Origin of the sequence: Luteimicrobium sp. DT211 (assembly GCF_049844995.1) — a bacterium.
In the GTDB taxonomy this organism is placed as follows: Bacteria; Actinomycetota; Actinomycetes; order Actinomycetales; family Cellulomonadaceae; genus Luteimicrobium.
On record NZ_JBNCMC010000007.1, the window covers coordinates 1 to 113,004 of the forward strand.

The window sequence follows — 113,004 nt, forward strand, 5'->3', positions numbered from 1 at the left end:
CCACGATGTCCTGAGACACCCAACCGTCCACGATGTCCTGAGACAGAACCGTCCACGATGTCGTGAGACATCACAGACGGGCCGCCGGTCTACCTCGCGGTCAGGACATGCCCGCGGCGCGCAGCAGCGCGGCGGTGAGCGCTGCCAGCACCACGACGACGATGAACGGCGCCCGCAGCAGGAGCGCCACGGCCGCGACGCCCAGCGCCGGCAGCCGCGCGTCGATCACGAGGTCCTTGCCGGAGGCCACGGTCTGGACGGCGACGAGCGCCGCGAGCAGCGCGACGGTGACGAGCGCCGCCGTCCGGGCGACGCGCGGGTGCGCGGCCCAGCGCCCCGGCACCAGGTGGCCGGCGAGCTTGAGGGCGAGGCACACCGCGCTCGCGACGAGCACGGTGACCCAGATGGTCGTGCCGCTCACGGGCGCTCCTCGGGGCGGACCCGCCATCCGACGACGACGGCGAGAGCGGCCGCGACGAGGACCGGCACCCCGCTGGGCACCACGGGCGTGAGGACGACGGCGACGACGACGGCGCCCACGGCGACCACACGCGCGACGGGCGTCCGCAGTCGCGGCCACAGCAGGGCGAGGAACGCGGCGGAGGCCGCGGCGTCGAGCCCGTAGCGCTTCGGGTCGCCGAGCGCGTTGCCGGCGAGCGCGCCGGCGAGGACGAAGACGTTCCAGAGCACGAACACGCCGGCGCCGGTGAGCCAGAAGCCGAGGCGCGCGAGGCGGACGGTCGGCTGCGCGGTCGCGACGGCGGTGGACTCGTCGATCGTCAGGTGGGCGGCGAGCACCCGCCGCCAGGAGCGGACCGCGAGCAACGGCGAGAGCTGGACGCCGTAGAAGCCGTTGCGGATGCCGAGGACCCCGGCGGTCGCGATGGCCGACGCGGCCGAGCCGCCGGTCCCCACGATCCCGACGAGCGCGAACTGCGACCCGCCGGAGAACATGACGAGGCTGAGCACCACGGCCTGCCACACCGACAGGCCCGCCACGACCGCGAGCGCCCCGAGCGAGATGCCGTACAACCCCGTCGCCACCGACACCGAGATCGCCTGCCGGACGACGGCGCGCTCCTCGGGCGGCGTCGTCGGGCGGGCGGTGGGCACGGGCTGAGCCTACCCAGCCGCGGGGGTCGGGCCACTCTCAGTGCGAGGCGGGTGCCTCGTCGCCGAGCCGCGCGTTGGCGGCGCGCTGGTGCGCGGTGAGCGAGAGCCGGTCGATCCAGGCGAGCGCGAGCGCGGAGAACACGAACGCCAGGTGGATGATCGTCTGCCACATCATCTGCTCGCCGGTGAAGCGCTCGGAGTCGATGAAGGTGCGCAGCAGGTGGATCGACGAGATGCCGATGATCGACATCGCGAGCTTCGTCTTGAGCACGTTGGCGTTGACGTGGCTGAGCCACTCGGGCTCGTCGGGGTGGCCCTGAACCTGCAGCCGTGACACGAAGGTCTCGTAGCCGCCGATGATCACCATGATGAGCAGGTTGGAGATCATGACGACGTCGACGAGGCCGAGGACGGACAGCATGATGTCGGACTCGTCCACGCCGTGGTGGCCGGCGAAAACGCCCTCGGTGAGGTGCCAGAGCTCCTTCATAAACTGCCACACGTAGATCGCCTGCGCCACGATCAGGCCGAAGTACAGCGGTGCCTGCAGCCAGCGGGACGCGAAGATCGCGTAGCCGAGCCCGATGGTGGGCGGGCGGCGCCGGGCAGGCGCGGGAGAGTCGGGGGTCGGGCGGTCGAGGACGTCGGCCACGGGGCTCTCCTGGTTTTCGGGGAGGGTGATCGTAGCAAGGTGAGCCTGCCCTTCCCTGGATGCCCGCCCGGGTCAGTCGGCACGGATGGCGAGGGCAGGACTGACGCGCCCGGCGCGCAGGGCCGGGTAGGCGGACGCAGCGACCCCGACGACGGCGCCCAGGACCGGCCCGACGGCGGCCAACCAGGGCGCGAGCCGGGCCGACCAGTCGTTGGCGGCGGCCACGGCGACCGTGGCAGCGAGCCCGAAGGCGCTCCCCGCGACGCCGCCGAGGAATCCGGTGACCGCGCCCTCGCACCAGAACACGGCGGACACCGCTGACCTCGACGCACCCAGCGCGCGACGCAGCCCGATCTCGGGGGTTCGTGCGACGACGGCGACGACCATGGCATTGGCGATCAGCAGGGCGGTGAGCGCGAGGAGGAACGCGCCGATCCACGCGCTGAGCCGCCCGAGCTGGTTCGAGACGCCGTGCCGCAGGGAAGCCAGCGACTCGACCTGGGAGGCGGCGAGCCGTTCGGGGGCGTCGGGCCGGACGGCGACACGGATGACGCCGGCGACCCCTGCCCCGGCGCCGGGTGCGGTCCGCACCAGGAGCTGAGCGTCGCCGTCGGACCCGACGACGGCCAGCACGCGCGCGTAGGGGAGCAGGACGGTGCCGGACACGTCCGCGCCGCCGTCTTCGGTGCGCGCGAAGCCCGCGACGCGGTACGTCGTTCCGCCGACGGAGATCGCGTAGCCCGTCGGGTCGGTGGTGACGGGGATCCCGAGCACCTTCGCGGCCTCGACCCCGAGGAACGCGACGGTCTGGTCGGTGCCGAGCAGCCACGCCCTGCCGGTGTCGACGGTGTCATGTGCGGCGTCGAGGTAGCCGGGGACGACGCCCGCGACCGTGAGATGGCGGATGGCGTCGGCGTCGCCACCGGCGGCGGTCCCGGACGGCACCGCCGCCGGTGCGACGGTATCGGGGCCGTGTCCCGACAGGTCGAGGCGGCGCCCGGCAGCGACGACGCCCTGGACGGCGGTGGCGCGCGCCTCGGTGTCGGCGGGGAACACGCCGGCTGGGGCATCCGGGGCACCCCCCTCGGCGGAGCCACCGCCTTCGGCGTCCGCCGCCCCCTGCGCGACGGACACCGTGACCTGGTCGAGCGTCGACGCGGCGAGGTCCGCGCCGATCTGGTGGGCCGCCGTCGTCGAGACCCCGACGGACGCGACGAGCGCTCCCGTGGACAGCGCGACGGCGGCGAGCATGAGCAGGCTGCGAGAACGGCGCGCGGACAGCTCGACGACGACGTCGCGCACGAGGTCGCCCCAGCGCTCGGCCGCCCTCATGCCGCGACCGCCGCAGGAGCGAGGTGACCGGCGTCGAGCACGAGGGCGCGGTCCGCCCAGGCGGCGAGGCGCGGGTCGTGGGTGATGACGACCACGGCTGTGCCGCGGGCGGCCTGCTCGTCGAAGAGTCCGAGCACGGTGTCGGCGTTGGCGCCGTCGAGGTTGCCGGTCGGCTCGTCGGCGAGGAGCACGGGGGGCTGCGTGACGATCGCGCGGGCGATCGCGAGCCGCTGCTTCTCGCCGCCGGAAAGCAGGCGTCCGAGCGAGCCGGCGCGGTGCGTCAGCCCGACGCGCGCGAGGACATCGGCGACGAGGGCGGCGCGCTCGGCGCTCGGCACCCGCGCGACGGCGAGCTTGAGCTCGACGTTCTCCGCGACCGTGCGGTGCCCGAGCACGTGCGAGTCCTGGAACACGAACCCGAGCACGTCGGCGCGCAGGGCGTCGCGGGCGGCGTGCGTGATGTGGGCGGTCTCGTGGCCGGCAAGCGCGTAGCTGCCGGACGACGGCTCGTCGAGCAGGCCGAGGATGTTGAGGAGCGTCGACTTGCCGGCGCCCGAGCGACCGACGATCGCGACCCGCTCGCCCGCGCGGACCTCGAGGTCCACGCCGCGCAGCGCATGCACGGGCCGGACGTCGCCCGCGGGCGCGTACGTCCGGGTCACGGCGGCGGCGCGCAGGACGGGCGCGGTCATGACGCGCCCCCGACGACGACCTTCTCGCCCTGGGCGAGCCCGTCGCCCGTGACCATGGCGTACCCATCGAGCTCGGCTTGCACCGTGACGGTGACGTGGCGCAGTGAGCCCCGCGCAAGGCCTGAAGCTGAGGTCGAGGCTGAACCTCCGGTCGCGAGGACGTAGGTGCCGTCATGATCCTGGCGCAGCGCGACCACGGGCACCGTAAGGCCGTTGGCCGCCTTGGCCTTCGCGCCGGCGGACCGGATCACGACCTTGTCACCGTCCTCGAACGCGGCGTTCTTGCCCGTGGGGAGCTCGATCGCGACGTCGTAGCCTGGGGTCGAGTCGCTGTCGTCGGCGCTGGCCTTCTTGAACGCGCTCACGCTCGTGACCGTCGCGTGGACGGGGTCGCCGGTGGCGGCGACGTCCGCGACCGTCACCCTCGCGCCCTCGGCAAAGGTCTCGGCCTGCCCGACGTCGACGCGCGCCTTCGCGGTCGGGGTGCCGACGCGCAGGGTCGCGACCGAGCCGTCGACGAGCGTGCCGACCTTCTTCACCGCCACGACGCGTGCTCCGGCGGTCGGGACGTCGACGATCTCCGCGTAGGGCAGCGGGGTGTCGGCGGCGCGGCGCGCGGCAGCGAGGTCGGCACCGGAGGCGTGGGCGTCGGACGTGCCGGCGTCGTGCTGTGCCGCGTCCCCGGCCACGCCGTCGACGCTGTCGCCTGCGTCGTCTGCCGCGCCCTGCTGTGCCGACCTTGCGGCCTGCTCCGCGTCGTCGAGCGCGGACTGCGCGTCGGCGGACGGTGCGGGTGCCGTGACCCCGGCGCGGGAGTAAAGGCCGCGGACGGCGGCGGACGTGCCCGCACCGTACGTGCCGTCGGGCGTGCCGCGGTAGAGCCCGAGGGTCGCGAGCGCGTGCTGCAGCGCCTGGACGTCAGGGCCGCTCATCCCGGGGGTGAGGTTCCGGTAGAGGGTGAAGGGCAGCGCGAGAGCGATCACGGGCCGGCCCGAGACCTCGACGAGCGCGTCGCCGGGCGCCAGCCGCGTGCCAGCTTTCGCATCGACCTGCGTGACGACGCTGCGGCCGCCGTCCGAGGCCGGGACGCTGACCTCCAGGGTGGAGCCAGCCGACACGGTCCCGGTCAGTTCGGGGACCTGGGCGGGGAACGAGCGCATCGCGACCGCCGCCGTCACGACGGGGTCGACGCTCGCGCTGGTCGCCTCCTCCCAGGGGGAGTGGACGAACGTCCCGGTCGCGAACGCCGCCGCCATGGCGACGACGCACGTGCCGACCCAGATGGCGATCCAACGGGATCGCGAGCGAGCGCCCGGCAGCCGAGCGGCGCTGTCGCGGGCAAGGTGGCGGGTCACTTGAAGTCCGGGTGGTCGCGCTGGTAGTCCGCGATGACCTTCTTCGCCTTCACGAGCGCGGCGTCGATGCGCTGCCGCTGCGCGACGAGCTCTTTGTGGTATTTCGCGACGGTCGGTGCCTGCGCGTCGGCGACGAGTGCCGACAAACTCTCGACGTAATGGACCTGTGTCTTGCAGGAGACGACCTTAAGGGCTAGAGCGATCTGCTGGGGTGAGATGACGTTGACGTCGGAGCCTCTGACAAAGCCGGGGTTGCCAGGGTCGGGATCGAGATCTGCTGCCTCGAGGCAGGCGTCGTAACTCGACTCCACCTTTTCGGCTGCCTCGCTCGCGAGAGCGCTGTCCGTGGCGGCGTTCGCGGCCTTCGCCCATGGGCCATTTGGAGCGATTGTGCGCGAGTCGAACGCCTTGGCGTGCGCGTGGCAAGCGTCCACCACGTTCCATTCCCCGTCGGTTAGCTTGCCGTTGTTTCGGGACGCAAGCGTGCCGCGGTGGGTGACATGTGGAGCTCCCTTGATGCCGTTTGCTACGAGGTCGGCGTCCGACTGGGCGCCAACAAAGCCATACTTCTCGGCGTATTCTTTGACCCAGACCCCAAAGTAGTTCGACGTGATGTTCGCGATATCGTGGGTCGGTGCAGACGGGTAGAACCGAACCCCCTGCTCGTTAGCGCATTCAGCGACTTTGATGGTGTAGGCCGATGTGAGAGTCTCATCTTCATCCGCGGAAACCGCGAACTGCTCGACTGGAAAACGGATTATCCCGAGCTTCTTGTCGAGTCTCGTCTCTACGCTGTTCTGTCCATCAGCATTCGAGTCATGGGCTGAACACGAACTGAGGGCAATGCTTGCCAGAGATGTCATGACGATTGTCATGACGAGCCGCTGGTGGAACTTTGGCTGCATGATGTGTATCCAATCTGCACCTGAGGAGAACGGTCTCCGGGGCCCGGAGCCCGGGGCCCGAGGCACTGGACCTCGGGCCCCGGAAACATGTCAGCTGCTGCAGCCGCTGAACTTGTAGCTGCTGATCCGGTTGTCCCAGTTCTCGCCCGCGTTGGTTCCCTTGCCTGCTCCGTTAGTCAGGTTGGGGTCTTGATAGTTTGCGGTCACGAGGGACTTGCTGTTGAGGTAGAAGTAGGCGCCGCTCCTCGTCGAGGTGTCGTAGTAGTAGGTCGAGCTGCAGGAGCCGCCGTTCGCCTCCGCGGAGCTCGTCGTGTCGTTGAGCTTGGTCCCGACGAGGCTGTCGTAATCGGCCGACTTGCCGATGTACGTTCCCGAGTAGTTGTCCTCCATCCAGAGGCAGGTGTAACCGACGTTGCAGTCCGCTGCCGCCTGTGCCGGCACGGCCGCACCGATTCCGACGAGCAGCATGCCCACGAATGCGACGGCCAGAGCCACCGCCTTCTTGCTGATTCCCATTGCTGTCCTTTCGTAACGCCCGACCGACTGCGCCGGTACTTGAGGCGCACGTCAGATCCTGGCGTCAGATGATTGGCCGAGGTAGCCGCCGATGGGGGGAGTTGTTTGTGGTGTCAGGGGATGCCAGAGGGCTCGCTGGTGGGAACTTCGCCCCCCCTCGACTGGGTGACGGCTACTCACCCGGTCGGTCGCACGTCAGGACTCGCCGCCAGGTACTTCTTCGCGTCCGCGACGACGCCGTCGATCTTCGCCTTGCGTGCCGTGAGCTCGTGGGAGTACTTCTCGACGATCGGGGCCTCGAGCCTCGCCTCGATGTCGGCGAGCCGCTGTGCGTAGCGCACCTGGGCCTTGCAGCGCACGACGGTGAGCGCGAGCGAGATCTGCTGCGCATCGAGGACGGAGGGGTCGGCGCCTTTCGCCCAGCCGAGCCGGTCGGGGTCCGGCTCCACGCCGGCCGACCGCAGGCACGCGTCGTAGTCGTCCTCGACGGGGCGGGTCGCGTCGGAGGTGGCGCTGTGATCGTCCACGGTGGGAAAGGTCTTCTCGTGTGCGGTCTGGAGAGCGAGGTCCCACGGGCCTTGCGGAGTGAGTCGGCTCAGGTCGAACCGCGTCGCGTCAGGGCCGGCCGCGCATGCCTGGACGATCTTCTGCTGGGCGTCGTCGAGGGTGGCGTTCGGCGAGCCCTTCTCGCCGGGCAGCCGCTGGGCTTCGGGACTGTCAGGGTGGGTCTGGCGTTGGACGTCCGTGGGCGACGACGGCTTCAGGAAGCCGAACTTGTTCGCGTTCGCTTCGACCCACGGACCCTCGACCGGCCCGACACGAAGGTCGTACCTGGAGTCCGCGAAGTACGGGTCCCACGTCACCCCCCGCTTCTTGGCGCACAGCGTCATGGCGACCTGCTGGGCGTCCGCAGTGACCGCGTCATCCTCCGGGCTGTCGCGGAACCGGTCCATCGGCTCGACGACCGTCCCGTGCGTGAGGTCGACGTCGGCCGTGAGGTCGAGGCCGCTCACGGGAGCGGGCGCGTCGTGCGAGCAGGCGCCCAGCGCGCCGGCGAGTGCGATGGCGAGGACCGCAGCGAGCGCGGACGCGGCAGGACGGGTCGAGGTCATGCCTCGAGCCTCGCGTCCGGGACCCGCTGGGCGACACCCGCGGCGGCGGGATCTTGGGCCGCCGACCGGGGGAGATCACCCCGCGTTCTTGGGGAGCGGCAGGCTATGCGACGAGGCCGCTGCGGTAGGCCGCGATGACGAGCTGCATGCGGTCCCGCTGCCCGGTCTTGCGGAGGATCTCGGACACGTGGGACTTCACGGTCTGGTCTCCGATGAACAGCTTGCGCGCGATCTCCGGGTTCGACAGGCCCTCGGCGATCGCGAGGAGCACGTCGTGCTCGCGGGGCGTGAGGTCGTCGAGCCCGGGGAGTGCGGCGCGTGCGGGTTCGCGGGCGACGAAGTCGTGCACGAGCCTCGTCGTCACCCCCGGTCCGAGGAGCATCGACCCCTCGGCGACCAGCCTCACGCCCTCGACGAGCCGCTCGGGTCCGACGTCCTTGAGCAGGAATCCGCTCGCCCCGGCCCGGAGCGCGTCGTAGACGTACTCGTCGAGGTCGAACGTCGTGAGGATGAGCACGCGCGTGCCCGGGTGCCGCTCGGCGACGAGCTGGGTGGCGCCGATGCCGTCGAGCACAGGCATCCGGACGTCGACGACAGCCACATCCGGCTTGGTGCGCCCGACGAGCTCGAGCAGGCTCGCTCCGTCGGGCGCGGTGCCGACCACGTCGAGCCCGTCAGCGGCGTCGATGATCGCCGCGAACGCCGCGAGGACGACGGGCTGGTCGTCGGCGACCACGACGGTCGTCATCGCGAGATCACCGCCTGCCGGTCGAGCGGGATCGTGGCGACGACCCGGAAGACTCCGTCGCTCGCGCCGACCGCGAGCGCGCCGCCGAGCGCCTCGACGCGCTCGCGCATGCCGATGAGCCCCCGTCCGCCACCGTCACCGTGGGTAGCCGCCGAGCCTGGAGAGACCGGGTTCGTCACGGTCAGACCGGCGACGTCGCCGACGCGCGTGAGCGCGAGCCCGACCGGCTGGTTCGGGGCGTGCCTCCGCGCGTTGGTCAGGGCCTCCTGCGCGGCGCGGTAGAGCGCGTACCCCGCAGGCACGGGGAGCGATGCCGCGACATCGGAAGTGCCGTCCGCGAGCGTGACCTGTTGGCCTGCCTCGCGCGCCTGCTCGACGAGCGCGAGCGTGTCCGCGGCGGTCGGCTGCGGAGCGCGCACGTCAGGATCGGCGTCCTCGCTGCGGCGCAGTACCGCGAGCACCAGGCGCAGCTCGCCCAGCGCGCCCCGCGCGTCCTGGCCGATCGCCTTCAGCACAGTCCGCGCGTCGTCGTCGATACCGGGGTACTGGAAGGGTGCGCCGTCCGCCCTGGCGACCACGAGCGAGATGTGGTGGGCGACGACGTCGTGCAGGTCGCGCGCGAGTCTCGCCCGTTCCGCCGCGGCCGACTCGACCTCGGTGGCACGCTGCATGAGCACCGTGGCCTCGTCGCTGCGGGCTCGGGTGCGGCGGGCGAAGCCGAGCACCGACGACCCGCCGACGGCGACGGCGACGACGCCCACGTAGGTGCCGAGCGTCACCAACCGGCCGCCCCAGTCGTAGCCCGCGACCGTGGCCGAGGGGTGCGACGGGACCAGTTCGTAGACGTTCAGAGTCGCAAACACGACGCTGACGACGACCGTGACCGCGACGGCGGGAACCGCGCGGCGCGGCGCGTCGTAGGCGATCACGACGCCCACCGCTAGGGCCGCAGTCAGCCACGCGCGCTGGTACGAGTCGGTCGTCGGGATGGTCAGGAACGGGAGTGTGACCAGGATCGTGGCGAGCACGGGATAGCGCCGTGAGACGGAGACGCCCACGATCGCGAGCATGCTGGCGAACGCCGAGAGAGCGTAGAAGCCGCCACGCCCGTCGCCGAGCACCGAAGCGACGGGGCCGCGGATACCGGACAGCGTCCAATCGATCGGCGTGCCCACGACGGGGATGAGTGGCGTGAGGAGCACCAGGACGCCGGTCACGAGCGCCAGCGCGCCGGGCACCAGCCACGTCCACAGGTTCCGCGCGCCCGGGCGTGCGCGCTCGGCGGTCGGGGCGATGGCACTCACGCCTGACATGATCCGACATCACGCGACGGCGCCACCACACCGCACCGGTGGGCGAGCCTCCCCCGACCGGGGGAGGCGCTGGCGCGTTCCGGACATGGCAGGTTCTCGCCAGCCCCCACGAGCCGGATCGGTTCGAACCGATGCGAGCCTTTTCCTGGACACCGACTCGTCACCCGCCAGACACCAGGCCAGACACCCAGGAGACCCCATCGTGACAACCCGAGGAAGAGCGCGCGGCACCTTGGCCGCGCTGCTGGCCTCCGCGCTCGTCGGCGGCGTGCTGCCGGCCGCGGCGGCCGCTGGCGGCACCGAGCCCGACCCGACGACGGCCCAGCGGCTCCTGAGCGGCCTCGACAGCGACGAGCGGGCGGCGCTCGACCGCGTCGCCGGCCAGCAGGTCGGGGCGCTGCACTTCGACGACGCGAAGGCCAAGAAGGCGCTGTCGAGCGACGACCCGGTCAAGGTCATCGTCGGCTTCAAGCAGCAGCCGGCCGAGACGTCGCGCCTGCTGGCCGCCGAGGCCGGGCAGGACCAGAGCAAGGCCGAGGCCGACGCAGCCGTGAAGGCGTCCCACGACCGGTTCTCGAAGGACCTGACTGAGCTCCTCCCGACCCAGGCGCGCAGCACGCCCGAGTACAAGGTCGCCACCACGTACACGGACGCGTTCAACGGCGTCGCCATGACGCTCCCCGGCGACGACGTCGCCACGCTCCTCGACTCCGACGAGGTCGCGGGCGTGTGGCCCGACGCCACGGTCACCGTGCAGGACGTCGCGACCGACGTCGGGGCCGCGGCGGCCGCAACCACGACGGCCGTCACCACGACGAAGCCGACCGCGGCGTCGACGACGCGCAGCCAGACGGACATCGCGCAGGGCATCACGCAGCTTCACAGCGACGGCGTGACGGGCAAGGGCGTCAAGGTCGGCATCATCGACACGGGGATCGACTACGACCACCCCGACCTCAAGGCGGTCTACGCGGGCGGGTACGACTTCGTCGACCACGACTCCGACCCGATGGAGACCACCTACGCCCAGTGGAAGGCGTCCGGCCAGGTCGAGACGAACTCCGGCGGCGAGACCTACTACACGGAGCACGGCACCCACGTCGCCGGCATCATCGCGGGGCAGGCCGCGGCCTCGAAGGCGATCGGCGCGCACGGCGTCGCGCCCGGCGTGCAGCTCTACTCCTACCGCGTGCTCGGCCCGTACGGCAGCGGCTCGACGAGCGCGATCATCTCGGCCATGGGTCGCGCGCTCGACGACGGCGTGAAGGTCGTCAACATGTCGCTCGGCGCGGCGATCAACGACCCCCTGAACCCGGAGTCGACCGCCGCGGACAACCTCGCGCTCGCCGGCGTCACGACCGCGATCGCGGCCGGTAACTCCGGCCCGGGCTCGTACACGCTCGGTTCGCCGGGCGCCGCTCCGCTGGCGCTGACGGTCGGCGCCAACGACACCCCGCTCGAGCTGCCCGCGTTCACCGCGACGGTCGGCACGGCGACGGCCCACGTCCGCGTGCTGGCCCAGACCTACTCGGGCGAGCTCGCGTCCCTGACCGACGGCACGGGCCACCCGCTCGTCGACGTCGGCACGGGCACAGCAGCCGGGTACGCCGGCAAGGACGTGAAGGGCAAGGTCGTCGTCGTCCAGCGCGGCGGCATCACCCTCAACGAGAAGGTCCTGCGGGCCGCGACGGCGGGCGCCGCGGGCGTCCTGCTCGTCGACGACAACGCCACCGAGGGCCACATCCCCTACTACCTCGGGGAGAGCCAGACCTTCGTCCCGACGTTCTCCGTGACCGCCGCCGACGGCGCAGCCCTGCGTGCGGCGATGGCCACCGGGGCGCAGGTGGCGTTCGCCGCGGACGGCACGTTCACGCTCGGGGGCGACTCGCTCGCGTCGTTCAGCTCGCGCGGCCCGGTCTACGGCACCGACGCGATCAAGCCCGAGGTGACCGCCCCGGGCGTCGCCTACCTGTCCTCGATCCCGGCGGACGTCGTCGACCACACCGGGCAGGACTACACCTACGCCTACGCGCGCCTGCAGGGCACGTCGATGGCCACCCCGTACGTCGCCGGGGCAGCCGCGCTGCTGCTCCAGGCGCACCCGGGCATGACGCCGGCCGAGGTCAAGACGGCCCTCATGAACACGGCCGTGCCGCTCGCCGGGGCCGACTACTCGGTGTTCGACGAGGGCGCGGGCCAGATCGACCCCTACGCCGCCGTCCACGCGACGGTCTCGGCCACGGTCCAGGGGACCGCCGACTACCTGCAGCCCGACGGGACCGTCACGCAGGTCGACGACCCGACCGGCGCGCTGAGCCTCGGCACGTTCGCGCTGGGCAGGGCCGCGAAGGCGTCGCGCACGGTCGTCGTGCGCAACGACTCGAGCCGCGCCGTCGTCTACAGCGTCGACGTCGCGTTCGGGACCGGCGGCGGCGTCTCCTCCGACGCCAAGGCCAACAAGGTCCGGCTGACGACGTTGCCGCTGCTCGTCGTGCCCGCGCACCGGTCCGTGCGTCTCCCGGTCCTGCTGACGGCCCCGAAGACGGCGGCCGCCGGGTACTACGAGGGCACGGTCACGCTGAAGCCCGCGCTGGGCGGCGGGACGAAGGTCCACGTGCCGTTCGGGCTCCGCGTGGTGAAGACGGGCCTCGGCGACATCGACATGCTCAAGTCCGTGCTCAGCACGAACCAGGGCACCGGCGCCGGCCAGGCCGACAGCGGCCAGGCGCAGTTCGACTTCGTGATGGAGGGCCAGCTGCGCAGCGTCGAGGCGCTCGTCGAGAAGACGGACGGCACGCTGCTCGGCTACGTGGCCGGCGCGTCGACCGTCGGGCTGCCGTCCGACACCATGCTCGGCACGTTCGACATCCAGGGCCACTACCTGCCGGTCACGGGCGACGACGTCAGCCCCTTCGACCAGCGCGGCGCCTGGCTCACGGACGGCGCGTACCGCCTGGTGATCGTCGGGACGGACGCGTACGGCAACCAGTACACCAAGCGTGAGCCGATCTACGTCGACACCAAGGCCCCGGCCTACGACGACGGCCTCGACGCAGCGACGAACCCGGCCCAGCCGTACGTCGTCGAGCGCGCCGCGGACGACGCGACGTTCCACGTCTCGGGCACGCTCGACGACGCCGAGGTCCCGGCCATCCAGCACGCCGGCATCTCGCTCGACCAGTCCTCCGGGCGCGTGCTGTGGTCGCAGTACAGCTCGTTCACGCCCGAGGGCACGACGCGGGCCGACGCGAAGGGCGTCGTCGACGGGACGATCGCTCTGCCGGTGTCGGCGCCTGCGGCCAACGTCTGGCTGTGGCCCCAGGACGCGGCGGGCAACCTCGCGACGACGCGGCTCGTCCACGTCGTCAAGAAGGGCACGCTCTACGTGGTGGGCTCGGCGGACAAGGGCTCCGCGGGCCCGGGTGACACCGTGACGTACACGATCACGGCGCACGGCATGACGGACTGGAAGGCGTTCACGTCGCAGGTCCGCTACGATGCCCGCAACCTCGAGCTCGTGTCGGCCGCGCCGACGCCCCAGGCGAAGGCGCTGGGTGCGTCGGACGTCACGCTGACCACCTCGGGTAGCGGGCAGGGCGCGCTCGGAACTGCGGCCATGTCGTTCACCGGTGACCCGGTGACGGCTGACGGTGCGCCGCTCGTGACCTTCACCTACAAGGTGAGGGCGAACCCGGCTGCCTGGACGGCGTCCGCGTCGCTCGACAGCGCGGGCTCCTACGGCACGACCACGGCAGGCGCCAAGGCCCCGCTGAACACGTTCTTCTTCGGCGCCGTCACGATGCGCAACCCGACGGCGTCGGTGAGCGCGCGGCCCGCCGCGCAGGCCCTGCTCACGGACGCGGGCGCGTTCGACTCGAAGCGCGACTACGCGTTGGACGGCATCACCGCCGCCCTGGTCGCGCCGGACGGCACCCGGAAGGACCTCACGCTCGACAGCACGGCGCGGACCGGAGCGTCCGGGCTCGCCCCGAGCCTCACGCCCTACCGGCTCGAGGTCCGGGTGCCCGGCCACTTCACCTGGTACGAGGACCTGACGACGGGCAAGAGCCTCGACGGCGGGATCGCCGGGCAGTCGCTCTCGACCGTGCCGGCCATGGTCGCCGGTGACGTCAACGGCGACGACGTGATCGACGTCCGCGACGCGTACGCGATCTACAAGGCCGCCGGGACGTCGACGCGGGCCGACGACGTGAACCACGACGGGACGGTCGACGCGGCCGACCTGCAGTGGGTCGTCACCAACTACCTCGCGCAGAACACGACGGCCGACCACTTCAGCAAGGCGGTCACGTCGTACCGGGGGCTCACGCTCAACGAGATCGTGGCCAAGATGTCCTGATCGGACGTGCGCCGACGCCCCGGGTCCTCACGAGGGACCCGGGGCGTCGTCGTGTCCGTGGTCGTCCGCCGAGGTAGGGCGGCCCGTACACCTCGGCGACGTCGTCCCGCCGCGGGCGTGCGGGCACCTCAGACGGAGACCGCCGCGTACACCGTCTCCTGGTACTCCTCGATGCCGGCCTCGCCGCCCTCGCGGCCGAGCCCGGACTGCTTGACGCCGCCGAACGGCGCGCTCGCGTCGGACACGAGCCCGCGGTTGATCCCGATCATCCCGGCCTCGAGCTCCTCGGTGAGCCGCAGCGCCCGCCCGACGTCGCGCGTGTACGCGTACGCGACGAGCCCGTACTCGGTCCCGTTCGCGAGCGCCAGGGCCTCCTCGTCCGACCCGAACCGCGTGACCGGCGCGACGGGGCCGAAGATCTCCTCGCGCAGCATCGCGGCGTCGGGCGGGACGTCCCCGAGCACGGTGGGCGCGTAGAAGTACCCGGGGCCGCCGGGGCGCTCGCCGCCGACGAGGACGCGGGCGCCGTCGTCGACGGCGTCCTGGACGAGGCCGCCGACCTTGTCGACGGCCGAGGCCTCGATCAGCGGCCCGACGTCGACCCCTTCCTCGGTCCCGCGGCCCATCCGGCGCTGCCCGACGGCGGTGGCGAGCCGGGAGGCGAACTCGTCGGCGACGGCGTCGTGAACGAGGAAGCGGTTGGCCGCCACGCAGCTCTGGCCCGTGTTGCGGAGCTTGGCGACGAGCGCCCCGGAGACGGCGGCGTCGACGTCCGCGTCCTCGAACACGAGGAAGGGCGCGTTGCCGCCGAGCTCCATGGACGTGCGCAGCACCTGGCCCGCGGACGCCTCGAGGAGGGTGCGGCCCACGGCGGTCGACCCCGTGAACGACAGCTTGCGCAGCCGGGGGTCGACGAGGAGCGGCCCGGTGACGGTGGACGCGGACGACGTCGGGACGACGTTCACCACGCCCACGGGCAGGTCGCGGTCGGCGAGCTCGGAGCGCAGGATCTCGGCGAGCGCGAGCGTCGTGAGCGGGGTGAGCCGCGCCGGCTTGATCACGACCGGGCAGCCGGCCGCGAGCGCCGGGCCGAGCTTGCGCGTGAGCATCGCGATGGGGAAGTTCCACGGCGTGACGAGGAGCACCGGCCCGACGGGTCGCCGCGACACCAGCTGGCGGGCGCCGCCGGCGGGCGCCGGGCGGTACAGGCCGTCGAACCGGACGGCCTGCTCCGCGTACCAGCGCAGGAAGTCCGCGCCGTAGTCGACCTCGGCGCGCGCCTCCGCGAGCGGCTTGCCGCACTCCGCGGTGATGAGGGCCGCGAAGTCCTCGCGGTGGTTCACCACCCGCTGGAACACGGCCCGCAGGAGCTCCGAGCGCTCGCGCGGGGCGACGGCGCGCCAGGCCGGCCAGGCGTCCCACGCGGCGCCGAGCGCCCGGTCCGCGTCGTCGGCGGTGCCGTCGGCGACGTCGAACAGCACCTCCTCGGTCGCGGGGTCGGCGACCTCGAACGTTTCGCCCGACGACGACGGTCCCCACCTCCCACCGACGAGCAGCCCGGTCGGGACGTGGGCCGCGACGTCGGGCGGCAGGGGAGCGGCTCCGGGTGCGGGAAGGACGGGTTGCTGGACGGTCATGGTGCGCCTCCTCGGGCCGTCGTGGCCTGTCCCTCCGAGTATCCGTCCGAGGCCGGAACCAGGCAGGGGGGAGCCGGGCGCCCTGGTCCGGAGGGGATCCGGGCACCAGGATCCGGCGCCTCCCGCGGTAGGTTGGGCCCATGGCCCCCCGCACCGCGCCCGATGCGCCGCGCCGCCCGTTCGGCGCCGTCCTGACCGCGATGGTCACGCCCATGACGCCCGACGGCGCGATCGACCTCGAGGCCGCGGCGCACCTCGCCCGCCATCTGGTCGACGAGGGGAACGACGGGCTCGTCCTCAACGGCACCACCGGCGAGGCCCCGACGACGCACGCGCAGGAGAAGGCGGACCTCGTCGCCGCCGTCGTCGACGCGGTGGGCGACCGGGCGCACGTCGTCGCTGGCGCCGGCTCGAACGACACGGACCACGCGGTGCGCATGGCCGAGCAGGCCGCGGCGGCGGGCGCGGACGGGCTCCTCGTCGTGACGCCCTACTACTCGCGTCCCACGCAGGAGGGCCTCTACCGGCACATGGTGGCGGTCGCCGACGCGACGGACCTCCCGGTCATGGTCTACGACATCCCCGGGCGGGCGGGTCTGCGCATCGCCCCCGCGACCTACGAGCGGCTCGCGGAGCACGAGAGCTTCGTCGCGTCCAAGGACGCGACCGGCGACGTCGCCGGGGCGCTCAAGCTCATCGCCGCGACGGGCTGGGCCTGGTACTCGGGCGACGACGCCCTGCTCCTGCCCTTCCTGTCCGTCGGCGCGGGCGGCATCGTCGGCGTCAGCACGCACGTCGTCGCGCGCGAGTTCGCCGAGGCGGTCCGCGCGTTCGACGCCGGCGACCACGCCGCCGCGCTCGCGATCGTCCGGCGGGTCGTGCCCGTCGTCGACGCGCTCAACGGCGCGGGCGCCCAGGCCGTCATGGCCAAGGCGGCCGTCGAGGCGCTCGGCCTCGCCGGCAACCGCCACCTCCGCCTGCCCAACGTGCAGGCCACCGACGCCGAGGCCGCCGCCGTGCGCGCCGCGATCGAGAGGGCCGGGGTGTTCGACCGGACCGCTCGCCAGAACGACACAGCCCTTTCCCAGCACGAACCGGCCCCGGAGGTCGCCCGATGACACACCTGCACACCGAGCTCGCCCCGCCCCCTCCGCTCGCGAAGGGGGCGCTCCGCGTCGTCGCGCTCGGCGGCCTCGGCGAGGTCGGCCGCAACATGGCCGTCCTCGAGTACGACGGCAAGCTCCTGATCATCGACTGCGGCGTCCTCTTCCCCGAGGACAACCAGCCTGGCGTCGACCTGATCCTCCCCGACTTCGGGTACATCGAGAACCGCCTCCAGGACGTCGAGGCGATCGTCCTCACGCACGGGCACGAGGACCACATCGGCGCCGTGCCCTACCTGCTGCGCCTGCGCCGCGACATCCCGCTCGTGGGGTCGCAGCTCACCCTCGCGTTCGTCGAGGCGAAGCTCAAGGAGCACCGCATCCAGCCCGTGACCCTCGCGGTCAAGGAGGGCCAGGTCGAGCAGCTCGGCGCGTTCCGCTGCGAGTTCGTCGCCGTCAACCACTCGATCCCGGACGCGCTCGCCGTGGCCGTGACGACCGGTGCGGGGACGGTCCTGCACACGGGCGACTTCAAGATGGACCAGCTCCCGCTCGACGGGCGCATCACCGACCTGCGCGCGTTCGCGCGGCTCGGGGAGCGCGGCGTCGACCTCTTCATGGTCGACTCGACCAACGCGGAGGTCCCGGGCTTCGTCACGCCGGAGCGCGAGATCGGGCCCGTGCTCGACTCCGTCTTCGCGGCCAGCGAGCAGCGCATCGTCGTCGCGTCGTTCTCCTCGCACGTCCACCGCGTGCAGCAGGTGCTCGACGCCGCCTACCGGCACGACCGCAAGGTCGCCCTCGTGGGCCGCTCCATGGTCCGCAACATGGGCATCGCGGCCGACCTCGGCTACCTCAAGGTGCCCGAGGGCGTGCTGGTGGACCTCAAGCAGGTCGACCAGCTCCGCGACGACGAGATCGTCCTCATGTGCACGGGCTCGCAGGGCGAGCCCATGGCGGCCCTGTCCCGCATCGCCAACCACGACCACCGCGTCAGCGTCGGCCCCGGCGACACCGTGATCCTCGCGAGCTCGCTCATCCCGGGCAACGAGAACGCCGTCTTCCGGGTCATCAACGGGCTCACGCGCCTCGGCGCACGCGTCGTGCACAGCGGGAACGCCCGGGTGCACGTCTCCGGGCACTCCGGCGCGGGCGAGCTGCTCTACTGCTACAACATCGTCAAGCCCAAGAACGTCATGCCCGTGCACGGCGAGGTGCGCCACCTCGTCGCCAACGCGGCGCTCGCGGTCAAGACCGGCGTCCCGCCGGAGCGCGTCGTGCTCGCCGAGGACGGCGTCGTCGTGGACCTCGTCGACGGCAAGGCGTCCGTGGTGGGCGCGGTGCCGTGCGGGCTGGTGTTCGTCGACGGGTCGAGCATCGGCGAGATCACGGAGGCCGAGCTCAAGGACCGCCGCATCCTCGGCGAGGAGGGCTTCGTGTCCGTCTTCGCGGTCGTCGACTCCGGCACGGGCAAGGTCATCGCCGGGCCGCAGATCCACGCGCGCGGCCTCGCCGAGGACGACAAGGTCTTCGACGGGATCCTGCCCCAGGTGTCGAAGGCGCTCGAGGAGTCGATCGCGTCGGGCGCGACCGACACGTTCCAGCTCCAGCAGGTGATACGGCGCGTGGTCGGCCGCTGGGCCGGCACCAAGCTGCGGCGCCGGCCCATGATCGTGCCGGTGGTCGTGGAGGCCTGAGCGCCCCAACCAGCACGCGAGCGGCGTCGTCGGAAGGTCCGACGGCGCCGCTCGCGGCGTCTCACGGGCGTGCCGGCTGCCGGCTCGCACCCCGGTAACGAGCTCCCACGATCCCGTTCGGGTCGCGGAACTGGCTGTACCGCTCGCCCCACGGGCCCCGACCGCCCGTGGCGGTTGGGGCTCGCGCGCGTCCTGGACGGGCTCGCGGCGCTCTCGCGAGCTGACGACGGCGCGCCTGACCGCTGATCACGGACGTGCCCGCTAGCGTGGAGCGCATCATGGCAGCACGTACGCCCTCATCCCGTGGCTCGCGAGCGACGCCCACCCGCGCGACGGGTGCGCCCCCGCGGGCACGGTCGGCCGCGTCGTCCACGCGCGCGTCGTCGTCGCGGTCGAAGCCCGCGTCCTCCCGCACCCCGGCGTCGAAGGGGACGGCGGCCTCCAAGGGCACGTCCTCGTCCAAGGCCCGTGGCCGCACGACGACGTCGCGCCCCGCCGCGCGCCAGCCCGCGTGGCCCGTGCGGGCGGTGCGCAGCGTCTGGCTCGGCCTCGCGCACGGCCTCGGCGGGGTGACTCGCGGGATCTCGCACGGCGCCAAGGACCTCGACCCGGCCCACCGGCGCGACGGCGTCGCGTTCTTCCTCGTCGCGCTCGCCGTCGTGGTGGCGGCGCGCGAGTGGTGGGGGATCGCCGGCGGGTTCGGCGACGGGGTGCACGCGGTCGTCGCCGGGACGTTCGGCGTCGTCGGGGTCGCGGTGCCCGTGCTGCTGCTGTGGATCGCGGTGCGCCTCATGCGCCATCCCGAGCGCGCCCAGGCGAACGGGAGGGTCGCGATCGGCGTGACCTTCGTCGTCGCGTCGGTGTGCGCGCTCGTCGCGATCGCCGACGACCTCCCCGCGCCCCGCGACGGGTTCGACGGCGTCCGGGACGCGGGCGGCGTGCTCGGCTACCTGCTCGCGACGCCGGTCGCGACGGCGCTGACGCCCTGGTTCGCCGTGCCGATCTTCGTGCTGCTCGGCCTGTTCGGGCTGCTCGTGGTGACCGCGACGCCGGTCCACGCCATCCCGGCGCGGTTCCGCTCCGCCTACCACATGCTCACGGGCTCCGAGCGGGACGAGGAGGCGTGGGAGCCGGACGACGGGCTCGAGCTCGCCGACGGCGTCTCGCGCCACGACGGCACCGACGACGACGCCCGGCCGGGCCGCAAGAAGCGTGAGACGCGGGCGCAGCGCAAGGAGCGCGAGCGCGCGGAGGCCGAGGAGACGGCACGGCTCGCCGGGTACGCCGGCGACGAGGCGTTCGAGCAGGCGGCCGAGATCGAGCACGTGCCCGAGCCGGCCAAGCGTCGCCGGGGCGCGTCCCCGAAGCCCCCGGTCGATCCGCACGACGCGCCGACCCAGGCGATCGCGACCCCGGTCGAGGCGGCCGTCGAGGCGCACGTGCCCCCGCCGCCGCCGGCCCCGCCCGCGGACCGCCCGCCCCTGCCCAAGGGCGAGCAGCCCATGTTCGACGGCGAGACGGTGTACCTGCTGCCGAGCGAGGACGTGCTCGTCAAGGGGCCGCCGCACAAGGTGCGCTCCGCGGCGAACGACCGGGTGGTCGAGTCCCTCACGGGCGTGTTCGAGCAGTTCGACGTCGACGCGCAGGTCACCGGGTTCACGCGCGGCCCGACCGTGACCCGCTACGAGGTCGAGGTCGGCCCGAAGGTCAAGGTCGAGCGGATCACCTCGCTGTCCAACAACATCGCGTACGCGGTCGCGAGCGCCGACGTGCGGATCCTGTCGCCGATCCCCGGCAAGTCCGCGATCGGCATCGAGATCCCCAACACCGACCGCGAGACCGTGGCGCTCGGCGACGTCCTACGCTCGAGCGCGGCCCGCCGCACCGAGCACCCCATGGTCATCGGCGTCGGCAAGGACGTCGAGGGCGGGTACGTCGTCGCGAACCTCGCGAAGATGCCGCACATCCTCGTCGCGGGTGCCACGGGCGCCGGCAAGTCCGTCTTCGTGAACTCGATGATCACGTCGATCCTCATGCGGTCCACGCCGGACCAGGTCCGGATGATCCTCGTCGACCCGAAGCGCGTCGAGCTGACGATCTACGAGGGCATCCCGCACCTCATCACCCCGATCATCACGAACCCCAAGAAGGCCGCCGAGGCGCTCGACTGGGTGGTTCGGGAGATGGACGCGCGCTACGACGACCTTGCGCTGTTCGGGTACAAGCACGTCGACGACTTCAACGCGGCCGTGCGGGCCGGCAAGGTCAAGCCGCTGCCCGGCTCCGAGCGCAAGATCGCGCCCTACCCGTACCTGCTCGTCGTCGTCGACGAGCTCGCGGACCTCATGATGGTCGCGCCGCGCGACGTCGAGGCGTCGATCCAGCGCATCACGCAGCTCGCACGCGCCGCCGGCATCCACCTGGTGCTGGCGACGCAGCGCCCGTCGGTCGACGTCGTCACGGGCCTCATCAAGGCCAACGTGCCGTCGCGGCTCGCGTTCGCCACGAGCTCGCTCGCCGACTCGCGGGTCGTGCTCGACCAGCCCGGGGCCGAGAAGCTGATCGGGCAGGGCGACGCGCTGTTCCTCCCGATGGGCTCGGCCAAGCCCATGCGTGTGCAGGGTGCGTGGGTCGGCGAGTCCGAGGTGCACGCCGTCGTCGAGCACGTCAAGGCGCAGCTCAAGCCCGTGTACCGCCCGGACGTGACCGCGGCGGCCGCGACCAAGAAGCAGGTCGACGAGGACATCGGCGACGACCTCGACCTGCTGCTGCAGGCCGCCGAGCTCGTCGTGACCACGCAGTTCGGCTCGACGTCGATGCTCCAGCGCAAGCTGCGCGTCGGGTTCGCCAAGGCCGGCCGCCTCATGGACCTGCTCGAGTCGCGCGAGATCGTCGGCCCTTCCGAGGGCTCCAAGGCGCGCGAGGTGCTCGTCACCCCCGACGACCTGCCGGGGACCCTCGCGATGCTGCGTGGCGAGCCCGCCGCCGGCGGGGGCGTGTACGACCAGGCGGACGGCGACGGGCCGGTGGACGCCGTCGAGGCGTCACGTCCGCCCGTCGCGCGGGACTACGGCGACGGCTCCGACGAGGCGTCCGACGACGACACCGACGCCTGGTCGCTCACCGGCCGCGGCTGAGCTCAGGGCCCCCGGTCCGTCGTGCGCGGTGGCTGGGGCCGGCGGGGCCGGAGGGGTGCGCGCGGTCTTCCATCCGCCTCGCTCGTTCCTCGCTCGGCTCCCGCCAGGCCCCCCACGACCGCGCGCACCCCTCCAGCCCCACCCGCGCGTCCGTGCCGCCTCCGCAGGCGGCCGGCTCCTCAAACCCGCGGTGACGTGGAGCTCGCCGACGGTGACGTGAGCATACGGTCGGCGACCTCTCACCGTGCCGAGCATGCGAGCAGACCCCTTCTCGACGTCGAGCATGCGGGTGCTCGTATGGTCGGTCGCTCGGATGGTGGTCGTCCGCATGCTCGACGACGGCGCGTGCGGCTGCCGAGGCGAGCTTGCGGACCGAGCGGGTGGGTGCGGGGAGGTCGTGAAGGACGTCAAGGAGCGCGGAGGCCCCCAGGGCCGGAGGGCGACGCAGTCCGAACCGGCTGTCCGCACCCGCCCGTGAACCCGACCACAAGACGCCCGACGCAACCACCGCCGAACGGACCGTCGACGTCAGCTCTTCGGGGCTCCCGCGTGCGGGAGCACGACGGCCACCGTGCCGGCGGTCTTCGGGGCGGTCGTGCGCTCGGGCGCGGCGGTCCCGACGACGTCCTTGACGCGGGAGAGCCGCGCGGCGAGCTCGGCGTGTGACAGCTTGCCGACGCCGCCCTTGCGGCCCAGGACGTCGGGGATCGCGTAGACCCGGTGCCCGCCGGTGCGGTCCACCGTCAGGGGCGTCCACTCGAAGCCGGTCACCCGGGCCGCGGCCCCCGGTGCCTTCGTCACGGTGACGGTGACGAGCAGGCCGGAGTCGGTCTGCGCGACGCAGCAGTCGGAGTCCTGGTTGGAGAGCATGTTGCCCATGCCGTAGGCGACCCACATGCCCCGGCCGCCGACGCCCCCCGACAGCTTGGCGACGGGCTGCGGCACGTGGGCGTGCGCGCCGAGGACCGCGTCGATCTGGCCGGACCGCGCGAGCGCCTTCATGACCTTCTTCTGGTCCGCGGTCGGCGTGGCGTCGTACTCGGTGCCGTCGTGGATGGACGCGAGGACGACGTCCGCGCCCGCCTTGCGGGCCGCCTTGGCCTGGGCCACGAGCCTGGAGGTGTCGATGCGCTCGACCGACCAGGCCTTGCCGCCGGTCTGCGCGAGGTTGTTGAGGCCGAAGGTCGCGGAGAGGTGGGCGACCGTCACGGTCTGCCCGTCGCGCTCGAGCCGGTAGAGCTGCGGGCTCGCGACCTCCTTGGTGGTGCGGCCGGTTCCCGCGTGCCCGAGGTGGTCGGCGTCGAACGTGGCGAGGGTCGCCTTCACGCCGTCGAACCCGCGGTCCATGGAGTGGTTGGACGCGGTCGAGCAGCCGTCCCAGCCCTGCGCGGCGAGGTCCTTCACGAGCGACGGCGGTGCCCCGAAGCTCGGGTAGGTGCTGACGGCCGTCCCGGGCGGCGCGACGGGAACCTCCATGTGGCACAGCGCGAGGTCGGCGCCCTGCACCCAGCGGTCGAGGCCGGACAGCTCGGTCGTGAAGTCGTACGTGCCGTCTGCCTTCGTGGCGTCCTTGACGACGTCGGCGTGCGGCAGCACGTCGCCCGCGGCGACGATCGAGAAGACGGCGTCCTGGGGGGTGGGCGTCGCCGTCGGCGTGGGCTTGACGGTCGCGGACGGCGACGGCGTGGGAGTCAGGAACGCCGCGGGGTCGTGGGTGCCTCCTCCGTGGGCGGAGACGGCCAGGGTGACGAGGACGACGGTCGCCATCACGGCGACGGAACCGGCGAGAAAACGCTGTCCGGTGCGAGAGGGGGCACGTCGCACATGTCGGGGCACCCGCAGACTCTACCTGCGGGCATCGCCCGGCTCCCAGCCGCCTGCCGCCGCCCGGACGGCCCGCGGTCGCCGCTCGCCTACGCTGTGCTGGTGAGCAACTCGGTGCGTGCGCAGTGGAACGTGGCGAACGCGATCACCGTCGTGCGGATCCTGCTCGTGCCGGTGTTCGTGCTGCTCCTCGTCCAGGGCGGGGGCGACGAGGGCCGGGACGCGCCCGGTTGGCGGTGGGCGGCGTTCGTGCTCTTCGGCGTCGCCGCGCTCACCGACCGCGTGGACGGGCAGATCGCGCGCTCCCGGGGCATCGTGACCGAGCTCGGGAAGCTGCTCGACCCGATCGCCGACAAGGCGCTCATGGGGGGCGCGCTCGTGACCCTGTCCGTGCTCGGCGACGTGCCGTGGTGGGTGACGGTCGTGATCCTGGTGCGCGAGGTCGGGATCACGGTGATGCGCCTCGTCGTGATCGACGAGGGGGTCATCCCGGCGTCCCGGGGCGGCAAGCTCAAGACGTTCGTGCAGACCGTGGCGATCGGGCTCTTCGTCGCGCCCCTCGACCACCTGCCGTACGCCGTGACCGTCGTGGCGTGGTGCTTCATGGTGGTCGCGATCGTGCTCACGGTGGCCACGGGCGTCGACTACGTCCTCGGGGTGCGCCGTGCGCACCGGGACCGCGGGGCGCAGAGCGTGGACCCGCGGGGGAGCGGCGCGTGAACGCCGCGCGCACCCCTGCGGCGCAGGTCCTCGAGCTGTGCCGCGCCCAGGGCTGGACGGTGGGCGTGGCGGAGTCTCTCACCGGAGGCGCTCTGACGAGCGCCCTCGTCGAGGTCCCGGGCGCGTCGCTCGTCCTGCGGGGCGGCGTCGTCGCCTACGCGACCGACCTCAAGAACCGGCTCCTGGGCGTCGACGGCGAGCTGCTGGGCAAGCTCGGCGCGGTCGCCGGCCCGACGGCGCTCGCGATGGCCGCCGGGGTCCGACGCGCCACGGGGGCGGACGTGGGCCTCGCGACGACGGGCGTGGCCGGCCCGGACCCGCAGGACGGGCACGCCCCCGGGCTCGTCTTCGTGGCGGTCGTCGGCCCGGGCCGGACGGTCGTGCGCGAGCTCCACCTCGCGGGCGGTCGCGCGGCGGTGCGCGCGGCCGCCGTCGACGCCGCCCTGACGCTGGCGCTCGACGTGCTGCGGGAGGCCGGCCCGGCGGTCGACCCCGAGATTTCGCCGCCGGCGTAGCGCGGAGCGGGGGAAAAGCGTGAGCGCCTCGTGTTCGCGGAACAAGGGGAGACCCTCGTGCGTTAGATTGGCCGTGATCAGTAAAAGGCCGATGAGCAGCAACAGGCCGAAGGGCCGACCGGTCGCCCCGGTGAGCGTCATCTCCGGGTCGCACGGGCACCAGTCGAGAGGGGGTCGCCCGATGATCGTTCTCCGCCGTGAGATCGGTGACGTCCTGCGCGACGTCCGGCAGCGTCAGGGCCGTACCCTGCGTGAGGTCTCCTCGGACGCGCGAGTGTCGCTGGGCTATCTCAGCGAGGTCGAGCGCGGTCAGAAGGAGGCCTCGTCCGAGCTCCTCGCGTCGATCTGCGACGCGCTCGACGTGCCCCTGTGGCTCGTGCTGCGCGAGGTGAGCGACCGCGTCGCCGTCGCCGAGGGCTTCTCCATCCCCGACACCGTCCCCGCGGACCTGACCATGTCCGCGCTCACCACGCCCGCCGGGCGGGCCGAGGAGCGCGACGACCTGGTCCGCGAGCTCCTGTCCGACGCCTCCCGCGACTGCTACGGCGCGCCGGAGGACCTCGCCCCGGTCGGCTGACCGGGCGCCTGGCACGCCGGGCACCAGAACACCGGCCGCTCGTACGGCGGCCGGTTCGCGACCCCCACCTGGACGGTCGTGCCGCACACGCGGCACGACCGTCCTTCGCGTCCGTGGACGAAGCGTTCCTGCGCCTGCGGCCCGGTCGCGACCGCAGCCAGCTCGAGGCGCCGGGCGGTGAGCAGCAGGTCCCGCAGCGCGGCAGCACCGAGCGCCCGTGCCGGTGTCCACGGCCACAGCCGGTGGGTGAAGAGGGTCTCCGCCGCGTAGATCGTGCCGATCCCGGCGACGCCGCGCTGGCTGAGCAGGAGCTCGACGACGGGCGCTCCGACGGCGGGGTCGTGCTCGCGTCGGAAGCCTCCGTCCGCGTCGGCCGCGAGGATGCGGCGCACCGCCACGTCGAGGCCGGCGGGCTCGCGCGCACCGTCGCCTCCCGCCCCGCCGTCCCCCTCGCGCGCGAAGCCGTCGGCGAGCAGGTCGGGCCCGAGGTCGCCCAGGAGGGCGCGCTCGTCCCGGGTGCGGACGACGTCGAGCATCCCGAGGTCCGTGCCGACGCACGTCCAGGTCGCGTTGGCGAGCACCGCCCGGACGCGCGGGTCACGGGCGCGGGCCTGCGGCGTGCCCGTGCGGGCGATGCGCCAGGTCCCGTCTATGCGCAGGTGCGTGCGGAGGGTCCGGCCGTCGTCGAGCCTGGTCAGCAGGTGCTTGCCGTAGCTCGCGACCTCGCGCACGGCGTGGCCGACGAGGTCGACCTCGAACTCCGTCGGCCACCGCAGCTCCGCCCGTTCGAGCGGGCGGCCGCGCAGCGCGGCGTCGAGCCTGCGGGCCGCGAGCAGGACGACGTCACCCTCGGGCACCGGGCCCCCGTCCCGGCGTCAGGCGCAGCCCGCTCGGGGTGGGCGCGAACCCCGCCGCGAGCAGCGCCCGCGCGGCCGGGGTGGTCCCGCTGCCGGACGCGACCGCGTCGAGGGCCGGAGCGCCGTCGAGCCGGACGACCGTGAGCCGCCCGAGCCGGCCGTCCGTGGTCGCCGCACCCAGCTCGCGCGCCGCGGAGACGAGCGCCGGCTCGTCGGACGTGAACGTGAGGACCGAGCGGCCGCCGCGCTCCACGTACGCGACGAGCGCGCCCCCGACCAGCACGACGACGGCCCCCGCCTTCCGCCCCGGCCGCGCCCCCGCGGCGCGGCGCCCGGAGCCGTCGGCCGGCGTGGACGCGGCGGACGTCGTCTCCGGCCAGGGGAGCGCCGCGCCGTACGGGTTGGCGGGGTCGGTCGCGGCGAGCAGCAGCGCCCGCGCGCGCTCCGGGTGCTCGCCGAGCGCCTCGAGGTCGGCTGCGTGGGACCGGAGCGCGTCCACGGCGCCCGGCACGGCGAACTGCGACCCGCCCAGGTGCTCGACGAAGTAGCCGCGGCGCACGCGCCCGAGCGACTCCTGCTCCGCCAGGACCCGGTAGACGCCGCGGAAGTAGTCGACGACGCCCTCGGCGCTCGCCACACCGCGCGTGAGCACGCCGTACCGGTCGAGGAGGACGGACGCGAGCGCCGTCGTGCGGCGGGTGGGGTCGGGTTCCCGCGCCGGGAGGGCGGCCCAGCGCCCGCCCCCGCCGCGCAGCTCGGCGGCTGCGCGCGCTCCGGCCGGCCGCCCCAGCCCGAAGCCCCCGAGGCCGGCGCGCCGCACCGGCCGGGCGCGGCCCGCGGCCCGGGGCGCGCGGTGGGCGCCACCGGCCGGGCCGAGGCGCGAACGCAGCGCGCCGAGCCCGTCGTTGGTGACCCGCCCGGCCCACACGAGGTCCCACAGCGCCTCGAGGACGTCGGTCTGCGACGCCTCCGCGAGCTCCGCGACCCGGCCCAGGAACAGCCCGCCGGCGTGCTCGAGCACCTCGAGGACCGCCGCGTGGAGCGGGGTGCCCGCGCCGACGTCGTCGAGCGGCGGGACCGTTGGCAGCGTGAGGTGCGCGGTCTCGGCGAGGTGGAGGCTGACGAGCCCGTCCCCGCCGCCCGAGCCGGGCAGGGCTGCGTGCCCGCACCACAGCACCTCGCCCGAGGTGGTGAGCTCGTCGAGCAGGGCGGGGGCGTAGTCGCGGACCCGCGCGGGCAGCACAAGGGTCTCGAGCGCGCTCGCCGGCACGGCCGCCCCGGACAGCTGCTCGACCGCGCGGAGCAGCCCGTCGACGCCGCGGAGGGTCCCCGTCCCCGCCCGCGAACCTCCGCCCGTCACGCCCTGCCACGCCGGCAGGAACAGGCCGAGCGCGCGGCCCGGGACCGGCTCGACCTCGGCGCGCAGCGCCGCGAGCGAGCGTCGGCGCAGGGTGCGCAGGACCTCGGCGTCGCAGAACTCGTCGCCGACCCCGCCCAGCGACGGCGGCCGCAGGCGACCCCGCACGAGCGCGCCCGAGCCGGCCAGCCGCGTGAGGACCTCGAGCGCGACCGCGCGCGCGACCCCGAACCGGGTCGCGACGTCGGCGACGGGGAACGGCCCGTGCGTGCGGGCGTGACGGCGCAGGAGGTCGCCGAGCGGGTCCGGGACCGGCTCCAGGAACACCTCGGGGAGCCCGACGGGGAGCGCGACGCCGAGGCCGTCCCGCAGCCGGGCGGCGTCCTCGACGACCGCCCACTGCTCCTGCTCGCCCTCGGGCGCGCCGGCGACGCGGACCCGCATGACCCGCCGCGCGGCCTCGAGCCCCGCCAGCCAGCCGGCGGCGTCGTCGCGGCGGTCGGGTGCGGTCCGGCGGGCGAGCGCGGCGGTCGGGAGCGGGCCCAGCCGGCGCAGCACGTCCCACAGGCGCTCCGCGTCCGTGGCCTGGCGTCCTGGGGCGAGCGCCTGGAGCTCCGCCTCCGTCCGTTCGACCTGCTCCGGGTCGAGGAGGTCCGCGAGCTGGCTGGTGCCGTCGCCGCCCAGGAGCTCCGACAGCAGCGCCGGGTCGAGCGCGAGCGCGGCGGCGCGCCGCTCCGCGAGGGGCGCGTCGCCGTCGTACAGGAACTGCGCGGTGTACCCGAAGAGCAGGGACTGCGCGAACGGCGAGGGCGTCTGCGTCGTCACCTCGACGACCCGCACGCGCCGGCCCTGCACCGCGCGCATGAGGTCGGCGAGGGCGGCAGTATCGAAGTCGTCCTGGAGGCACTCGCGGGCCGCCTCCAGCACGATCGGGAACTGCGGGTACCCCGACGCGACCGACAGGAGCTGCGCCGAGCGCTGCCGCTGCTGCCACAGCGGCTGCCGCTTGTCCGGACGACGGCGCGGCAGCAGCAGCGCGCGGGCCGCGGCCTCCCGGAAGCGCGCCGCGAAGAGCACCGAGCCCCCGAGGGCGTCGCGCACCTCCTCGACCACCTCGTCGGGCTCCAGGAGCAGGTCCTCGAGCGTGACCCCGCCCCCGGCGGACGACCCGCCGCCCGCGCCGTCGAACCAGCCGGCGTCGTCGGCACCGTCAGCCCCGGGCAACCCTCCCTCGACGTCCGGCAGCCGCAGGACGATCCCGTCGTCGGAGTGCATCGCCGCGACGTCCACGCCCAGCCGCTCGCGCAGCCGCCGCGCCACGACCAGCGCCCACGGCGCGTGCACCCGCGCCCCGAACGGCGAGTGGAGGACGACGCGCCAGTCGCCGAGCTCGTCGCGGAACCGCTCGATCACCACGGTCCGGTCGTCGGGGACGGCGCCCGTGGCGGTGCGCTGGTCGGCGAGGTAGGCGAGCAGGTTGTCCGCCGCCCACCCGTCGAGCCCGGCCTCCCGCAGCCTCGCGTGGGCGTCGTCGGGGTCGCTCGCCGCGGCGCCGGAGGTCTCGCGGACCCAGGCGCCGATCGCGGCGCCGAGCTCCGCCGGACGGCCGGGCGAGTCGCCCTTCCAGAACGGCAGCCGCCCCGGCAGGCCGGGCGCGGGCGAGACGAGCACGCGGTCCGGCGTGATCTCCTCGATCCGCCATGTGCTCGAGCCCAGCGTGAACGTGTCGCCGACGCGCGACTCGTAGACCATCTCCTCGTCGAGCTCGCCCACCCGTCGCGGTGCGCGGCCCGTCGCGCCCCGCGGCCCCGACGGGCCCGTGACGGGGTCGCCGAGCTGCTCGGCCGTCGCGTCGTCGCCGGACCCGACGAGGAACACCCCGTACATCCCGCGGTCGGGGATCGTCCCGCCGCTCGTCACGGCGAGGCGCCCCGCGCCCGGCCGCCCCGTGAGCGTGCCCGACGCGCGGTCCCACACGACCCGCGCCCGGAGCTCGGCGAACTCCTCGCTCGGGTACCGCCCGGCCAGCATGTCGAGGACGGCGGTCAGCGCGCCGTCGGTGAGCTGCTCGAACGGCAGCGCCCGCCGGACGACCGTCGCGAGGTCGTCGACGGTCCACTCGTCCATCGCCACCATCGCCACGACCTGCTGCGCGAGCACGTCGAGCGGGTTGCGCAGCACGTGCACCTGCTCGATGTCGCCCGCGAGCATGCGCTGCGCGATGACCGTGGCCGGCACGAGGTCCCCGCGGAAGGTCGGGAAGATCACGCCGTGCGACTCGGCGCCGACCTGGTGGCCGGCGCGTCCCAGGCGCTGCAGCCCGCTCGCGACGCTCGGCGGCGAGCCGACCTGGACCACGAGGTCGATCGCGCCCATGTCGATCCCGAGCTCGAGGGAGCTCGTCGCGACGACCGCGGGGAGGCGGCCCTCCTTGAGCTCCGTCTCGGTGCGGGTGCGCTCCGCGCGGCTCATCGAGCCGTGGTGGGCGCGGGCCACGACCGGCTCGATCCCCGAGCTGGCGCCCGACTGCGCCTGCACCTGCGCGGCCCGGACCGTCCCGGGGTCGAGCACCTCCTCGCCCTGCCGCTCGGCCCACAGCTCGTTGAGGCGCGCGGTCAGGCGCTCCGCTCCGCGCCGCGAGTTGGTGAAGACGAGCGTCGAGCGCTGCACCCGGCCCGCCGCGTGGTGCGCGACGGCGTCCGCGCCGGTGTCGGCCGCGACCAGGTCGACGATCCGCTCCTCGACGTGCGGCCAGATCGACGCTCGGGGCGCTGTGCCCGCGCTCGGGGCGTCGCCGGGCAGCGGGAGCGGCACCGCGGCCGGGCCGGAGAGGTCCGGCTCGCCGGCGGGCAGGGGCGGCAGGCCGGCGTCGGCCTCGGCTGCCGCGGCGGGCACGGTCAGCGGCGTCGCGCGCAGGTCCGCGAGGTCCGGCACGGGCACCTCGACGTCGACGCGCAGCCGCTTGGTCGCCGGCGGCTGCACGACGACGACGTCGCGCCCGCCGTCCGCGGCCGACCGCGAGCCCGCGAGGAACGCCGCGACCGCGTCCACGGGTCGCACGGTCGCGGACAGCCCGACCCGCTGGGCGGGCCGGTCGAGCAGCGCGTCGAGCCGCTCGAGCGTGAGCGCGAGGTGCGCGCCCCGCTTGGTCCCGGCGAGCGCGTGGATCTCGTCGACGATCACCGTCTCGACCCCCGCCAGCCCCTCCCGCGCGCCGGACGTCAGCACCAGGAAGAGGGACTCGGGGGTCGTGACCAGCACGTCCGGGGGCGCCGTCGCGAACGTGCGCCGCTCGCGGGCCGGCGTGTCGCCCGTGCGCAGCCCGACGAGCACGTCGCGGACGGCCTCGCCGCGCCGCGCGGCGGCCTGCCGGATGCCGGTCAGCGGCGAGCGCAGGTTCCGCTCGACGTCGGCGGCGAGCGCCTTGAGCGGTGAGACGTAGACGACGCGACACCGTCGCGCGGGCTCGGGCTCCGGTTCCGTCCGGCGGACCAGGCGGTCGATGGACCACAGGAACGCGGCGAGCGTCTTGCCGGAGCCGGTCGGCGCGACGACGAGCGCGTGCCGGTCGCTCCCGATCGCGTCCCAGGCGCCCGTCTGCGCCGCTGTCGGCGCCTCGAACGCGCCCGCGAACCAGTCGCGCGTCGCCGGGCCGAAGCGGTCGAGCCCCGAGCCCGGGGACCCGGGACCGGAACCGTCGGCGGCAGGGGAGCGGGGCACCGTCCCATTGTGGTCGGCGCCCCCGACACGCGCGTTCGGGACGGGTCGTCCACGGTCCGCAGGTCGCCCGGCGGTCGGCGGCTCGTGGCAGGCTGGTGCCGTGCGGTACAGCGAGTTCTGGTCCCTGGTGGACGACGTGTTCGGCGACGCCTACGGGCGCACCCTCGCGAGCGTCCAGGTCCTCACCGCGCTCGGCTCGCGCACCGCGGTCCAGGCGCTCGACGACGGCGTCGAGCCGCGCGTCGTCTGGCACGCGCTGTGCGACGCGATGGAGGTGCCCGACGCGCGCCGCTGGGGCGAGGACCGCCGTCGGCCCGCTCCGCCCGCCCGCTGATGGGCGCCGTGCCGGCACGTCCCGCACCCGACCGCTCGTCGCACGTCGCCGACCTGCGCGAGTCCGTGTGGTCGCTGGTCGCGACGACAGCGGGCCTCGCGGTCGCGCTCCTGGTCGTGCCGGGGGTGTCCGTGTCGTCGCCGTGGAGCGTCCTCCTGGTCGGGCTCGTCGTGACGGTCGGCGACGCGCTGGTCCGTCCCGCCCTGCGGGTGCTCGCGGCCCGCTTCGGGCCGCTCGCCGCACTGCTGCTGGGGCTCGCCGCGCAGGTCGCGGTCGCGTGGGCCGCGCTCGTGCACGTGCCGGGCCTGCACCTCAGCCACGGCACGGACGTCGTTCCCGTGCTCCTGGTCGCGGCCGTCGTGATGGCCGCCGGGCGCTGGCTGCTCGGCCTGCGCGACAACGACTACGTCCTGGGTGACCTGCGTCGTCGGGCCCGCCGCGGCGCCCGCCGCGGCGCCCGCCGCCGGGCGCGGGCCGCCGGACGCGCGGCCGCCGGCGGGGAGGCCGTGCCCCCGGCCGGGGCAGCGGCCGGCGAGCGCGGCGTCCTGATCGTCCAGCTCGACGGGCTCGCCCAGGCCACCCTCGCGTTCGCCGTCCAGGCCGGCCTCGCGCCGACGCTCACCCGCTGGCTGCGCGAGGGGTCGCACCGGCTCGAGCCGTGGTGGGCCGAGGTCCCGTCGACGACCCCCGCCAGCCAGGCCGGCCTGCTGCACGGCGCCGCGGACCGCGTCCCCGCGTTCCGGTGGTGGGACCGCGAGCTCGGCCGGCTGGTGGTCACCAACCACCCGCGCGACGCCGCGCTGGTCGAGGAGCGGCTCGCCGAGGCCGGCCCGGGCCTGCTCGCGGGTGGCGGCGTCGCGGTGTCGACGATGTTCAGCGGCGGCGCCGCGACGAGCCTCCTCGTGGTGAGCCGGGCGCGGCGCGGCCTCGGCCCGGGCGCGACCTTCGTCGAGTTCTGCTCGAGCCCGTTCGTCCTGGCCCGGGCCCTCCTCCTCACCGTCGGCGAGCTCGTCAAGGAGCTCTACCAGGGCTGGCAGCAGACGGCGCGGCGCGTGGAGCCGCGGGTCTCGCGCCTCGGCGCGTACCCCGCCCTGCGCGCCATCACCAACGTGCTCCTGCGGGATCTCAACACGTCGCTCGTCGCCGAGCAGATGGTCCAGGGAGCGCCGGTGATCTTCGTGGACTTCGTCGACCACGACGAGATCGCCCACCACGCCGGGCCGCTGCGTCCCGAGTCGCTGCGCTCGCTCGAGGGCCTCGACCGCGTCGTCGGGCTGCTCGAGCGGTTCGGGCAGCAGACCGCCCGGCCCTACGACGTCGTCGTGCTCTCGGACCACGGCCAGTCGCTCGGCGAGCCGTTCGCCAAGACGTACGGGCTCACGCTCGAGGCGCTGGTGCGGCGGCTGGCCGGCGAGGACCGCCCCGGAGAGGCGTCGAGCCCGGACCCCGGGACGGGCGGCCGGCGCGCGGCGGCGCGGCGCGACGTGGCCACGGCGCAGGCCCGCGGCGAGCGCGGCGAGCAGTGGCACGAGGTCGCGGAGGCGCTGCGCGCGCTGTCGGGAACCGCGCGCGGGCACGACGCCGTGGGGCCCGAGGGCGACGCGGCACGCCGCGGCGAGCAGGGGGCCGCCGCCGCCGAGGGGGCGCCGCTCGTCGTCGCGGCGTCCGGGAACTTCGCGGGCGTCTGGGTGCCGGGCACCGACGGACCGCTGCCGCTCTCGCGGCTCGTCGAGCGCTGGCCCGACCTGGTGCCGGGCCTGGCGGCCCACCCCGGCGTCGGGGTCGTGGTCGGCCGCGACGACGACGGCCGTCCCGTCGCGCTCGGGGCGCACGGCCTGCGGCACCTCGTCACCGGCGTGGTCGAGGGGCTGGACCCGACGGCGGCGTACGGGCCACGCGCCGCGCCGGACCTGGCGCGCGCGGCAGGGCTCGACTCGGCGGCGGACCTGCTGGTGGTGTCGTCCGTCGACGACGCGGGCCTCGTGCACCCGTTCGAGGGGCTCGTCGGCTCGCACGGCGGCCTGGGCGGCGAGCAGAACCGCGCGGTCCTGCTGCACCCCGCGTCCTGGGAGGTGGACGACGCGCTCCGGGCCGGCGAGGGCGCCGCGCGGCAGCTCGTGGGTGCGGACGCCGTGCATCGCCAGCTCGTCGGGTGGCTCGCGGCGCTCGGCCTCGGACCCGGGGCCGGCGACGCCGCGCCGTCGAGGGGACCGGACGCGGGGGAGCCTGCCGCGGAGGCAGCCGGGGGAGAGTCCGCCGTCGAGCCGGTCGCGGGGGCGCCGTCGTGAGCGCGCTGACCGTGACCTGGCTCGGCCACTCGACGGTCGTGCTGGAGCGCGACGGTGTGCGGGTGGTCACGGACCCGTTGCTCCACCGGCACGCGGGGGTCCTGCGCCGTCGCGGCGACCGGCCTGCCGAGGTCTGGCGCGACGTCGACGCCGTCCTGCTCTCGCACCTGCACCACGATCACGCCGAGCTCGGCTCCCTGCGGCTGCTCGGCGACGTGCCCGTCCTCACGGCGCCCGCCAACGCCCGGTGGCTGCGCTCGCACGGCATCGCCGGTGCACGCGGTCTCGGTCCCGACGACGTCGTCGAGATCGCCCCCGGCGCGCGGGTCCGGCTGACTCCCGCGGTGCACGGGCACCGGCCCATGCCGCACCGGCCGAACGCGGCCAACGGCCACCTGCTCCTGCTCGACGGCGAGGGACCGGGTGACGAGCTCGCCGTCTGGGCCGTCGGGGACACGGAGCTCGCGCCCGAGCTCGCCGGCGTGCCGGACCTCGCGGGCCGGGCGCCGGACCTCGTCCTGGTGCCGGTGGCGGGCTGGGGCCCCCGGCTGTCCGGCGGCCACCTCGGCCCGCTGCAGGCCGCTGAGCTCTGCGGCCTGGTCGGCGCGGGCGTCGCCGTCCCCGTGCACTGGGGAACCCTGCACGCCCCCGGCGGGCGGCACGTGCCGCCGGGCTGGATGGACCGGCCGGGCGCGCTCTTCGCGCACGAGGTCGCGCGCCGCGCGCCGGGCACGAGGGCCGTCGTCCTGGCGGCCGGCGAGAGCACGGCGCTGCCCGCGCGCCTCGGTTGACGGGGCGGCTCGGCCTACGGCCGCGGAGCGGGCCGTTGCACGTCACCCGGCGGCCCGGCGCGTCGGCGTGGCGCGCCGCGGATCGAACAGGTGTTCGGGTAGGGTGGTGCACGTCCTCGCGACCACGAGGTGTCGTGCACAGCCGGGAGACCGGCTGATGACGATGTCGGTGGCCGCACGTAGCGTCTTCACCGATGGCAACGACGAACACGCGCCGCACGGGCGCGAGAAGCGCAAAGGTGGCTGACATGCCCGCACCAGCAGACCGCGAGAAGGCGCTCGAGGCCGCCCTCGCCCAGATCGACCGAAACTTCGGCAAGGGCTCGGTGATGCGTCTCGGCGAGGAGGGCCGCGCCCCTGTCGACGTCATCCCGACCGGTTCCATCGCGCTCGACGTCGCGCTCGGCATCGGCGGGCTCCCGCGCGGCCGGGTGGTCGAGGTCTACGGGCCCGAGTCCTCCGGCAAGACGACGGTCGCCCTCCACGCGGTGGCCAGCGCCCAGCGCGCGGGCGGCATCGCGGCGTTCATCGACGCCGAGCACGCGCTCGACCCCGAGTACGCCAAGAAGCTCGGCGTCGACACCGACGCGCTGCTCGTGTCGCAGCCCGACACGGGGGAGCAGGCGCTCGAGATCGCCGACATGCTGATCCGCTCCGGGGCGCTCGACGTCATCGTCATCGACTCGGTCGCGGCCCTCGTGCCCAAGGCCGAGATCGAGGGCGAGATGGGCGACAGCCACGTCGGGCTCCAGGCCCGGCTCATGTCCCAGGCCCTGCGCAAGATCACCGGCGCGCTGAACTCGTCGGGGACGACGGCGATCTTCATCAACCAGCTCCGCGAGAAGATCGGCGTCTTCTTCGGCTCGCCCGAGACGACGACCGGCGGCAAGGCGCTCAAGTTCTACGCCTCGGTCCGGCTGGACATCCGGCGCATCGAGACCCTCAAGGAGGGCACCGACGCGGTCGGCAACCGGACGCGCGTCAAGGTCGTCAAGAACAAGATGGCGCCCCCCTTCAAGCAGGCGGAGTTCGACATCCTCTACGGGGTGGGGATCTCGCGCGAGGGCGGGCTCATCGACATGGGCGTGGAGCACGGGTTCGTGCGCAAGTCCGGCTCGTGGTTCACCTACGACGGCGACCAGCTCGGCCAGGGCAAGGAGAACGCCCGCGCGTTCCTGCGGGACAACCCCGACCTCGCGAACGAGCTGGAGAAGAAGATCAAGGAGAAGCTCGGTGTCGGCGCCCGCGTCGACGTGCCCGCGGACGAGCCGGGTGGTGCGGCCGTCGAGGCCGGCACCGCCAAGGTGCCGGCCGCGAAGGCAGCGGCCGCGAAGGGCGCGGCGGCACCGTTCTGACGGACCAGGCCATGACCTTCCCCTCAGGCCGCCGGTCCACACCGTCTCGCGGCGGCGCGCGCCGCCGCGACACGCCCTCGTCCGCACGTGACGAGGTTCGGTTCCGGGCCCCTCGAGCGCACACGGACGCGGAGCACGCCCCTGCTTCGCGCGACGAGCAGCTCGAGGCGGCCCGGGCCGTCGCCCTGCGCATGCTCACCGGGGCGCCGCGCACGCGTCGGCAGATCACCGACGGGCTCCGGCGCCGCGGGTATGCCGACGACGTGATCGAAGAGCTCGTCGAGCGCTTCACCGACGTCGGCCTCCTCGACGACGCCGAGCTTGCCGGCATGATCGCCCGCAGCCAGCTCGCCGGGCGGTCGCTGTCGCGCCGCGGCATCGCGGCCGAGCTGCGCCGTCGGGGGATCGACGACGACGACGCCCAGGCCGCGCTGGACACCATCGACGACGACGCGGAGGACGCCGCGCTCCGGGACCTCGTCCGCAAGCGCCTCGCCCGCACCGCGGGACTCGAACGGGACGTCCGGGTCCGCCGGGTCATGGGCGTCCTCGCCCGCAAGGGCTACGCGCCGGGTCCCGCGCTCGCGGCGATCAGCGCCGAGCTCGGGGCCGAGCGCGACGAGCTGGCGTCCGGCGACGACGCCTGGACCGACTGACTCCGCACCCTGCCGCGGCGCGCCAGAGCGTGCTCGGCACCATCACCATCACCTTGGCGGGACCGACGGCGCACGTCCCACCTCGCGAGGTAGACGGGCGGCCGGGCCTCGCGAGGTAGACGGGTGGCCCGTCTGCCTCGCGGAGAGTCCCTCAGATGCGGCCGCCCTCGCCGAGGCCGGTGGCGGGCGTCACGCCGACGTCCGTGGCGACGGCGGCGACGACCGCGGCCGTGCCGGGGGCCCCGGGCCGCCGCCGACGCCGCCGGGCACGGCCGGCGACCAGCGTGAGCAGGTAGTTCACGATGATGAAGATGACCGCGGCGACGAGCAGCGACTGCAGGATGTTGCCGTCGGCGGCGCCGAGGTGGCGCGCCTGCTGGAGCAGCTCGAGGTAGCCGATCGTGTAGCCGAGGGCCGAGTCCTTGAGCACGACGACGAGCTGGCTGAGGAGCGCCGGAAGCATGGCGGACAGTGCCTGGGGTACCTCGATGGATCGGAGGGACTGTCCCGAGCTGAGACCGACGGCGAGGCCCGCCTCGCGCTGACCGCGCGGCAGCCCGTGCACGCCGGACCGCACCAGCTCGGCGACCACCGCACCGTTGTACAGCATGAGCGACACGACGACGGCCGCGAGCGGCACGTAGTCGCTCTGGAACACGTTGTTCACGGCGAAGAGGTAGAAGAAGAAGATCATCATCAGCAGGACGGGCACCGCGCGGAAGAACTCCACGACGATGCTCGACAGCCACCGGACGGTGCGGCTCGACGCCAGCCGGCCGAGCCCGAAGACGAGCCCGAAGATCATCGCGAGGACGATCGCGATCGCGGCGGCCTCGAGCGTCTTGACGAGCCCGGGGATCAGGAAGTTCGTCCAGGCGTCGGCGTGGAGGAACGGCGTCCACAGGTCGGCGGCGAACTGGCCGTTCTCCGCGAAGCCGCGCACCGCCAGGGCGAGGACGCCGAGCACGACGACGACGCCGACGACGTTGCCGATCAGGATGTTGCGGCGCCCCCGGGGACCGGGGGCGTCGAACAGGACGTTCTGCGTGCTCATCGCTTCACCGCCAGGCGTCGGGACAGGGCCGTCGTCGCGAGGCCGACGGGGATGACGAGGATCACGTACCCGAGCGCGAACGTCAGGAAGATCGCGACCATGAGGCTCGAGTTGAACTCGATCATGTTCTTCAGGAGGCTCGACGTCTCGGTCGCGACGCCGACGACGGAGGCGATCGTCGAGTTCTTCGTCAGCGCGATCAGCGTGCTGCCGAGCGGGGCGATCGCGCCGCGGAACGCCTGCGGCAGGATGATGAGCCGTGCGGCGGGGAGGAACGAGAGGCCGATGGACCGGGCGGCCTCCGCCTGGCCGATCGGTACGGTGTTGACGCCGGAGCGGATCGACTCGCACACGAACGACGCCGTGTAGATGGAGAGGCCGACGACCGCGAACCGGAAGAAGTTCGCGTTGAAGTCGTCCGAGAGCGTCACGTGCAGCTGCGCCCACACGCCGAGCGTCAGGAAGACCATGATGATCGTCAGCGGCGTGTTGCGGAAGACGTTGACGTAGGCCGTGCCGGCCCAGCGCAGGCTCGGGATCGGCGAGATCCGGAACAGCGCGAGGACCGTGCCGAGGATCCCCGCGAAGAGAGCCGCCCACAGCGTGAGCTGGATGTTGACCCAGAAGGCTGCGATGACGTCGTACTGGTCGAAGAGGTCGGCGAACTGCGAGACGAACCCGTCGCTCTGACTCACTCGTCCTCACCTCCGTCGTGTCGTCGTTCGTGCGGCGCGCGTCCCGGCGCCCGGGCGGTCGCCGGGGCCCGCGTGCGGTACGCGGGCCCCGGGTGCCGTACAGGTCAGCCGCAGGCGGCGGGCGTGGGCGGGTTCTTCGACGCGTCGGGCTTGTAGCCGGTCCCGGCGAGGTTGGTGTCGAGCGCCTTCTGCCACGAGCCGTCGTCCACCATCGACTTGATGGCGTCGTTGATCTGCTGGCAGGTCTTGTTGTCCTTCGGCAGGCCGACGCCGTAGTTCTCGGTCGTGAACGGCTTGCCGACGACCTTGACCTTCCCCTTGTTCGCGGGCTGCGCCGCGAGGCCGGCCAGGATGATGTCGTCGGTCGTGACGGCGTCGACGGCCCCGGAGTTGAGGGCGGTCACGCACTCGGCGTAGCCCGGGTACTCGACGAGGTTCACCTTGTTGGCGTAGGTGTCCTTGATCTTCTGCGCGGAGGTGGAGCCCGTCACCGAGCAGAGCTTCTTGCCGTCGAGGGAGTCGGGCCCCGTGATGTCGGTGTTGTCGCTCTTCACGAGAAGGTCCTGCCCGGCGACGAAGTACGGGCCGGCGAACGCGACGGTCTTCTTGCGCTCGTCCGTGATGGAGTACGTCGCGAGGATCATGTCGACCTGGTGCGTGGACAGAAGGGTCTCGCGCTGCGCGCTCGGCGACTCCTTCCAGGTGATCTGGTCCGCGGAGTAGCCGAGCTTCTTCGCGATGTACGTCGCGACGTCCACGTCGAAGCCGGTGTACTTGCTGCCGTCCTTGTACCCGAGCCCCGGCTGGTCGAACTTGATGCCGATGGTGATCTTCTTGTTGTCGCCGCTGCCGCCGCCGTTCGAGCCGCAGCCCGCCAGTGCGAGCGCGGAGGCCGCCGCGAGGGCGAGCGCCCCCAGGAGTCGCTTGCGCATCGTGTTTCCCCTTCTGGTTGGTTGGTTCTCGTGACCGGCTGTCCGGCCTTCGGCACGTCTAGCGCGGCAGGATCTTCGAGAGGAAGTCCTTCGCGCGCGTGCTCTGGGGGTTGGTGAAGAACTGCTCGGGCGCGGCCTGCTCGACGAGCTGGCCGTCCGCCATGAAGACGACGCGGTTCGCGGCCTTGCGTGCGAAGCCCATCTCGTGGGTGACGACGACCATGGTCATGCCGTCGCGCGCGAGGGACACCATGACGTCGAGCACCTCGCCGACCATCTCGGGGTCGAGCGCGGAGGTCGGCTCGTCGAACAGGATCACCTTGGGGTGCATCGCGAGCGCGCGGGCGATCGCGACGCGCTGCTGCTGGCCGCCGGAGAGCTGGGCCGGGAGCTTGTCCGCCTGGTCCTTCACGCCGACGCGGTCGAGGAGCATGAGCGCCTCGTCGCGCGCCTCGGACTTCTTCAGCCCGCGGACCTTGAGCGGCCCGAGGGTCACGTTGTCGAGCACGCTCTTGTGCGCGAACAGGTTGAACGACTGGAACACCATGCCGACCTCGGAGCGGAGCCGCGCGAGCGCACGGCCCTCCTCGGGGAGCGGCTCGCCGTCGAGCTCGATGGTGCCGGAGTCGATGGGCTCGAGGCGGTTGATCGCGCGGCACAGCGTGGACTTGCCCGAACCCGAGGGCCCGATGACGACGAGGACCTCGCCCTTGTCGACCTCCAGGTCGATGTCCCGGAGCACGTGCAGGTCGCCGAAGTGCTTGTTGACCCCGCTGAGCCGGACGAGCGGGGTGGTGGCCGACGTCACATCCATCCACCGAACATAGGCGATGCCCGGCCCACGCGCCGGTAACGAAAGGTCACAACCCGGCAACAAGTCGGCGGATGCACCGAGTTCGCCCAGGTCCGGGCAGTCCCGCCCGGTGACCGGGCGTCGGGGGCGGCGCCGTACCCTGGTGGGGATGTCCACGCAGTCCCTGACCCCGCCCCTCGCCCCGCCGTCGCCGCGTACCTACGTGGTCCGGACGCTCGGGTGCCAGATGAACGTCCACGACTCCGAGCACATGGCCGGCATGCTCGAGGAGGCCGGCTACGCGCCCGCGTCCGCCGAGGCGGAGGCCTCCGGGGACGTCGACGTCGTCGTCATCAACACGTGCGCGGTGCGCGAGAACGCGGCGACGCGCCTGTACGGGAACCTCGGCCAGCTCGCGTCGGTGAAGGCGCAGCGGCCCGGCATGCAGATCGCGGTCGGCGGCTGCCTCGCGCAGAAGGACCGCGGCACGATCGTGGCCAAGGCGCCCTGGGTGGACGTGGTCTTCGGGACCCACAACCTCGACGCGCTGCCCGTCCTGCTGGAGCGCGCGCGCCACAACGAGGCCGCGCAGGTCGAGATCCACGAGTCTTTGCAGGTGTTCCCCTCGACGCTGCCGACGCGGCGCGAGTCCGTCTACGCGGGCTGGGTCTCGATCAGCGTGGGCTGCAACAACACGTGCACGTTCTGCATCGTCCCGCACCTGCGCGGCAAGGAGCGCGACCGGCGGCCCGGCGAGGTGCTCGCCGAGGTCGAGGCCCTCGTCGCGGCCGGCGCCATCGAGGTCACGCTGCTGGGCCAGAACGTCAACAGCTACGGCGTCGAGTTCGGCGACCGGGGCGCCTTCGCGAAGCTGCTGCGCGCGTGCGGCCGGATCGAGGGCCTCGAGCGCGTGCGCTTCACGTCGCCGCACCCGGCGGCGTTCACCGACGACGTCATCGCCGCCATGGCCGAGACGCCCAACGTCATGCCGCAGCTCCACATGCCGCTGCAGTCGGGCTCCGACCGGGTGCTGCGCGCGATGCGCCGGTCGTACCGCTCGGAGCGTTACCTCGGCATCATCGAGAAGGTCCGGGCTGCGCTGCCCGACGCCGCGATCACGACCGACGTCATCGTCGGGTTCCCGGGCGAGACCGAGGAGGACTTCGACGAGACCCTGCGGGTCGTCGAGGCCAGCCGGTTCAGCTCCGCCTTCGCCTTCCAGTACTCGCGCCGCCCGGGCACCCCGGCGGCCGACCTGCCGGAGCTGCCCAAGGACGTCGTCCAGGACCGCTTCGAGCGCCTGCTCGCGCTCCAGGAGCGGATCAGTGCCGAGGAGTCCGAGCGCCAGGTCGGGCGCACGGTCGAGGTGCTGGTCATGGAGGGCAACGGCCGCAAGGACGGCAGCACCCATCGCGTCAGCGGCCGGGCCGCCGACAACCGGCTCGTCCACGTCGCGCTGCCGGCCGGGCTCGCGGAGCTCGCCCGCACGGGCGGCGACGCGGCCGACGACCCGCGGCTCGCCGAGGACACCCCGCTCCCGCGCCCCGGCGACCTGCTGACGGTCCGGGTGACGCACGGGGCGCCCCACCACCTGATCGCCGACTCGGCGGCGGACGGCGGCCCGTTCGCCGTCCGGCGCACCAGGTCGGGCGACGCGTGGGCGCTGCGGGAGCGCGCGCGGGCCGGGCTCGGCGGCGACGAGCACGCGCACGCGCACGGCGGACCCGCCGGGGGTCCGGTGCTGCTCGGCATGCCCTCGCTCACGACGCGCGGCTGACCGTGCCGAGGGCAGCTCCTGTCGCCCGCCGGCCCGCGCCCGCGGGACCGGTCGCTAGAGCTCGGGTGCGTCGTCGGGCGGAGGGAGCAGCACCCCGAGCGACGAGAACACCTGCACACCGGTGCCGAGCCCGCACGAGATGACCTGGCCGAGCTGCGCGTCCGTCGCGCCGTGCTCGAGGTCCACGGAGACCTCCGCGTAGACCGCGAGGCGGTCGCCCTCCTCGCGCGTGTAGACCTTGGGCCAGATCCGCTCGCGGTTCCAGTCGTTCATGGCCTGCAGGAGCGCGAGGCGCGCCTCCGGCGGGATCGTGCGGTCCCAGCGGCCGCGCACCTGGAGCACGTGCCGCTCGGGGCCGAGCAGCATGAACCAGAACCGGTGGCCTTCCCAGGTGCCCGTGATGTCGCCGTCCTCGTCGACGCGGAACCGGTACCCCTTGCGGGTCAGGAACGTGCCGACGCGGTCCATGGTCGCGGGCGTCGGGAGCTCCGCGTCACCGCCCGCCCGGACGACGTCCGCCGTCTTGGGCCGGTTGCCGAACAGGCGCGCCAGCCAGCCCGTCTGGTACCCGCCGCTCACGGCGCGCTCCGCAGCGGGTCGGGGTAGGTCTCGTCCAGCGAGTCGAAGAACACCGAGGCCGTCGACAGGCCGCACTGGAGGACGTCCGCGAGCTGGTCGTCGTTCGCGCCGTACTCGAGGTCGACCGTGACCTCCGTGTAGACCTGCACGAGCCCGTTGTCGCGGACGCGCGTGTAGGCCTTCGGCCAGATCCGGTCCGCGTTCCACTCGTTGCAGAGCTCGAGGACCTCCTCGAGGCGCTCGATCGTGACGTCGCGGTTCCACTGCCCGCGGACCTGGACGATCTCCTCGCGCTCGCCGAACAGCAGGAAGTAGAACAGCCGCCCCTGCCAGAGCCCCCCGACGTCGCCCTCGGAGTCGACGAAGTAGGAGAAGCCGCCTCCGATCAGCCAGTCGACGACGCGCGCGCGGTCGACGGGGGCGGGGGCGAGGTCGGCGACGGCGACCTGCACGGGGTCCGGGCCGACGGCTGCCTCGCCCGCAGGACGCCCGCCGGCCGCGCCGGAGGATGGTCCCGGTGTCGCATCGAGGCCCAGGCGTGCCACGGTCTCGTCGTCGACGCGTTCACGACGCATCCGCCGAGAGCCCCGACGTGCCTCGTCGTCGGACGGCCCGGGACCCGGCCCGCCGCCCCTGCGACCGAAGGGTCGCCGCCACTCGAAGTGCCCCACGGTTCCACGGTACCCGCCGCCGCGACCGAGACGGGTTCGTGTCGCCGGTCGCGCGCGGCGGTGTCGTAGTCTCGCGCCATGACGACCGACCAGGCCCCGGCCGCCGAGCGGACCGCTGCCGACCCGCGGCGGACCGTGGAGGTCCGGGTGCCGGGCGACGCCACCCTCGTGCCGGGCGTGGCGGGGCGCGGGCACGACGCCGCGGCGTCGTGCGCGCTCGTCGATGCTCTGCGGGAAGCGCTCCAGGGCGCCGTCCGGGTCCGCGTGACGGTGGACGGCGCGTCGCCCGGCAGCCCCTGGAGCCGCGCCGTGCCCGACCTCGGCGCCCAGGGCGTCGACGAGACGTGGGTCCCGTGGCGCTTCGCCGGCAACGACGACGCCCCCGGCGGGCGGCGTGCCGGCGTGGCAGCGACGGTCGCGCTGCTGGCGCTCGGCGCGGCGGGCTGGGCGGGGCCGGTCGAGGTGCTCGACGACGGTCCGGCGGGTCCCCCCGGCACGGCCAGCGCCGGTCGCGAGGGTGCCACCGTCCACGTGGAGCGGGCGTGCTGATCGTCGCCGTCGTGGGCCCGACGGCGACCGGCAAGTCCGACCTCGCGCTCGACCTCGCGCAGCGGTTGGGGGAGCAGGCGCCGGGCGGCGCGGAGATCGTCAACGCCGACGCCTACCAGCTCTACCGCGGCATGGACATCGGCACCGCGAAGGTGCCGGTCGACGAGCGGCGCGGGATCGTGCACCACCAGCTCGACGTCATCGACCCCGACCAGGACGCCTCGGTCGCCCGCTACCAGGCGGCGGCGCGCGCGGACCTCGGGGCGGTCGCCGCGCGCGACGCCCGCGCCGTCGTCGTCGGCGGGTCGGGGCTGTACGTGCGGGCGCTGCTCGACGAGATGGACTTCCCCGGGACGGACCCTGTGGTCCGGGCCGGGCTGGAGGAGCGCGCCGAGCGCGAGGGCGCGCGGGCCCTGCACGACGAGCTCGCCCGGGTGGACCCGGCGGCGGCTGCGTCCATCGGACCCCGCAACGCCCGTCGGCTCGTGCGCGCGCTCGAGGTCGTGGCGATCACCGGGCAGCCGTACACCGCCAACCTGCCCCGCCAGGAGTACGTCCGCCCCGCGGTGCAGCTCGGCCTCGACTGCGACCGCGCGACGCTCGACGCGCGGGTCGCGGAGCGCGTCGAGCGGATGTGGCGGGAGGGCCTCGTCGACGAGGTCCGCGGTCTCGCTCCGCGGCTCGGGCGGACCGCGGCGCGCGCCGTCGGCTACGCCGAGGTGCTCGCGTTCCTGCGCGGGGAGACGGACGAGGCGGCAGCGCGCGAGGCGGTGACGGCGAACACCCGACGGCTCGCCCGCAAGCAGATGGGCTGGTTCGGGCGGGATCCCCGCGTCCACTGGCTCGACGCGCAGGCGCCCGACCTGACGGACCGGGCGCTGGCGGTCGTCGAGGCGGCCGACGCGGGCGCCGTCCGCGCGCCGGGGGCCGAGCCCGTGCGCCGTAGTCTGGGCTCATGACCGCACCTGCCACCGGCGCGCCCGGCGAGCTCTCGTTCGTCAAGGGTCACGGCACGCGCAACGACTTCGTGCTGGTGGCCGACCTCGACGGCAGCCTCGACCTCACGCCCGAGCTCGTCCGGCGGCTCGCCGACCGTCGCTCCGGCGTGGGCGGGGACGGCGTCATCCGCCTGGTGCCGTCGGCGAGCCTGCCCGAGGGGGCGCCCGCCCTGGCCGAGGACCCGAGCGCCGTCTGGTTCATGGACTACCGCAACGCCGACGGCTCCGTCGCCGAGATGTGCGGCAACGGCGTCCGGGTCTGCACGGCGTTCGCGGAGCTGCTCGACCTCGTCGACCTGACGGGCGGCGGCACTCTCGCCCTCGGCACCCGGGCGGGCGTCAAGCGCGTGGTCCGGGAGCCGAACGGCTGGTACGCGGTGGACATGGGCCCGTGGACCTTCCCGGGCGGCGACGACGCGGTCGGCCGCGGCGCCGACGCGCAGGTCGCGGTCCAGGGCTGGCGCACCGCCCGCCCGGCCCTGAGCGTCGACCTCGGCAACCCGCACACGGTCGTGGCGCTCGCGGACACGCAGGAGCTGGAGGAGCTCGACCTCTCGGTCGCTCCGCAGGTCCAGCCCGTCCCGGCGCACGGCACGAACGTCGAGCTCGTCGTGCCGCTGGGCGAGGAGGACGGGCCTGACGGCCGGGTCGGCCGGGTGCGCATGCGCGTGTTCGAGCGCGGCGTGGGGGAGACCGAGTCCTGCGGCACGGGGACGTGCGCGGCGGCGCTCGCCGTCCGCGCGTGGGCGGGGCCGGGGGCCCCGGACACCTGGCTGGTCGACGTCCCGGGCGGGACGCTCCGGGTGCGTGCGCTGCCGGGCGGCCGCGTCGAGCTGGCCGGGCCGGCCGAGCTGGTCTACGCGGGCCGCTTCCCGGCCGGCGGCGAGGCGCCCGACGCCCGGGCACTCGTCCCGGCGGACGTCAGCGCTGGCGCACCCGCAGCACCCTGAACCCCTTCGCGGACGCCGTCCGCTCGACCGTCGCGCCGGGCTGGTGGTCTGCGAGCCAGTCGCCCAGCCACGCCTGGAGCGAGTCCGCCCCGAGGTTGCGCTGCACCACGAGCCAGGCCTCGCCGCCGGGGCGTAGCCGCGGCAGCCAGCGCGTCAGCAGCTCGTGCAGCGCCTGCTTGCCCACGCGGATCGGGGGATTCGACCAGATCACGTCGAACCGGACGTCGTCAGGGACGTCGTCGGGCAGGTGCGCGGAAACGCGCTCGAGGCCCAGCCGGGCGGCGTTGCGTCGGACGAGGTCGAGCGACCGCTCGTTGACGTCGACGGCCCACACACGCGGGGCGGGCCGCCCGCCGTCGGTGTGCTCGAGCGCCATCGACAGGGCCACGGGCCCCCACCCGCAGCCCAGGTCGAGGACGTCCGTCGAGTGGTCGGGCAGGCCGGGGACGGTGCGCAGCAGCACCTGGGTGCCGAGGTCCACGCGGCCCGGGGAGAAGATGCCGCCCGCGGTCTCGACCTCGACGTCGCGGCCCGCGAGCCGGACCGTGAGCGCGCGCCGCTCGTCCGACGACGCCGGCCGGGCCGTGAAGTAGTGGTCCGGCTGCTCGCTCATAGCGGACGAGTCTACAAACCGCTGGCCTCGCGCCGGTCCGGCGTGGGATCCTTGAGGGGACGAGAGGACTGCATGACCCCCACCCCTGAGAACCGCCCCGAGGGCCTCGTGCCCCGGGAAGCACGCACCGACGACGTGGACGCGACAGCACGCGCCGTCGTCGCCCGGGTCCTCGCTCGCGCCGGCACCGCCGTCGACGAGGGCAGCACCCGGCACACCGCCGCCGACGGCGAGCAGCTCGACCTCGAGGAGCGCAGCGCGCTGCGGCGCGTCGCGGGTCTGTCGACCGAGCTCGAGGACGTCACCGAGGTCGAGTACCGCTCCTTGCGGCTCGAGCGCGTGGTCCTCGTCGGCCTGTACGCCCGCGACGCCGCCGACGCCGAGGTCTCGCTGCGCGAGCTCGCGGCGCTCGCCGAGACGGCGGGCTCCCAGGTGCTCGACGGCATCCTCCAGCGGCGCTACACGCCCGACCCCGGCACGTACCTCGGTCAGGGCAAGGCCGCCGAGCTCGCGGCGATCGTCCAGGCGACGGGCGCCGACACGGTGGTCGTCGACGGCGAGCTCGCGCCCTCGCAGCGGCGCGCGCTCGAGGACATCGTCAAGGTCAAGGTCGTCGACCGCACGGCGCTGATCCTCGACATCTTCGCCCAGCACGCGAAGTCCAAGGAGGGCAAGGCGCAGGTCGAGCTCGCGCAGCTCGAGTACCTGCTCCCGCGCCTCCGCGGCTGGGGCGACTCGATGTCGCGGCAGGCGGGCGGCCAGGTCGGCTCGGCCGGTGCCGGCATGGGCTCGCGCGGGCCCGGCGAGACGAAGATCGAGCTCGACCGCCGCCGCATCCGCGGCCGGATGGCCAAGCTGCGTCGCCAGATCGCCGCCATGGCTCCCGCCCGCGACGCCAAGCGTGCGTCCCGCAAGCGGAACGCCGTGCCGTCCGTGGCGATCGTCGGGTACACGAATGCGGGCAAGTCCTCGCTCCTCAACGCGCTGACGGGCGCGGGCGTGCTCGTCGAGAACGCGCTGTTCGCGACGCTCGACCCGACCGTACGCCGGGCGCGCACGCCCGACGGCCGGACGTACACGCTCGCCGACACCGTCGGGTTCGTGCGGCACCTGCCGCACCAGCTCGTCGAGGCGTTCCGGTCGACGCTCGAGGAGGCGGGGGACGCCGACCTGCTGCTGCACGTCGTCGACGCCAGCCACCCGGACCCCGAGGGGCAGATCGCCGCGGTGCGCGAGGTCCTGGCCGACGTGCCGGGCGCGCTCGACGTCCCCGAGATCGTCGTGCTCAACAAGGCCGACGCCGCCGACCCGGACGTCGTGGCGCGGGTCCGCCGCCGCGAGGCCGACGCCGTGCTCGTCTCGGCACACACCGGCCAGGGCGTCGAGCACCTGCTCGAGCGCGTCACGGCGGCCCTCCCGCAGCCGGGGGAGCGGGTCGACGTCGTCGTGCCGTACGACCGCGGGGACCTGGTCAGCCGGGTGCACGCGGACGGGCAGATCGAGCACGAGGAGCACACCGCGGACGGCACCGCGCTGCGCGCGCGGGTGGACGCGGCGCTCGCCGCCGAGCTGCGAACCGCGAGCGTCGACGCGGCGGCGGTCACCCCCAGCAGGTGACGCGCGGGGGTCCGTGCACAGGCGGCGGGCCGAGGGCCGGGCGGTCGGTGGGCGCTCGTAGACTCTCGGGGTGCCCCCGACCGTGCCTGCCGACGTGACGTCCCGCCAGCCCGCCCGCCCGGCGTCGCCCGAGGCCCTGGCGGAGACCGACCCCGAGGTGGACGCGCTGCTCGACCTCGCGGTCGGCGCGCTCGGCGGCGCGCGGCGCGAGGGCCAGAGCGGCATGGCGCAGGCCGTCGCGGCGGCCGTCCGGTCGGGTGAGCACCTCCTCGTCCAGGCCGGGACGGGGACCGGCAAGTCGCTCGGGTACCTCGTGCCGGCGGTGCAGCACGCCGTCACGGCCGACGAGCGCGTCGTGGTCTCGACCGCGACGCTCGCGCTCCAGCGGCAGGTGCTCACGCGCGACCTGCCGCTCGTCGCCGACGCGCTCGCGCCGCGCCTTCCGCGCACGCCGCGGATCGCGCTGCTCAAGGGCTGGCACAACTACGCGTGCCGGCACAAGGTCGAGGGCGGCTACCCCGTGGACGAGGGCGGGACGCTGTTCGACCTCGAGCCCTCGGGCGCGGCCGAGCACCCGGGCGCCGTGGACGGGGCGGACGCGGCGGCGGCGCCGTCGGGCGCGCGGGGCCGGCGCGGCGGCCGGTCGCTCGCCGACGAGGTGCGTGCCGCGCGAGCCTGGATCGAGGAGACCGACAGCGGCGACCGCGACGAGCTGGTGCCCGGCGTGAGCGACCGGGCGTGGCGGCAGGTCTCCGTGACCGCGCTCGAGTGCCTCGGGACCCGCTGCCCGCTGCTCGCCCAGTGCTTCCCCGAGCGCGCGCGCCAGGCCGCGCGCGAGGCCGACGTCGTCGTGACCAACCACGCGATGCTGGGGGTCGCGGCCTCCGGCTCGCCCGGCGCCCTGCCGGAGCACGACGTGCTGGTCGTCGACGAGGCGCACGAGCTCGCGGACCGGGTCACGGCACAGGCGACCGTGGAGCTCTCCGTCCCCGCGATCGAGCACGCCGCCCGGCTCGCCCGACGGCACGGCGGCGTGGCCACCGAGGCGCTCGACACGGCCACCCAGACGTTCGGCGCGCTCGTTGCGCAGCTGCCGGCAGAGCGATACCCCCACGGCCTGCCCGACGACGCCCGGCTGGCCGTGGCCGCGGTGCGTGACGCGCTGCGGACCCTGCAGTCGGCGCTCAAGCCTGACCCGCAGGCCAAGGGCGAGTCGGGCTCGGGGATGAAGATGGCGCAGGCCGCGGTGCTCGCCGTCTTCGAGGTCGCGGAACGGTTCGCCGCCGACCCCGACGGGCGCGACGTCGTCTGGTGCGCGCGGGCGGGCGACTTCGGTTCCGGTCCGGCGGTCTCGACGCTCTACGCGGCTCCGCTCGGCGTGGCCGGCCTGATCCGCAGCCAGCTCCTCGCCGAGCGCACCGGCGTGTTCACGTCGGCGACACTCGAGCTGGGCGGCAGCTTCGAGCCCGCGGCGCGGTCCCTCGGCCTCGTCGCCGACGACGTCGCGTGGCGTGGCCTGGACGTGGGCAGCCCGTTCGACTACCGGCGCCAGGGGATCCTCTACGTCGCGCGGCACCTCGACCCTCCCGGCCGGCAGCTGAGCGAGCAGCAGCTCGCCGAGCTCGAGCGGCTCGTGCTGGCCGCGGGCGGGCGGACGCTCGGGCTGTTCTCGTCCCGCCGAGCCGCCGAGCAAGCCGCGGAGGCGTTGCGCGACCGCGTGGACCTGCCCGTGCTGTGCCAGGGCGACGACCAGCTCCCCACGCTCGTCCGCGAGTTCGCCGAGGACGAGGCGACCTGCCTGTTCGGGACGCTGTCGCTCTGGCAGGGGGTGGACGTGCCCGGCCCGTCGCTCTCGCTCGTGGTGATCGACCGTATCCCGTTCCCCCGGCCGGACGACCCGGTGCGGTCGGCCCGCTCCGAGGCCGTCGACGCCGCGGGGGGCAATGGGTTCATGCAGGTCTCCGCCACGCACGCCGCGCTGCTGCTCGCCCAGGGCGCCGGGCGGCTGGTCCGGGCGACGACGGACCGCGGCGTGGTCGCGGTGCTCGACTCGCGCCTCGCGCGCGCCCGCTACGGCACGTTCCTCCAGCGCTCGATGCCTGCTTTCTGGCCGACGCAGGACCCGGCGGTCGCTGCCGCTGCGCTGGAGCGGCTCCGCTCCTAGTCTGGTCGCGGCGGGCAGAGGCGTTTCCGTGCCCGGCAGCACCCTGAGAGAGGCGGCACGATGGCACCGAGCGCAGCACCCGGGATCACCGGCGGGCACCCCGAGAACGCCGCCCTGTCCGGCGGACGGCCCGAGGGGCGGCCGTCGAAGGTCTCGATCGTCGGCGCCGGCGCGGTCGGGGCCACGACCGCCTACGCGATGCTCATGCGGGGCGCTGCGAGGACCGTCGCGCTGCTCGACGTCAACAAGCCCAAGGTCGACGCCGAGGTCCTCGACCTCCAGCACGGCATCCAGTTCATGCCGCAGGCGGCGGTCGAGGGGTCCGACGACGTGGCGGTCTGCGCCGGCTCCGACGTCGTGGTCGTCACGGCGGGTGCCAAGCAGAAGCCGGGTCAGAGCCGCATGGACCTCGCCGGTGACACGATCGCGCTCGTCCGGAAGATCCTGCCCGGCCTGCTCGACGTCGCCCCGAACGCCGTATACCTCATGGTGACCAACCCGGTGGACGTCGTGACCTACGCCGCCCTGCGGTACTCGGGGCTGCCCGCGAACCAGCTCTTCGGCTCGGGGACCGTGCTCGACTCCTCCCGGCTGCGCTTTCTCGTCGCCGAGCGTGCCGGGGTCGCGGTGCAGAACGTCCATGCCTATATCGCGGGGGAGCACGGCGACTCGGAGATCCCGCTGTGGAGCTCCGCCACGATCGGTGGGATCCCTCTGCGCGACTGGCCTGGCGTCGGCGGGCTGCGGCCCCTCACGGACACCGACCTCGAGCGGATGCACCACGAGGTGGTGCACTCGGCGTACGAGATCATCGCCGGCAAGGGCGCCACGAACTATGCGATCGGCCTCGCGGCGACCCGGATCGTCGAGGCGGTCCTCGACGACCAGCACACCGTGCTGCCCGTGAGCTCGCTGCTCCAGGACTACGACGGCATCAGCGACGTCTGCCTGTCGGTCCCGTCGGTCGTGGACCGCACCGGCGTGCGGGAGGCGATCCCGACGCCCATGTCGGACGACGAGCGCGCAGGGCTCCGTGCCTCCGCCGACGCGCTGCGCGCCGCGGCGCAGACGTTCGGGCTCTGAGCCCGGCATCGGTTCGAGCCGGCGCCGCTGGCCGAGCTGGTCCGCCCGCGGGCCGCGCCGCGTCAGATGCTGCGCAGCACGCTGACGACGCGACCGAGCACCTGGGACTCGTCTCCCGGGATGGGGGCGTACGCCGCGTTGTGGGGGACGAGCCAGACGTGGCCGTCGGCGCGCTTGAACGTCTTGACCGTGGCCTCGCCGTCGATCATCGCGGCGACGATCTCCCCGTTCTCCGCGACGTTCTGCCGGCGCACGACGACCCAGTCGCCGTCGCAGATCGCTGCGTCGACCATCGAGTCGCCCACGACCCGCAGGAGGAACAGCTCGCCCTCGCCGACGAGCTGACGGGGGAGCGGGAACACGTCCTCGACGACCTGCTCGGCCAGGATCGGTCCGCCGGCGGCGATCCGGCCCACGACGGGCACGTAGGCGGGCGTCTGAGGGAGCTCGCTGACCTCGGCGACGGCGAACGCGGAGTCCTGGGTCAGCGGAGGGATCGCGCGGGAGTCGTCGGCCTGGACGACCTCGATCGCACGCGGGCGGTTCGGGTCCCGCCGTAGGTAGCCCTTGCGCTCGAGCGCCGTGAGCTGGTGCTTCACGCTCGACGGGCTCGTGAGCCCGACCGCCTCGCCGATCTCGCGCATGCTCGGCGGGTACCCGCGGTCCTCGACCGAGGCGCGGATCGTGTCGAGGACGAGGCGCTGCCGTCGGGTCAGGCCGTCGGGGCCGGTGGGGGTCTCGGTGAGGGACCGGACGGTAGCGAGCGTGCCGTCGCCGTCCTTGCCCGGTCCGCGCGTCGTGCCGGTGGTGCCGCTGGCCATGCCGTCCTCCTTGCGAGCCTGTGCGTCCTGCTCGACGCTCCCTGTCCGTTACGCCCACCGTAGGGCACGTGACGTGCAGTTTCAAACATGTGTTCGAGCGTGTCTCGACATCTGTCGGCGTGCCGTGCTATGAATCGTACAGACGTTCGACGTACACCTGTTCGAAGGGTCCGAGGGGCTCGGCGGGGTGCAGCGGTCGGGCGGTAGAGGTTCGTACGAGCGGTGAGGTGTGGCATGAGTGCGACGGTGAGCTGGTCCTTCGAGGTCGACCCCGCGGGTCGTGGCGCGACGCGCACGCCGCGACGCGACCGCCCTGCGCCTCGTCCGGCGGGTGCGGCGCACCCGGGCGCGTTGCGCCTCACTCGCCGCGGCCGGATCGTCGTCGGCGTGGCGGCCTTTCTGCTCGCCGGTGCCGGCGTGCTGGCGACCGGGAGCGCGCACGCGGGCGCGCCGTCCGCCGGCATCGAGGTGACGCGTCACGTGGTCGAGCCCGGTGAGTCGCTGTGGGTGCTGGCTCGCTCGGTCGCGCACCCGCGCGAGGATCTCCGGGACGTCGTGGCCGAGATCGAGAGGCTCAACCACCTCGCCGGCGCGGGGCTCCGCGCGGGCGAGGTGGTGCTCCTCCCGGCGTCCCGCGGCTGAGGGCCCCGTCTTGCTTTAGAGATGAGGTTCCCCTAAGTTAGGCGTACCTCACCTGATGGCTGGGGGGTCAGAGGTGCGGTTGTCGCCCTACACGGCGGCAGGCACGTCCGTGTACCGCGCGGCGAGTCGCGGCACACGCAGGGGACGGGGGCGTCCCGACGGGGACGGTCGCTCACGCGGCCGTCCCCGTCTCTGCATGATTCGGGGGCGTCGTGATGCCAGGTGCGTCGTGGCGGCCGGCCCTGACACTGCGCGGGTGCGGCACCTAGTAGGTTGAGCACCGTCCCCGGCCCACTCCTTGGAGCTCGCATGCACTGCCCCTTCTGTCGGCATCCCGACTCGCGTGTCGTCGACTCGCGCACGTCCGACGACGGTCAGTCGATCAGGCGGAGACGCCAGTGCCCCCACTGCGGCCGGCGATTCACGACGATCGAGACGGCGAGCCTGTCCGTCGTGAAGCGGTCCGGGGCGACGGAGCCGTTCAGCCGCGACAAGATCGTCGGCGGGGTGCGCAAGGCGTGCCAGGGCCGACCGGTCTCGGAGGACGACCTCGCGCTCCTGGCGCAGCGGGTCGAGGAGACGTTGCGCAGCTCGGGCTCGGCGGAGCTCGACGCCTACGAGATCGGGCTGGCGATCCTCGGACCGCTGCGCGAGCTCGACGAGGTCGCCTACCTGCGGTTCGCGAGCGTCTACCAGGGCTTCGACTCGCTCGAGGACTTCGAGGCCGCCATCACGTCGCTCCGCGTCGACCGCGAGCGGCGCGACGCGTCCGGCGGCTCGGACGGGGAAGAGCACGGCGAGCGGACGGGGGACGTGCCGGCCGAGCAGCCGGAACCCGAGGCGGCCGGCGGGTAGCACACCGATTTCCCGTGGCGCGGACGTCCGCGTCACGGCAGGCTGGAGAGATCCGACGGAGGAGGAGCACGATGAGCGACCCCGGACAAGGGTCCGAACAGGACGCCGAGGCGGTCAAGGCCAAGTTCCGCGAGGCGCTGGACCGCAAGAAGGCCGCGCAGCACACGAGCGCGTCGGACGGTGCCCGTGACCACGGGTCCGTGCACGGGTCGGAGACGCAGGGGCCGGTCCGCCGCGAGTTCCGGCGCAAGTCCGGCTGACGAGGTCCGCGGCCGCCCGAGGGCGGTCGCCCGGCACACGCAGCGAGGGCGGCCGGTTCCGTCGCCATGACGGCGACGGAACCGGCCGCCCTCGTGCTGTGTGCGGCCGCGATGCGCGTACGGCCGCGCGATGTGTCAGGCGAGGACGCGGAGGCGGACCGTCTGGTCCATCGCGGCGAGCGCCTCGGTGACGCCGTCGGGCAGCGGGGAGCCGATGTCGGTGACCACGTAGCCCAGCTCGCCGCGCGTCGCGAGGAGCTGGCCCTCGATGTTGACGCCGTGCTGGGCGAGCGTGTTGTTGACGGCCGCGAGCACGCCGGGGGTGTTCCGGTGCAGGTGGGCGATGCGGGCCACGCCGGTCGTCTGCTCGAGCGCGAGGTTCGGCAGATTGACGGAGAGCGTGGTCGAGCCGGTCGCGACGTAGTCACGCAGCTTGTTCGCCACGAACGTGCCGATCGCCTCCTGGGCCTCCTCGGTGGAGCCGCCGATGTGCGGGGTGAGGATCACGTTCGGCAGGCCGCGCAGGTCGGACTCGAACGGGTCGCCCTTGCGCTTGGGCTCGTGCGGGAACACGTCGATCGACGCGCCGCCCAGGTGGCCGGACAGGATGGCCTCGCGCAGCGCGCCCGTGTCGATCACGAAGCCGCGCGACAGGTTGAGGAACAGCGCGCCCGGCTTCATGCGCGCGAACTGCTCGGCCCCGAAGAGTCCGGCGTTGCCCTTGCGGCCGTCGACGTGCAGGGTCACCACGTCCGCGACCTCGAGGAGCTCCTCGAGCGACCCCATCCTGCGGGCGTTGCCGAGGGCGAGCTTCTCCGACGTGTTGTAGAACGCCACGGACATGCCGAGGCTCTCGGCGACCACCGACAGCTGCGTGCCGATGTTCCCGTACCCGACGATGCCGAGCGTGCGGCCCCGGACCTCGTGCGCGCCCTCGGCCGACTTGTTCCAGACGCCGGCGTGCATCTCGGCGTTGCGGTCGGTGAGGCGGCGCGTGAGCGCGATGATCTCGGCGAGCGCGATCTCCACGACCGAGCGGGTGTTCTGGAACGGCGCGTTGAACGTCGCGACGCCGCGCTCTGCGGCCGTGCGCAGGTCGATCTGGTTGGTCCCGATGCAGAACGCGCCGAGGGTCATGAGCGAGGGGGCGGACTCCAGGACCTTGGCGGTGACGTTCGTCTTGGAGCGGATCCCGAGCAGGTGGACGCCGTCGAGGGCGTCGATCAGCTCGGACTCGTCGAGCGCACCCGTCCGGGTCTCGACCTCGAACCCGGACGACTCCAGGATCGTGCGGGCGTGGGGATGCAGGTTCTCGAGGAGGAGGGCGCGTAGCACGGCTCTATGGTGCGCTGTCGTCTCGCCTGGTGTCGAACGAGTTCCGCCTGCCGGACGAAGGCGTCGGCCGGGACGGTGCCCGGCGGGCGCCGGGCACCGGGGGCGCGGCGGGTCGCTCATCCTCAGGGCCGACCAGTCCGTCCGGGAGCGGGCCCTGGTGGACCGCCACGAGGCGGCGGGTCGGGCGCGTCAGCGCGACGTAGAGGTCGGACGCGCCGGAGCGCCCGGCGGCGACGATCTCCGCCGGCTCGACCACCACGACCGCGTCGAACTCGAGCCCCTTGACCTCGAGCGGCGTGAGCACGACGACCCGTGCGTCCGCCCCGCCGGCGAGGAGGGCGGCGGCGCGCTCCTCGCCGAGCGCGTCACGGAGGGCGTGCCCGACGGCGTCGGCGACCTCGACCCGGCGTCCTGCGGCGGCGACGACGGCCACGCGCCCGGTGCCGTCCGGCCGGACGACGTCGGCGACCTGGGCGGCCGTCTCGGCACCGGCGACGGCGGCCGCGTGCCCGCCCGCAGGAACGAACCGGAGGGCGTCCTCCACGTCGCGGGCGGAGCTCAGCCGCGACACCGGCAGCCCGGCGGACCGGGCGAACCGCAGCGCGGCGTCGGCGACCGCGGCGGGCGTGCGGTAGTTGACGGTCAGCTCGGACACCGACCACGCGTCCCGGAAGTGGGGACGCAGGGCGGCGCTCCAGGAGCGCGCGCCACCCAGCGCCGCCGTCTGCGCGACGTCGCCGACGACCGTGAACGACCGGGTGGGGCAGCGGCGGACGAGCGCGCGCCAGGCCATCGGGGTGAGCTCCTGGGCCTCGTCGACGACGACGTGCCCGTACGCCCACGTCCGGTCCCCGGCCGCCCGCTCGGCGGTCGTCAGGAGCGGCCCGCCGTCGGCGAACCGGCCCGCGAGCGTCTCGGCGTCGACGAGGCCGCCGCCGGCACCCGAGGACTCGAGCACCTGGCGCGCGTACTCGAGGTCGGCGGCGTCCTGCTCGGCGCGCTCGCGCGCCGCGGCGCGGTCCAGCGCGTCGTCCTCGCCCAGCAGCTCGGCGGCCTCGTCGAGCAGCGGGACATCCGACTCGGTCCAGCCGGCCCCCGCCGGCCGCGCCAGCAGCCGACGGTCCTCCTTGGTGAGCTCCGGGGCGGCCTCGGCGAGCCGGTGAGACTTGGTGAAGAGGTCCTCGACCAGGCGCGCCGGGGTGATCGGGAGCCAGGCGAGGTTGATCGCGACCCGGACGTCGCGGCTGCGCCGGAGGTCGTCGAGGAGCTCGGCGCGGTCCGCCTCGGGGTCGCCGATCGCCTCGGCGTAGCGGTTCGCGAGGCGGCCCAGGACGTCGCGTGCGAAGCCGGCGCGGGCCTCGTTGTGCGGCCGGTGGGAGCGCCGGGCGCGGCCCAGCGCGTCCCGGACGTCGGCGCGGCGCAGCACGAGCGACTGCCCTTCCACGACGAGGGGCACGTCGGCTGCGGGCACGCGCTCGCGCGCCCGGACGGCGCGCTGGAGGATCCGGGACCAGACGGCCCGGCCCTTGATCTCCGCGACCTCCGGACCGTCGGCGGCGGTGACGGTGACGCCGGGCAGGAGCTCCGCGACCGTGGTGGAGACGACGCCCGTCTCGCCGAGGGACGGGAGCACCTGGTCGATGTAGTGCAGGAACGCGCGGCTCGGCCCCACCAGCAGCACGCCGGTGCGCTCGAGCTGGCGGCGGTGCGCGTAGAGGAGGTAGGCGGTGCGGTGCAGCGCGACGGCGGTCTTGCCCGTGCCCGGGCCGCCCTGGACGACCAGGGTGCCCGCGAGGGGCGCCCGGATGATCTCGTCCTGCTCGCGCTGGATGGTTGCGACGATGTCGTGCATGCGGGCGGTGCGCCCCGCGCCGAGCGACGCCAGGAGCGCCCCCTCGCCCGCGAGGGTGCTCAGGCCGAGCCGCTGCGTCGCGTCGAGGTCGAGCACGTCGTCCTCGATCCCGAGGACCCGGCGCAGGCGGGTCGTGAGGTGGCGCCGCCGTGCCACGTCGTCGGGGTGCGCCGCCGTCGCGCGGTAGAACGACTGCGCGGCAGGCGCGCGCCAGTCGGTCAGGAGCGGGGTCTGGTCGGGGTCGGTGAGCCCGATGCGGCCCACGTACCGCGCCGTGCCGTCCGCGAGGTCGAGCCGTCCGAACACGAGCCGGTCCTCGACCGAGCGCAGCTGGGCGATGCGGTCCTCGTACAGGGTGGCGAACGCGTCGCGCTCCGAACGGTTCTGCGGCGAGCCGCTCGGGCCCTGGCGGCGGACGTCGCGCAGCCGCCCCCACGTGGCCTCGCGGAGCTCGTCGAGCCGGCCGTACAGCGTGTCGACGACGCCCTGCTCGCGGTCGAGCTCGAGCCGCATGCGCTCGTCCGCCGGGGTCTCGTCCGGAGACCCGGTGGGGGCGTCGGCGCGGGCATCCGTCGCCTGTGGTGCGTCCTGCGGCGTGTCCGGCACGAGCCCTCCGATCCTCGTCGCGCGGGCGCGCGCGGCGGCCATCAAGTATGGCGCACGGCGGCGGGGTCGCGGTCCCGGGAAGCGGTGGGGGCCTCCGTGTGTTGACGCACCAAGAGACGGACGACGACCGAGGCGTAGGAGGACGACGCGTGCTGGACCCCCGAGGGATCTACGAGATCGACGAGCAGGCCGTGGCCGAGCTGCTCGGCGCGCCGGACGAGCGCGGGACCGGACCGGTGCTCGTGCACGTGCTGCGCGGCTTCATCGACGCGGGGGGCGTCGGCGAGGTGGTGCGCGAGCACCTGCTGGAGCACTCCGAGGCGCGTCGGCTGGTCACGTTCGACGTCGACCAGCTCCTTGACTACCGCTCCAAGCGGGCGTCCATGACCTTCGAGAGCTCGCGCTGGGCGTCGTACGACGAGCCGGCGCTCGTGATCGACCACCTGCGCGACGCCGAGGGCACGGGCTACCTCGTGCTGCACGGCCCCGAGCCCGACCTGCAGTGGGAGCGGTTCGTGGCCGCCGTCCAGAGCGTCGTCGAGCAGCTCGGCGTGTCGCTGGTCGCGACGGTCCACGGGGTGCCCATGGCGGTGCCGCACACGCGCCCCAGCACGCTCACCGTCCACGCCACGCGGGGAGAGCTCGTGGGCTCGAACCCGTCCTGGTTCGGCCGGGCCGAGGTCCCGGCGAGCGCGGCGGCCCTGCTCGAGCTCCGGCTCGGCCAGGCCGGCCACGACGCCGTCGGGTACGCGGTGCACGTGCCGCACTACGTGGCCCAGACGGCGTACGCACCGGCCGCGCTGCACGCCCTGCGCATGCTGCAGGGCGCGACGGGGCTGGAGCTCGCCAGCGAGGAGCTCGAGGAGACCGCGCGCGAGACGACCGACGAGGTCGCGCGCCAGGTCGCCGAGTCGGACGAGCTGCGAGCGCTCGTCCGCGGGCTCGAGCAGCAGTACGACGCGTTCGCGCGGTCCTTCGGCGCGACGAGCCTCCTGGCCGACGACGCGCCGCTGCCGACCGCGGACGAGCTGGGCGCCGAGTTCGAGCGGTTCCTGGCCCAGCGCTCGGACGACTGACGGACCGGCGTCTGACCTGCGGCGACACTCCGGCGGATCTCTGGCCGCTCCGACCGGTTCGTGCCAGACTGTCCGCGTTGCCGTGCTGGCACGGCGGCACAGGGGCGGGCGAAAGGGTCCGGCCACCGATGTCCCGGACGGGCAGAAGGACAAGAGGAACAGCATGGCGCAGGGTTCTGTGAAGTGGTTCAACGCGGAGAAGGGCTACGGCTTCATCGCCCAGGACGACGGCGGCGCCGACGTCTTCGTGCACTACTCGGCGATCGACAGCCAGGGCTACCGCTCGCTCGACGAGGCGCAGCGCGTCGAGTTCGAGATCACCCAGGGCCCCAAGGGCCCCCAGGCCGAAAAGGTCCGTCCGCTCTGACGGACCGGGCCGCCGCCGGGCGGCGGTGACTACGAGACGCCGCGTCCTCCCTCGGAGGGCGCGGCGTCGTCGTGCGCGGGACGGGCCGCGGCCCGGAAGGACGCGAGCTCGGCGCCTCCCAGCACGTGGGCGGGCACGGGCAGGGACCGCAGCCGGCGGGCGAGCGCCGCGTCGTCGGCGAGGGGGTCCGGGCGCTCGACCGCGTCCCCGCCGCCCGCGTGCTCGGGGGGACGCCGGGCGGCGAGCACGAGGTTCCCGTAGCGGCGGCCGCGCAGGAGCGCGGGCTCGGAGACTACGACGACGTCGTCCGCGCCGGCCGCGTCGAGGGTTGCGGCCTCGGCGCGGGCGAGCGGCAGCGGCGGCCGGTCGGCGCAGTTGGCGAGATACAGGCCGCCGGGCCGCAGCACCCGCCAGACGTCCTGGACGAACTCGACGGTCGCCAGGTGGGGTGGCGTCGTGTCGGGGGCGAACACGTCGCGCACGACGACGTCCGCCCAGCCGTCGCGCAGGGTCGCGAGCACGGCCCGCGCGTCGCCGGCGCGCAGCCGCAGCCGGGGCGCGCGAGGGAGCGCGAACCAGCCGCGGACCAGCTCGAGGAGGCGGGCGTCCAGGTCGACCGCGACCTGCTCCGAGCCCGGACGCTCGTGCTCGACCCACCGGGCGAGCGAGCAGCCGGCCGCGCCGAGGTGGACGACGCGCAGCGGGCCCGCGGGCAGCGCGTCGACGAGCGCCGCCATCTCCTGCATGTACTCGAAGGTGAGCAGGCCGGGGTCGTCGAGGTCGACGTAGGAGCTGGGCGCGCCGTTGACGAGCACCGTGACGGCGTTGCGGTCCGGGTCGGGCTCGAGCTCCACGACGCCGGTCGTCGTCGCGACCGGTCCCTCGGGCAGCCCGGTGGGGAGGGCCCCCGCGCCGCGGCGCCGTCGCCCGCCGCCCCCGGCCCCGCCGGGCTCCGCCGCTGTGGGTGGCTCGGAGGATCGTGGGTCCTGTCGGGGGTGCCGGTTCCGGCGTGCGCTCACGGGTCAAGTGTGGCAGCGGTTGACAGGTTCGAACACGTGTTCGATCCTGGGTGCTCAGGAGGTGGCGAGTGATGGAACGGACGGAACGCAGCGTCCAGGGTCGGGCGGCGGCCCGGGCGGCGGCCCCGGCGCCGGTCGAGGCCCTTCGCCTGCTCGCGCGCGCGGACCACGAGCTGGTCGCTGCCTACGCCGCGGCCGACCCCGCCGAGCGGTTCGTGCACGCGCACCTCGCCGCCCTGCGCTCGGCGGCCGCGGTGGTGGCACTCCGCGGCCGGCCCGCCGCGCGGAGGGCGAGCCGCTCGGTGTGGTCGCTCGTCGAGGTCGTCGAGCCCGGCCTCGCGCCCTGGTCGGTCTACTTCGCCGGGGGAGCGCGGACGCGCGCCGCGATCGACGCGGGCCGGTTCGACGCGGTCGACGCCGGGCGGGCCGAGGAGCTCGTGCGCTGCGCCGAGGACTTCCGGGACGAGGTCGGCATGCTGGTGGACCCGGGGGCGGCCTTCAGCCTCGTCCCGGGATCGCGGGCGAGGGCGTCGTGAGCCGAGGGCCGCGTGCTGCGTCCGCCCGACGGGACTGGGGGGACGAGGAGGACGGCTGCAGCGTCCTGCACGTCGACATGGACGCGTTCTTCGCGTTGGTCGAGCTGGCCCGGCGCCCCGAGCTGCGCGGCCTGCCCGTGATCGTGGGCGGCCAGTCGCGCGGGGTCGTGCTCTCCGCGACGTACGAGGCGCGCGCGTTCGGCGTGCGGTCCGCGATGCCCATGGCGCGCGCGCTGGGGCTGTGCCCGCAGGCGGTCGTCGTCCCGCCGGACCACACCGCCTACCGCGAGGTCTCGCGTTCCGTGATGCAGGCGTTCCGCGACGTCACGCCCATCGTGGAGCCCGTCAGCGTCGACGAGGCGTTCCTCGACGTGTCCGGCGCGCGGCGGCGGCTGGGTCTGCCCAGCCGCATCGGCGCCGCCCTGCGCGAGCGCGTGCAGGCGGAGCACGGCATCACGTGCTCGGTCGGCGTGGCGTCCACCAAGCTGGTCGCGAAGCTCGCCTCGACGCACGCCAAGCCCGACGGCATGATGCTGGTCCCCGCCGCGGCGAGCGTCGACTTCCTGCGCTCCCTGCCGGTCGGCGCTCTCTGGGGCGTGGGGGAGCGGACCGAGGAGTCGCTCGCGCGGCGCGGCATCCGGACGGTCGCCGAGCTGGGAGACGCCGACGTCGCGTGGCTGCGCGCGTTCCTCGGCCCCAGCCTCGGCGGCCACCTGCACGACCTCGCGTGGGGGCGCGACCACCGGTCGGTCACGCCCGCGCACGAGGAGAAGTCCATCGGTAACGAGACCACGTTCCCGCAGGACGTCCGCGACCGGGCCGTCGTCGCGGCGACGGTCCTGGAGCTCGCGGACCGCGCCGCCGCGCGGCTGCGCGCGCAGGGCCTCGTGGCACGCGTCGTGACGGTCAAGGTCCGCACCAGCGACTTCCGGACGGTGACCCGGGCGCGCACGCTCGTCTCACCCACCGACACCGGGCAGGAGATCGGCGCGGTCGCGCGCGAGCTCGTCGCCGCGACGGACCTGCGCGGGCTCGCGGTCCGGCTCGTGGGCGTCCGCACCGAGCAGCTCGAGGAGCGCGGACGCGCCGCGGTCCAGCTCACGCTCGACGACGCGACCAGCGAGGCGCCCCTGGTGGTGCGGGCGGCCGAGGAGGCGCTCGACGCCGTCCGGGCCCGGTTCGGCGCCGCGTCGGTACGTCGTGCCTCAGCTGTGACCCGCTCGACTACCACCCTGAGCGGCGGGGAACTATCCTCGGAGTAACAACACGTCAAGCGAACGACCGGAGGTCGTCATGCCTCTGTCTGAGTACGAGCAGCGAGTCCTGGAGCAGATGGAGCAAGCTCTGACCTCGGACGATCCACGGCTCGCCAACACGCTCCAGTCCGCCGAGCGGCATCCGCTCTGGCGATACGTCGTCGGCTTCCTGGCGGCGGCCGCGGGCCTGCTCGTCCTCGTGCTCGGCGCCGCGGCCTCGCAGTGGTGGCTCGGCGTCGGCGGCTTCGTCCTGATGTTCGCGGGTGTGGCGTTCGCACTGCTGCGACGCCGCGCGAAGCCGGGGCCGATCGGCGTGGTCGGCGGTACCCGAACGACGGCGTCGCCCGCGCGGCCCGCCGCACGCACCACGAAGCGCGAGTCGTTCCTCACTCGCCTCGAGGAGCGTTGGGACCGGCGCCGGCACGAGGGCGGCCGCTGACCTCACGCTGGACGGCCGCGACGACGTCGTCGACCAGGTTCGCCCATCGCACCGCGCGCGCGTCGCGCGCGGGCGCCTGCGCCGTGCCGCGTTCGGCACGCTCTGCGGCGCCGTCCTCACCCGTGCGCGCCGGGACGGCCGACTCGGTCGCCGCACCGGGTCGGCTGTAGCGCTCCGACTCCACCGCGCGCGCGAGCTCGCGCAGCGCACCGTCCGGGCCGTCGCCCCACGTCCCGTGAGCGTCGTGCACCGCGGCCGCGACCAGGCCGGGCACCTGGCGTGGCGTCGCCGAGTCGGACCACGTGACGCCCTCGGAGGCGAGCCGCCGGCGCAGCCCCGCCCACGCCGCCTCGGCGTCGTCGATCGGGCGTGAGCGGCGCCTCCGCGCGACGACCACGGTCACGACCGCGCCGGCCAGCACCAGCAGCAGCGCGATGCCGACGACCGCGACGAGGCTCCCGTCCCGTCGTGTCGCGGCCGTGCCGACGGGCTGCGCCTCGGACGTCGCGGCCTCCTCGGAGGCGGCCGGCTGCGGGTCCGTCGTAGCGCGTCCCGTCGGGACGTCGTTCGGCTGCGAGCTCTGCGACTGCGAGCTCCCGTAGACGTCGGTGTAGCTCGGCGCGATCCCGGACTGGACCGCGGGGGTGGGCTCGAACCTGACCCAGCCCGACTTCTCGAAGTACACCTCGGGCCACGCGTGCGCGTCCTGGCCCGTCACGTTCGTGACGCCGTCCGCGCCCGGAGCCCGCGTGAGGTAGCCGACGCCCACGCGCGCCGGGATGCCGAGCGTGCGCAGCATGACCGCCATGGCGGTCGCGAACTGCACGCAGTAGCCCTCCTTCGTCCGGAGGAACGACCAGACGGCGTCCGAGCCCTCCTTCGGGGCCTTCGTGGAGTAGGTGAACCGCTGCGCGTCGCGGAAGTACGTCTGGAGGTCGAGCGCCTTCGCGTAGTCCGTCGTGTCGCCGTCGGTGATCTTCTTCGCGAGCGCCTCGACGTCGCCGACGTGCGCCGTGTCGGGCAGGGCGAGGGCCTCCTTGCGCAGCTTCTCGGGCAGGTCGCTGTCCGAGCCGAACGTCGCGTCCTCCTGCTTGAGCTGGTCGGCCGTGAGGTCGCGCTGGTGCACGGTCAGCACGTACGGGGACTGCGCGTCGCGCGTCACGCGGTAGACCTCGTCGCGGTCCGCGTCGTAGCGCAGCGGCCCCGGCGTGGTGGTCGCCACGCCGCGGGGGTCGGTGGTGACCGCGAGCCGGTAGCGCGGCAGCTGCTTCGGGTCCACGCGGACGGCCACCGTCTGGCCGGCGGTAGCCGCCGACGGCGTCGTTCCGAGCAGCTGACCCTGGGCGACGTCCTCGGCGTCGCTGAGTACGTCGTCCGGCTTCCACGACGAGCCGTCGAAGTTCGTCAGCGTGTACACGCGGAGGGGCCCGACGGCCGGCGCGTCCGCGGATCCCGAGCTGTCCGCGCTGCTCGAGCCGGTGGCGCGGACGGTCATGACGACCGTGTCCGGACGGTCGCCGAGGTCCCGCAGGACGTCGAGGTTGTTGCCGAGCCGGGCCGAGGTGCCGCCGGAGCCGAACAGGTCGGCGAGGGGGCGCGAACCGCTCTGCTGGACGGCGACCGCGCCGGCGCCGACCACCAGGGAGACGGCGGTCACGGCGGCCGCGACGCCGACCGCGGCGGCCGTGGTCGTGCCCGCGTCGCGGGCGCCCGGCCTGGTGTCGGCGCGCGAGACGGCGAGCAGCACCAGCAGCGCCAGGACGGTGGCGGCGACGCACGCGACCGGGACGCGGGCGTCGATCGTCAGCGACGGCAGCCACAGCACGAGGGCCGGGACCGCGGCGGCCACGGGGGCGCGCAGCGTGACCGCGAGGACGTCGCCCAGCAGGTACAGCGCCAGCGTGGCGCTCAGGATCGCGCTGAGGACGGGCGCGGAGGCGTCGACCGGCGCGACCGACTCCGAGGCGAGCTCGTGCAGCCGCCCGAGGGCGGTGAACGCCGCGGACACCGGGTCGTCGGGCAGGGGCGCGGCGGTGGGGTCCGCGACGGCCTGGGAGGTGCCCAGCGTCACCCACAGGAAGACGGCGACGGCGCCGCCGACCAGCGTGGGGGCGACCGTGGCCAGCGGCCCGGCGCCGCGCGTCTGCGCCGCCCAGCGCACCCCCGCGACGACGGCCACCACGAGCGCGAGGCTGCCGAGGACGACACCCACCCAGCCGCCGGGAAAGACGACCTTCGTGAGCGTGAGCGCGCCGGCGCCCACGGCGACCGCGACGAGGACGGTCTGCGCGAGCGCGCGGCGTCGGGCGTTGAGCGAGCTCAGGACCATGCGGCCTCCTCGACGAGGTTGAGCCAGGTCGCCTCGAGGCCGCTGCCCTCGACGACGGCGAGGGCGCGCCAGCCGGCGGCGCGGAGCGCGGCGACGGTGTCCTGCGCGGCGCGGTGCTGGGCCGGCGGTGCCGACCGGTCGACCACGACGACGGCGGCGTGGTCGCCCTCGCCGCCGAGGTGCGCGAGCGCGTGCTGCGCCGCACCGGACTGCGGCCGGAGGACGGCGAACGTCAGCTCGTCGGCGTGACGGTCCACGCGCAGCGCCGCGGCGGTCGCGGCGACCGCGCGGTCGGCCTCGGTGCCGTCCCGCAGCCCCGTCAGGTCGACCGCCTGCTCGAGGATGCCCGAGCGGCCCTCGCCGCGGCCGCCCGGCACGTGCGGCACCGCGGCGACCGCGCCCTCCGCCGCCGTCCCGACGATCCGGCCGGCGTGCCCGGCCTCGACCAGCGAGACGGCGATCGACGCCGCGCACTCGACGGCCCACTCGCCACGCTCGCCCGGGCGCGCGTGGTCCCAGGCCCGGCCGCTGTCGCGCGAGGGGAGCAGCCCCCGGTCGAACAGGACCGTCACGGGCGGCAGCCCCGCGCCCTCGTCGGACCGGACCATGATCCTGCCGCGTCGCGCGGCGCTCGCCCAGTGGATGCGTCGCGGGTCGTCGCCCGCGACGTACTCGCGCAGCACGGCGTCGTCGGGGGACGCCGCGCGCGAGCCGCTGGCGGCGTCGCTCGCGACCGCGAGGCTGCGCGCGGCCCGGACGGGGAGCGGGTAGGTGCTCGGCCAGACCGTGACGGTCGTCGTCGACCCGAACGGCTGGACCGTCCGCACCAGGCCGAACGGGTCCTCGACGGTGGCGCTCGCCGGGCCGAGGAGCCAGCGGCCGCGCGCGGAGGGGTGCAGCTGGTAGGTGACGACGATCTCGTCGGCCCCGGTGCGCTGCGTGCCCCGGGGCGGCCGGTGGGAGAGCTGGGTCGAGACGTTCTCCGCGACCCGTGTGCGCGCGAGCTGGGCGGTCGCCGCGGAGGTGAGATGGGCAGGGCGCACCGCGAGGCGGGCCTCGGTGACCTGACCCCGGACCACCGGGTTCGGCAGCACGCGCCGGGTGGTGGTGAGCGCCGTGCGGCCCCGGTCGACCCCCACGAGACGCATCCACAGGGCGGCGGCCGCGACCGCCACGAGCGGGGCGACGCCGACGCCCACGACGTCGGGCAGGTGCAGCCCCACGCCCGCGAGCGCGAGGATCCCGCCGCCGACGACCAGGACGACGCCGCGGTCGGTGAGGCGGAAGCGGGTGGTGCGCGCCCCGGCCATGCCTCAGCGCCGGCTCGGTGAGCGGTCGGCTCGCGCCGGCACGGCCGTCCGCTCGACGATCGCGGTGACGACGTCGGCCGGGGTCTGCCCGGCGAGCCGGGCCTCCGTGGTGGTGATGAGGCGGTGGGCCAGGACCGGGACCGCGAGCCGCTGGACGTCGTCCGGGAGCACGTGGTCGCGCTGGTCCATGGCCGCGACGGACTTCGCGGCCCGCAGCAGCTGGATGGTGGTGCGGGGCGACGCGCCGAGCCGCAGCGACGGGTGCTCGCGCGTCGCGGAGACGAGGTCGAGCACGTACCGCTTGACGGCGTCGGACGCCCAGATCCCGCGGACCGTGGTGATGAGGCGGGCGACGACGGCGACGTCCGCGACGGGCGTGACCTCGCCCAGCGGGTCGTGGGTCTCCATCCGGTCGAGGAGCTCGAGCTCGGCCTCCGGCTCGGGGTAGCCGATGGACAGCCGCGCCATGAAGCGGTCCCGCTGCGCCTCGGGGAGCGGGTAGGTGCCCTCCATCTCGACGGGGTTCTGCGTCGCGACGACGAAGAACGGCCGGGGGAGGGCGTGGGTGACGCCGTCGACCGTGGTCTGCCCCTCCTCCATGCACTCGAGCAGCGCCGACTGGGTCTTGGGCGAGGCGCGGTTGATCTCGTCGCCGATCACGACGTTCGAGAACACGGGCCCGGGCCGGAACTCGAACTCGTGGGTCTGGTTGCGGTAGATGCTGACGCCGGTGAGGTCGCTCGGCAGGAGGTCGGGCGTGAACTGGATCCGCCCCACGCTGCCGTCGATCGCCCGCGCGAGCGCCTTCGCGAGCGTGGTCTTGCCGACGCCGGGCACGTCCTCGATGAGCAGGTGCCCGCCGGCGAGCAGCACGGCGAGGGTGACGTCGACCGCGTCGCGGCGTCCGGTCACGACCGACTCCACCGCGGTTCGAAGCCGCGCGGTGACCCTGACGAGCTCGTCGAGGGCGGAGCCGGCCGAGGGCTCGGAGGTGTCGGCAGGGGCGTTGTCCGTGCCGTTGTTCATGCCACTGGAGTCGAGGAGCACGCGGGACCTCCGTCGGTCGAGAGCGGCGGACCGCCCGAGCAGGACGACCGTCGGACGGCGCGCCACGACCCGACCCGCCCGGGCTCGCCGGACGGCGGTCGCCGCGTGCCTGCGACGTCGTACCACGAGCGTAGAGCACGTGTCGCAGGTCACTCCACCTCGCTCCACCCCTGCACCCCGGCCGCGGCGGAGACGGTGCCCCGTCCGGGTCCGGTCACGGCGGCCCGCCGGGCGCGGACGTCCGGCACGCCGGTGACGCTCCCACGCCCTCCACCGCGCCCCACCGCGCTGACCTGCGCCGACGTCGTCGGCGCGGGGTGAAAGGCGCGTCTCGACGAGCGAAAGGTGGAGGGAAGTGGAGTAATGTGGGGGCAATGGGAGGCAGGAGGAGGTGCGTGCCGTGCTCGAGTCGTTCAGCGGGGTGCCGAGCCTGCTCCTGGGCACGTACACGCCCCGGCTCGACGACAAGGGGCGGCTCATCCTCCCGGCCAAGTTCCGGGCGCAGCTGGCACCGGGCCTCGTCCTCACCCGAGGGCAGGAGCGCTGCCTGTTCCTGCTCCCCATGGACGAGTTCCGCCGCATGTACGACCAGATCCGCGAGGCTCCCGTGACGAGCAAGCAGGCGCGGGACTACCTGCGGGTCCTGCTCTCGGGCGCGAGCGACGAGGTGCCGGACAAGCAGGGCCGGATCTCGATCCCGCCCGCGCTGCGCGAGTACGCGGGCCTCGACCGGGACGTCGCCGTGATCGGCGCCGGAACCCGCGTCGAGGTCTGGGACCTCGCCGCGTGGCAGGCCTACCTCGCCGAGCAGGAGAGCGAGTACGCACGCACCGCGGAGGAGGTGGTCCCGGGGCTGCGGCTCTGACTGCGTCAGGCAGGACGAGCACCGAGCAGGACCCATCACGAGAACGTCCGGACGGCCCGCACGACCAGGCCTCCTCCCGCCCGTTCTGACGCCACTTCCCCGGCGTCAGAGGGTCGCGGAGGGAGACCTGACCGGGTGGCCCGACCGGCAGCACCACGGCACCAGCAGCACGGGAAGGAGGGGACCGATGGCTGGGACGGAACGAGACCACCGCCAGGGCGACGCGGCGGGCCGGCACGTGCCGGTCCTCCTGCAGCGGTGCGTCGACCTGCTGGCCCCCGCCCTCCAGGCTCCCGGTGCCACCCTCGTGGACTGCACGCTCGGCATGGGCGGGCACACCGAGGCGGTGCTCGAGCAGATCCCGGCGGCGCGCGTCATCGGGATCGACCGCGACCCCGAGGCGATCGCCCTCGCGTCGCGGCGGCTCGCGCGCTTCGGCGACCGGTTCGTCGCCGTGCACGCCGTGTACGACGAGATCGAGGACGTCGTCGCCGACCAGGGCGCGGACGCCGTCGAGGGCGTCCTCATGGACCTCGGCGTCTCGTCCCTCCAGCTCGACGAGGTCGACCGGGGGTTCTCGTACGCTCACGACGCGCCCCTCGACATGCGCATGGACCCCACCACGGGTCCCACGGCGGCCGACGTCCTCAACACCTACGACGAGGCCCAGCTCGTCCGCATCCTGCGCGAGTACGGGGAGGAGCGCTTCGCTCCCCGGGTCGCGCGGGCGATCGTCCGCCGGCGCGAGCAGCGGCCCTGGGACCGCAGCGCGGAGCTCGTCGAGGTCGTGCGCGCGGCGATCCCCGCCGCGACGCGCCAGACGGGCGGCAACCCCGCGAAGCGCACCTTCCAGGCGCTCCGGATCGAGGTGAACGGCGAGCTCGCCGTCCTCGAGCGGGCGGTGCCGGCGGCGGTGGCGGTCCTCGCGGTCGGCGGGCGCATCGTCGTCGAGTCCTACCAGTCGCTCGAGGACCGGCTCGTCAAGCGCGAGCTCGCCCGCGGCGCGACGTCCAGCGCCCCGCCCGACCTGCCGGTCGAGCCCGAGACCCACCGCCCGTACCTCCGCCTGCTGACGCGCGGCGCGGAGGAGGCGGACGGCGCCGAGCTCGAGCGCAACCCGCGGTCCGCTTCCGTGCGGCTCCGCGCCGCCGAGCGGGTCCGACCCACGCCCGACCACGTGCTCCGCGAGCTCGCCGCGCGGGGGAGCTCCGGACGTCGTCCCGCCGGTGCCCGCCCGTCCACCCGTCCCACCCCGTCCCACCGCCCTCAGGAGGCACGCCCATGACCGCGTCCGCCGGCGCGACGGCGCGCGTGCTGCGCCAGTTCGAGCCCGCCACCGACCCCAAGGCCGCCCCGCGCGCCGCCGAGGCGCCCCGCCCACGGCTGCGTGTCGTGCGTGCCCCCGCGACCGGCCGCTCCCGCGTGCCGTTCGTCGCGCTCTGCGTGGCGATCGTGGCCGGCGCGCTGGTCACCGCGCTCCTGCTGAACATCCAGATGGCCCGGGACTCCTTCGCGCGCAACACGCTCAACGCCCAGGTCGCCCAGACGGCGCAGGACGTGCAGGACCTGACCTCGAAGCTCGACGCGGCCTCGGCCCCGGGCACGCTGGCCCGCACGGCCCGGTCGCTCGGTATGGTGCCGAGCACGGGCCAGGGCTTCCTGCGGCTGTCGGACGGCAAGGTGATCGCGACGCCCGAGGCGGCGGGGGCGAAGGGATGAGCCCCCGCCCGACGACGCCGCCGCGCTCGGGTGCGCCGCGCGCCGCCGCGCCGCGGTCGGGAGCTCCGCGGTCGAGCGCGACTCGCACCTCGGGTTCGCCGCGGGCTGCGGCCCGGACGGCGTCGGGCGGCGTGCCCCCGCGGAACGGGGCCCGGACCAAGGGCAACGCGAGCCCGCCCCGGAACACGGCGGCGCCGCGCCGCCCGGCTCCGGCCGCCCGCCGGCCGGCCCCGCGCCCTTCGGTCTTCCGGAAGGCCGGCCGCCCGGAGGTCCGGCTGCGCTGGGTCGCGGCCGTCGTCGCGCTCGCGCTGCTCGCGTTCCTGCTCCGGCTCGCGTACGTCCAGCTGTACGACGGCGCCGCACTCGCCGCCCGCGGGCACAACGACCGCCTCGTGACGACCGTCCTCCCCGCGGCACGCGGCGACATCACGGACGCGAACGGCGTCGTCCTGGCCACGAGCCAGGCCCGGTACACCCTGATCGCGAACCCGACGAGCATCGCGCGGTTCGTGCCCACGGACGCCCAGGTCGCCGCCTACCGCGGCGCGGGCGAGCTCGGCACGGGCGCGGTGGCGGCCGCGAAGCTGCTGGCGCCGCTCGTCCACGAGGACGCGAGCACGCTGGGCGCGGCGCTCAACGCGTCGTCGAAGGGCAAGCTGCTGCAGTACAAGGTCCTCGCCAAGGACCTGCTGCCCGAGGCCTGGCGCGCGATCGACGCGCTGGGCATCGCGGGGATCTCGTCCGAGCAGACCTCCGAGCGCGTGTACCCCGCCGGCGCGACCGCGGGCAACCTCCTCGGCTACGTCGACGCCGACCAGCAGGGCGCGGGCGGCCTGGAGAAGGTCCTCGACGGGCAGCTCTCGGGCACGCCGGGCCAGGAGACCTTCGAGCGCGGCGTGGACGGCCAGCGGATCCCGACCGGGACGGACCAGGACAAGGCCGCTCAGCCGGGCTCCGACGTCGCGCTCACCATCGACCAGGACATCCAGTGGTACGCGCAGGACGCCGCGGACAAGGCGAAGAAGGACACCGGCGCCACCTGGGTGATCGTCGTCGTCCAGGACGTGAAGACGGGCGCGCTGTACGCCCTCGCGAACTCCGGGACGGCCGACCCGAACGACTCGTCCGTGCCCGTGTCGAAGCGTGGCTCGGTCGCGGTCGAGGGCACGTTCGAGCCCGGCTCGACCGGGAAGATCATCACCATGGCCGGCCTGCTCGAGTCGGGGCTCGCGAAGCCCTCGTCGCAGTTCCAGGTCGGCTACACCTACCAGACCTCGAACGGCCAGACCTTCCACGACTCGCACGAGCACGGCGTCGAGAAGCTCACGCTCGCGGGGATCCTCGCGGAGTCGTCGAACTCGGGCACGGTGCAGGCCGGGTCGAAGATGACGGCGCAGTCGCAGTACGACACCATGCGCGCCTTCGGCCTCGGTCAGCACACCGGGCTCGGCCTGCCGGGCGAGTCCGCGGGCATCCTGCGCCAGCCGCAGGACTGGGACGGCCGCACCCGGTACTCCGTGCTCTTCGGCCAGGGCCTGTCCGCGAACGCGGTGCAGGTCGCGGGGGTCTACTCGACGATCGCCAACGGCGGCGTCCGGCAGCCTGCGCACGTCGTCGCGTCGACCACCGCGCCCGACGGCACCAAGACGCCCGCCGACCTGGCGGACGGCAGCCGCGTGGTCTCCGAGAAGACGGCGAAGCAGCTCACCCGGATGCTCGAGGGCGTGGTCGGCGGCGACGACGGCACGGGCGCCAAGGCGGCCGTCCCCGGGTACCAGGTGGCCGGCAAGACGGGCACCGCCGAGGCGGTCGGGAGCAACGGCCAGCTGTCCTCGATCGTGTCGTCGTTCGCGGGCTTCGCGCCGGCCGACAACCCCCGGCTGACGGTGGGCGTCTTCGTCAAGGACCCGAAGACGTCGATCTACGGCGGCGAGACCGCCGCGCCGGTCTTCAGCAAGGTCATGGGCTTCGCCCTGCACGACCTGGGCGTCGCCCCCAGCGCGGGCGCCGCCAAGCCCTACAAGACGACGTGGTGAGGCCCGGCCCCACCCGGCCGCCGGCCGCCCGCACGATAGGTTTCTTCCCGTGACATCCCCCGCTCCTCGCCTGCGCCCCCGCACGTCCGCACGGCTCACCCTCGCCCGGCTGGTCGACGGTGTGGCCACGGTCGACCGGGCCGCGGGGGAGGACGTCGTCGTGACGGGCGTGGGCGCGGACAACCGCACCGTGGCGCCCGGCGACCTCTTCGTCGCGCTCCCCGGAGCGCACGTGCACGGCGCGCGGTTCGCGCCCGACGCCGTCGCCCGGGGCGCGGTCGCCGTCCTGACCGACGCGGAGGGCGCGCGCGTCCTCGCGGCGGCCGGGAGCCCGGTGCCGGTGCCCGTGGTCGTCGTGCCCGAGCCGCGCGCGGTCCTGGGTGCGCTCGCGGCGCGGGCGTACGGCGAGCCGACCGCGCGCCTCGCGACGTTCGCGGTGACGGGCACCAACGGCAAGACGACGACGACCTACGCCCTCGACGCCGTCCTCGCCGCCCTCGGCCGCACCACGGGTCTCGTGGGCACGGTCGAGATCCGCTCGGCGGGCCGGGTCGTGCCGAGCGCGCTGACGACGCCCGAGGCCGCGGACCTGCAGGCGATGCTCGCGACCATGGTCGACGACGGCGTCGAGGCCCTCGCGATGGAGGTCTCCTCGCACGCGCTCGCGCTGCACCGCGTCGACGGGATCGCCTACGACGTCGCGGGGTTCACCAACCTCAGCCAGGACCATCTCGACTTCCACGGCACGCTCGACGCGTACTTCGCCGCGAAGGCCGCGCTGTTCACGCCGGCGCACGCGCGCCGGGGCGTGGTCGTGGTGCCGGCCGACGGGCCCGGCCGCGCGTGGGCGCTGCGGCTGCTCGCGGAGGCGACCGTGCCGGTCGTGCCGCTCCGGCTCCCCGGCGCCCAGGCGCCCGGCGTCGGCTGGTCGGTCCGGGACGTCACGCAGTCCGCGGACCGGCAGGCGTTCGACCTCGTCCACGACGACGGGCGGCGGCTCGCGGTCGGCACGACCCTGCCGGGCGCGTTCAACGTGGCGAACGTCGCGCTCGCGCTCGCGATGGTCGTCGAGTCCGGCGTGGAGTCGGCCGCCCTCGAGGCGGCCCTGGAGCGCACGGGCGGCGTCGCGCCCGCGGTGCCGGGGCGCATGGAGACCGTGTCGTCCGGGCCGGGGCCGCGCGTCGTCGTCGACTTCGCGCACAACCCGGACGCGCTCGCGCTCGCGCTCGACGTCCTGCGCCCGACGACGGCGGGCCGGCTCGTCGTCGTGTTCGGTGCCACCGGGGAGCGCGACACGGCCAAGCGCGCCGTCATGGGTAGGGTTGCCGTCGAGCGTGCGGACGTCGTCGTCGTGACCGATGACGACCCGCACGGCGAGGACCAGGCGGCCATCCGGGCCGCGGTCCTCGAGGGTGCGCGGGACGCGCTGGGCGCGGGGGCGCACGACGTGAGGCTCGTCGAGGTGGCCCCGCGCGCGGACGCCATCCGCGCCGCCGTGCGCGACGCGGCGGACGAGGACACGGTGCTCGTGGCGGGACGGGGCCACGAGGTCTGGCAGGAGATCGACGGCGTGAACCATCCGTTGGATGATCGCGTCGAGGCGCGCGCGGCGCTCGCCGCCCGGCAGGCCGGGGGCCGACCGGGGGACGGGGCCGCGCCGACAGGAGAGCAGGACGCATGATCGAGCTGACTGCGGCCGACGTGGCCGCAGCGACCGGCGGCGCCGTGAGCGCCGCCCACGCCGGAGCCCGCGTGACGGGCCCGGTCGTCATCGACTCGCGCGACGTGACCGCCGGGGCGCTGTTCGTCGCGCTCCCGGGCGAGCACGTCGACGGGCACGACTACGCGGCGGCCGCCGTCGCCGCCGGGGCGACCCTCGTGCTGGCCGCGCGCGAGGTCGCGGACGTGCCGTGCGTCGTCGTCGACGACGTGCAGGCGGCGCTGGGCGAGCTCGCGCGGTACGTGCTCGCGACCCTCCGCGCCGAGGCCGACGTCCGCGTCGTCGCCGTCACGGGCTCGGTCGGCAAGACGACGACCAAGGACCTGCTGGGCGCGCTCGTCACGCCGCTCGGCCCCACGATCGTGCCCCGCGGCTCGTTCAACAACGAGATCGGGCTGCCCCTCACCGTGCTGGGCGCCGACCGCGGCACGCGCTTCCTCGTTCTCGAGATGGGCGCCGACCACGAGGGCAACCTCACCTACCTGACGCGGATCGCGCCGCCCGACGTGTCGGTGGTGCTGGTCGTCGGCTCGGCGCACCTGGGGTACTTCGGGTCCGTGGAGGCCATCGAACGGGCCAAGGGCGAGCTCGTCCAGGGGCTGCGTCCGGGCGGCGTCGCCGTCCTCAACGCCGACGACCTGCGGGTCGCGGGGATGTCGCGCCTGACCGACGGCCCCGTCGTGACGTTCGGGACGATCCCGTCGGCGGACGTGCGCGCGAGCGACGTCACCCTCGACGCGGAGGGCCGGGCGTCGTTCCGGCTGCACGCGCCGGGGAGCGAGCCGCTGCCGGTGTCGCTGCGGCTCGTCGGAGAGCACCACGTGACCAACGCGCTCGCCGCCGCCGCGGCGGCCCTCCAGCTCGGCGCGGCCCCGCAGGACGTGGCCGGCGTGCTGTCCGAGGCCGTGCCCGCGAGCCCGCACCGCATGCACGTCGTCGACCGGCCGGACGGCGTCCGGATCATCGACGACTCCTACAACGCCAACCCCGACTCGATGCGCGCGGGCCTCCGCGCGCTCGCGGTCATGGCCAGGCAGACCGGCCGTCGCTCCGTCGCGGTGCTCGGCGAGATGCTCGAGCTCGGCCCCGACGCGCGGGGCGTGCACGACGAGCTCGGCGAGCTCGTGGTGCGGCTCAACATCCGCTGGCTCGTGGTCGTGGGCGCAGGCGCGGGCGGCATCGTCGACGGCGCGCGCCGCGAGGGGTCGTGGGGCAGCGAGGTCGTGCACGTCGCCGACGCGGCCGAGGCGGCCGAGCTGCTGCGCTCCGAGCTGAAGGAGGGTGACGTGGTCCTCGTGAAGTCGTCCAAGGGGGCGGGCCTGTGGCGGCTCGCGAACGAGCTCACCGGTGAGCAGGTGCCCGCATGATCGCGATCGTCCTCGCCGCGCTCGTCGCGCTCCTCGTCTCGCTGTTCGGGACGCGGTCGTTCATCCGCTTCCTCGTCAAGCACCACTACGGGCAGTTCATCCGCCAGGACGGCCCGACGTCGCACCTGACCAAGCGCGGGACGCCCACCATGGGCGGCGTCGTCATCCTGGTCGCTGCGGTGCTCGGCTGGGGCGCGGGCTCGCTCGCGACCGGGCGCGCGCCGAGCGCGAGCGCGTGGCTCGTCATGTTCCTCACCTGCGGGCTCGGGTTCATCGGGTTCCTCGACGACTACACCAAGATCCGCCAGCAGCGCAGCCTCGGGCTCTCCCCGGTCGCGAAGATGGTGGGGCAGGGCGTCGTCGGCGTCGTGTTCTCGATCCTCGTGCTGCAGTTCCCCAACGGGAACGGGCTCAAGCCGGCCTCGACGAAGATCTCGTTCCTGCGGGACACCCCCGTCGACCTCGCGTTCGCGGGCACCGCGCTCGGGGTGGTCCTCTTCGTGGTCTGGGCGAACTTCCTGGTGACCGCGTGGTCCAACGCGGTCAACCTCACCGACGGGCTCGACGGCCTCGCGACGGGCGCGTCGATGCTGGTGTTCGGGGCCTACCTCATGGTCACGGTGTGGCAGATCAACCAGAACTGCCAGCGCTTCGTCGAGTCGACGACCGCCTGCTACGAGGTCCGCGACCCGCGCGACCTCGCGATCATCGCGGCGTCGCTCATGGGGGCGTGCTTCGGGTTCCTGTGGTGGAACGCGAGCCCGGCGAAGATCTTCATGGGGGACACGGGCGCGCTCGCGCTCGGCGGCGCGCTCGCCGGCATCTCGATCGTGTCGCGGACCGAGATCCTCGCTGCGATCATCGGCGGCCTGTTCGTCATCATCCTCATGTCGGACGTCATCCAGATCGGGTACTTCAAGGCGACCGGCAGACGCGTGTTCAAGATGGCGCCCCTGCACCACCACTTCGAGCTCACGGGCTGGGGCGAGGTCACGATCGTGATCCGGTTCTGGCTCATCGCCGCGCTCTGCGCCGGGCTCGGGCTCGGGCTGTTCTACGGCGAGTGGGTCGTCACGTGACGCGCCAGGCCGTCGCCGCGCCGTACGACCCCGCGGGCGTGCGCGTGCTCGTCGCCGGCCTGGGCGTGAGCGGCCGGGCGGCCGCGGAGGTGCTCGCGGCGCACGGGGCCGACGTCGTGACCGTGGACGCGCGTGCCGAGGACGCCGACGTGAGCGACGCCGAGGGCGCGAGCCTCGACGGCGTGGGGCTGGTCGTGGTCAGCCCCGGCTGGCGCCCGGACCACCCGCTGCTCGTCCGGGCGGAGCGGGCCGGCGTCCCCGTGTGGGGCGAGGTCGAGCTGGCCTGGCGGATGCGGGTGCCGCGCGACCACGGCGACGGCGCGGGCACACCCGCGCCCTGGCTCGCGGTCACGGGCACCAACGGGAAGACCACGACGGTCGAGATGCTCGCGTCGATCCTCGCCGCGGCCGGGCTCGACGCCCCCGCGGTGGGGAACGTCGGCGATCCGGTGGTCCGCGCCGCGACCGACCCGGCCCACGACGTGCTCGCCGTCGAGCTGTCGAGCTTCCAGCTGCACTTCACGCGATCCGTGTCGGTCCTCGCGGGTGCGGTGCTCAACATTGCGCCCGACCACCTCGACTGGCACGGCTCGCTCGACGCGTACGCGGCCGCCAAGGGCCGGATCTACGAGCGGGCGCAGGTCGCGTGCGTCTACAACGCGTCCGACGCGCGGACGGAGCGCCTCGTGCGTGAGGCGGACGTGGAGGAGGGCGCGCGGGCCGTCGGGTTCACGCTCGGCGCGCCGGGTCCGGGGCAGCTCGGGCTCGTCGAGGACGTGCTCGTCGACCGGGCGTTCCACCTGCCGTTCGACGACCCGGCCCGGCACGCGTCGGCCGCGGAGCTCGGCACGCTCGACGACCTCGCACACCTCGCCGGCCCGGGCGGGACGGTCGCGCCGCACGTCGTCGCGGACGCGCTCGCCGCGGCCGCGCTCGCCCGCGCCGTCGGGGTCCCGGCCCGCGCGGTGCGCGAGGGGCTGCGGGCGTTCCGGCCGGGCGGGCACCGGATCGAGACCGTCGCGACGGTCGACGGCGTGGGCTACGTCGACGACTCCAAGGCCACCAACGCGCACGCCGCGGCCGCGTCGCTGGCCGCCTTCGCGCCGGGGACGGTCGTGTGGGTCGCGGGCGGGCTCGCCAAGGGGGCGACGTTCGACGAGCTCGTGGAGCTCCGTGCGGACCGGCTGCGCGGCGTCGTCCTGATCGGCGTCGACGCGACCCCCCTCGCGGACGCACTGGGCCGACACGCGCCCGACATCCCTGTCGTGCGCGTCGACCCCGGAGACACTGGTGCGGTGATGACCCGAGCCGTCGCCGCCGCCCGCACCCTCGCCCGCCCGGGCGACACCGTGCTGCTCGCGCCCGCCTCGGCGTCGATGGACCAGTTCCGGTCCTACGCCGAGCGGGGCGAGCTGTTCGCGGGTGCCGCCCGCGCGCTCGCGCCCGCCGACGGCGGGTCGGCGGGCGAAGGGTCGGTGGCATGACGGGAGCGCCCGGCGTCACGCGCGCACCGCGTGCGACGGGCACGCGCGCCCAGGCGGTCCCCGCGGCCAAGCCCCGGGCGGCGTCGGGGGGGAAGGCCGCGAGCCGGCCCGCCAAGGCTGCTGCGCGGCCGAAGCCCAAGCGCTCGACGCTCGCGACCGTGTGGGACAGCCCGCTCGCGACGTACTACCTCGTGGCCGGCGTCACGGCGACGCTCCTCGCGATCGGGCTCGTCATGGTGCTCTCGAGCTCGGCGGTCACGCAGATCGCGAAGGGCAACTCGCCGTTCGGGGTGTTCCTCCAGCAGGCCCAGTACGCACTCATCGGGATCCCGCTCCTGCTCGTCGCGGCGCACGTGCCGGTGCGGATCTACAAGCGGTTCGCGTGGGTCGGGCTCATCGGCGCGCTCGCGCTGCAGTGCCTCGTGTTCGTCCCGGGGATCTCCAAGGAGGTCGGCGGGAACCGGTCGTGGATCCACGTCGGCGGTTCCGTCCAGTTCCAGCCGGCCGAGGTCGCCAAGCTCGCGCTCGTCGTCTGGCTCGCGACCGTGCTCGGACGCAAGCAGCGCCTGCTCGGGCAGGCACGCCACGCGATCATCCCCGCGGTGCCGGGTGCGCTCCTCGTCATCGGCCTGGTGCTCGTCGGCAAGGACCTGGGCACGGCGCTCGTCGTCATGATGCTGGTCGTCGGGGCGTTCTTCGTCGCCGGTGTCCCGCTCCGGCTGCTGGTGGCGGGGATGGGGATCGGCGGCATCTTCGTGTGGCAGCTGTTCCTGAACGGGAACTCCAACCGCGGAGGACGGATCTCCGTCCTCCTCAAGGGCTGCGACCCGAACGGGGCCAACGCGCAGGAGCTGTGCTACCAGACCATCCACGGGATGCAGGCCCTGGGCTCGGGAGGCCTGACCGGGGTCGGGCTCGGCGCGAGCCGTCAGGCGTGGGGGTACCTGCCGGCGGCGTCGAACGACTTCATCTTCGCGATCATCGGCGAGGAGCTCGGGCTGCTCGGGGCGGGCCTCGTGCTCGTGCTGGTCGGGCTGCTCGGGTACGCCTGCTACCGGGTCGTGCGTCGGCACGAGGACCCCTTCGCCAAGGTCGCCGCCGCCGCGATCGGATGTTGGATCGTCGGGCAGTCGCTCGTCAACGTCGGGGTCGTGATCGGCGTCATCCCCGTCATCGGGGTGCCGCTCCCTCTCATCTCCGCGGGCGGCTCGGCGCTCGTCACGACGCTGGTCGCGATGGGCATCCTGCTGTCGCTCGCGCGCACCGAGCCGGGGACGTCGGAAGCGCTCGCCGCGAGGCCGTCGATCGCGCGCCGGACGCTCGGCGTCGTGGCCGGAGCCGGCCGCCGGAGCCCCCGCACCCCCGTACGATCAGGCGGAAGCACTCAGTCGGCACGAAAGGCGCAGCCGGCACCAAGCGCCCGGTCGGGACGAAAGTCCCCGTCAGGACGAAAGGCCCACCGCGGGCGCGAGCGCCCCGCGCGCTAGCCGGCGGCGCGCCCGCCCACCCGCACGCACGACACCGGCCCGCCGGGCCCGAACCAGGAAGCACCAGGTCCTCAGCTCGTGGTCATCACCTCCTCACCGGTCCAGTCCGTCGTCCTCGCGGGCGGCGGGACGGCCGGTCACGTCAACCCGCTGCTCTCGGTCGCCGACGAGCTGCGCCGCCGCAACCCCGCCGCGAGCATCGTCGCGCTCGGCACCCGCGAGGGGCTCGAGGCGCGGCTCGTGCCGGAGCGCGCGTACCCGCTCGAGTTCCTCCCGCGCGTGCCGCTGCCGCGGCGGCCGTCCGGTGAGTGGGCCCGCCTCCCGGGCCGCCTCAAGGCCGCGGTCGACGCGGCGGGCGAGGCGATCGACCGCGTCGGCGCGCAGGCGGTCGTCGGCTTCGGCGGCTACGTCTCGACGCCGGCGTACCTCGCGGCGCGTCGCCGCGGCGTCCCGGTCGTCGTGCACGAGCAGAACGCCCGGCCCGGCCTGGCCAACAAGCTCGGCGCGCGGTGGGCCGCGCAGGTCGGCGTGACGTTCCCCGGCACGCCGCTCGCGGGCGCGGTCGTGACGGGGCTCCCGCTGCGCCGCGAGGTGGCCGAGCTCGTCGAGCGGCTCGCGCACGACCCGGCCGGGACGCGCGCCGCGGCGGCGGCCGCGCTCGGGCTCGACCCGGCCCTGCCGACGCTGCTCGTCACCGGCGGCTCGCTGGGGGCGCAGAGCCTCAACACGGCGGTCTCCGGCGCGGCCCGCGAGCTCCTCGCGGGTGGCCTGCAGGTGCTCCACCTCACGGGCACGGGCAAGTCCGAGCCGGTGCTGGGCGCGCTCGCCGGCCTCGCCGGGACCGAGCGGTACCACGCGCTCGAGTACCTGGGGGACATGCACCTCGCGTACGCGGCCACGGACCTGGTGCTCTGCCGCTCGGGCGCCGGGACCGTGAGCGAGCTCACCGCGCTCGGGCTCCCGGCCGTCTACGTACCGCTGCCCATCGGCAACGGTGAGCAGCGGCTCAACGCGGCGCCGGTCGTCGACGCGGGCGGCGGCCTGCTCGTGCCGGACGCCGAGCTCACGCCCGCGTGGGTCGCGCGCGAGGTCCCGGGGCTGCTCGGTGACCGGGGGCGCCTCGGCGGGATGGCACGGGTGGCGGCCGCGTCGGGCGTGCGGGACGGCGCGGCCCGCGTGGCGGACCTCGTCGAGAAGGCGGCGCACCGGGCGCCCGGGAGCGGGCACGGGGCGACGGCGTGACCGGCCGGTACGACGCCACGCCCGCTCTCGCGGACTTCGGCCGCACCCACCTCGTGGGCGTCGGCGGGGCGGGCATGTCGGTCGTCGCCGAGCTGCTCGCCGCGCGCGGCGTGCCGGTGCAGGGCTCGGACGCGCGGGACAGCGCGGTCGTGGCGCGGCTGCGGGACGCGGGCGTGCCGGTGACCGTCGGGCACGCGGCCGCCGCGGTGGGCGACGCCGACACCGTGGTGCTCTCCAGCGCGGTCCGCGACGACAACCCCGAGCTCCTCGCGGCCCGCGCCCGCGGTCTCCGCGTCCTGCACCGCTCCCAGGCGCTCGCCGCGCTCATGGTCGGGCGTCGCGGCGTCGCCGTCGCCGGCGCGCACGGCAAGACCACGACCTCGGCGATGGTCGCGACGATCCTGCGCGAGCTCGGCGAGGACCCGTCGTTCGCGGTCGGGGGCAGCGTCCTGACCGACGACGGCGCACTCCCGGGCGGGCACCTCGGCACGGGCGACGTCCTGGTCGCCGAGGCGGACGAGTCGGACGGCTCGTTCCTCGCCTACGCGCCGGCCGTGGCGCTCGTGACGAACGTCGAGCCGGACCACCTCGACCACTACGGCACGCGCGAGGCGTTCGACGAGGCGTTCGTCGCGTTCGCCGGGCGCGTGCTCGAGGGAGGCGCGCTCGTGGCCTGCGCGGACGACCCCGGCTCCGCCGCGCTCGCGGCGCGGCACCGCGCGTCGGGTGGGACCGCGTGGACGTACGGGACGGACCCCGCGAGCGACCTCGTGGTCGAGGGGGTGCGGACGGGCGACGGCGCGAGCGCCGTGCTGCGGGTGGCGACGTCGGCGCTCGGCGCCCGGGCCGGCGTGGTCGCGGGGACGACGGCGCCGCTCGCCCTGCGCGTGCCGGGCGCGCACAACGTGCTGAACGCGGCCGGCGCGGTCCTCGCGTCCGTGGTGCTGGGCGCGCCGTTCGCGGGCGCCGCGGCGGCGGCGGAGGCCTTCCGCGGGACCGGACGCCGGTTCGAGGCCCGCGGCGAGGCGGACGGCGTGCGCGTCGTCGACGACTACGCGCACCACCCCACGGAGATCACCGCGCTGCTGACGGCGGCGCGGGGGGTGGCGGCCGGGGGCCGGCTCGTCGTGCTGTTCCAGCCGCACCTCTACTCGCGCACGCGGACCTTCGCGCCGGAGTTCGCGCGCGCGCTCGCCCTGGCTGACGAGGTCGTCGTCGCCGGGGTGTACGCCGCTCGCGAGGACCCCGATCCCGGCACGACGGCCCGCACGATCACGGACCTGCTCCCCGCGACGGCGTCGGGCGCGGCGCCGCACGCCGTCGAGGACCGCCTGGAGGCAGCGGCGACCGCGGCGGCCCTCGCGCGCTCCGGCGACCTGCTGCTCACGGTCGGGGCCGGCGACGTGACCGAGCTCGCGCCCGTGGTCCTCGACGCGCTGCGCGCGCGGGCGGGGGAGGGCTGAGCCGTGCCGTCGCGACCGCCGTCCCGGCCGTCCCGCCCGCGGCCCGCGCCGCTGCGGGACCGCGACCGGCCGGCCGGGCCCGGCCCGGCGCCGGAGCCTGAGGAGCGGTCGCAGCGACCTGCGCCCCCGCCCGCCCCGGCGCAGGCGTCCGGTGGTCGGTCGCCGTCGGGGCGGCGTGCTCCGTCGACGGCGCCCGTCCCGCAGGCGCGGCCCGGCACGGGGCAGGTGCCTGCGCGACGGGCGGCTCCGAGCGCTCCCGTGCCGGTCGTCGGAGCGCGAGGACCGGTGGTGTCGACCGGGATGGTCGACCGGCTGGCCGAGCGGGCGGCGATGCGTCGCCACCGGCGGTGGCGGCGCCTCGGCTGGACGCTGCTCGCCGTCGTGCTCGCCGGTGCCCTCGTGTGGCTGGCCTTCTTCTCGCCGGTGCTGGCGACCCGCGCCGACGACGTCCGCGTGGTCGGCGGGGGCAGCCTCGTCGACACCGCGCAGGTCGAGCGGATCGCGGCCGGTGCGGACGGTGTCCCGCTGCCGCGCCTGGACACCGTCGCGCTGCGCACCCGGATGCTCGACGTGCGCGGGGTCAAGGACGTGGCGATCGTGCGCCAGTGGCCGCACGGGCTGACCGTGCGCGTCACGCCGCGCGAGCCGGTGGCCGCCGTCCCCGACCAGGGGAGGTACGCGCTCCTCGACGGAGACGGCGTGCGGGTGGCGACGGTCCGCGCCGTACCGAAGGGCGTGCCCGTGGTCACGGTCCCGCTCGACGCGGCCGACCACCGGGCCCTCGACGCCGTGCTCGCGGTGCTGAGCGCGCTGCCGGAGAAGCTGGGCGGGCAGGTCACCGCGGTGGAGGCGTCGACGCAGGACACGGTCGAGCTGACCCTGCGCAAGGGCGTGCGCGTCGTGTGGGGCAGCGCGCAGGACTCGGCCCTCAAGGTCCGCGTCCTCGAGGCGCTGCGCGGGGCGAAGCAGACGAAGGGCGCGAGCGTCTTCGACGTCTCGGCACCGACGCTCCCGGTCACCCGGTGACCCGGACCGAGGCGGGTGGGGAGGCGCCGGGCGGGTGGTTCGGGACCGATCTCGCGACACGCGCGGGCGGGTCGTTGCCGACGCCGTCCGCGCCCCCTACGTTCGCAGCAGAACGAGGATGACATAACACTAACCCTCAACTTGAGGGTGAGGGTTGAGACCCGGGCCACGGCGCGGGCGCAGCGACCGCACGACACCACACGCAAGGATCGAGAGGCACACCGTGGCAACTCCGCAGAACTACCTGGCAGTCATCAAGGTGGTCGGCATCGGCGGTGGCGGCGTCAACGCCGTGAACCGAATGATCGAGGTCGGTCTCAAGGGTGTCGAGTTCATCGCGATCAACACCGACGCGCAGGCGCTCCTCATGTCCGACGCCGACGTCAAGCTCGACGTCGGCCGCGAGCTCACGCGCGGCCTGGGTGCCGGCGCGGACCCCGAGGTCGGGCGCAAGGCGGCCGAGGACCACCAGGACGAGATCGAGGACGTCCTGCGGGGCGCGGACATGGTCTTCGTCACCGCCGGCGAGGGCGGCGGCACCGGGACGGGCGGCGCGCCCGTCGTGGCCCGGATCGCCCGCTCGCTCGGCGCGCTGACCGTCGGCGTCGTGACCCGCCCGTTCACCTTCGAGGGGCGCCGCCGCTCGGTCCAGGCGGACCAGGGCATCGACACGCTGCGCAGCGAGGTCGACACGCTCATCGTCATCCCCAACGACCGGCTGCTGTCGATGTCGGACCGCGCGGTGACCGCGCTCCAGGCGTTCCACTCGGCCGACCAGGTGCTGCTCTCCGGTGTCCAGGGCATCACCGACCTCATCACCACGCCGGGCCTCATCAACCTCGACTTCGCGGACGTGAAGTCCGTCATGCAGGGCGCGGGCAGCGCTCTCATGGGGATCGGGTCGGCGCGGGGCGAGGACCGGGCGGTGCAGGCCGCGGAGTTCGCGATCTCGTCGCCGCTCCTCGAGGCCAGCATCGACGGCGCGCACGGCGTGCTTCTGTCGATCCAGGGTGGCTCCGACCTGGGGCTGTTCGAGATCAACGAGGCCGCGCGGCTCGTCCACGAGGCGGCGCACCCCGAGGCGAACATCATCTTCGGCGCGGTCATCGACGACGCCCTGGGCGACGAGGTGCGCGTCACCGTCATCGCGGCCGGGTTCGACGGCGGCGGCCCGCAGACGCGCAAGGAGGGCCAGGGGCTCGGTCAGGTGCAGGGCGCCGTGTCGGCGGCGGTGCCGCAGGTGCCGGCCGTGCCGGTGGTCGGCTCGCCGGCGGCAGCTGGTGCGCCCTCGTCCGTGGGCGCGCCCGCCGCCCCCTCGGCGCCGCGTCCGCTCGCGCCCCAGCCCGCGCAGCACGGTGCCGTCCGCCCGCTCGTGCCGCTCGACGCGGACGACGCCGAGGACGACGCCGCGGTGATCGTCGAGACCGGGGCCGCGCCGTCGAGCTCGCCGGTGTCCGTGCCGCGGCTCGTCGACGAGGAGCCGCTGCGGCGCGCGATCGACGATCTCGACGTGCCGGACTTCCTCAAGTAGTGGATCACTCCCTCGGGGAGGGCGGCGGTGCCCGCGGCGCGACTCGCGCCGGGGCGTCGCCGTTGCCCGTGCCCCTGCTCGAGGTGGACCTCGGCCCGGGGGTCCGTGCGGGCTTCACGACGCGCACGGGCGGCGTCTCGCCGCCGCCGTGGGCCTCCCTCGACCTCGGGCTGGGCGTCGGGGACGACCCGGCGCGCGTGCGGGCCAACCGGGTCGCGGTCGCCGCGACGTTCGGCGCCCCCCTGAGCTTCATGACGCAGGTCCACGGGCGCGACGTGATCGTCGTGGACGACGACGCTGGGCGTGCGGGCGCGGCGGCGGGACCGTCCGACTCGCTCGGCGAGGCCGACGCCCTCGTCGGGCCGAGCGGCCGCGCGCTCGCCGTCCTCGTGGCCGACTGCGTCCCCGTGCTCCTGGCCGACCCTGCACGCGGGCTGGTCGGCTGCGCGCACGCCGGGCGGAACGGCGTCGCGCAGGACGTGGTGGGTGCGGCGGTCGACGCGCTCGTCGGCCTCGGTGCCCGGCCCGAGGCACTGCGAGCCGTCGTCGGGCCGAGCGTGTGCGGCGCCTGCTACGAGGTGCCGGAGGCGATGCGCGCCGACGTCGCGGCCCGCGTGCCCGCGACGTGGTCGCGGACCCGCGCCGGGACGCCCGCGCTCGACCTGCCGGCGGGCGTCGCGGCGCAGCTCGCCGCCGCCGGCGTGGGGCAGATCGAGGTGCTCGGCGTCTGCACCCTCGAGGACGAGCGCTTCTTCTCCCACCGGCGCGACGGGCGCGAGGCGCCGACGGGCCGGTTCGCGGGCGTCGTCGTGCACCGCGGCGACGCCGCCGACGGGTCGCCCGCGCTCGGGTGAGCATGCCGACACGCCGGGCGTGTCGGCACGGGGTCCCGGGCACGCTGGGCTAGCGTGAATCACACGACGGTCGTTCGACCGGGGGAGGAGCACAGGCGATGGCTGGAACGCTGCGCAAGACCATGCTGTACCTGGGGCTCGCCGACGACCGCGGCGAGGCCGAGGAGCAGGAGTACATGGACGACTACGAGGACGCCGACGGCGGCGTGGGGGAGGACTTCGCACCCGTGACCCCGATCGGACGAGCGCCCGCGTACTCGCCGGTGCGCGAGGTGAGGGAGGCCCGCCCGGCCGCGTCGCAGGGCGTCGACCTGCGTCGCATCGTGACGGTGCACCCCCGCTCGTACAACGACGCCCTGGTCATCGGCGACGCGTTCCGCGCGGGGACCCCGGTGATCATCAACCTCTCGGACATGGACGACGCGGACGCGAAGCGGCTGGTCGACTTCTCGGCAGGCCTGACGTTCGGGCTGCACGGCGCCATCGAGCGCGTCACGAACAAGGTGTTCCTGCTGTCTCCCGAGCACGTCGAGGTCACCGGCGAGGAGCGTGCCGCCGCCGGGCAGGCCCGCGGCTCCGGGATCTACAACCAGAGCTGATCGCGTGAGAAACGACACCCGACGGCGCGCCCACGAGGGCGCGCCGTCGTCGGTTCGCCCCTTGGCGGGCGTCGCGCGCGCGAAACGCCCGGGAGATGGCACAGTTCAGCCGTGGTGATCTTCTCCGTCATCGGCATCCTGCTCTTCGTCTACCTGCTGCTCCTGATCGGACGCCTCATCCTGGACTGGGTTCAGGTGTTCGCACGGGACTGGCGTCCGCGCGGCGCCGTCCTGGTCGTGGCCGAGGTCGTCTACACCGTCACGGACCCTCCGCTGCGGCTCCTGAGGCGCATCATCCCGCCGATCCGGTTGGGCTCCGTCCAGCTCGACCTCGGCTACATCATCCTGTTCTTCGTCGTGTCGTTCCTGTGGCGCCTCTTCACCAGCCTCGGGCGGTGACGAGGGTCCCTCTTTGGCGGTCCCCGGCCCGACTCGGCTACCGTGGAGCGCACGACCCTGCCCGACTGCCCTATCTCACCGAGGTGACGCGATGGCACTGCTGACCGCCGAGGACATCCTCAGCAAGACCTTCTCGACCGTGAAGTTCAAGGAGGGCTACGACATCGAGGAGGTCGACGACTTCCTCGACGAGGTCGTCCGCACCCTCAACTCCGTGCAGGAGGAGAACGAGTCCGTCAAGGCCAAGCTGGCCGCCGCGGAGCGCCGGATCGCCGAGCTCAGCCGGGCCGACGCCGCGCAGACGGCCTTCCAGCCCGAGCCCGTCGCGGCCCCCGAGCCGCAGCCCGAGCCCGTGGCGGCGCCCGAGCAGCAGCAGCCCGCGGAGCCGGCCTCCGCGACCGGCATGCTCCAGCTCGCGCAGAAGGTTCACGACGACTACGTGAACGCGGGCAAGGCCGAGGGCGAACGCCTCCTGGCCGAGGCCCAGGAGGAGAGCACCCGCATCGTCCGCGACGCGGAGAACCAGTCGCAGCGCACGCTCTCGCAGCTCGAGCAGGAGCGGTCGCTCCTCGAGCGCAAGATCGACGAGCTGCGGATCTTCGAGCGCGACTACCGCACGCGCCTCAAGAGCTACCTGCAGAACCTCCTCGGCGACATCGACGCCCGGGGCAGCGCCCTGCCGGCGCGCGGGGGTTCCAGCTCGGACATCACCGCGGGCATCTGACCGCACCGGCAGCGACGGGGCAGACGGGGGCGCGCTCGCCGGGCCAGGTCCGGTACGCGCCTCGCGCAGCTCGAGCCGCCATCCGCCTGCGGGCGGGTGGCGGCTCGTGCGTCGTCGCCCGTGCGACGCCGCAGGTCGCGCCCGCGTTCGGCGAGCGTGACGGCGCGGCGTGGTGTGTTGTGGAACCTCGTGAGGGCGTCTACCCTCGCGTGAATCCGAACGAGGGAGGTTCATGATGGCCAAGCGTGACGTCGCGGTCCGTGCCGCGACCCGCAAGCAGTTCCCCCACCTCGTCCGGGACGTCAAGTCGTTCCCGGTCCGTGACGGCGAGGAGCCGTGGACCGTGGAAGAGGTCGAGGAGCTCGCTCACGGCCTCATCGAGGAGAACGCCCGGCTGCAGGTCGAGTTCGCCGCCGCCGACCAGGAGCTGTCGGCGCTGCTGCGCGACTCGGGCGAGGGCTCGGGCGACGACCAGGCGGACTCGGGCTCGAGCGCGCTGGAGCGCGACCAGGAGCTCACGCTCGTCAACAACACGCGTGACCTGCTCGCGCAGAACTCGCGTGCGCTCGACCGGATCGCGGCCGGCACGTACGGCGTCTGCGAGTCGTGCGGCAAGGCGATCGGCAAGGCGCGCCTGCAGGCGTTCCCCCGCGCCACCCTGTGCATCGACTGCAAGCAGCGCGAGGAGCGTCGCTAGCCCCGTTGCCGAGACGCCCGCGCGGCGGCCACCGCAGCTGCGGTGGCCGCCGCGCGTCGCGTGAGACACTTTGCGGCGATGAGCACGCCACCCGAGCGGTCCGAGTCCGGCGACCGCGAGCCCCACACGCCCGCCCCCCAGCCCGAGCAGGGCGCCGGCGCGGCGCACGCCGCCGAGCATGCCGGGACACCGCGGCCCAGCCGCCGCCTCGTCATCCTCCTGGCGGTGATCGCCGCCGTCGTGCTCGTGCTCGACCAGGTCACCAAGGCGTGGGCGCAGCACGCGCTGCGCGACGGCAAGGAGATCGACGTCCCGGGCGGCTTCTTCCACCTGCGGCTCGTGTACAACCCCGGCGCGGCGCTCTCGATCGCCACGGGCATGACGTGGCTGCTGACGATCATCATCGTGGTGGTCGTCGTGTTCATCGTGCGGTCCCTGCGCCGGCTGCGCTCGACCGGCTGGGCCGTCGCGCTCGGCCTCCTGCTCGGTGGCGCGGTCGGGAACCTGCTCGACCGGCTCCTGCGGCAGCCGGGCTTCGCCCGAGGGTACGTCGTCGACTTCATCGGGTACGGCAACTGGTTCGTCGGCAACGTCGCGGACATCGCGATCGTCGTCGCCGCCGTCCTCATCGCCCTGCTCGCGCTCCGGGGCATCGGCATGGACGGACGGCCGATCGCCGACGCGGCCGCCCCGGCACCGCGCCACGAGGGACAGTCCGGCACCGAGAGCGGCGGGGGTCGCTGAGCGTGGCCAGCAGGAGCTTTCCCGTGCCGGACGCCCTGGCCGGCGAGCGGGTGGACGCCGCCCTCGCCCGCATGCTCGGGCTCTCCCGCACGCGCGCGGCCGACGTCGCCGCGGCGGGCGGCGTCCGGCAGGACGGCGTCGAGCTCGGCAAGTCGGACCGCCTGCGCGCCGGTGCGTGGCTCGACGTCGAGCTGCCCGACGAGGACCGCGAGCAGGGACCCGCGGTGGTCCCCGAGCCCGTGCCCGGCATGCGCATCGCCTACGAGGACGACGACGTCGTCGTCGTCGACAAGCCGGTCGGGGTCGCGGCGCACCCGTCGCCGGGCTGGACCGGGCCTACCGTCGTCGGGGCGCTGGCCGCTGCCGGCTACCGCATCTCGACCTCGGGCGCGGCGGAGCGCCAGGGCATCGTGCACCGGCTCGACGTCGGCACGAGCGGGCTCATGGTCGTCGCCAAGTCCGAGCGCGCCTACACCGTCCTGAAGCGCGCGTTCAAGGAGCGCACGGTCGACAAGGTCTACCACGCGCTCGCGCAGGGCCACCCGGAGCCGACGACGGGCACGATCGACGCGCCGATCGGCCGCCACCCGGGCGCCGACTACAAGTTCGCGGTCACCGCCGACGGGAAGCCGTCCGTGACCCACTACGAGGTGCTGGAGATGGTGCCCGCGGCCTCGCTCGTCGAGGTGCACCTCGAGACGGGCCGCACGCACCAGATCCGGGTCCACTTCGCGGCGCTGCGCCACCCGCTCGTCGGCGACCTCACGTACGGGGCGGACCCGCGCCTCGCCGCGCGCGTGGGCCTCGAGCGCCAGTGGCTCCACGCCGTGCGGCTCGGCTTCGAGCACCCGTCGACGGGCCAGTGGCTCGAGGTCGCGAGCGACTACCCTGACGACCTCCGGCACGCGCTCGACGTCGCGCGCGGTGCCGACGGTCCGGCCGGACGCTGACGGAGGTGTGCGCATGAAGATGCCCGAGGGGCCCGCGGCCCAGCACGTGACGGTCGAGCGTGTCTCGACGCCGGCGCAGCTCGAGGAGGCGCAGGCGTTGCGCGTCCGCGTCTTCGTCGACGAGCAGGGCGTCCCGGCCGAGGAGGAGGTCGACGCGCTCGACACCGACCCGAGCACGACGCACCTGCTGCTGCGCGACCCGGCCGGCGCCGTCGTCGCCACCGGACGGCTGCTCACCGACCCCGAGCACCCCGGCGAGGTGCACGTGGGGCGGGTCGCGGTCGACGCCGCCTGGCGGGGCACCGGGCTCGGCGCGCTGCTCATGCGCGAGCTCGAGGCCGTCGCGCTCGCCGAGCACGCGGACGAGGGCCGGTGCCGGGTCGTGCTGAGCGCGCAGGTCCAGGCGACCGGCTTCTACGAGCGCGTGGGCTACGTCGTCGTGGGCGACGTGTACCTCGACGCTGGCATCGAGCACCGGGACGCGGCGAAGACGCTCGTCGACCGCTGACGTCGCTCCGCACCCCGGCTGGAGCGCACGGCCACGCCGTCCGCGGTGACCGGCGTTGTCGGCGCCCGCACCTAGACTCGACCCCATGCCGACCGGGGAAGACTTCGTCCACCTCCACGTCCACACCGAGTACTCGATGCTCGACGGCGCGGCCCGCCTCGACTCGCTGTTCACGGAGGTGGAACGGCTCGGCCAGAAGTCCATCGCGATCACCGACCACGGCTATCTGTTCGGCGCGTTCGACTTCTGGAGCAAGGCCCGCGCCCACGGGATCAAGCCGATCCTCGGTGTCGAGGCGTACGTCACGCCGGGCACGAGCCGGTTCGACCAGACGCGCGTGCGGTTCGGCCAGCAGGGGCAGGAGTCCGACGACGTCTCGGCCCGCGGCGCGTACACGCACCAGACGATGTGGGCGCGGACCAACGAGGGCCTGCACAACCTGCTCCGGGCGAGCTCGCTGGCGTCGCTCGAGGGCCAGATGGGCAAGTGGCCCCGCATGGACCGGGACCTGCTGGAGACCTACTCGGGCGGGATGGCCGCGTCGACCGGCTGCCCGTCCGGCGAGATCCAGACGCGCCTTCGCCTCGGCCAGTGGGACGAGGCGGTCCGCGTCGCCGGAGAGCTGCAGGACATCTACGGCAAGGACTACTTCTACGTCGAGCTCATGGACCACGGGCTCGACATCGAGCGGCGCGTGATCAAGGACCTGCTGCGCCTCGCCGAGACCATCGGCGCCCCGCTGCTTGCGACGAACGACCTGCACTACGTGCGCCAGGAGGACGCGACGTCGCAGGAGGCGCTGCTGGCGATCAACTCGGGCTCCACGCTCGACGACCCCGACCGGTTCAAGTTCGACGGCGACGGCTACTACGTGAAGTCGGCCGAGGAGATGCGCCGGGTGTGGGCGGAGCTGCCGGAGGCCTGCGACAACACGCTGCGCCTCGCGGAGCAGTGCGACGTCACGTTCGACACGTCGGCGAACTACATGCCCCGGTTCCCCGTCCCCGAGGGGGAGGACGAGACGAGCTGGTTCGTCAAGGAGGTCGAGGCGGGGCTGCACCGCCGGTACCCCGAGGGCGTGCCCGAGGCGTCGCGCAAGCAGGCCGAGTACGAGACCGAGGTCATCCTCCAGATGGGGTTCCCCGGCTACTTCCTCGTGGTCGCGGACTTCATCAACTGGGCCAAGGCGCAGGGCATCCGGGTGGGCCCCGGCCGCGGGTCGGCCGCGGGGTCGATGGCCTCGTACGTCATGGGCATCACGGAGCTGGACCCGCTGCAGCACGGGCTGATCTTCGAGCGCTTCCTCAACCCCGAGCGCGTGTCGATGCCCGACGTCGACGTGGACTTCGACGAGCGCCGGCGCGGCGAGGTCATCAAGTACGTGACGGACAAGTACGGCGACGACCGCGTCTCCCAGGTCGTGACGTACGGCACGATCAAGGCCAAGCAGGCGCTCAAGGACTCGTCCCGGCTGCTGGGCTTCCCGTTCGCCATGGGGGAGAAGCTCACCAAGGCGATGCCGCCCGCCGTCATGGGCAAGGACATCTCGCTGGGCGGGATCTTCAACCCGAAGGACCCGCGGTACGGGGAGGCGGAGCAGTTCCGGCAGGTGCACAACGCGGACCCGGAGGCGCAGCGCGTCGTCGAGCTGGCGCGCGGCATCGAGGGCCTGAAGCGGCAGTGGGGCGTGCACGCGTGCGCGCTCATCATGTCGAGCGTCCCGCTCACCGACGTGATCCCCACGATGCGCCGCCCCCAGGACGGGGCGATCATCACGCAGTTCGACTACCCGACGTCGGAGACGCTCGGGCTGATCAAGATGGACTTCCTGGGTCTGCGGAACCTCACGATCCTCGACGACGCGCTCGGCAACATCGTCGCGAACGGCAAGGAGCCGGTCGAGATCGAATCGGTGCCGCTCGACGACGAGGCCGCGTACGCCCTGCTGAGCCGCGGCGACACGCTGGGCGTGTTCCAGCTCGACGGCGGCCCCATGCGGGCGCTGCTCCGCCAGATGCGCCCCGACAACTTCGAGGACATCTCCGCCGTCATCGCGCTGTACCGCCCGGGCCCCATGGGCATGAACTCCCACACCAACTACGCGCTGCGCAAGAACGGGCTGCAGGAGATCACCCCGATCCACCCCGAGCTCGAGGAGCCGCTCGCGGAGATCCTGGGCGAGACGTACGGCCTGATCGTCTACCAGGAGCAGGTGCAGCGCGCCGCACAGATCCTCGCCGGCTACTCGCTGGGCCAGGCGGACCTGCTGCGCCGCGCGATGGGTAAGAAGAAGAAGGAGATCCTCGACAAGGAGTTCGTCCCCTTCCAGACGGGCATGCGCGAGCGGGGCTACTCCGACCAGGCCATCCAGGCCGTGTGGGACACCCTGGTCCCGTTCGCCGGCTACGCGTTCAACAAGGCCCACTCGGCGGGCTACGGCCTGGTGTCCTACTGGACCGCCTACATGAAGGCGAACTACCCGACCGAGTACATGGCCGGGCTGCTGACGAGCGTGCGCGACGACAAGGACAAGTCGGCGCTGTACCTGTCCGAGTGCCGGCGCATGGGCATCACGGTGCTCCCGCCGGACGTGAACTCGTCGTCCGCGAACTTCACCGCGGTGGGCGACGACATCCGGTTCGGCCTCACCGCCGTCCGTAACGTGGGCTCGAACGTGGTCGACGCGATCACCGCGACCCGCGAGGAGAAGGGCGCCTTCACCTCGTTCACCGACTTCCTCGACAAGGTGCCGGCGGTGGTCTGCAACAAGCGGACCATCGAGTCGCTCATCAAGGCGGGCGCGTTCGACTCGCTGGGGCACACGCGCCGCGCGCTGCTCGCCGTGCACGAGATGGCTGTCGACTCCGTGATCAGCGTCAAGCGCAAGGAGGCCGAGGGGCAGTTCGACCTGTTCGCCGACTTCGCTGCCGACGACGACGGCGCCACGGTCGGGTTCAGCGTCGAGGTGCCGGACCTGCCGGACTGGGAGAAGAAGCAGCGGCTCGCGTTCGAGCGCGAGATGCTCGGCCTCTACGTCTCGGACCACCCCCTGTCGGGTCTCGAGCACGTGCTCTCGCGCGCCGCCGAGACGACGATCGCGACGCTCCTGGCCGACGAGGAGCGTGCCGACGGCTCGGTCGTCACGATCGCGGGCCTCCTCACCAACGTGCAGCACCGGTGGTCCAAGAACGGGAACCCGTGGGCGTCGGTCGCGGTCGAGGACCTCGAGGGCTCGGTCGAGGTCATGTTCTTCGGCGAGACCTACCTCGCGTACTCGACCGTCCTCGCGGAGGACACGGTCGTCACCCTGCGAGGGCGAGTGCGGCGCCGCGACGACACGATGCAGCTCCAGGCGATGGAGGTCTCCCTCCCGGACGTCTCGGCGTCGCCGGACGGACCCGTCACGGTCAGCCTGCCGTCGGTGCGGTGCACCCAGCCCGTGGTGGAACGGCTCCGCGAGATCCTGCGGACGCACCCCGGTGCGTCCGAGGTCCACCTCAAGCTGACGGAGCCGGGGCGGGCCACCGTCATGCGCCTCGAGGACACCCTGCGGGTCGAGCGGACGCCGGCGCTGTTCGGGGACCTCAAGGCGCTGCTGGGACCGAGCTGCCTGGGATGAGGACGGTCCACCTCAACCCGGAGCAGCGGGTCTTCGTGACGGAACGCCACCTCGCGACGCTGACGACGCTGCGCGAGGACGGGTCGCCGCACGTCGTGCCCGTGGCGTTCACCTGGGACGACGACGCCGGTGTCGTCCGGATCACCACCAACCGCAGCTCGGTCAAGGCCCGGAACGTCGCGCGCCGCACCGCGCACGGCGGCGCGCCCCGGGCGTCCGTGTGCCAGGTCGAGGGTGGCCGCTGGCTCACGCTCGAGGGCGAGGCCGAGGTCGTGCCGGACCTCGACGAGGTGGTCGACGCCGTCGCCCGCTACGCCCGCCGCTACCGCCCGCTCGAGCCCAACCCGGACCGCGTGGTCCTCCGCATCGCGGTCGACAAGGTCATGAGCTCGTCGTACATGGCGGGCTGACCGCCGTGGCACGATCCATGCGGGAAGTGGCGCCCGAGCCGCTGGCGCCGTGCGCCGGCCGGCGCGCAGGGTGGTGGCATGTGCGAGGAGAACAGCAGGACGCAGCCGCGCGGCGCGGACGGTAGTGCCGGTGACGCCGACTACGGGGTGATCGGCGTCGACTACGCCCGGTACCGGCGACCGGAGCAAGCCTTCGTGGCAGCGATCAAGGATGCCTTGGACGACGCGAGGACGTTGGTGAACATCGGCGCGGGTGCCGGGTCCTACGAGCCTGCCGAGCTCGACGTGACGGCGGTCGAGCCCAGCGCCGCGATGCGCAGACAACGCCCCGTCGATTCCGCCCCGGCGATCGATGCGGTCGCGGAAGACCTCCCGTTCCCCGACGACGCGTTCGACGCTTCCCTCGCGTCGTTCACGGTGCACCAGTGGCGGGACCTGCGTGCGGGGCTGCGGGAGGCGAGGCGCGTCACGAGCGGGCCCGTCGTGATCCTCACCTGCGACCCGCGCGCGCTGCGGTCGTCGTGGCTGGACGAGTACGCGCCGGAGGTCATCGCCACGGAGGCAGGACGGTACCCGGCGATCGCCGAGATCCGGTCCTGCCTCGGCGGAGACGTCGCCGTCACCGCGGTGCCGATCCCGCTGACGTGCACCGACGGCTTCTCCGAGGCCTACTACGGCAGGCCCGAGGCGCTCCTCGACCCGGGCGCCCGCCTCGCGAACTCGGCCTGGAGCTTCGTCGACCGAGCGGTCGGCGAGCGGTTCGAACGGACGCTCCGCGCCGACCTCGCCAGCGGCACCTGGGACGACCGGCACGGTCACCTGCGCACCCAGCCCTCGTACGACGGGTCGCTGCGGCTGATCGTCGGTCGACCGTGACCCGCCCATGACGGGCGCCGAGACTCCCGCGTCGTCTGCGGCACGGCTGCTCTGGCCGACCGCCGCCTGGTTCTGGGCGTTGCAGTTCGCCGTGCTGAACCCGCTGCTGGCCGTCCTGCTGGTGACGCTCCTCGACAGCACCCCCGCTCAGGTGGGGTTGATCCTCGGCGCGTACAACGTCGGCGGGTTCGTCGCGTCCCTGGTGATCCCGTCGGCCGCCGACCGGACGGGCGACTACCTCCGCCCCCTGCTGGCCTGCGGGATCTGCGGCGTCGGGATGGTGCTCGCCCTCGCGGCTGCGCCGTCGGTGACGGTCGCGCTGCTCGCGCTCGTCCTCCTCGGCGGCCCGGCGGGCGTCGGGTCCACGCTCCTCTTCGCGCAGCTGCGTCACGAGGGCGCGTCTCCGTCCCGGGTGATCCGGACCCGTGCGGTCGTGTCCTTCGCGTGGGTGGTCGGCCCGCCGCTCGCGACGGCGTGCACCGGCGTGCTCGGGGGCGCCTCCACGCTGTGGCTGCTCGCCGGCGTCGGGCTGGTCAACGTCGCGACCGCCGTGCTGCTCCTGCGCCGCCGCCGCTCGACCGAACCGGCGCCGCACGCCGCGCGTCCGCCGATGCGCGCGCAGCTGCGCGGACGCGGTCGCTGGGGCGTCGTCGTGGCGTTCGTCGCTCTGCAGGTGACCAACGTCGCGACGGTGACGGTGGCGACGCTCTTCGTCACCCGCGAGCTGCACGCGCCCATCCAGTGGGCCGGCGTCGTGCTCGGGGCGGCCGCGATCCTGGAGATCCCGGCGCTGCTCCTGATCGGCCGGTTCCACGCGCGCGTGCCGGCGCGCTCCCTGATCCTCGGCGCGTGCCTCGTCGGCGCGGCCTACTACGCGCTGGCGTCCGTCACGCGGGCCCCGTGGCAGCTCGTCGCGCTGCAGCCGCTCAACGCGTGGTTCTTCGCGACGGTCGCAGGCGTCGGGCTCACGGTCTTCCAGGACGTCTTCCCGAGCCCCGGGCTGGCTTCCGGGCTGTTCACCAACACCCGCCGCGTGGGCGCCGTCCTGTCCGGTCTGCTCATCGCCGGTCTGGCCGTCTTCCCCGACCCCTACCGCGCCGTGTACGGAGCCGCAGCAGTCCTCGTGGTCCTGGTGCTCGTCGGCTACGCGACGACCGTCGTCTCGGGTCGCGTCACCGGACGGAGAGGCGCGTCCCGGCTGAGGACGTAGCGTCGGTGCGTCGACCTCAGCCGACGACGGCGACCCGCTCGCCCTGTGGCGTCGCCACGGCGACGACGTCGCCCCGGACCAGACGGCGGCCCCGGCGCAGGTCGACCTCGCCGTTGACGCGCACCTCGCCCTCCGTGATGAGCTCCCGGGCCGTCGCGCCCGACTCCGCGAGGTCCGCGAGCTTGAGGAACTGGCCGAGGCGGATCTCGTCGTCGGCGATGGGCACGCGGGGGGCATCGGCAGTGGGGTCGCTCACGCCCCCATCCTCCCGCACCGGGGGCAGCCTCGGGCACGCGGGCGGACGCGCCGCCACCTCCTGGACGTCCGGCGGGCTCCGGAGCCCGCGCCACTAGACTCGAGCCGTGATCCAGCGCATCGACCTGAGGGGCCGCACGCTGTCCCGCCGCGAGCTCACCGACGCCCTGCCGCGCGCGGAGGTGCGCGTCGAGGACGCCGCCGAGCGCGTGGCGCCGATCATCGCGCAGGTCCGCGAGCACGGCGCAGCCGCCCTGCGCGACCTCGCCGAGCGGTTCGAGGGGGTCAGGCCGGAGCACCTGCGGGTCCCCGCGGCGGCGCTCGCCGGCGCGCTCGCCGGCCTCGCCCCCGACGTGCGGGCCGGCCTCGAGGAGGCGATCCGACGCGTCCGCGCGGTGCACGCCGCGCAGCGTCCCGCCGAGCACATCGTCGAGCTCGCCGACGGCGCGCGCGTCCGCCAGCGGTGGATCCCCGTGCGCCGCGTCGGGCTGTACGTGCCGGGCGGGCTCGCCGTCTACCCGTCGACCGTCGTCATGAACGCCGTGGCCGCGCAGGAGGCAGGCGTGTCCGAGCTCGTCGTCACGTCGCCGCCCCAGCGCGAGCACGGCGGCCTCCCGCACCCGACCGTCCTGGCGGCGTGCGCGCTGCTCGGCGTCGACGAGGTCTACGCCGTCGGCGGTGCCCAGGCGGTCGCGATGCTGGCCTACGGCGCGCTGGGCTCCGAGCCCCAGGACGGCGACGTGCTCTGCGAGCCCGTCGACGTGGTGACGGGACCGGGCAACGTCTACGTCGCCGCCGCCAAGCGGCTCGTGCGCGGCGTCGTCGGCATCGACGCGGAGGCCGGGCCCACCGAGATCGCGGTCCTCGCCGACGACACCGCCGACGCCGACCACGTCGCGGCCGACCTCGTCAGCCAGGCCGAGCACGACCCGATGGCCGCCGCGGTCCTCGTCACGCCGAGCGAGACGCTCGCCGACGAGGTCGAGGCCCGGGCCGAGGCCCGCGCGGGCGCCACGAAGCACGCCGAGCGGGTCGCCGAGGCGCTCGCGGGCCCGCAGTCCGCGATCGTCCTGGTCGACGACCTCGAGCAGGGACTCGAGGTCGTCGACGCCTACGGCGCGGAGCACCTCGAGATCCAGACGGCCGACGCAGTGGCCCGCGCCGACCGGGTCCGCAGCGCGGGGGCCATCTTCGTCGGCCCGTACGCCCCGGTGTCCCTGGGCGACTACATGGCCGGCTCGAACCACGTGCTGCCCACGGGCGGGGCGGCGCACTCGTCGAGCGGGCTCGGGGTGCACAGCTTCGTGCGCGCCGTGCACGTCGTCGAGTACTCGCGCGACGCGCTCGGCGAGCTCGCCGACCGGATCGTCGCGGTCGCTGACGCCGAGGACCTTCCGGCGCACGGCGAGGCGGTCCGCGCGCGGTTCGGCGCGGAGCACCCGGCGCCGCGCACCGACGGAGAGCGCGCATGAGCGCGTCGACGTCCGCCGCCGACGGCGCGGCGGGCGCCTGCTGCGGCGGCCTGTCACGCCGTGCTGTGCTCGCGGGCGGGGGCGCCGGCGCGGCCGCCCTCGTGCTGGCTGCCTGCAGCCCGGGCGGCACGGGTGACGTCCAGATCACGCCGCCCGCCACCGCCGCGACGGTCGCCCAGCTCGCCGAGGTGCCGGTGGGCGGCGCCGTCTCGGCCACGCTGCCGGGCGGCGCGCAGATCCTGGTGACCCAGCCCACCGCCGGCGACGTCCACGTCCTGTCCGCGATCTGCACCCACATGGGCTGCGGCGTGGTGCCCGGGCAGGGCGACCTCGAGTGCCCGTGCCACGGGTCGACGTTCGACCTCGCCGGCAAGGTCACGCACGGCCCTGCGAAGAAGCCCCTGCAGACCCTCACGGCCACCGTCAAGGACGGCCAGGTCGTCGTCGGCGGCTGACCCGGGCCTGTCCGAAACCTTCAAGACGTCGCCGGCGACGCGGCCTAGCGTCGAGGCCATGGCACCTGTACTGAACGTCGTCGGCATCGTGACCCGCGACCTCGCGGCGTCCCTCACCTTCTACCGCAGCCTCGGCCTGGACCTGCCCGAGCCCGACGGCCCGGACGACCACGTCGAGACCACCCTGCCCGGCGGGCTGCGGGTCGCATGGGACACCGTCGAGCTCGTCCGGTCGCTCACGCCGGGCTGGACCGAGCCGTCGGGCGGGGCGCGGATCACGCTCGCGTTCCTGTGCGACGACGCGTCGGAGGTCGACGCGACGTACGACGCGCTCGTCGGGGGCGGCTACCGCAGCCTGCACGAACCGTGGGACGCGTTCTGGGGCCAGCGCTACGCGACGGTCCTCGACCCGGACGACAACCCGGTCGACCTGTTCGCCTGGCTCCCGGGCTCGCAGCACTGAGGTGTGGCGCCCGCCGGTCCGTCGCCCCCGAGCGCCTCAACCCGGGCGGCCCGGGACGAGCGTCGTGGGCGTGACGCCGGACAGCGCGCGGACCTCGCGGGTCAGGTGCGCCTGGTCGCTGAACCCCACCCGCGCCGCGACCGCGGCCCACGGCACGCCGCGGCGCGCCAGGCCGACCGCGCGCTGCAGGCGCAGCACCCGGGCCAGCGTGGCGGGGCCGTATCCCAGCGCGGGCAGAGAGCGGCGGTGGAGCGTCCGTTCGCTCGCGCCGAGCTGACGGGCGGACTCGCCGACGCCGCGTCCTCGGCGCAGCTCGGCGACGAGGGCGACCACCAGCCGGTCGGGGGGCGGCGCCGCCTCGACCAGCGCGCACCCGACGCGCTCGAGGCCGACGGCGACCGACGGGACGAGGCCGGCTCCCGCCCGGGGCGCGCGGTGGGCGGACACGGCCACCTCCCACCGGGCGACCTGACGACCCGGGAGCAGGGCGTCCAGCGGGACGCGTCGGCCGACCGCCTCGTCCGCGCGGAGGCCGAGCGCGCGCGGCCCCGTCCCCGGGGCGAACCGGAGCCCCGCGACCAGGGACCCCGGCGGGCTGCTGGCCGTGAACGCCACGACGTCGGGACCCGCGACCTGCAGGTGCGTCCCGGTCCACAGCAGGTCGACGCACCCGTCGGGCAGGACACGCGTCTCGTGGTGCGACGGCCCGGCGACCGACCACCAGAGCACCGCGCCGGGCACCGAGGACGCGACCTCCCGATACCCGAGGTCCGCGCGGTCTCCCGGCGCCGTGCCGCCCATGGCCGCGATCAGCCCACGGCGAGGACGAACGGCAGCACCCCGGTCGCTCCCGCGCGCCGCAGGGCGCGCGCGACCACCGTGAGCGTCCAGCCCGAGTCCGTGCGGTCGTCGACGAGCAGGACCCGTTTGCCGGCGACGTCGAGCCCGTCGTCGGCGCCGAGACGCCGGACGACACCCGCGAGCCGGGCCGCGGAGTTCACGTCGTGGCCGGTCGGCTCCTCGCGGCCGACGACGGGTCCGACGGAGCCGGCGAGCGGAACGCCGAGGTAGCGGGCGAGTCCGCCCGCGAGGTGCCCGACGAGCTGCGGGCGGGTCGCCGAGCGCACCCCGACCACGCAGTCGACGGTCCCGGCGCCGTCGGGCCCGAGCCAGTCGTCGAGCACCCGCACGGCCGCGGTGCGCAGCGGGACGGGGGTCTCGCCGTCGGGCGCGTCCGGCGCGAACAGGTCGCGCAGCGGGCCGGACCAGCCGAGGCCGTCGAGGCGAGCCACCGCGCGCCCCGTCTCGGCGCGCTCGTCCGGGTCGATCCGCCCGCGGAGGTCGACGCCCAGGGACTCCATGCCGCTCGGCCACTGCCGCCGCGCCACCACCTCGACGCCCGGGCGGTCGAGGTCGTGGCGTGCCTCCGCGACGGCGTCGGGATCCGGCGCGCCCGGCAGCTCGACACCGCCGCAGCGGTCGCAGCGCCCGCACCGCCACCCCGGCTCGAGCTCGGGGTCGTCGAGGACGGCGCGGAGGAACGCCATGCGGCAGCCGGGCGTGCGCTCGTAGTCGAGCATGGCGCGCTGCTCGTCCCCCCGCGTCGCTGCGACGCGGGCGTACCGCTCGGCGTCGTACTCCCACGGCCGGCCCGTGGCCACCCAGCCGCCCGTCACGCGGCGGACCGCGCCGTCGACGTCGAGGACCTTCAGCATCTGCTCGAGGCGGGAGCGCTTGAGATCGACGTGCGTCTCGAGCTGCGCCACCGACATCGGGTGCCCGTCCGGCGCGGAGCCGAGGACGTCGAGCACCACGCGCACCTTCGGCTCGGGCGGGAACCCCAGCGAGTCGAAGTACTCCCAGATCCGCTGGTCCTCGGTCCCGGGCAGCAGGACGACCACGGCGCGCTCGACCCCGCGCCCGGCGCGCCCGACCTGCTGGTAGTACGCGATCGGCGACGACGGGGCGCCGAGGTGGATGACGAACGCGAGGTCCGGCTTGTCGAAGCCCATGCCGAGGGCGCTGGTCGCGACGAGCGCGGTGACGCGGTTCTCCTTGAGGTCGGCCTCGAGGGCCTCGCGCTCGGCGGGGTCGGTCTGTCCCGTGTACGCGGCGACGGCGAGCCCGGTCGCGCGCAGCTGGCTCGCGACCTGCTCCGCCTGCGACACCGTGAGGCAGTAGACGATCCCCGAGCCGGGCGCGTCCTGCAGCACCTCGGCCAGCCACGCGAGCCGCGTCGAGGGGTCGGGCAGGTCGACGACGGCCAGGTGGAGCGACGCCCGGTCGAGCGCGCCACGCAGCACGAGGACGTCGGCACCGGCACCCTGGACGGCCATGCCGTCGGCACGCACGCCCAGCTGCTCGGCGACGTCCGCGACGACGCGCGCGTTCGCGGTGGCGGTCGTGGCGAGCACCGGGATCCCGACGGGCAGGTCGGCGAGCAGCGTGCGGATGCGCCGGTAGTCGGGGCGGAAGTCGTGGCCCCAGTCGGACACGCAGTGCGCCTCGTCGACGACCACGAGCCCCGCGTCGGCGGCGAGCCGGGGGAGCACCTCGTCGCGGAACGCCGGGTTGTTGAGGCGCTCCGGCGAGCACAGCAGCACGTCGACCTCGCCCGCGGCGATGGCCGCGTGGATCTGGTCCCACTCGGTCACGTTCGACGAGTTGATCGTCACGGCCCGGATGCCGGCACGCTGCGCGGCGGAGACCTGGTCGCGCATGAGCGCGAGCAGCGGGGACACGAGCACGGTCGGCCCGGCGCCGCGCGCCCGCAGCAGGGCGGTCGCGACGAAGTACACGGCGGACTTGCCCCAACCGGTCCGCTGCACGACGAGGGCGCGACGCGCGTCGGCGACGAGCGCCTCGACAGCGCGCCACTGGTCCTCGCGCAGCGCGACGTCGTCGCGCCCGACGAGCGCTCGCAGGACTCCCTCGGCCTCCTCGCGCAGCGCGGCGCGGTCCGTGGGCGCGGCCCGGAGCGCGGTCGGGGTGTCGGGGGTCGGGTCCGTGGTAGGCACGTTCACCCGGTCGACTCTACGGGCGACCGCCGACGCGCCGGCCGCGTCCTCCACAGCGCGCGGCGGGGACGGGACGTCACGACATGTCCATCACGACGCGCCCGTCGATGCCGCCGTCCTCCATCTCCGTGAAGATCGCGTTGATGTCCGCGAGCGGGCGGACGGTGTAGGTCGGCTTGACGAGCCCGCGGGCGAAGAAGTCGATCGCCTCGCTCATGTCCTTGCGCGTGCCCACGATCGACCCGCGCACGGTCAGCCCGAACAGCACGGTGGTGAAGATGTCGAGCGGGAACTTCTCCGGCGGAAGGCCGACGAGCGACACGGTGCCGCCCCGGCGCAGCGCGCCGACCGCCTGCGGGAACGCGTGCGCGTTGACGGCCGTCACGAGCGCGCCGTGGACGCCGCCACCCGTCTTCTCCTGCAGCTCCGCCGCAGGGTCGCGCGACCTCGCCGCGTTCACGACGACCTCGGCGCCGTGCCTGCGCGCGAGCTCGAGCTTGTCGTCGGCGACGTCGACGGCCGCGACGCGGCGCCCCATGGCGACGGCGTACTGGACGGCGATGTGCCCGAGCCCGCCGATGCCGGAGATCAGGACCCACTCGCCCGGCTGGGTGTCGGTGACCTTCAGGCCCTTGTAGACCGTGACGCCGGCGCACAGGATCGGGCCGACCGCGGACAGCTCGACGCCGTCGGGGACGACCGGGCAGTAGCGCGAGTCGACGAGCATGTACTGGCCGAACGAGCCGTCGACCGAGTAGCCGCCGGTCTCCTGGTTCGGGCAGAGCGTCTCCCAGCCCGTCTCGCAGTACTCGCACTCGCCGCACGCCGACCACAGCCACGCGTTGCCGACCGTGTCGCCGACGGCCACGCGGGTGACCGAGTCGCCGACCGCGACGACCGTCCCGACCCCCTCGTGCCCCGGCACGAACGGCGGGGTGGGCTTGACCGGCCAGTCGCCGTGCGCCGCGTGCAGGTCGGTGTGGCACACGCCGGTGTAGTCGACCTTGACGAGCGCCTCGAACGGCCCGGGGTCGGGCACGTCGATCTCGTCGATCGAGAGCGGGTCGGTGAAGCCGTGCACGACGGCGGCACGCATGGTGGACACGTCGACCTCCCGGGGGGTCGGCCCGCCGTCGGTCGGGGGGCCTTGGCTCCGCGGCCCCGTCCGTCCGGGGGCCTCCTTCCACCGTGGCATCGCGGGCTGCGCGCCGCGCGGCGCGATGCCGGCAAGTGCCGCAGGTCAGGTGCCCGCGTGCCGGACGTCACGTCGGTGCCCCGGGCGTCCTCCGTAGACTGGGCCCGTGACTCCCACGCTGCCCGCGCCGTCGTCCGTGCCGCCCGCCCCGGGCGTGCGGCACCAGGGCGCGGCGACCACCGGCGGGCGCCTGCCCGTGCGGCCCGACCTCGCCGACGAGGTCCCGTACGGTGCCCCTCAGCTCGACGTGCCGGTGCTGCTCAACGTCAACGAGAACCCGTACCAGCCGTCGGACGCCGTGGTCGCGAGCATCGCGCGCCGCGTCACGGAGGCGGCGCACGGCCTGAACCGCTACCCGGACCGCGAGTTCCTGGGGCTGCGGGCGGACCTGGCCGACTACCTCGCGGTGGAGTCGGGGGTGCGCCTCCAGCCCGAGCAGCTCTGGGCGGCCAACGGCTCGAACGAGATCATGCTGCAGCTGCTCCAGGCCTTCGGCGGCCCGGGGCGCTCGGTCCTGTCCTTCGCGCCCACCTACTCGATGTACCCCGAGTACGCGCGCGACGCGATGACGGGGTGGGTCGCGGGCCGGCGCGAGGACGACTTCACGCTCGAGCCCGAGCGCGCCGCCGCGACCGTCGCGGAGGTCCGGCCCGCCGTCGTCCTGCTGGCGAGCCCCAACAACCCGACCGGCACCGCGCTGCCGCTCGCCACGGTCGAGGCCGTGCTCGACGCCGCGGCGCGGGTCGAGGTCGACGGCTCGGGCGCGTCGCCCGTCGTGGTCGTCGACGAGGCGTACGGCGAGTTCCGACGCCGCGGCGTCCCGAGCGCGCTCGAGCTGCTGGCGGACCACCCGAACCTCGCGGTCTCGCGCACGATGTCGAAGGCGTTCGGGATGGCGGGCGCGCGCGTCGGGTACCTGGCGGCGTCGCGCGCGCTCGTCGACGCGCTGCGCGTGGTCCGGCTGCCGTACCACCTGTCGGCGGTGACGCAGGCCGTCGCGCGGGCCGCGCTCGAGCACGCGGACGAGCTCATGGCGCAGGTGGGGTCGCTGCGGGCCGAGCGCGACGCGACGGCCGAGTGGCTGCGCGGCCGGCTCCTCGACGGCCGCCCGCTCGACGTCGCGGACTCGGACGCCAACTTCGTCCTGTTCGGCCGCTTCGCCGACCGCCACGCGGTCTGGCAGGGGATGCTCGACGCGGGGGTCCTGATCCGCGAGGTCGGGCCCGAGGGCTGGTTGCGGGTGTCGATCGGCACGCCGCAGGAGATGGAGACGTTCAAGGCCGCCCTCGTGCGGGTGGCCGGTCTGGAGGAGGCACGATGAGCGCACCGACCCCCGCCGCGGCGACGGGCGCGGCCCCGAGCGCCGGCGACCAGGCGCAGCCGGGGCACCGGACCGCCCGCGTCGAGCGTGCGACGAGCGAGTCGAGCGTCGTCGTCGAGCTGGACCTCGACGGGTCCGGCCGCACCGACGTGTCGACGAGCGTCCCGTTCTTCGACCACATGCTCACGGCCCTCGGCAAGCACGCGCTGTTCGACCTCACGGTCCGCGCGACCGGCGACACCCACATCGACGTGCACCACACGGTCGAGGACACGGCGATCGTCCTGGGTGAGGCGCTGCGCCAGGCGCTCGGCGACAAGCGCGGCATCTCCCGCTTCGGCGACGCGACCGTCCCGCTCGACGAGGCGCTCGCGCTCGCGGTCGTCGACGTGTCCGGCCGGCCGTACCTCGTGCACTCGGGCGAGCCCGAGGGCCAGGAGTACCACCTGATCGGGGGCCACTTCACGGGCTCGCTCACGCGGCACGTGCTCGAGTCGCTCGCGCACCACGCGGGGATCTGCCTGCACGTGCGCGTGCTCGCGGGGCGCGACCCGCACCACGTCGTCGAGGCGCAGTTCAAGGCCCTGGCCCGTGCGCTGCGCGTGGCCGTCGCGCTCGACCCGCGCGTCGAGGGCGTCCCGTCGACGAAGGGCGCGCTGTGAGCGACACGACCGGGGCGGCGGCGGTGCCCGTGACCGAGAAGCCGGTGCGCGCCGTCGTCGTGACGCAGCTCGGTGCCGCGGAGCCGGTGGCCGCGATGTGCGCGATCGCCGGGCTGCCGGTGGACGCGGTGCTCTCCGGCGTCGGCGTGCTCGTCTGGTGCCGGGACACGAGCGAGGGCGCGCCCGAGCGGGTCGCGGCGACCCTGACGCGCGCGACGGCGGGCCTGCCCGCGGTCCTGCTGGTGCACCGCGACGACCGGATCGTCGCGCACACGTGGCTCGACGGCGCGGCCGGCGACGAGCTGGCCGCCGGCCTCGCGCTCGACGGCGCCCCCGAGGCGCTCTCGAACCTCCTGCTCGGCACCGAGACGGTCGACGACTTCCCCGGGGTCGTGACGAGTGTCGGCGTGGGACGGCTCAAGGCGATGCGCATGATGGCCAAGGCCGGGCGCACGGCGCGACGCGACCGGAAGAAGGCCCAGTGAGCGACGCGAGCACCTCGCCGCGACCGAGCGTCGTCGTCCTCGACTACGGCTTCGGCAACGTCCGCTCCGCCGTGCGCGCGCTCGAGCGCGTGGGGGCACAGGTCGAGCTGACGCACGACCGCGCTGTCGCCGAGCGGGCCGACGGGCTCGTGGTGCCGGGGGTCGGGGCGTTCGCCGCCTGCATGGCGGGGCTGCGCGCGGTGCGCGGCGACGAGGTCGTGGGGCGCCGGCTCGCGGGCGGACGCCCGGTCCTCGGCATCTGCGTCGGGATGCAGATCCTCTTCGACGCGGGCGACGAGCACGGCGTCGTGACCGAGGGCATGGGGGAGTGGCCGGGCACCGTCCGGCGCCTCGACGCCCCCGTGGTGCCGCACATGGGCTGGGCCACGGTGGAGCCCGCCACCGAGTCGCGCCTCTTCGCCGGCGTCGAGCACGAGCGGTTCTACTTCGTGCACTCGTACGCCGCCCAGGAGTTCCCGCTCGAGGCCGACATCCCGGAGGACTCGCCGTTCGCACGCAGCACGATCCGCCCTCTGGTCACGTGGGCGGCGCACGGCAGCCGGTTCGTGGCGGCCGTCGAGAACGGCCCCCTGTCCGCCACCCAGTTCCACCCCGAGAAGTCCGGCGACGCCGGCGCGCACCTCCTGGAGAACTGGGTCGCGACCCTGCGCTGACCCGTCCCGGCCCCCTGGCCGCTGTATCCGTAGCGATCCGTAGCACCCCGACCGGCCCCCGGTCCCGAACCCCTGGAGCACCCTCGATGACCGATCGCCTCGTGCTGCTGCCCGCCGTCGACGTCGCGGACGGGCAGGCCGTCCGCCTCGTGCAGGGCGCGGCCGGCTCGGAGACGTCGTACGGAGACCCGCTGACCGCCGCGCTCGACTGGCAGGCGGGCGGCGCCGAGTGGGTCCACCTCGTCGACCTCGACGCGGCGTTCGGCCGCGGGTCGAACGCCGAGCTCCTCGCGGAGGTCGTGGGACGCCTGGACGTGCAGGTCGAGCTCTCGGGCGGCATCCGCGACGACGCGAGCCTCGAGCGGGCCCTCGCGACCGGCTGCCGCCGGGTGAACCTCGGCACGGCCGCGCTCGAGAACCCGGAGTGGACGGCACGGGTGATCGCTGAGCACGGCGACCGCGTCGCCGTCGGGCTGGACGTGCGCGGCACGACGCTCGCCGCCCGGGGCTGGACCGAGGAGGGCGGGGACCTCTGGGAGGTCCTCGAGCGGCTGGAGGCGGCGGGCTGCGCCCGGTACGTCGTGACCGACGTGACCAAGGACGGGACGCTGCGCGGGCCCAACCTCGACCTGCTGCGCGACGTCGCCGCCCGCACCCAGGCGCCCGTCGTCGCGTCGGGCGGCATCTCGAGCCTCGCCGACCTCGAGGCGCTGCGCGAGCTCGTCCCCGCCGGGGTGGAGGGCACGATCGTCGGCAAGGCCCTCTACGCCGGGGCCTTCACGCTGCCCCAGGCGCTCGACGTCGCGGGCCGGCCGTGAGCGCGCCGACCGGCGGCCGCGCGCTGCCGCCGTCGTCCGGTTTCGCCGGCGACGACGGCTCCGCGGACGGCGAGCTCGCCCGCCTGCTCTCGTCGTACACGGCGGGGGAGGGGGCGCTCCGGGACGTGGTCGCACGCCTCGCCGCCACCCGCGTCCTCGTGCCCGTGCTCGCTGAGCTGGGCGAGCTCGGGGAGACCGAGGACGGCCTCCACGTCGACAAGGAGGCATCGGCCGGGGTCGTCGCGCTCGAGGCGCCCGACGGCCGCCGCGCGCTGCCGGTGTTCACGTCCGTCGCGGCCATGACGGCATGGCGGCCCGACGCGCGGCCGGTACCCGTCGAGGCGCCGCGCGCCGCGCTGTCCGCCGTGAGCGAGGACTGGGCGCTCCTGGTGATCGACCCGGCCGGGCCGGCGACGGTGCTCGTGCCGCGGCCCGCGGTCTGGGCGCTCGCGCAGGGCAAGCCGTGGCGCCCGGCGGTCGAGGACGGGGTCGTCGACCCCGAGGTTGCCGCCGCCGTCTCGTCGGCGGTCGCCCCGCTCCAGCACGTGGCGAGCGTCGGCGCCGAGCCGGGGCGCACCGCGGAGGTCGCCGTCGTGCTGCGGCTCGACCCGGGCCTGGACCGCGCGGGCCTGGACGGCGTGCTCGCGGCCGTGAACGCCCGGCTCGGCGCGAGCGACGTCGTCGGCGAGCGGGTCGACTCGCTCGAGCTCCGCATCGGCGCCGCGCGGCCCTGAGGCCACGACGCCGCTCGGCGTCAGCGGCGGCGGCGGTGGCCGATGGCCCAGGCGAGCGCGACCGCCGCGACCGCAGCGACGGCCTGCCCGCCCACGATCGTGCGGTTGAGGTCGAACACGGGGATCCACCGGGTGCTGCCGTTCTCCACGACCACGACGCCGACCGGCCTGACCCGGACGCCGTACGCCCCGGCGCCCGCACCGGCCTCGCCGCGCGCGTCCCCGCGGGCCTCGCCCGTCGCCTCGCCGCGCGCCTCGGCCTGGAGGTCGCCCTTCGCCTCGGCGTGAGCGTCGCCGTTCGCGCCGCTCTCGCCCGGGGGGCGGGCGTCGTCGGGCGCGGTGGGGACCAGCTCCCGTGACTCCTCGCCGGACTCCTCGGCGCCCCCGGTGTCCGCGGCGCCCACCTGTCGGCTCGCAGAGAAGGACCGCTGGCGCAGGAACGAGAGGCTACCGCGACCCGACCCTCGCCCCGTCCCCCCGCCCGAGCCCTTGCCCGTCCCGTTGCCGGAACCGCTGCCGCTGCCTGCGCCCGAGCCGTTGCCGGCCCCACCGCCCGCACCCGTGCCGGCCGCGCCCATCACCCGCGCCACGGGGATGACGAGCGTCCCCTGGTGCTCGTAGGCCTGGCCGAACACGCGTCCGACCGTGAAGGAGTCGTCGGCGGCCTGCGTGAGGCGGCCGAGATCAGGGGTCCATTCGCGCTCGTCGTCGCTCATGTCGCCCACGCTACGAGCAGCGGGGCGACGCGGCGCGCCGACGCGCCAGCGCGGCCCTCACGGCGCAGATTCCGAGCGGGCCCCGTGCCACCGCTGGGCCGCGTGGTAGCGTCCGCCGACGCCGCGCCCGCGGCGGCGCAGCGACGACGCTCCGAGAGGACCTCACGATGGGCGACCCCACCCCCGCAAGCGGCCCGGACACCCCCTCCAGCACGACGGCGGGCGGAGGTGGGGACGCCCCGGGTGCCGAGGTCCTCACGGCCGAGGCGCCCTCGACCGGCGCCCCCGCCCAGGACACCGCGCCGTCGTCGTCGCCGGCCGGCTGGGGCGCGCCCGCGGGCTGGGCTACGCCCGGGGCCGACGGCGCGGCGGAGGCCGCCGGAGCGGCTGCCGCAGGGGCGGCCCAGCGGCGCCGGGCCGTCACGCAGTTCGGGATCGCTATCGCCCTCGTGGTGGTCGGCCTGGTGACGACGTTCGCGGCGTCCGGCTCGGGTGGCGGCATCGTCTGGACCGGGGCGTTCCTCGTCGCGGCAGGCCTCCTCGTGCGCGCCGTCCTGTCCTACCGGGCGTCGGTCCGGGCGGGGGCGTCGTCGGTGGCCCGGGACCGGCCCCTCCTCGCGGGCGCGGCCGTGGTCGTGGTCGCGTGCGTCGTCGCCGGGGGCCTGGCGGTCGCGAAGCTCGGCGAGAGCGACAAGGACGCGCACGCCTCGACGGGGGTCGGCTCCTGCTGGAAGGAGGACTCCGGCGACATGCTCGTGCCGGTGGACTGCTCGCACGACCACGCGTACGTCGGCACGAAGGTCGTCGACGAGGACAGCCAGTGCGACGACGAGGCCGTGGGCACCGTGGCGTCGGACGACGGCCGCGAGCTCTGCCTCGACCCCGCGTGACCCGCGTGTCGCGGGTCAGACCACCGAGCCCGTGAACTTCTCGCCCGGGCCGTCGCCGGGGGCGTCGGGGTAGACGGAGGCCTCGCGGAACGCGAGCTGCAGCGAGCGGAGCCCGTCGCGCAGGGAGCGCGCGTGCTGGTTGCCGAGGTCGGGGGCGCTTGCTGTGACGAGGGCGGCGAGCGCGTTGATGAGCTTGCGCGCCTCGTCGAGGTCGAGGTGCTCCCGGGCGTCCGCGTCCTCGGCGAGGCCGCACTTCACGGCCGCTGCGCTCATGAGGTGGACGGCGGCCGTCGTGATGACCTCCACGGCGTTGACGTCGGCGATGTCGCGGGTCGCCTGCGCGACGGCGTCGGTGGCGTCGGTGGTGTCGCGCTGGCCGCCCGCGGGCGGGGTCGGGGAGTCGGTGCTCATGGCACCATCGTCCCATCCTGCGGTCGTCGTCCGTGCCCGGGCGCGGACGGACCGGCGCCGCGGCTCTGGTAGAGTTGGTGGCTGACCGACTCGTGCGCATGGGTTGCTGGCCGAAATGGCGACGGAACTCGAGCGCGAGTACGCAAGTGGATTCGTCCCACCCGGGTCTCGACCGACGGCTCACGCCGCGACGGAGGCCGGGTCAGTCGCCGGGCACGTTCCTTCGGGAACCGCCCGGTTCCGTGCTGCGGCACCCCGTCGGGGGCCGGCGGCTCGGTGACGGCCTCCGCCTGCGTCCAGGTTCGGGGGCCTTTCCCGTTCCTGGCTGTCTGCCATCACGACTGCCAAGGAGCCAGACATCAGCGAGCCTCGCATCAACGATCGGATCCGTGTCCCCGAGGTCCGACTCATCGGTCCCGACGGGGAGCAGGTCGGAGTCGTCCGCACCGAGGTCGCCCTGCGTCTTGCGCAGGACGCCGATCTCGACCTGGTCGAGGTCGCCCCCGACGCCCGCCCGCCCGTGTGCAAGCTCATGGACTTCGGAAAGTTCAAGTACGAAGCCGACATGAAGGCGCGCGAGGCGCGGCGCAACCAGGCGAACACGGTTCTCAAGGAGATCCGGTTCCGCCTCAAGATCGACCCGCACGACTACGAGACGAAGAAGGGCCACGTCGTCCGCTTCCTCTCGGCAGGCGACAAGGTCAAGGTCATGATCATGTTCCGCGGCCGCGAGCAGTCGCGCCCGGAGATGGGTATGCGCCTCCTCCAGCGTCTTGCGCAGGACGTCGCCGACCTGGGCTTCGTCGAGAGCTCGCCCAAGCAGGACGGGCGCAACATGACGATGGTGCTCGGACCGGTGAAGAAGAAGGCCGACGCCAAGACCGAGCAGCGTCGCCGCTCGACCGAGATCGACGCGGGTCGTATGACGAAGTCCGAGCGCAAGGCCGCCGAGCGCGCGACCGACGAGCCGACCGACGAGACGGCCGAGGAGTTCGTGGCCGAGGAGTTCGTGGCCGAGGCACCGGCCGAGGTCGAGGCGCCTGTGGCTGCTGCTCCCGTCGTGGAGCCCGCGGCCGTCGAGCCCGAGCCGACGCCGGCAGCCGAGCCCGAGGCGCCCGCCGCCGAGAAGCCGGCGGCCGCCGAGAAGCCCGTGCCTGCGAAGGCGGCGCCCGCGAAGCCGGCCGCTACCTCCAAGCCGGCCGCTACCTCCAAGCCGGCCGCTACCTCCAAGCCCGCCGCGTCCGCCAAGCCGGCTGCCGCGAAGCCGGCGACGGCGAAGCCCGCGGCCGAGCGGTCGGCTTCGGCCGCACCCCGCCCCGCGACGCCCAGGCCGGCCGCCACGCCCAGGCCCGCGACGCCGAGCGCTCCCCGCGCGGCGGCGCCCAAGCCCGCAGCCCCGCCGAAGCCCGCACCGCGCCCCGGCGCGCGACCGGGCGGCGGAGCGGCGAAGGGCTGACCCCCTGACATGGGCCGCGTCCGCGCGGCCCGCACCCGTCGGGCACCTCCCGGTGCCCGGCCAGACCCGAGGAGAGACGGCAGCCATGCCGAAGAACAAGACGCACTCCGGCGCGAAGAAGCGGTTCCGCAGCACCGGTAGCGGCAAGCTCATGCGCGAGCAGACGAACGCGCGGCACTACCTCGAGCACAAGTCGAGCCGCCGCACCCGTCGTCTGGCGCAGGACCAGGTCGTCGCCCCCGCCGACGTCTCGAAGATCAAGAAGCTGCTCGGCAAGTGAGACCCCGGGCCGGCTCACCCCGCCGGCCCTGTCAGCTCGAGCCACTAGCCGAGCTCGACGCCTCACACCCTGAGCCCCGAAACCCAAGGAGCATCACGTGGCACGCGTGAAGCGGGCGGTCAACGCCCACAAGAAGCGCCGTACGACCCTCGAGCGCGCCAGCGGCTACCGCGGCCAGCGCTCGCGTCTGTACCGCAAGGCCAAGGAGCAGGTCACCCACTCGCTCGTCTACTCCTACCGCGACCGCAAGGCGCGCAAGGGTGACTTCCGCAAGCTGTGGATCCAGCGCATCAACGCTGCGTCCCGCGCGCAGGGCCTGACCTACAACCGCCTCATCCAGGGGCTCAAGGCCGCTGGCGTCGAGGTTGACCGTCGCGTGCTCGCGGACCTGGCCGTCAACGACGTCGCGACGTTCAACGCGCTCGTCCAGGTCGCCAAGGACGCTCTGCCCGAGGACGTCAACGCGCCCAAGGCCGCAGCCTGACCCGCGACATCCCGGGGCGCGCGTCCGACGCGCGCCCCCCGGACGCCCGGTCGGCGTCCGCACCTGCCCCCGCGCTGCGCAACCCGCGCAGCGACCGGGTGCGGCAGGTGCGGGCGCTGGCCGGGCGTTCCGTCCGTTCGCGCACCGGGCGGTTCCTCGTCGAGGGCCCGCAGGCGGTGCGCGAGGCGGTCCGGTGCGCGCCCGAGCGCGTCGTGGACGTCTACCTGACGCCGGCCGCCGCGGAGCGGTACCCGGAGATCGTCGACGCGTCCCGCGACGCGGGCCTCTGGCTGCACGAGGCGTCCGACGACGTGCTCACCACGATGAGTGCCGACGCCCAGGGGGTGCTTGCGGTCGCGCGGGCCTGGAGCACGGCGCTCGACGACGTCCTGCCTGCGTCCGGCGGGCACGAGGCGGCGGACGCGCCGGCCCGTGGCCCGCGCCTGGTCGCGCTGCTGTCGTCGGTCCGCGATCCCGGAAACGCGGGCACCGTGATCCGCGCGGCCGACGCCGCGGGCGCGGACCTCGTCGTGCTGGCGACGGGTTCGGTGGAGCCGTTCAACCCCAAGGTCGTGCGGTCGACGGCCGGCTCGCTGTTCCACCTGCCGGTCGTGACGGGCGTCGCGGTCGAGGACGCCGTCGCTGCACTCCGCGCGGCCGGACTCACGGTCCTGGCGGCCGACGGCGGCGGCGAGCACGACCTCGACGACCTCGCGGACCTCGCGGGCAGGGCGGTGGACGATCCCTCCGCTGCCGGTGCCCCGCCGGACCTTCGCGCGCCGACCGCCTGGCTGTTCGGCACCGAGGCGCAGGGCCTGTCCGACGGCGAGCTCGCGCTCGCCGACGCGAGCGTACGGGTGCCGATCCGGGGCCGCGCCGAGTCGCTGAACCTCGCCACCGCGGCGACCGTCTGCCTCTACGCGTCGAGCCGCGCGCAGCGCTGACGAGGTTCGCCCGCCTGCGGACTTCCGCGCGTCGGGCGGACCTGCCACGATCGAACGGTCGGGCCGACCACGGGAGGCCGATCGTGACCGACCAGGACGCCGGGCCCGGACCCGGCCGCACGCCGCGCCTGCCGCCGCGCTGGTTCGTCCGCAGCGCGTGGGTCGTCCACCGCGGGTACTACCGCGTCACGGGCGGGCGTCGCGGCCTCTGGCGACCGCAGCCCGACAAGTGGGGCACGCTGCTGCTCCGGACGACCGGGCGTCGCAGCGGCCAGGAGCACGCCGTGATCGTCGCCTACTTCGAGGACGGCGCGAACCTCGTCACGCTCGCGATGAACGGCTGGGCCGCGCCCGAGCCGGCCTGGTGGCTGAACCTCCGGGCGGAGCCGGACGCCGCCGTCGTCATGCGGGACGGCCCGCGCGACGTGAGGGCGCGGGAGGCCGAGGGCGAGGAGCGCGAGCGTCACTGGGCGACCTTCCGGCAGCTCGGGACGGATGTCGACGGCTTCTCCGTGCGCCGTCCGCACACGGCCGTCGTCGTCCTCGAACCCCGATAATGACGGGGTGCGCATCTCGTCGAAGTCCGACTCGGCCGTCCGTGCGTGCGTCGAGCTCGCGGCGCGGCACGAGGCGGGGACCCCGTTCATCAAGGCGACGACGGTCGCCGAGGCCCAGGACATCTCGCTGTCGTTCGTGCTCGTGATCCTCAACGAGCTCAAGCAGGCCGGGCTCGTGGAGAGCCGGCGTGGCTCGGACGGCGGCTACCGGCTGG

103 protein-coding genes (1 of these 103 only partly in view) are annotated in these 113,004 nt (G+C 74.5%); 68 read left to right on the forward strand and 35 right to left on the reverse strand.

Annotated elements, in window-relative coordinates:
• Positions 1–100: 100 nt before the first annotated feature.
• From ACLQ14_RS15345 to ACLQ14_RS15395, 11 genes are all read right to left on the reverse strand, one after another.
• On the reverse strand, positions 101–421 hold the full coding sequence (locus tag ACLQ14_RS15345) for an AzlD domain-containing protein (RefSeq protein ID WP_425814544.1): 321 nt from the start codon (positions 419–421) through the stop codon (positions 101–103).
• On the reverse strand, positions 418–1,113 hold the full coding sequence (locus ACLQ14_RS15350; RefSeq protein ID WP_425814546.1) for an AzlC family ABC transporter permease: 696 nt from the start codon (positions 1,111–1,113) through the stop codon (positions 418–420). The genes ACLQ14_RS15345 and ACLQ14_RS15350 overlap by 4 nt, the downstream gene beginning before the upstream one ends.
• 37 nt (positions 1,114–1,150) lie before the next feature.
• Entirely contained in the window at positions 1,151–1,765 is a 615-nt protein-coding gene (locus ACLQ14_RS15355) for a TIGR00645 family protein (RefSeq protein ID WP_425814548.1), read from the reverse strand.
• Between the two features lie 72 nt (positions 1,766–1,837).
• Positions 1,838–3,097, reverse strand: coding sequence for an ABC transporter permease (locus ACLQ14_RS15360; protein WP_425814550.1), 1,260 nt, complete (start codon positions 3,095–3,097; stop codon positions 1,838–1,840).
• Positions 3,094–3,789 (reverse strand): ABC transporter ATP-binding protein, encoded by a 696-nt coding sequence (locus ACLQ14_RS15365; protein ID WP_425814552.1) that lies wholly within the window; start codon positions 3,787–3,789, stop codon positions 3,094–3,096. The genes ACLQ14_RS15360 and ACLQ14_RS15365 overlap by 4 nt, the downstream gene beginning before the upstream one ends.
• Complete coding sequence (locus ACLQ14_RS15370; RefSeq protein WP_425814554.1) at positions 3,786–5,045, reverse strand: peptidoglycan-binding protein; 1,260 nt, start codon at positions 5,043–5,045, stop codon at positions 3,786–3,788. The genes ACLQ14_RS15365 and ACLQ14_RS15370 overlap by 4 nt, the downstream gene beginning before the upstream one ends.
• A gap of 95 nt (positions 5,046–5,140) precedes the next feature.
• Positions 5,141–6,049: a hypothetical protein gene (locus tag ACLQ14_RS15375; RefSeq protein WP_425814556.1), complete on the reverse strand. Its 909-nt coding sequence runs from the start codon at positions 6,047–6,049 to the stop codon at positions 5,141–5,143.
• 90 nt (positions 6,050–6,139) lie between these two features.
• A complete protein-coding gene (locus ACLQ14_RS15380; protein WP_425814558.1) occupies positions 6,140–6,565 on the reverse strand; it encodes a peptidase inhibitor family I36 protein in 426 nt (141 codons plus the stop codon).
• 176 nt (positions 6,566–6,741) lie between these two features.
• Positions 6,742–7,677 (reverse strand): hypothetical protein, encoded by a 936-nt coding sequence (locus ACLQ14_RS15385; protein ID WP_425814560.1) that lies wholly within the window; start codon positions 7,675–7,677, stop codon positions 6,742–6,744.
• A gap of 103 nt (positions 7,678–7,780) precedes the next feature.
• Entirely contained in the window at positions 7,781–8,425 is a 645-nt protein-coding gene (locus tag ACLQ14_RS15390; RefSeq protein ID WP_425814562.1) for a response regulator, read from the reverse strand.
• Positions 8,422–9,729 carry a sensor histidine kinase gene (locus tag ACLQ14_RS15395; RefSeq protein ID WP_425814564.1) on the reverse strand — a complete coding sequence of 436 codons (1,308 nt, stop codon included), beginning with the start codon at positions 9,727–9,729 and terminating at the stop codon, positions 8,422–8,424. The genes ACLQ14_RS15390 and ACLQ14_RS15395 overlap by 4 nt, the downstream gene beginning before the upstream one ends.
• Positions 9,730–9,940: 211 nt before the next feature.
• On the opposite strand from ACLQ14_RS15395, the gene ACLQ14_RS15400 reads away from it, so the two are divergent.
• Positions 9,941–14,098 (forward strand): S8 family serine peptidase, encoded by a 4,158-nt coding sequence (locus tag ACLQ14_RS15400; RefSeq protein WP_425814566.1) that lies wholly within the window; start codon positions 9,941–9,943, stop codon positions 14,096–14,098.
• 128 nt (positions 14,099–14,226) lie between these two features.
• Here the strand turns inward: ACLQ14_RS15400 and ACLQ14_RS15405 are convergent, their stop codons facing one another.
• Positions 14,227–15,735 (reverse strand): NAD-dependent succinate-semialdehyde dehydrogenase, encoded by a 1,509-nt coding sequence (locus ACLQ14_RS15405; protein WP_425814568.1) that lies wholly within the window; start codon positions 15,733–15,735, stop codon positions 14,227–14,229.
• Positions 15,736–15,875: 140 nt separating this feature from the next.
• Here ACLQ14_RS15405 and dapA point away from each other — a divergent pair, with 140 nt between their 5' ends.
• From dapA to ACLQ14_RS15420, 3 genes are all read left to right on the forward strand, one after another.
• Positions 15,876–16,853 carry a 4-hydroxy-tetrahydrodipicolinate synthase gene (gene dapA, locus ACLQ14_RS15410; RefSeq protein ID WP_425814570.1) on the forward strand — a complete coding sequence of 326 codons (978 nt, stop codon included), beginning with the start codon at positions 15,876–15,878 and terminating at the stop codon, positions 16,851–16,853.
• On the forward strand, positions 16,850–18,535 hold the full coding sequence (locus tag ACLQ14_RS15415; RefSeq protein ID WP_425814572.1) for a ribonuclease J: 1,686 nt from the start codon (positions 16,850–16,852) through the stop codon (positions 18,533–18,535). Before dapA ends, ACLQ14_RS15415 begins: the two co-directional genes overlap by 4 nt.
• Before the next feature lie 278 nt (positions 18,536–18,813).
• A complete protein-coding gene (locus tag ACLQ14_RS15420; protein ID WP_425814574.1) occupies positions 18,814–21,672 on the forward strand; it encodes a DNA translocase FtsK 4TM domain-containing protein in 2,859 nt (952 codons plus the stop codon).
• A gap of 528 nt (positions 21,673–22,200) precedes the next feature.
• Here the strand turns inward: ACLQ14_RS15420 and ACLQ14_RS15425 are convergent.
• Positions 22,201–23,439 (reverse strand): CapA family protein, encoded by a 1,239-nt coding sequence (locus ACLQ14_RS15425; protein ID WP_425814576.1) that lies wholly within the window; start codon positions 23,437–23,439, stop codon positions 22,201–22,203.
• A gap of 159 nt (positions 23,440–23,598) precedes the next feature.
• Here ACLQ14_RS15425 and pgsA point away from each other — a divergent pair, with 159 nt between their 5' ends.
• The 3 genes from pgsA (at position 23,599) to ACLQ14_RS15440 (ending at position 25,308) form a co-directional block, all read left to right on the forward strand.
• A complete protein-coding gene (pgsA, locus tag ACLQ14_RS15430; protein ID WP_425814578.1) occupies positions 23,599–24,216 on the forward strand; it encodes a CDP-diacylglycerol--glycerol-3-phosphate 3-phosphatidyltransferase in 618 nt (205 codons plus the stop codon).
• Positions 24,213–24,731 carry a CinA family protein gene (locus tag ACLQ14_RS15435; RefSeq protein ID WP_425814580.1) on the forward strand — a complete coding sequence of 173 codons (519 nt, stop codon included), beginning with the start codon at positions 24,213–24,215 and terminating at the stop codon, positions 24,729–24,731. The genes pgsA and ACLQ14_RS15435 overlap by 4 nt, the downstream gene beginning before the upstream one ends.
• 181 nt (positions 24,732–24,912) lie before the next feature.
• The gene (locus ACLQ14_RS15440) at positions 24,913–25,308 is read left to right on the forward strand and encodes a helix-turn-helix domain-containing protein (protein ID WP_425814582.1); all 396 of its coding nucleotides are present in this window, start codon (positions 24,913–24,915) and stop codon (positions 25,306–25,308) included.
• Here the strand turns inward: ACLQ14_RS15440 and ACLQ14_RS15445 are convergent.
• Both ACLQ14_RS15445 and ACLQ14_RS15450 read right to left on the reverse strand, forming a co-directional pair.
• Positions 25,272–26,165, reverse strand: a complete 894-nt coding sequence (locus ACLQ14_RS15445; RefSeq protein ID WP_425814584.1) for a DNA-formamidopyrimidine glycosylase family protein — start codon at positions 26,163–26,165, stop codon at positions 25,272–25,274. The genes ACLQ14_RS15440 and ACLQ14_RS15445 overlap by 37 nt on opposite strands.
• Positions 26,152–31,242, reverse strand: coding sequence for an Lhr family helicase (locus ACLQ14_RS15450; protein ID WP_425814586.1), 5,091 nt, complete (start codon positions 31,240–31,242; stop codon positions 26,152–26,154). Before ACLQ14_RS15450 ends, ACLQ14_RS15445 begins: the two co-directional genes overlap by 14 nt.
• Before the next feature lie 100 nt (positions 31,243–31,342).
• On the opposite strand from ACLQ14_RS15450, the gene ACLQ14_RS15455 reads away from it, so the two are divergent.
• The 5 genes from ACLQ14_RS15455 to ACLQ14_RS15475 all read left to right on the forward strand — a co-directional run bounded on the left by ACLQ14_RS15455 (position 31,343) and on the right by ACLQ14_RS15475 (position 36,666).
• Positions 31,343–31,576: a DUF3046 domain-containing protein gene (locus ACLQ14_RS15455; protein WP_425814588.1), complete on the forward strand. Its 234-nt coding sequence runs from the start codon at positions 31,343–31,345 to the stop codon at positions 31,574–31,576.
• 8 nt (positions 31,577–31,584) lie between these two features.
• Positions 31,585–33,864 (forward strand): alkaline phosphatase family protein, encoded by a 2,280-nt coding sequence (locus ACLQ14_RS15460; protein WP_425814590.1) that lies wholly within the window; start codon positions 31,585–31,587, stop codon positions 33,862–33,864.
• Complete coding sequence (locus tag ACLQ14_RS15465; protein ID WP_425814592.1) at positions 33,861–34,655, forward strand: MBL fold metallo-hydrolase; 795 nt, start codon at positions 33,861–33,863, stop codon at positions 34,653–34,655. Before ACLQ14_RS15460 ends, ACLQ14_RS15465 begins: the two co-directional genes overlap by 4 nt.
• A 248-nt stretch (positions 34,656–34,903) precedes the next feature.
• Complete coding sequence (gene recA, locus ACLQ14_RS15470; RefSeq protein WP_425814594.1) at positions 34,904–36,010, forward strand: recombinase RecA; 1,107 nt, start codon at positions 34,904–34,906, stop codon at positions 36,008–36,010.
• Positions 36,011–36,021: 11 nt separating this feature from the next.
• Entirely contained in the window at positions 36,022–36,666 is a 645-nt protein-coding gene (locus ACLQ14_RS15475; RefSeq protein ID WP_425814596.1) for a regulatory protein RecX, read from the forward strand.
• Between the two features lie 151 nt (positions 36,667–36,817).
• On the opposite strand, the gene ACLQ14_RS15480 is transcribed toward ACLQ14_RS15475, so the two are convergent.
• From ACLQ14_RS15480 to ACLQ14_RS15495, 4 genes are all read right to left on the reverse strand, one after another.
• Complete coding sequence (locus tag ACLQ14_RS15480; RefSeq protein WP_425814598.1) at positions 36,818–37,720, reverse strand: amino acid ABC transporter permease; 903 nt, start codon at positions 37,718–37,720, stop codon at positions 36,818–36,820.
• Positions 37,717–38,415, reverse strand: a complete 699-nt coding sequence (locus tag ACLQ14_RS15485; protein WP_425814600.1) for an amino acid ABC transporter permease — start codon at positions 38,413–38,415, stop codon at positions 37,717–37,719. The genes ACLQ14_RS15480 and ACLQ14_RS15485 overlap by 4 nt, the downstream gene beginning before the upstream one ends.
• Before the next feature lie 104 nt (positions 38,416–38,519).
• The gene (locus tag ACLQ14_RS15490; protein WP_425814602.1) at positions 38,520–39,347 is read right to left on the reverse strand and encodes a glutamate ABC transporter substrate-binding protein; all 828 of its coding nucleotides are present in this window, start codon (positions 39,345–39,347) and stop codon (positions 38,520–38,522) included.
• A 58-nt stretch (positions 39,348–39,405) separates the two neighbouring features.
• Complete coding sequence (locus ACLQ14_RS15495) at positions 39,406–40,161, reverse strand: amino acid ABC transporter ATP-binding protein (protein WP_425814604.1); 756 nt, start codon at positions 40,159–40,161, stop codon at positions 39,406–39,408.
• Positions 40,162–40,309: 148 nt separating this feature from the next.
• Between ACLQ14_RS15495 and miaB the strand changes: the two genes are divergently transcribed.
• Positions 40,310–41,917 (forward strand): tRNA (N6-isopentenyl adenosine(37)-C2)-methylthiotransferase MiaB, encoded by a 1,608-nt coding sequence (gene miaB, locus ACLQ14_RS15500; protein ID WP_425814606.1) that lies wholly within the window; start codon positions 40,310–40,312, stop codon positions 41,915–41,917.
• A 54-nt stretch (positions 41,918–41,971) separates the two neighbouring features.
• Here miaB and ACLQ14_RS15505 read toward each other — a convergent pair whose 3' ends face one another.
• On the reverse strand, positions 41,972–42,496 hold the full coding sequence (locus ACLQ14_RS15505) for a YbjN domain-containing protein (RefSeq protein WP_425814608.1): 525 nt from the start codon (positions 42,494–42,496) through the stop codon (positions 41,972–41,974).
• On the reverse strand, positions 42,493–43,071 hold the full coding sequence (locus ACLQ14_RS15510; RefSeq protein WP_425814610.1) for a YbjN domain-containing protein: 579 nt from the start codon (positions 43,069–43,071) through the stop codon (positions 42,493–42,495). The genes ACLQ14_RS15505 and ACLQ14_RS15510 overlap by 4 nt, the downstream gene beginning before the upstream one ends.
• A gap of 174 nt (positions 43,072–43,245) precedes the next feature.
• Here ACLQ14_RS15510 and ACLQ14_RS15515 point away from each other — a divergent pair, with 174 nt between their 5' ends.
• The 3 genes from ACLQ14_RS15515 to dapF are packed head-to-tail and all read left to right on the forward strand — an operon-like array spanning position 43,246 to position 45,664.
• On the forward strand, positions 43,246–43,716 hold the full coding sequence (locus ACLQ14_RS15515) for a hypothetical protein (protein WP_425814612.1): 471 nt from the start codon (positions 43,246–43,248) through the stop codon (positions 43,714–43,716).
• Entirely contained in the window at positions 43,710–44,675 is a 966-nt protein-coding gene (gene miaA, locus ACLQ14_RS15520) for a tRNA (adenosine(37)-N6)-dimethylallyltransferase MiaA (protein ID WP_425814614.1), read from the forward strand. The genes ACLQ14_RS15515 and miaA overlap by 7 nt, the downstream gene beginning before the upstream one ends.
• Entirely contained in the window at positions 44,672–45,664 is a 993-nt protein-coding gene (gene dapF, locus ACLQ14_RS15525; protein WP_425814616.1) for a diaminopimelate epimerase, read from the forward strand. The genes miaA and dapF overlap by 4 nt, the downstream gene beginning before the upstream one ends.
• Here dapF and ACLQ14_RS15530 read toward each other — a convergent pair.
• Positions 45,636–46,277 (reverse strand): class I SAM-dependent methyltransferase, encoded by a 642-nt coding sequence (locus ACLQ14_RS15530; protein ID WP_425814618.1) that lies wholly within the window; start codon positions 46,275–46,277, stop codon positions 45,636–45,638. The genes dapF and ACLQ14_RS15530 overlap by 29 nt on opposite strands.
• A 72-nt stretch (positions 46,278–46,349) precedes the next feature.
• Here ACLQ14_RS15530 and hflX point away from each other — a divergent pair, with 72 nt between their 5' ends.
• The 3 genes from hflX to ACLQ14_RS15545 all read left to right on the forward strand — a co-directional run bounded on the left by hflX (position 46,350) and on the right by ACLQ14_RS15545 (position 51,141).
• The gene (hflX, locus tag ACLQ14_RS15535) at positions 46,350–47,894 is read left to right on the forward strand and encodes a GTPase HflX (protein WP_425814620.1); all 1,545 of its coding nucleotides are present in this window, start codon (positions 46,350–46,352) and stop codon (positions 47,892–47,894) included.
• Between the two features lie 70 nt (positions 47,895–47,964).
• Positions 47,965–50,058: an ATP-dependent DNA helicase gene (locus tag ACLQ14_RS15540; protein ID WP_425814622.1), complete on the forward strand. Its 2,094-nt coding sequence runs from the start codon at positions 47,965–47,967 to the stop codon at positions 50,056–50,058.
• A 60-nt stretch (positions 50,059–50,118) separates the two neighbouring features.
• Positions 50,119–51,141 carry an L-lactate dehydrogenase gene (locus ACLQ14_RS15545; RefSeq protein WP_425814624.1) on the forward strand — a complete coding sequence of 341 codons (1,023 nt, stop codon included), beginning with the start codon at positions 50,119–50,121 and terminating at the stop codon, positions 51,139–51,141.
• Positions 51,142–51,203: 62 nt separating this feature from the next.
• Here the strand turns inward: ACLQ14_RS15545 and lexA are convergent, their stop codons facing one another.
• On the reverse strand, positions 51,204–51,962 hold the full coding sequence (gene lexA, locus ACLQ14_RS15550; protein ID WP_425814629.1) for a transcriptional repressor LexA: 759 nt from the start codon (positions 51,960–51,962) through the stop codon (positions 51,204–51,206).
• Between the two features lie 387 nt (positions 51,963–52,349).
• On the opposite strand from lexA, the gene ACLQ14_RS15555 reads away from it, so the two are divergent.
• From ACLQ14_RS15555 to ACLQ14_RS15565, 3 genes are all read left to right on the forward strand, one after another.
• A complete protein-coding gene (locus ACLQ14_RS15555; protein WP_425814631.1) occupies positions 52,350–52,604 on the forward strand; it encodes a LysM peptidoglycan-binding domain-containing protein in 255 nt (84 codons plus the stop codon).
• A 309-nt stretch (positions 52,605–52,913) separates the two neighbouring features.
• Positions 52,914–53,459 (forward strand): transcriptional regulator NrdR, encoded by a 546-nt coding sequence (nrdR, locus tag ACLQ14_RS15560; RefSeq protein ID WP_425814633.1) that lies wholly within the window; start codon positions 52,914–52,916, stop codon positions 53,457–53,459.
• Between the two features lie 71 nt (positions 53,460–53,530).
• The gene (locus tag ACLQ14_RS15565) at positions 53,531–53,719 is read left to right on the forward strand and encodes a DUF5302 domain-containing protein (protein ID WP_425814635.1); all 189 of its coding nucleotides are present in this window, start codon (positions 53,531–53,533) and stop codon (positions 53,717–53,719) included.
• A 135-nt stretch (positions 53,720–53,854) separates the two neighbouring features.
• Here ACLQ14_RS15565 and serA read toward each other — a convergent pair whose 3' ends face one another.
• Together serA and ACLQ14_RS15575 are read right to left on the reverse strand one after the other, a co-directional pair.
• Entirely contained in the window at positions 53,855–55,054 is a 1,200-nt protein-coding gene (serA, locus tag ACLQ14_RS15570) for a phosphoglycerate dehydrogenase (RefSeq protein ID WP_425814637.1), read from the reverse strand.
• Positions 55,055–55,058: 4 nt separating this feature from the next.
• Complete coding sequence (locus tag ACLQ14_RS15575) at positions 55,059–57,419, reverse strand: HelD family protein (RefSeq protein ID WP_425814778.1); 2,361 nt, start codon at positions 57,417–57,419, stop codon at positions 55,059–55,061.
• Positions 57,420–57,661: 242 nt separating this feature from the next.
• Here ACLQ14_RS15575 and ACLQ14_RS15580 point away from each other — a divergent pair, with 242 nt between their 5' ends.
• On the forward strand, positions 57,662–58,588 hold the full coding sequence (locus ACLQ14_RS15580) for a proteasome assembly chaperone family protein (protein WP_425814639.1): 927 nt from the start codon (positions 57,662–57,664) through the stop codon (positions 58,586–58,588).
• A gap of 163 nt (positions 58,589–58,751) precedes the next feature.
• A complete protein-coding gene (locus ACLQ14_RS15585; RefSeq protein WP_425814641.1) occupies positions 58,752–58,955 on the forward strand; it encodes a cold-shock protein in 204 nt (67 codons plus the stop codon).
• A 29-nt stretch (positions 58,956–58,984) separates the two neighbouring features.
• Here the strand turns inward: ACLQ14_RS15585 and ACLQ14_RS15590 are convergent, their stop codons facing one another.
• Positions 58,985–59,974, reverse strand: coding sequence for a spermidine synthase (locus tag ACLQ14_RS15590; RefSeq protein ID WP_425814643.1), 990 nt, complete (start codon positions 59,972–59,974; stop codon positions 58,985–58,987).
• A 71-nt stretch (positions 59,975–60,045) separates the two neighbouring features.
• On the opposite strand from ACLQ14_RS15590, the gene ACLQ14_RS15595 reads away from it, so the two are divergent.
• From ACLQ14_RS15595 to ACLQ14_RS15605, 3 genes are read left to right on the forward strand one after another with little or no spacing between them, the layout of a single operon-like run.
• On the forward strand, positions 60,046–60,510 hold the full coding sequence (locus tag ACLQ14_RS15595; protein ID WP_425814645.1) for an SAV_6107 family HEPN domain-containing protein: 465 nt from the start codon (positions 60,046–60,048) through the stop codon (positions 60,508–60,510).
• On the forward strand, positions 60,507–61,772 hold the full coding sequence (locus ACLQ14_RS15600) for a DNA polymerase IV (protein ID WP_425814646.1): 1,266 nt from the start codon (positions 60,507–60,509) through the stop codon (positions 61,770–61,772). The genes ACLQ14_RS15595 and ACLQ14_RS15600 overlap by 4 nt, the downstream gene beginning before the upstream one ends.
• Before the next feature lie 31 nt (positions 61,773–61,803).
• The gene (locus tag ACLQ14_RS15605; protein ID WP_425814648.1) at positions 61,804–62,205 is read left to right on the forward strand and encodes a DUF3040 domain-containing protein; all 402 of its coding nucleotides are present in this window, start codon (positions 61,804–61,806) and stop codon (positions 62,203–62,205) included.
• Here ACLQ14_RS15605 and ACLQ14_RS15610 read toward each other — a convergent pair.
• From ACLQ14_RS15610 to ACLQ14_RS15620, 3 genes are read right to left on the reverse strand one after another with little or no spacing between them, the layout of a single operon-like run.
• Positions 62,153–64,534: a transglutaminaseTgpA domain-containing protein gene (locus ACLQ14_RS15610; protein WP_425814650.1), complete on the reverse strand. Its 2,382-nt coding sequence runs from the start codon at positions 64,532–64,534 to the stop codon at positions 62,153–62,155. The two genes, ACLQ14_RS15605 and ACLQ14_RS15610, sit on opposite strands and share 53 nt — an antisense overlap.
• Positions 64,525–65,844, reverse strand: a complete 1,320-nt coding sequence (locus tag ACLQ14_RS15615; protein WP_425814652.1) for a DUF58 domain-containing protein — start codon at positions 65,842–65,844, stop codon at positions 64,525–64,527. Before ACLQ14_RS15615 ends, ACLQ14_RS15610 begins: the two co-directional genes overlap by 10 nt.
• 3 nt (positions 65,845–65,847) lie before the next feature.
• Positions 65,848–66,870 carry an AAA family ATPase gene (locus ACLQ14_RS15620; protein ID WP_425814780.1) on the reverse strand — a complete coding sequence of 341 codons (1,023 nt, stop codon included), beginning with the start codon at positions 66,868–66,870 and terminating at the stop codon, positions 65,848–65,850.
• A gap of 412 nt (positions 66,871–67,282) precedes the next feature.
• Here ACLQ14_RS15620 and mraZ point away from each other — a divergent pair, with 412 nt between their 5' ends.
• From mraZ to ACLQ14_RS15745, 25 genes are all read left to right on the forward strand, one after another.
• Positions 67,283–67,756, forward strand: a complete 474-nt coding sequence (gene mraZ, locus ACLQ14_RS15625; RefSeq protein WP_425814654.1) for a division/cell wall cluster transcriptional repressor MraZ — start codon at positions 67,283–67,285, stop codon at positions 67,754–67,756.
• 187 nt (positions 67,757–67,943) lie between these two features.
• Complete coding sequence (gene rsmH, locus ACLQ14_RS15630) at positions 67,944–69,041, forward strand: 16S rRNA (cytosine(1402)-N(4))-methyltransferase RsmH (protein ID WP_425814656.1); 1,098 nt, start codon at positions 67,944–67,946, stop codon at positions 69,039–69,041.
• Positions 69,038–69,475: a hypothetical protein gene (locus tag ACLQ14_RS15635; protein WP_425814658.1), complete on the forward strand. Its 438-nt coding sequence runs from the start codon at positions 69,038–69,040 to the stop codon at positions 69,473–69,475. Before rsmH ends, ACLQ14_RS15635 begins: the two co-directional genes overlap by 4 nt.
• A gap of 131 nt (positions 69,476–69,606) precedes the next feature.
• The gene (locus tag ACLQ14_RS15640) at positions 69,607–71,511 is read left to right on the forward strand and encodes a peptidoglycan D,D-transpeptidase FtsI family protein (RefSeq protein WP_425814660.1); all 1,905 of its coding nucleotides are present in this window, start codon (positions 69,607–69,609) and stop codon (positions 71,509–71,511) included.
• A 49-nt stretch (positions 71,512–71,560) separates the two neighbouring features.
• Positions 71,561–73,192, forward strand: a complete 1,632-nt coding sequence (locus ACLQ14_RS15645; protein ID WP_425814662.1) for a UDP-N-acetylmuramoyl-L-alanyl-D-glutamate--2,6-diaminopimelate ligase — start codon at positions 71,561–71,563, stop codon at positions 73,190–73,192.
• Positions 73,189–74,598 (forward strand): UDP-N-acetylmuramoyl-tripeptide--D-alanyl-D-alanine ligase, encoded by a 1,410-nt coding sequence (locus ACLQ14_RS15650; protein WP_425814664.1) that lies wholly within the window; start codon positions 73,189–73,191, stop codon positions 74,596–74,598. The genes ACLQ14_RS15645 and ACLQ14_RS15650 overlap by 4 nt, the downstream gene beginning before the upstream one ends.
• Positions 74,595–75,677, forward strand: coding sequence for a phospho-N-acetylmuramoyl-pentapeptide-transferase (gene mraY, locus ACLQ14_RS15655; RefSeq protein WP_425814666.1), 1,083 nt, complete (start codon positions 74,595–74,597; stop codon positions 75,675–75,677). The genes ACLQ14_RS15650 and mraY overlap by 4 nt, the downstream gene beginning before the upstream one ends.
• The gene (gene murD / locus ACLQ14_RS15660; protein ID WP_425814668.1) at positions 75,674–77,161 is read left to right on the forward strand and encodes a UDP-N-acetylmuramoyl-L-alanine--D-glutamate ligase; all 1,488 of its coding nucleotides are present in this window, start codon (positions 75,674–75,676) and stop codon (positions 77,159–77,161) included. The genes mraY and murD overlap by 4 nt, the downstream gene beginning before the upstream one ends.
• A complete protein-coding gene (locus ACLQ14_RS15665) occupies positions 77,158–78,648 on the forward strand; it encodes a peptidoglycan glycosyltransferase FtsW (RefSeq protein WP_425814670.1) in 1,491 nt (496 codons plus the stop codon). The genes murD and ACLQ14_RS15665 overlap by 4 nt, the downstream gene beginning before the upstream one ends.
• An 84-nt stretch (positions 78,649–78,732) precedes the next feature.
• Complete coding sequence (gene murG / locus ACLQ14_RS15670; protein ID WP_425814782.1) at positions 78,733–79,890, forward strand: undecaprenyldiphospho-muramoylpentapeptide beta-N-acetylglucosaminyltransferase; 1,158 nt, start codon at positions 78,733–78,735, stop codon at positions 79,888–79,890.
• Positions 79,887–81,353 (forward strand): UDP-N-acetylmuramate--L-alanine ligase, encoded by a 1,467-nt coding sequence (gene murC, locus ACLQ14_RS15675; protein ID WP_425814672.1) that lies wholly within the window; start codon positions 79,887–79,889, stop codon positions 81,351–81,353. The genes murG and murC overlap by 4 nt, the downstream gene beginning before the upstream one ends.
• Before the next feature lie 288 nt (positions 81,354–81,641).
• Positions 81,642–82,379, forward strand: coding sequence for a cell division protein FtsQ/DivIB (locus ACLQ14_RS15680; RefSeq protein WP_425814674.1), 738 nt, complete (start codon positions 81,642–81,644; stop codon positions 82,377–82,379).
• Between the two features lie 223 nt (positions 82,380–82,602).
• Entirely contained in the window at positions 82,603–83,910 is a 1,308-nt protein-coding gene (gene ftsZ, locus ACLQ14_RS15685) for a cell division protein FtsZ (protein ID WP_425814676.1), read from the forward strand.
• Positions 83,910–84,764, forward strand: coding sequence for a polyphenol oxidase family protein (locus ACLQ14_RS15690; RefSeq protein ID WP_425814678.1), 855 nt, complete (start codon positions 83,910–83,912; stop codon positions 84,762–84,764). The genes ftsZ and ACLQ14_RS15690 overlap by 1 nt, the downstream gene beginning before the upstream one ends.
• Before the next feature lie 98 nt (positions 84,765–84,862).
• Positions 84,863–85,363 (forward strand): cell division protein SepF, encoded by a 501-nt coding sequence (locus ACLQ14_RS15695; RefSeq protein ID WP_425814680.1) that lies wholly within the window; start codon positions 84,863–84,865, stop codon positions 85,361–85,363.
• A gap of 114 nt (positions 85,364–85,477) precedes the next feature.
• On the forward strand, positions 85,478–85,762 hold the full coding sequence (locus tag ACLQ14_RS15700; protein ID WP_425814784.1) for a YggT family protein: 285 nt from the start codon (positions 85,478–85,480) through the stop codon (positions 85,760–85,762).
• A 91-nt stretch (positions 85,763–85,853) separates the two neighbouring features.
• Positions 85,854–86,486, forward strand: a complete 633-nt coding sequence (locus tag ACLQ14_RS15705) for a DivIVA domain-containing protein (RefSeq protein ID WP_425814682.1) — start codon at positions 85,854–85,856, stop codon at positions 86,484–86,486.
• 235 nt (positions 86,487–86,721) lie between these two features.
• Positions 86,722–87,183 carry a TraR/DksA family transcriptional regulator gene (locus tag ACLQ14_RS15710; protein ID WP_386797552.1) on the forward strand — a complete coding sequence of 154 codons (462 nt, stop codon included), beginning with the start codon at positions 86,722–86,724 and terminating at the stop codon, positions 87,181–87,183.
• Positions 87,184–87,261: 78 nt separating this feature from the next.
• Complete coding sequence (gene lspA / locus ACLQ14_RS15715; protein WP_425814684.1) at positions 87,262–87,927, forward strand: signal peptidase II; 666 nt, start codon at positions 87,262–87,264, stop codon at positions 87,925–87,927.
• A 2-nt stretch (positions 87,928–87,929) separates the two neighbouring features.
• The gene (locus ACLQ14_RS15720) at positions 87,930–88,877 is read left to right on the forward strand and encodes an RluA family pseudouridine synthase (protein ID WP_425814686.1); all 948 of its coding nucleotides are present in this window, start codon (positions 87,930–87,932) and stop codon (positions 88,875–88,877) included.
• A 13-nt stretch (positions 88,878–88,890) separates the two neighbouring features.
• Complete coding sequence (locus ACLQ14_RS15725) at positions 88,891–89,385, forward strand: GNAT family N-acetyltransferase (RefSeq protein ID WP_425814688.1); 495 nt, start codon at positions 88,891–88,893, stop codon at positions 89,383–89,385.
• A gap of 85 nt (positions 89,386–89,470) precedes the next feature.
• Positions 89,471–93,004: a DNA polymerase III subunit alpha gene (dnaE, locus tag ACLQ14_RS15730; RefSeq protein ID WP_425814690.1), complete on the forward strand. Its 3,534-nt coding sequence runs from the start codon at positions 89,471–89,473 to the stop codon at positions 93,002–93,004.
• On the forward strand, positions 93,001–93,414 hold the full coding sequence (locus tag ACLQ14_RS15735; RefSeq protein ID WP_425814691.1) for a pyridoxamine 5'-phosphate oxidase family protein: 414 nt from the start codon (positions 93,001–93,003) through the stop codon (positions 93,412–93,414). Before dnaE ends, ACLQ14_RS15735 begins: the two co-directional genes overlap by 4 nt.
• Before the next feature lie 78 nt (positions 93,415–93,492).
• Entirely contained in the window at positions 93,493–94,290 is a 798-nt protein-coding gene (locus ACLQ14_RS15740; RefSeq protein ID WP_425814693.1) for a class I SAM-dependent methyltransferase, read from the forward strand.
• A gap of 7 nt (positions 94,291–94,297) precedes the next feature.
• A complete protein-coding gene (locus tag ACLQ14_RS15745) occupies positions 94,298–95,500 on the forward strand; it encodes an MFS transporter (RefSeq protein ID WP_425814695.1) in 1,203 nt (400 codons plus the stop codon).
• A 16-nt stretch (positions 95,501–95,516) separates the two neighbouring features.
• Here ACLQ14_RS15745 and ACLQ14_RS15750 read toward each other — a convergent pair whose 3' ends face one another.
• The gene (locus ACLQ14_RS15750) at positions 95,517–95,756 is read right to left on the reverse strand and encodes an RNA-binding S4 domain-containing protein (RefSeq protein ID WP_425814697.1); all 240 of its coding nucleotides are present in this window, start codon (positions 95,754–95,756) and stop codon (positions 95,517–95,519) included.
• Positions 95,757–95,862: 106 nt separating this feature from the next.
• On the opposite strand from ACLQ14_RS15750, the gene hisD reads away from it, so the two are divergent.
• From hisD to ACLQ14_RS15765, 3 genes are read left to right on the forward strand one after another with little or no spacing between them, the layout of a single operon-like run.
• Positions 95,863–97,227, forward strand: coding sequence for a histidinol dehydrogenase (hisD, locus tag ACLQ14_RS15755; RefSeq protein ID WP_425814699.1), 1,365 nt, complete (start codon positions 95,863–95,865; stop codon positions 97,225–97,227).
• Entirely contained in the window at positions 97,224–97,682 is a 459-nt protein-coding gene (locus ACLQ14_RS15760; protein ID WP_425814701.1) for a ubiquinol-cytochrome c reductase iron-sulfur subunit, read from the forward strand. Before hisD ends, ACLQ14_RS15760 begins: the two co-directional genes overlap by 4 nt.
• A 58-nt stretch (positions 97,683–97,740) precedes the next feature.
• A complete protein-coding gene (locus ACLQ14_RS15765; RefSeq protein ID WP_425814702.1) occupies positions 97,741–98,145 on the forward strand; it encodes a VOC family protein in 405 nt (134 codons plus the stop codon).
• A gap of 36 nt (positions 98,146–98,181) precedes the next feature.
• Here the strand turns inward: ACLQ14_RS15765 and ACLQ14_RS15770 are convergent, their stop codons facing one another.
• The 3 genes from ACLQ14_RS15770 to adhP form a co-directional block, all read right to left on the reverse strand.
• Entirely contained in the window at positions 98,182–98,946 is a 765-nt protein-coding gene (locus tag ACLQ14_RS15770; protein WP_425814704.1) for a helix-turn-helix domain-containing protein, read from the reverse strand.
• Between the two features lie 8 nt (positions 98,947–98,954).
• A complete protein-coding gene (locus tag ACLQ14_RS15775) occupies positions 98,955–101,168 on the reverse strand; it encodes a RecQ family ATP-dependent DNA helicase (protein WP_425814706.1) in 2,214 nt (737 codons plus the stop codon).
• A gap of 70 nt (positions 101,169–101,238) precedes the next feature.
• The gene (adhP, locus tag ACLQ14_RS15780) at positions 101,239–102,267 is read right to left on the reverse strand and encodes an alcohol dehydrogenase AdhP (RefSeq protein WP_425814708.1); all 1,029 of its coding nucleotides are present in this window, start codon (positions 102,265–102,267) and stop codon (positions 101,239–101,241) included.
• A 244-nt stretch (positions 102,268–102,511) separates the two neighbouring features.
• On the opposite strand from adhP, the gene ACLQ14_RS15785 reads away from it, so the two are divergent.
• From ACLQ14_RS15785 to ACLQ14_RS15810, 6 genes are all read left to right on the forward strand, one after another.
• Positions 102,512–103,678 carry a histidinol-phosphate transaminase gene (locus tag ACLQ14_RS15785; protein ID WP_425814786.1) on the forward strand — a complete coding sequence of 389 codons (1,167 nt, stop codon included), beginning with the start codon at positions 102,512–102,514 and terminating at the stop codon, positions 103,676–103,678.
• Entirely contained in the window at positions 103,675–104,340 is a 666-nt protein-coding gene (gene hisB, locus ACLQ14_RS15790; protein WP_425814709.1) for an imidazoleglycerol-phosphate dehydratase HisB, read from the forward strand. Before ACLQ14_RS15785 ends, hisB begins: the two co-directional genes overlap by 4 nt.
• Positions 104,337–104,825 (forward strand): hypothetical protein, encoded by a 489-nt coding sequence (locus tag ACLQ14_RS15795; protein WP_425814710.1) that lies wholly within the window; start codon positions 104,337–104,339, stop codon positions 104,823–104,825. Before hisB ends, ACLQ14_RS15795 begins: the two co-directional genes overlap by 4 nt.
• Positions 104,822–105,499 (forward strand): imidazole glycerol phosphate synthase subunit HisH, encoded by a 678-nt coding sequence (gene hisH / locus ACLQ14_RS15800; RefSeq protein ID WP_425814712.1) that lies wholly within the window; start codon positions 104,822–104,824, stop codon positions 105,497–105,499. Before ACLQ14_RS15795 ends, hisH begins: the two co-directional genes overlap by 4 nt.
• A gap of 86 nt (positions 105,500–105,585) precedes the next feature.
• Positions 105,586–106,317: a bifunctional 1-(5-phosphoribosyl)-5-((5-phosphoribosylamino)methylideneamino)imidazole-4-carboxamide isomerase/phosphoribosylanthranilate isomerase PriA gene (gene priA / locus ACLQ14_RS15805; protein WP_425814714.1), complete on the forward strand. Its 732-nt coding sequence runs from the start codon at positions 105,586–105,588 to the stop codon at positions 106,315–106,317.
• Positions 106,314–107,051 (forward strand): SseB family protein, encoded by a 738-nt coding sequence (locus ACLQ14_RS15810; protein ID WP_425814716.1) that lies wholly within the window; start codon positions 106,314–106,316, stop codon positions 107,049–107,051. Before priA ends, ACLQ14_RS15810 begins: the two co-directional genes overlap by 4 nt.
• 20 nt (positions 107,052–107,071) lie before the next feature.
• Here the strand turns inward: ACLQ14_RS15810 and ACLQ14_RS15815 are convergent, their stop codons facing one another.
• The gene (locus ACLQ14_RS15815; RefSeq protein WP_425814718.1) at positions 107,072–107,767 is read right to left on the reverse strand and encodes a hypothetical protein; all 696 of its coding nucleotides are present in this window, start codon (positions 107,765–107,767) and stop codon (positions 107,072–107,074) included.
• Positions 107,768–107,934: 167 nt separating this feature from the next.
• Here ACLQ14_RS15815 and ACLQ14_RS15820 point away from each other — a divergent pair, with 167 nt between their 5' ends.
• A complete protein-coding gene (locus ACLQ14_RS15820; protein ID WP_425814720.1) occupies positions 107,935–108,657 on the forward strand; it encodes a hypothetical protein in 723 nt (240 codons plus the stop codon).
• Positions 108,658–108,672: 15 nt separating this feature from the next.
• Here ACLQ14_RS15820 and ACLQ14_RS15825 read toward each other — a convergent pair whose 3' ends face one another.
• Positions 108,673–109,068 (reverse strand): DUF1844 domain-containing protein, encoded by a 396-nt coding sequence (locus tag ACLQ14_RS15825; RefSeq protein WP_425814722.1) that lies wholly within the window; start codon positions 109,066–109,068, stop codon positions 108,673–108,675.
• Between the two features lie 409 nt (positions 109,069–109,477).
• Here ACLQ14_RS15825 and infC point away from each other — a divergent pair, with 409 nt between their 5' ends.
• The 6 genes from infC to ACLQ14_RS15855 form a co-directional block, all read left to right on the forward strand.
• On the forward strand, positions 109,478–110,524 hold the full coding sequence (gene infC / locus ACLQ14_RS15830; protein WP_425814788.1) for a translation initiation factor IF-3: 1,047 nt from the start codon (positions 109,478–109,480) through the stop codon (positions 110,522–110,524).
• A gap of 85 nt (positions 110,525–110,609) precedes the next feature.
• Positions 110,610–110,804: a 50S ribosomal protein L35 gene (gene rpmI, locus ACLQ14_RS15835; RefSeq protein ID WP_425814724.1), complete on the forward strand. Its 195-nt coding sequence runs from the start codon at positions 110,610–110,612 to the stop codon at positions 110,802–110,804.
• Between the two features lie 97 nt (positions 110,805–110,901).
• On the forward strand, positions 110,902–111,288 hold the full coding sequence (gene rplT, locus ACLQ14_RS15840; protein ID WP_425814726.1) for a 50S ribosomal protein L20: 387 nt from the start codon (positions 110,902–110,904) through the stop codon (positions 111,286–111,288).
• Between the two features lie 98 nt (positions 111,289–111,386).
• Positions 111,387–112,232, forward strand: coding sequence for a TrmH family RNA methyltransferase (locus tag ACLQ14_RS15845; protein ID WP_425814728.1), 846 nt, complete (start codon positions 111,387–111,389; stop codon positions 112,230–112,232).
• An 83-nt stretch (positions 112,233–112,315) separates the two neighbouring features.
• A complete protein-coding gene (locus tag ACLQ14_RS15850) occupies positions 112,316–112,789 on the forward strand; it encodes a nitroreductase/quinone reductase family protein (RefSeq protein WP_425814730.1) in 474 nt (157 codons plus the stop codon).
• Between the two features lie 7 nt (positions 112,790–112,796).
• A protein-coding gene (locus ACLQ14_RS15855) for an RrF2 family transcriptional regulator (RefSeq protein WP_425814732.1) crosses the window boundary here: on the forward strand, positions 112,797–113,004 show its 5' end (the start). The gene runs 314 nt beyond the window's last position; only the first 208 of its 522 coding nucleotides appear in the window; its start codon is at positions 112,797–112,799; its stop codon lies off the right edge, out of view.

What these genes read in the sequence shown, in the direction of transcription:
- ACLQ14_RS15360 (WP_425814550.1), bottom strand. Translation starts at nt 3,097, where the DNA reads ATGAGGGCGGCCGAGCGCTGGGGCGACCTCGTGCGCGACGTCGTCGTC.
- ACLQ14_RS15365 (WP_425814552.1), bottom strand. Translation starts at nt 3,789, where the DNA reads ATGACCGCGCCCGTCCTGCGCGCCGCCGCCGTGACCCGGACGTACGCG.
- ACLQ14_RS15370 (WP_425814554.1), bottom strand. Translation starts at nt 5,045, where the DNA reads ATGGCGGCGGCGTTCGCGACCGGGACGTTCGTCCACTCCCCCTGGGAG.
- ACLQ14_RS15375 (WP_425814556.1), bottom strand. Translation starts at nt 6,049, where the DNA reads ATGCAGCCAAAGTTCCACCAGCGGCTCGTCATGACAATCGTCATGACA.
- ACLQ14_RS15380 (WP_425814558.1), bottom strand. Translation starts at nt 6,565, where the DNA reads ATGGGAATCAGCAAGAAGGCGGTGGCTCTGGCCGTCGCATTCGTGGGC.
- ACLQ14_RS15385 (WP_425814560.1), bottom strand. Translation starts at nt 7,677, where the DNA reads ATGACCTCGACCCGTCCTGCCGCGTCCGCGCTCGCTGCGGTCCTCGCC.
- ACLQ14_RS15390 (WP_425814562.1), bottom strand. Translation starts at nt 8,425, where the DNA reads ATGACGACCGTCGTGGTCGCCGACGACCAGCCCGTCGTCCTCGCGGCG.
- ACLQ14_RS15405 (WP_425814568.1), bottom strand. Translation starts at nt 15,735, where the DNA reads ATGACCGTCCAGCAACCCGTCCTTCCCGCACCCGGAGCCGCTCCCCTG.
- dapA (WP_425814570.1), top strand. Translation starts at nt 15,876, where the DNA reads ATGGCCCCCCGCACCGCGCCCGATGCGCCGCGCCGCCCGTTCGGCGCC.
- ACLQ14_RS15415 (WP_425814572.1), top strand. Translation starts at nt 16,850, where the DNA reads ATGACACACCTGCACACCGAGCTCGCCCCGCCCCCTCCGCTCGCGAAG.
- ACLQ14_RS15420 (WP_425814574.1), top strand. Translation starts at nt 18,814, where the DNA reads ATGGCAGCACGTACGCCCTCATCCCGTGGCTCGCGAGCGACGCCCACC.
- ACLQ14_RS15425 (WP_425814576.1), bottom strand. Translation starts at nt 23,439, where the DNA reads ATGGCGACCGTCGTCCTCGTCACCCTGGCCGTCTCCGCCCACGGAGGA.
- ACLQ14_RS15440 (WP_425814582.1), top strand. Translation starts at nt 24,913, where the DNA reads ATGATCGTTCTCCGCCGTGAGATCGGTGACGTCCTGCGCGACGTCCGG.
- recA (WP_425814594.1), top strand. Translation starts at nt 34,904, where the DNA reads ATGCCCGCACCAGCAGACCGCGAGAAGGCGCTCGAGGCCGCCCTCGCC.
- ACLQ14_RS15475 (WP_425814596.1), top strand. Translation starts at nt 36,022, where the DNA reads ATGACCTTCCCCTCAGGCCGCCGGTCCACACCGTCTCGCGGCGGCGCG.
- ACLQ14_RS15480 (WP_425814598.1), bottom strand. Translation starts at nt 37,720, where the DNA reads ATGAGCACGCAGAACGTCCTGTTCGACGCCCCCGGTCCCCGGGGGCGC.
- ACLQ14_RS15490 (WP_425814602.1), bottom strand. Translation starts at nt 39,347, where the DNA reads ATGCGCAAGCGACTCCTGGGGGCGCTCGCCCTCGCGGCGGCCTCCGCG.
- ACLQ14_RS15495 (WP_425814604.1), bottom strand. Translation starts at nt 40,161, where the DNA reads ATGGATGTGACGTCGGCCACCACCCCGCTCGTCCGGCTCAGCGGGGTC.
- miaB (WP_425814606.1), top strand. Translation starts at nt 40,310, where the DNA reads ATGTCCACGCAGTCCCTGACCCCGCCCCTCGCCCCGCCGTCGCCGCGT.
- ACLQ14_RS15510 (WP_425814610.1), bottom strand. Translation starts at nt 43,071, where the DNA reads ATGCGTCGTGAACGCGTCGACGACGAGACCGTGGCACGCCTGGGCCTC.
- ACLQ14_RS15515 (WP_425814612.1), top strand. Translation starts at nt 43,246, where the DNA reads ATGACGACCGACCAGGCCCCGGCCGCCGAGCGGACCGCTGCCGACCCG.
- dapF (WP_425814616.1), top strand. Translation starts at nt 44,672, where the DNA reads ATGACCGCACCTGCCACCGGCGCGCCCGGCGAGCTCTCGTTCGTCAAG.
- ACLQ14_RS15530 (WP_425814618.1), bottom strand. Translation starts at nt 46,277, where the DNA reads ATGAGCGAGCAGCCGGACCACTACTTCACGGCCCGGCCGGCGTCGTCG.
- hflX (WP_425814620.1), top strand. Translation starts at nt 46,350, where the DNA reads ATGACCCCCACCCCTGAGAACCGCCCCGAGGGCCTCGTGCCCCGGGAA.
- ACLQ14_RS15545 (WP_425814624.1), top strand. Translation starts at nt 50,119, where the DNA reads ATGGCACCGAGCGCAGCACCCGGGATCACCGGCGGGCACCCCGAGAAC.
- lexA (WP_425814629.1), bottom strand. Translation starts at nt 51,962, where the DNA reads ATGGCCAGCGGCACCACCGGCACGACGCGCGGACCGGGCAAGGACGGC.
- nrdR (WP_425814633.1), top strand. Translation starts at nt 52,914, where the DNA reads ATGCACTGCCCCTTCTGTCGGCATCCCGACTCGCGTGTCGTCGACTCG.
- ACLQ14_RS15565 (WP_425814635.1), top strand. Translation starts at nt 53,531, where the DNA reads ATGAGCGACCCCGGACAAGGGTCCGAACAGGACGCCGAGGCGGTCAAG.
- ACLQ14_RS15575 (WP_425814778.1), bottom strand. Translation starts at nt 57,419, where the DNA reads ATGCGGCTCGAGCTCGACCGCGAGCAGGGCGTCGTCGACACGCTGTAC.
- ACLQ14_RS15585 (WP_425814641.1), top strand. Translation starts at nt 58,752, where the DNA reads ATGGCGCAGGGTTCTGTGAAGTGGTTCAACGCGGAGAAGGGCTACGGC.
- ACLQ14_RS15595 (WP_425814645.1), top strand. Translation starts at nt 60,046, where the DNA reads ATGGAACGGACGGAACGCAGCGTCCAGGGTCGGGCGGCGGCCCGGGCG.
- ACLQ14_RS15605 (WP_425814648.1), top strand. Translation starts at nt 61,804, where the DNA reads ATGCCTCTGTCTGAGTACGAGCAGCGAGTCCTGGAGCAGATGGAGCAA.
- ACLQ14_RS15610 (WP_425814650.1), bottom strand. Translation starts at nt 64,534, where the DNA reads ATGGTCCTGAGCTCGCTCAACGCCCGACGCCGCGCGCTCGCGCAGACC.
- ACLQ14_RS15615 (WP_425814652.1), bottom strand. Translation starts at nt 65,844, where the DNA reads ATGGCCGGGGCGCGCACCACCCGCTTCCGCCTCACCGACCGCGGCGTC.
- ACLQ14_RS15620 (WP_425814780.1), bottom strand. Translation starts at nt 66,870, where the DNA reads ATGAACAACGGCACGGACAACGCCCCTGCCGACACCTCCGAGCCCTCG.
- rsmH (WP_425814656.1), top strand. Translation starts at nt 67,944, where the DNA reads ATGGCTGGGACGGAACGAGACCACCGCCAGGGCGACGCGGCGGGCCGG.
- ACLQ14_RS15635 (WP_425814658.1), top strand. Translation starts at nt 69,038, where the DNA reads ATGACCGCGTCCGCCGGCGCGACGGCGCGCGTGCTGCGCCAGTTCGAG.
- ACLQ14_RS15650 (WP_425814664.1), top strand. Translation starts at nt 73,189, where the DNA reads ATGATCGAGCTGACTGCGGCCGACGTGGCCGCAGCGACCGGCGGCGCC.
- mraY (WP_425814666.1), top strand. Translation starts at nt 74,595, where the DNA reads ATGATCGCGATCGTCCTCGCCGCGCTCGTCGCGCTCCTCGTCTCGCTG.
- ACLQ14_RS15665 (WP_425814670.1), top strand. Translation starts at nt 77,158, where the DNA reads ATGACGGGAGCGCCCGGCGTCACGCGCGCACCGCGTGCGACGGGCACG.
- ACLQ14_RS15695 (WP_425814680.1), top strand. Translation starts at nt 84,863, where the DNA reads ATGGCTGGAACGCTGCGCAAGACCATGCTGTACCTGGGGCTCGCCGAC.
- ACLQ14_RS15705 (WP_425814682.1), top strand. Translation starts at nt 85,854, where the DNA reads ATGGCACTGCTGACCGCCGAGGACATCCTCAGCAAGACCTTCTCGACC.
- ACLQ14_RS15710 (WP_386797552.1), top strand. Translation starts at nt 86,722, where the DNA reads ATGGCCAAGCGTGACGTCGCGGTCCGTGCCGCGACCCGCAAGCAGTTC.
- lspA (WP_425814684.1), top strand. Translation starts at nt 87,262, where the DNA reads ATGAGCACGCCACCCGAGCGGTCCGAGTCCGGCGACCGCGAGCCCCAC.
- ACLQ14_RS15725 (WP_425814688.1), top strand. Translation starts at nt 88,891, where the DNA reads ATGAAGATGCCCGAGGGGCCCGCGGCCCAGCACGTGACGGTCGAGCGT.
- dnaE (WP_425814690.1), top strand. Translation starts at nt 89,471, where the DNA reads ATGCCGACCGGGGAAGACTTCGTCCACCTCCACGTCCACACCGAGTAC.
- ACLQ14_RS15735 (WP_425814691.1), top strand. Translation starts at nt 93,001, where the DNA reads ATGAGGACGGTCCACCTCAACCCGGAGCAGCGGGTCTTCGTGACGGAA.
- ACLQ14_RS15740 (WP_425814693.1), top strand. Translation starts at nt 93,493, where the DNA reads ATGTGCGAGGAGAACAGCAGGACGCAGCCGCGCGGCGCGGACGGTAGT.
- ACLQ14_RS15745 (WP_425814695.1), top strand. Translation starts at nt 94,298, where the DNA reads ATGACGGGCGCCGAGACTCCCGCGTCGTCTGCGGCACGGCTGCTCTGG.
- ACLQ14_RS15760 (WP_425814701.1), top strand. Translation starts at nt 97,224, where the DNA reads ATGAGCGCGTCGACGTCCGCCGCCGACGGCGCGGCGGGCGCCTGCTGC.
- ACLQ14_RS15765 (WP_425814702.1), top strand. Translation starts at nt 97,741, where the DNA reads ATGGCACCTGTACTGAACGTCGTCGGCATCGTGACCCGCGACCTCGCG.
- ACLQ14_RS15770 (WP_425814704.1), bottom strand. Translation starts at nt 98,946, where the DNA reads ATGGGCGGCACGGCGCCGGGAGACCGCGCGGACCTCGGGTATCGGGAG.
- hisB (WP_425814709.1), top strand. Translation starts at nt 103,675, where the DNA reads ATGAGCGCACCGACCCCCGCCGCGGCGACGGGCGCGGCCCCGAGCGCC.
- priA (WP_425814714.1), top strand. Translation starts at nt 105,586, where the DNA reads ATGACCGATCGCCTCGTGCTGCTGCCCGCCGTCGACGTCGCGGACGGG.
- ACLQ14_RS15815 (WP_425814718.1), bottom strand. Translation starts at nt 107,767, where the DNA reads ATGAGCGACGACGAGCGCGAATGGACCCCTGATCTCGGCCGCCTCACG.
- ACLQ14_RS15820 (WP_425814720.1), top strand. Translation starts at nt 107,935, where the DNA reads ATGGGCGACCCCACCCCCGCAAGCGGCCCGGACACCCCCTCCAGCACG.
- ACLQ14_RS15825 (WP_425814722.1), bottom strand. Translation starts at nt 109,068, where the DNA reads ATGAGCACCGACTCCCCGACCCCGCCCGCGGGCGGCCAGCGCGACACC.
- rpmI (WP_425814724.1), top strand. Translation starts at nt 110,610, where the DNA reads ATGCCGAAGAACAAGACGCACTCCGGCGCGAAGAAGCGGTTCCGCAGC.